The 87,435-nt window shown below is 61.4% G+C and carries 84 protein-coding genes (1 of these 84 cut by a window edge); 54 read left to right on the top strand and 30 right to left on the bottom strand.

Annotated elements, in window-relative coordinates:
- Positions 1–322, top strand: a 322-nt coding sequence (locus AC24GY_RS24905; RefSeq protein WP_487688497.1) for a YhjD/YihY/BrkB family envelope integrity protein, incomplete at its 5' end; no start/stop codon positions are given.
- A 16-nt stretch (positions 323–338) separates the two neighbouring features.
- Here the strand turns inward: AC24GY_RS24905 and AC24GY_RS24900 are convergent.
- Together AC24GY_RS24900 and AC24GY_RS24895 are read right to left on the bottom strand one after the other, a co-directional pair.
- Complete coding sequence (locus tag AC24GY_RS24900) at positions 339–698, bottom strand: hypothetical protein (protein WP_422321223.1); 360 nt, start codon at positions 696–698, stop codon at positions 339–341.
- Positions 699–1,306: 608 nt separating this feature from the next.
- On the bottom strand, positions 1,307–1,534 hold the full coding sequence (locus AC24GY_RS24895; RefSeq protein ID WP_487688493.1) for a response regulator transcription factor: 228 nt from the start codon (positions 1,532–1,534) through the stop codon (positions 1,307–1,309).
- On the opposite strand from AC24GY_RS24895, the gene AC24GY_RS24890 reads away from it, so the two are divergent.
- The 6 genes from AC24GY_RS24890 to AC24GY_RS24865 all read left to right on the top strand — a co-directional run bounded on the left by AC24GY_RS24890 (position 1,434) and on the right by AC24GY_RS24865 (position 5,282).
- Entirely contained in the window at positions 1,434–1,772 is a 339-nt protein-coding gene (locus AC24GY_RS24890; RefSeq protein ID WP_487688490.1) for a universal stress protein, read from the top strand. The two genes, AC24GY_RS24895 and AC24GY_RS24890, sit on opposite strands and share 101 nt — an antisense overlap.
- Before the next feature lie 39 nt (positions 1,773–1,811).
- A complete protein-coding gene (locus AC24GY_RS24885) occupies positions 1,812–1,973 on the top strand; it encodes a hypothetical protein (RefSeq protein WP_487688487.1) in 162 nt (53 codons plus the stop codon).
- A gap of 64 nt (positions 1,974–2,037) precedes the next feature.
- The gene (locus AC24GY_RS24880; protein ID WP_487688484.1) at positions 2,038–2,190 is read left to right on the top strand and encodes a hypothetical protein; all 153 of its coding nucleotides are present in this window, start codon (positions 2,038–2,040) and stop codon (positions 2,188–2,190) included.
- A 74-nt stretch (positions 2,191–2,264) separates the two neighbouring features.
- On the top strand, positions 2,265–3,623 hold the full coding sequence (locus AC24GY_RS24875; protein ID WP_487688481.1) for a cytochrome B6: 1,359 nt from the start codon (positions 2,265–2,267) through the stop codon (positions 3,621–3,623).
- A gap of 145 nt (positions 3,624–3,768) precedes the next feature.
- The gene (locus AC24GY_RS24870) at positions 3,769–4,467 is read left to right on the top strand and encodes a response regulator (protein ID WP_487688479.1); all 699 of its coding nucleotides are present in this window, start codon (positions 3,769–3,771) and stop codon (positions 4,465–4,467) included.
- A gap of 59 nt (positions 4,468–4,526) precedes the next feature.
- Positions 4,527–5,282 (top strand): DUF892 family protein, encoded by a 756-nt coding sequence (locus tag AC24GY_RS24865; RefSeq protein WP_487688476.1) that lies wholly within the window; start codon positions 4,527–4,529, stop codon positions 5,280–5,282.
- A 180-nt stretch (positions 5,283–5,462) separates the two neighbouring features.
- Here the strand turns inward: AC24GY_RS24865 and AC24GY_RS24860 are convergent, their stop codons facing one another.
- Entirely contained in the window at positions 5,463–6,101 is a 639-nt protein-coding gene (locus AC24GY_RS24860; RefSeq protein ID WP_487688474.1) for a sigma-70 family RNA polymerase sigma factor, read from the bottom strand.
- Positions 6,102–6,265: 164 nt separating this feature from the next.
- On the opposite strand from AC24GY_RS24860, the gene AC24GY_RS24855 reads away from it, so the two are divergent.
- The 3 genes from AC24GY_RS24855 to AC24GY_RS24845 all read left to right on the top strand — a co-directional run bounded on the left by AC24GY_RS24855 (position 6,266) and on the right by AC24GY_RS24845 (position 7,288).
- The gene (locus AC24GY_RS24855) at positions 6,266–6,433 is read left to right on the top strand and encodes a DUF3309 family protein (RefSeq protein ID WP_422321224.1); all 168 of its coding nucleotides are present in this window, start codon (positions 6,266–6,268) and stop codon (positions 6,431–6,433) included.
- Between the two features lie 350 nt (positions 6,434–6,783).
- Positions 6,784–7,101 (top strand): CsbD family protein, encoded by a 318-nt coding sequence (locus AC24GY_RS24850; RefSeq protein ID WP_487688471.1) that lies wholly within the window; start codon positions 6,784–6,786, stop codon positions 7,099–7,101.
- Positions 7,102–7,159: 58 nt separating this feature from the next.
- Positions 7,160–7,288 carry a hypothetical protein gene (locus tag AC24GY_RS24845; RefSeq protein ID WP_487688468.1) on the top strand — a complete coding sequence of 43 codons (129 nt, stop codon included), beginning with the start codon at positions 7,160–7,162 and terminating at the stop codon, positions 7,286–7,288.
- 185 nt (positions 7,289–7,473) lie between these two features.
- Here the strand turns inward: AC24GY_RS24845 and AC24GY_RS24840 are convergent, their stop codons facing one another.
- Positions 7,474–7,938 carry a hypothetical protein gene (locus AC24GY_RS24840; RefSeq protein WP_487688466.1) on the bottom strand — a complete coding sequence of 155 codons (465 nt, stop codon included), beginning with the start codon at positions 7,936–7,938 and terminating at the stop codon, positions 7,474–7,476.
- Between the two features lie 39 nt (positions 7,939–7,977).
- Entirely contained in the window at positions 7,978–8,607 is a 630-nt protein-coding gene (locus AC24GY_RS24835; RefSeq protein WP_487688463.1) for a hypothetical protein, read from the bottom strand.
- 257 nt (positions 8,608–8,864) lie between these two features.
- Between AC24GY_RS24835 and AC24GY_RS24830 the strand changes: the two genes are divergently transcribed.
- Complete coding sequence (locus tag AC24GY_RS24830; RefSeq protein WP_487688460.1) at positions 8,865–10,274, top strand: DUF1501 domain-containing protein; 1,410 nt, start codon at positions 8,865–8,867, stop codon at positions 10,272–10,274.
- 139 nt (positions 10,275–10,413) lie between these two features.
- Here the strand turns inward: AC24GY_RS24830 and AC24GY_RS24825 are convergent, their stop codons facing one another.
- Genes AC24GY_RS24825 through AC24GY_RS24815 form a run of 3 tightly spaced genes read right to left on the bottom strand, consistent with a single transcriptional unit; the run spans position 10,414 to position 13,808 of the window.
- Positions 10,414–11,781, bottom strand: a complete 1,368-nt coding sequence (locus AC24GY_RS24825; RefSeq protein WP_487688458.1) for an ABC transporter permease — start codon at positions 11,779–11,781, stop codon at positions 10,414–10,416.
- On the bottom strand, positions 11,778–12,482 hold the full coding sequence (locus tag AC24GY_RS24820; protein ID WP_487688456.1) for an ABC transporter ATP-binding protein: 705 nt from the start codon (positions 12,480–12,482) through the stop codon (positions 11,778–11,780). Before AC24GY_RS24820 ends, AC24GY_RS24825 begins: the two co-directional genes overlap by 4 nt.
- Positions 12,483–12,506: 24 nt before the next feature.
- A complete protein-coding gene (locus tag AC24GY_RS24815; RefSeq protein ID WP_487688453.1) occupies positions 12,507–13,808 on the bottom strand; it encodes an efflux RND transporter periplasmic adaptor subunit in 1,302 nt (433 codons plus the stop codon).
- 266 nt (positions 13,809–14,074) lie between these two features.
- Between AC24GY_RS24815 and AC24GY_RS24810 the strand changes: the two genes are divergently transcribed.
- The 3 genes from AC24GY_RS24810 to AC24GY_RS24800 all read left to right on the top strand — a co-directional run bounded on the left by AC24GY_RS24810 (position 14,075) and on the right by AC24GY_RS24800 (position 17,323).
- Positions 14,075–15,475 (top strand): hypothetical protein, encoded by a 1,401-nt coding sequence (locus AC24GY_RS24810; protein WP_487688451.1) that lies wholly within the window; start codon positions 14,075–14,077, stop codon positions 15,473–15,475.
- Entirely contained in the window at positions 15,472–16,314 is an 843-nt protein-coding gene (locus AC24GY_RS24805) for a sugar phosphate isomerase/epimerase family protein (RefSeq protein ID WP_487688449.1), read from the top strand. Before AC24GY_RS24810 ends, AC24GY_RS24805 begins: the two co-directional genes overlap by 4 nt.
- Positions 16,315–16,471: 157 nt before the next feature.
- Positions 16,472–17,323 carry a helix-hairpin-helix domain-containing protein gene (locus AC24GY_RS24800; protein ID WP_487688447.1) on the top strand — a complete coding sequence of 284 codons (852 nt, stop codon included), beginning with the start codon at positions 16,472–16,474 and terminating at the stop codon, positions 17,321–17,323.
- A gap of 1,404 nt (positions 17,324–18,727) precedes the next feature.
- Here AC24GY_RS24800 and AC24GY_RS24795 read toward each other — a convergent pair.
- From AC24GY_RS24795 to AC24GY_RS24765, 7 genes are all read right to left on the bottom strand, one after another.
- Positions 18,728–20,314: a bifunctional aminoglycoside phosphotransferase/ATP-binding protein gene (locus AC24GY_RS24795; protein WP_487688445.1), complete on the bottom strand. Its 1,587-nt coding sequence runs from the start codon at positions 20,312–20,314 to the stop codon at positions 18,728–18,730.
- A gap of 14 nt (positions 20,315–20,328) precedes the next feature.
- On the bottom strand, positions 20,329–21,312 hold the full coding sequence (locus tag AC24GY_RS24790) for a zinc-dependent alcohol dehydrogenase family protein (RefSeq protein WP_487688442.1): 984 nt from the start codon (positions 21,310–21,312) through the stop codon (positions 20,329–20,331).
- On the bottom strand, positions 21,309–23,738 hold the full coding sequence (gene lon, locus AC24GY_RS24785) for an endopeptidase La (protein ID WP_487688439.1): 2,430 nt from the start codon (positions 23,736–23,738) through the stop codon (positions 21,309–21,311). The genes AC24GY_RS24790 and lon overlap by 4 nt, the downstream gene beginning before the upstream one ends.
- On the bottom strand, positions 23,735–24,154 hold the full coding sequence (locus AC24GY_RS24780) for an Hsp20/alpha crystallin family protein (RefSeq protein WP_422315995.1): 420 nt from the start codon (positions 24,152–24,154) through the stop codon (positions 23,735–23,737). The genes lon and AC24GY_RS24780 overlap by 4 nt, the downstream gene beginning before the upstream one ends.
- 14 nt (positions 24,155–24,168) lie before the next feature.
- A complete protein-coding gene (locus AC24GY_RS24775) occupies positions 24,169–24,456 on the bottom strand; it encodes a hypothetical protein (RefSeq protein ID WP_487688437.1) in 288 nt (95 codons plus the stop codon).
- A gap of 24 nt (positions 24,457–24,480) precedes the next feature.
- Complete coding sequence (locus AC24GY_RS24770) at positions 24,481–24,690, bottom strand: hypothetical protein (protein WP_487688435.1); 210 nt, start codon at positions 24,688–24,690, stop codon at positions 24,481–24,483.
- Between the two features lie 64 nt (positions 24,691–24,754).
- A complete protein-coding gene (locus tag AC24GY_RS24765; protein WP_487688433.1) occupies positions 24,755–25,006 on the bottom strand; it encodes a hypothetical protein in 252 nt (83 codons plus the stop codon).
- 256 nt (positions 25,007–25,262) lie between these two features.
- Here AC24GY_RS24765 and AC24GY_RS24760 point away from each other — a divergent pair, with 256 nt between their 5' ends.
- The 33 genes from AC24GY_RS24760 to AC24GY_RS24600 all read left to right on the top strand — a co-directional run bounded on the left by AC24GY_RS24760 (position 25,263) and on the right by AC24GY_RS24600 (position 59,112).
- A complete protein-coding gene (locus tag AC24GY_RS24760; RefSeq protein WP_487688430.1) occupies positions 25,263–26,099 on the top strand; it encodes a S1 family peptidase in 837 nt (278 codons plus the stop codon).
- 14 nt (positions 26,100–26,113) lie between these two features.
- A complete protein-coding gene (locus AC24GY_RS24755; RefSeq protein ID WP_487688427.1) occupies positions 26,114–27,031 on the top strand; it encodes a universal stress protein in 918 nt (305 codons plus the stop codon).
- Positions 27,032–27,036: 5 nt separating this feature from the next.
- On the top strand, positions 27,037–27,495 hold the full coding sequence (locus AC24GY_RS24750; protein ID WP_487688424.1) for a universal stress protein: 459 nt from the start codon (positions 27,037–27,039) through the stop codon (positions 27,493–27,495).
- A gap of 15 nt (positions 27,496–27,510) precedes the next feature.
- Positions 27,511–28,377: a CHAD domain-containing protein gene (locus AC24GY_RS24745; RefSeq protein WP_487688422.1), complete on the top strand. Its 867-nt coding sequence runs from the start codon at positions 27,511–27,513 to the stop codon at positions 28,375–28,377.
- 114 nt (positions 28,378–28,491) lie between these two features.
- Entirely contained in the window at positions 28,492–28,776 is a 285-nt protein-coding gene (locus AC24GY_RS24740; RefSeq protein WP_487688420.1) for a hypothetical protein, read from the top strand.
- A gap of 38 nt (positions 28,777–28,814) precedes the next feature.
- Positions 28,815–29,231, top strand: coding sequence for a c-type cytochrome domain-containing protein (locus tag AC24GY_RS24735; protein WP_487688417.1), 417 nt, complete (start codon positions 28,815–28,817; stop codon positions 29,229–29,231).
- Between the two features lie 247 nt (positions 29,232–29,478).
- Positions 29,479–32,454, top strand: a complete 2,976-nt coding sequence (locus AC24GY_RS24730) for a chemotaxis protein CheB (protein WP_487688414.1) — start codon at positions 29,479–29,481, stop codon at positions 32,452–32,454.
- On the top strand, positions 32,451–33,623 hold the full coding sequence (locus tag AC24GY_RS24725; RefSeq protein ID WP_487688412.1) for a PAS domain-containing protein: 1,173 nt from the start codon (positions 32,451–32,453) through the stop codon (positions 33,621–33,623). The genes AC24GY_RS24730 and AC24GY_RS24725 overlap by 4 nt, the downstream gene beginning before the upstream one ends.
- Positions 33,624–33,652: 29 nt before the next feature.
- The gene (locus AC24GY_RS24720; RefSeq protein WP_487688409.1) at positions 33,653–34,105 is read left to right on the top strand and encodes a response regulator; all 453 of its coding nucleotides are present in this window, start codon (positions 33,653–33,655) and stop codon (positions 34,103–34,105) included.
- A gap of 8 nt (positions 34,106–34,113) precedes the next feature.
- On the top strand, positions 34,114–37,428 hold the full coding sequence (locus AC24GY_RS24715) for a sensor histidine kinase (protein WP_487688406.1): 3,315 nt from the start codon (positions 34,114–34,116) through the stop codon (positions 37,426–37,428).
- Positions 37,421–38,092: a response regulator gene (locus AC24GY_RS24710; RefSeq protein WP_487688403.1), complete on the top strand. Its 672-nt coding sequence runs from the start codon at positions 37,421–37,423 to the stop codon at positions 38,090–38,092. The genes AC24GY_RS24715 and AC24GY_RS24710 overlap by 8 nt, the downstream gene beginning before the upstream one ends.
- A gap of 160 nt (positions 38,093–38,252) precedes the next feature.
- Positions 38,253–38,549: a hypothetical protein gene (locus tag AC24GY_RS24705; RefSeq protein WP_487688401.1), complete on the top strand. Its 297-nt coding sequence runs from the start codon at positions 38,253–38,255 to the stop codon at positions 38,547–38,549.
- Positions 38,550–38,744: 195 nt separating this feature from the next.
- Entirely contained in the window at positions 38,745–39,332 is a 588-nt protein-coding gene (locus tag AC24GY_RS24700) for a hypothetical protein (protein ID WP_487688398.1), read from the top strand.
- Positions 39,333–39,376: 44 nt separating this feature from the next.
- Positions 39,377–39,667 carry a DUF2934 domain-containing protein gene (locus AC24GY_RS24695; RefSeq protein WP_422316535.1) on the top strand — a complete coding sequence of 97 codons (291 nt, stop codon included), beginning with the start codon at positions 39,377–39,379 and terminating at the stop codon, positions 39,665–39,667.
- An 82-nt stretch (positions 39,668–39,749) separates the two neighbouring features.
- Positions 39,750–40,202 (top strand): Hsp20/alpha crystallin family protein, encoded by a 453-nt coding sequence (locus AC24GY_RS24690; RefSeq protein ID WP_487688394.1) that lies wholly within the window; start codon positions 39,750–39,752, stop codon positions 40,200–40,202.
- Positions 40,203–40,360: 158 nt separating this feature from the next.
- A complete protein-coding gene (gene groL / locus AC24GY_RS24685) occupies positions 40,361–41,986 on the top strand; it encodes a chaperonin GroEL (RefSeq protein ID WP_487688392.1) in 1,626 nt (541 codons plus the stop codon).
- A 4-nt stretch (positions 41,987–41,990) separates the two neighbouring features.
- A complete protein-coding gene (locus tag AC24GY_RS24680) occupies positions 41,991–42,389 on the top strand; it encodes a TraR/DksA family transcriptional regulator (RefSeq protein ID WP_422316542.1) in 399 nt (132 codons plus the stop codon).
- Between the two features lie 24 nt (positions 42,390–42,413).
- Entirely contained in the window at positions 42,414–43,115 is a 702-nt protein-coding gene (locus AC24GY_RS24675) for a dienelactone hydrolase family protein (protein ID WP_487688390.1), read from the top strand.
- Entirely contained in the window at positions 43,112–43,786 is a 675-nt protein-coding gene (locus tag AC24GY_RS24670; protein ID WP_487688387.1) for a phosphoribosyltransferase, read from the top strand. The genes AC24GY_RS24675 and AC24GY_RS24670 overlap by 4 nt, the downstream gene beginning before the upstream one ends.
- The gene (gene glgP / locus AC24GY_RS24665; protein ID WP_487688384.1) at positions 43,783–45,477 is read left to right on the top strand and encodes an alpha-glucan family phosphorylase; all 1,695 of its coding nucleotides are present in this window, start codon (positions 43,783–43,785) and stop codon (positions 45,475–45,477) included. Before AC24GY_RS24670 ends, glgP begins: the two co-directional genes overlap by 4 nt.
- A 24-nt stretch (positions 45,478–45,501) precedes the next feature.
- Positions 45,502–46,782, top strand: coding sequence for a GspE/PulE family protein (locus AC24GY_RS24660; RefSeq protein ID WP_487688382.1), 1,281 nt, complete (start codon positions 45,502–45,504; stop codon positions 46,780–46,782).
- Positions 46,783–47,005: 223 nt separating this feature from the next.
- Positions 47,006–48,040, top strand: coding sequence for a CapA family protein (locus AC24GY_RS24655; protein ID WP_487688379.1), 1,035 nt, complete (start codon positions 47,006–47,008; stop codon positions 48,038–48,040).
- Positions 48,041–48,063: 23 nt separating this feature from the next.
- The gene (locus tag AC24GY_RS24650) at positions 48,064–49,644 is read left to right on the top strand and encodes a Do family serine endopeptidase (RefSeq protein ID WP_487688377.1); all 1,581 of its coding nucleotides are present in this window, start codon (positions 48,064–48,066) and stop codon (positions 49,642–49,644) included.
- Positions 49,645–49,697: 53 nt separating this feature from the next.
- Positions 49,698–50,114, top strand: a complete 417-nt coding sequence (locus AC24GY_RS24645; RefSeq protein ID WP_487688374.1) for an HPF/RaiA family ribosome-associated protein — start codon at positions 49,698–49,700, stop codon at positions 50,112–50,114.
- A gap of 2 nt (positions 50,115–50,116) precedes the next feature.
- The gene (locus tag AC24GY_RS24640; protein ID WP_487688371.1) at positions 50,117–51,466 is read left to right on the top strand and encodes an erythromycin esterase family protein; all 1,350 of its coding nucleotides are present in this window, start codon (positions 50,117–50,119) and stop codon (positions 51,464–51,466) included.
- Positions 51,467–51,527: 61 nt separating this feature from the next.
- Positions 51,528–52,847 (top strand): universal stress protein, encoded by a 1,320-nt coding sequence (locus AC24GY_RS24635; protein ID WP_487688369.1) that lies wholly within the window; start codon positions 51,528–51,530, stop codon positions 52,845–52,847.
- A complete protein-coding gene (locus AC24GY_RS24630; RefSeq protein ID WP_487688366.1) occupies positions 52,844–53,083 on the top strand; it encodes a hypothetical protein in 240 nt (79 codons plus the stop codon). The genes AC24GY_RS24635 and AC24GY_RS24630 overlap by 4 nt, the downstream gene beginning before the upstream one ends.
- Positions 53,080–54,834 (top strand): acetate--CoA ligase, encoded by a 1,755-nt coding sequence (acsA, locus tag AC24GY_RS24625; RefSeq protein ID WP_487688364.1) that lies wholly within the window; start codon positions 53,080–53,082, stop codon positions 54,832–54,834. The genes AC24GY_RS24630 and acsA overlap by 4 nt, the downstream gene beginning before the upstream one ends.
- A 1-nt stretch (position 54,835) precedes the next feature.
- Positions 54,836–55,816, top strand: coding sequence for a pyruvate dehydrogenase (acetyl-transferring) E1 component subunit alpha (gene pdhA / locus AC24GY_RS24620; protein WP_487688361.1), 981 nt, complete (start codon positions 54,836–54,838; stop codon positions 55,814–55,816).
- Positions 55,813–56,814 carry an alpha-ketoacid dehydrogenase subunit beta gene (locus AC24GY_RS24615; protein ID WP_487688359.1) on the top strand — a complete coding sequence of 334 codons (1,002 nt, stop codon included), beginning with the start codon at positions 55,813–55,815 and terminating at the stop codon, positions 56,812–56,814. The genes pdhA and AC24GY_RS24615 overlap by 4 nt, the downstream gene beginning before the upstream one ends.
- Positions 56,807–58,063 (top strand): dihydrolipoamide acetyltransferase family protein, encoded by a 1,257-nt coding sequence (locus AC24GY_RS24610; RefSeq protein WP_487688357.1) that lies wholly within the window; start codon positions 56,807–56,809, stop codon positions 58,061–58,063. Before AC24GY_RS24615 ends, AC24GY_RS24610 begins: the two co-directional genes overlap by 8 nt.
- Entirely contained in the window at positions 58,060–58,302 is a 243-nt protein-coding gene (locus tag AC24GY_RS24605; RefSeq protein ID WP_422321866.1) for an acyl carrier protein, read from the top strand. The genes AC24GY_RS24610 and AC24GY_RS24605 overlap by 4 nt, the downstream gene beginning before the upstream one ends.
- Before the next feature lie 15 nt (positions 58,303–58,317).
- Positions 58,318–59,112 (top strand): hypothetical protein, encoded by a 795-nt coding sequence (locus AC24GY_RS24600; RefSeq protein WP_487688354.1) that lies wholly within the window; start codon positions 58,318–58,320, stop codon positions 59,110–59,112.
- Between the two features lie 180 nt (positions 59,113–59,292).
- Here the strand turns inward: AC24GY_RS24600 and AC24GY_RS24595 are convergent, their stop codons facing one another.
- From AC24GY_RS24595 to AC24GY_RS24560, 8 genes are all read right to left on the bottom strand, one after another.
- Entirely contained in the window at positions 59,293–60,564 is a 1,272-nt protein-coding gene (locus AC24GY_RS24595; protein WP_487688351.1) for a DUF1501 domain-containing protein, read from the bottom strand.
- A 13-nt stretch (positions 60,565–60,577) separates the two neighbouring features.
- On the bottom strand, positions 60,578–64,231 hold the full coding sequence (locus AC24GY_RS24590; RefSeq protein ID WP_487688348.1) for a DUF1553 domain-containing protein: 3,654 nt from the start codon (positions 64,229–64,231) through the stop codon (positions 60,578–60,580).
- Positions 64,232–64,278: 47 nt separating this feature from the next.
- Positions 64,279–65,010, bottom strand: coding sequence for an HpcH/HpaI aldolase family protein (locus AC24GY_RS24585; protein ID WP_487688346.1), 732 nt, complete (start codon positions 65,008–65,010; stop codon positions 64,279–64,281).
- A 102-nt stretch (positions 65,011–65,112) separates the two neighbouring features.
- Entirely contained in the window at positions 65,113–65,883 is a 771-nt protein-coding gene (locus tag AC24GY_RS24580) for a hypothetical protein (RefSeq protein ID WP_487688344.1), read from the bottom strand.
- A 78-nt stretch (positions 65,884–65,961) separates the two neighbouring features.
- Positions 65,962–67,371, bottom strand: a complete 1,410-nt coding sequence (locus AC24GY_RS24575; RefSeq protein WP_487688342.1) for a hypothetical protein — start codon at positions 67,369–67,371, stop codon at positions 65,962–65,964.
- A gap of 16 nt (positions 67,372–67,387) precedes the next feature.
- Positions 67,388–68,179, bottom strand: coding sequence for a hypothetical protein (locus tag AC24GY_RS24570; protein WP_487688339.1), 792 nt, complete (start codon positions 68,177–68,179; stop codon positions 67,388–67,390).
- A gap of 8 nt (positions 68,180–68,187) precedes the next feature.
- A complete protein-coding gene (locus tag AC24GY_RS24565) occupies positions 68,188–69,282 on the bottom strand; it encodes a dihydrodipicolinate synthase family protein (protein ID WP_487688336.1) in 1,095 nt (364 codons plus the stop codon).
- Positions 69,279–70,730 (bottom strand): hypothetical protein, encoded by a 1,452-nt coding sequence (locus tag AC24GY_RS24560; RefSeq protein WP_487688333.1) that lies wholly within the window; start codon positions 70,728–70,730, stop codon positions 69,279–69,281. The genes AC24GY_RS24565 and AC24GY_RS24560 overlap by 4 nt, the downstream gene beginning before the upstream one ends.
- A gap of 182 nt (positions 70,731–70,912) precedes the next feature.
- On the opposite strand from AC24GY_RS24560, the gene AC24GY_RS24555 reads away from it, so the two are divergent.
- The 5 genes from AC24GY_RS24555 to AC24GY_RS24535 all read left to right on the top strand — a co-directional run bounded on the left by AC24GY_RS24555 (position 70,913) and on the right by AC24GY_RS24535 (position 78,229).
- Positions 70,913–72,127 (top strand): alpha/beta hydrolase family protein, encoded by a 1,215-nt coding sequence (locus tag AC24GY_RS24555; RefSeq protein WP_487688330.1) that lies wholly within the window; start codon positions 70,913–70,915, stop codon positions 72,125–72,127.
- Positions 72,127–74,139, top strand: coding sequence for an alpha/beta hydrolase domain-containing protein (locus AC24GY_RS24550; RefSeq protein ID WP_487688328.1), 2,013 nt, complete (start codon positions 72,127–72,129; stop codon positions 74,137–74,139). The genes AC24GY_RS24555 and AC24GY_RS24550 overlap by 1 nt, the downstream gene beginning before the upstream one ends.
- 92 nt (positions 74,140–74,231) lie before the next feature.
- Positions 74,232–75,635, top strand: a complete 1,404-nt coding sequence (locus AC24GY_RS24545; protein WP_487688325.1) for a Gfo/Idh/MocA family protein — start codon at positions 74,232–74,234, stop codon at positions 75,633–75,635.
- A 3-nt stretch (positions 75,636–75,638) separates the two neighbouring features.
- A complete protein-coding gene (locus AC24GY_RS24540) occupies positions 75,639–76,574 on the top strand; it encodes a GNAT family N-acetyltransferase (RefSeq protein WP_487688323.1) in 936 nt (311 codons plus the stop codon).
- A 284-nt stretch (positions 76,575–76,858) separates the two neighbouring features.
- The gene (locus AC24GY_RS24535; protein ID WP_487688321.1) at positions 76,859–78,229 is read left to right on the top strand and encodes an IS1380 family transposase; all 1,371 of its coding nucleotides are present in this window, start codon (positions 76,859–76,861) and stop codon (positions 78,227–78,229) included.
- Between the two features lie 49 nt (positions 78,230–78,278).
- Here AC24GY_RS24535 and AC24GY_RS24530 read toward each other — a convergent pair whose 3' ends face one another.
- Both AC24GY_RS24530 and AC24GY_RS24525 read right to left on the bottom strand, forming a co-directional pair.
- A complete protein-coding gene (locus AC24GY_RS24530; RefSeq protein WP_487688319.1) occupies positions 78,279–79,028 on the bottom strand; it encodes a type II secretion system protein GspD in 750 nt (249 codons plus the stop codon).
- Positions 79,029–79,204: 176 nt separating this feature from the next.
- Entirely contained in the window at positions 79,205–79,366 is a 162-nt protein-coding gene (locus tag AC24GY_RS24525; protein WP_487688317.1) for a hypothetical protein, read from the bottom strand.
- Positions 79,367–79,462: 96 nt separating this feature from the next.
- On the opposite strand from AC24GY_RS24525, the gene AC24GY_RS24520 reads away from it, so the two are divergent.
- On the top strand, positions 79,463–79,915 hold the full coding sequence (locus tag AC24GY_RS24520; protein WP_487688315.1) for a hypothetical protein: 453 nt from the start codon (positions 79,463–79,465) through the stop codon (positions 79,913–79,915).
- A gap of 55 nt (positions 79,916–79,970) precedes the next feature.
- Entirely contained in the window at positions 79,971–80,510 is a 540-nt protein-coding gene (locus tag AC24GY_RS24515; protein ID WP_487688312.1) for an RrF2 family transcriptional regulator, read from the top strand.
- Positions 80,511–80,528: 18 nt separating this feature from the next.
- Here the strand turns inward: AC24GY_RS24515 and AC24GY_RS24510 are convergent, their stop codons facing one another.
- From AC24GY_RS24510 to AC24GY_RS24490, 5 genes are all read right to left on the bottom strand, one after another.
- Positions 80,529–81,131 carry a hypothetical protein gene (locus AC24GY_RS24510; protein ID WP_487688309.1) on the bottom strand — a complete coding sequence of 201 codons (603 nt, stop codon included), beginning with the start codon at positions 81,129–81,131 and terminating at the stop codon, positions 80,529–80,531.
- A 151-nt stretch (positions 81,132–81,282) separates the two neighbouring features.
- Positions 81,283–82,725: a hypothetical protein gene (locus AC24GY_RS24505; protein ID WP_487688307.1), complete on the bottom strand. Its 1,443-nt coding sequence runs from the start codon at positions 82,723–82,725 to the stop codon at positions 81,283–81,285.
- 37 nt (positions 82,726–82,762) lie between these two features.
- Positions 82,763–83,575 carry a hypothetical protein gene (locus AC24GY_RS24500; RefSeq protein ID WP_487688304.1) on the bottom strand — a complete coding sequence of 271 codons (813 nt, stop codon included), beginning with the start codon at positions 83,573–83,575 and terminating at the stop codon, positions 82,763–82,765.
- Between the two features lie 366 nt (positions 83,576–83,941).
- Positions 83,942–85,696, bottom strand: a complete 1,755-nt coding sequence (locus tag AC24GY_RS24495; RefSeq protein ID WP_487688302.1) for a tetratricopeptide repeat protein — start codon at positions 85,694–85,696, stop codon at positions 83,942–83,944.
- A gap of 24 nt (positions 85,697–85,720) precedes the next feature.
- On the bottom strand, positions 85,721–87,435 hold the end of the coding sequence (locus AC24GY_RS24490; protein ID WP_487688298.1) for a filamentous haemagglutinin family protein. Its footprint extends 9,718 nt past the window's final position; only the last 1,715 of its 11,433 coding nucleotides appear in the window; its start codon lies beyond the right edge, outside the window — the gene reads right to left on this strand; its stop codon occupies positions 85,721–85,723.

Raw genomic sequence — 87,435 nt, 5'->3', positions numbered from 1 at the left:
CAGGTTCTCAAATCTGGGACCATGCCACGGTGGTGAACTACATTCTGAAGTCGCGTTCGCCGCTTTTCTGACGACCATTCTGCTGCAGGTCTGCCGTCGTCTTTTTGAACACTATGTGTATGACCTGAGCAACTTCAACACGGTCTATGGTGCGTTCGCCGTGGTGATCGTCCTGCTGATGTGGATCTACCTCTCCGGGGTCATCATCATGTACCGCGGCTGCTTGTGCGCCGCTCAGGACAGCGTGTCCGGCATTTCCAGGCGGCTGCCGGGGAAGCGCGGCCGCCGTATCCTGGGTCACTGGTCGCGGAGGAGAAAATAGCTCCGCGTGAGGCCTTCTAAATCCGCCCAAGCCGGGTGATGAACTGCTGCATCCGCTGCAACAGGGGTTCTTTGAACTCACGCGCAGAACCGGCCAGGAATACCACGCGGTAGCCATTCATGTGGTCCCATGCATCCGGGTTCCATTGGTCATCAAACACCAACGTCCTGCCCTCTTCACAGAGAAACATCTGATTGGCCACCTGAAAGCGCAGTTCTTCACTCGGTTCAGGCACGAGCTGATCGCGATCTGAACGCAAAATGCCCGCCCAGGTGACTTGAAGAGAAGAAACTTTATGGGGGCGCGAGAACACGGCGACAGCGGCTTTGGAAATCCTGCCGATCTGCTGTGCGGTCGTGGTGAGAAGTCTGCTCATGCCATCGGTCCATAGATGAAGGCTGCCCACGGCTGCTGTGCTCTGGAGGGTGTTTTCACCTGGGTGCTGGGGCATGTTCATGGTCTTTTTTGAGTTTAATGGATGGCTTTTCTTCCCGTCTGTTCCTGACACCATCGTTTTCTGCCGCCCGTCCGGATGCCAGAGGGGTCGAAATTCCGAGGATTTGCCTCAAAAAAAACCGCCCATTGCTGGGCGTGTTCGGGGACTATGGAGCCAAACTGACGGAGGCATGTCATCGGCACAGGCCAGCCCTGCGGATGCATTGCTGATGCAGGCCATTCCGCCGTTTCTCAGCACCCGCCAAAACCTGCTTTTCACTGGGGAAGGCACCCGGAACAGGTGCCATTTTTCGACGCAACTCCCCGCCCGGACCTGATGCATCATTCAGGTGCAAAGCACGTACGTTCCCGACAAAAAAGAGTCCTGACCAACGGAAGAGTCGGTCAGGACCAAAGGCATTTCGGTTGCTCAGTCCATCGCTGGTCGAGCTGCTTTTCACGCCTCACAGATCTATCGCAGGAGTTTGGAAAGCGGATGGGTTTTCTCTCACAAATCTACCGGGCTCGCCCACATACATAAAGATGGGTTTAGAGATTGGCCTCGCCATTGACCCATTCGACAGCGGCGCGCACCAGTTCAGGGGCGGTTTTCAACTGGAGCTTTTCCTTGATGTGCGCGCGGTGAGTCTCCACCGTCTTGACGCGGAGGAAGAGAGTGCGTGCAATCTCACGAGTGCCACGCCCCTCACCGACGGCGCGGAAGACTTCGATCTCGCGGTCGCTGAGCTGTTCGACGGTGGCGCTGGAGTCTTGCACGTGGCAAGGACTGGAAGCGAGGGCGGTGCAATCTAGAGGACCGATCTCGGAAACAGCGCTGGCTGAAATTGCGAGCTTGAATGCGGACCTCGTCATTATGGGGGCACATCACCACAACGCGCTCTACCATTTCTTTCTTGGCAGCACATCTGCGGATGTGCTGAAACGCGCCACTTTCCCACTACTCCTCATCCCATGTGATATTGCGGAAAGTGACACATCAGCCTATGGCGGCTGATTTCTAATGCGCGTGGGGACAGGGCTGACTGTCAGGCGCATGGACAAAGCCGCGCTCACAGCACTGATGCAGATGCCTGACGTCCATGTCGCAGGGGTGGCCTTTGGTCGTCAATGCGGCTTTGGCTATGGCTGCATTTTCCGCCTCATGGAGGTCATGCCCCTCGACATGGCAGCGCAGCAGGAAGCGTCCGGTGTTTAAGTCATGGATAATGGCGCGGTAGCTCATCCTATGGCATCAGGTTAAAAGTGTGAGGTGCGCTTCCATGATCATCTTCTCCGGAGAAAAGGTTATGGGTGTGGCACGTGCTTTCATGGGGAGCAGCGATTTTCCATGCAATCGCATTCGCGGCTGCGGCCGGATGTCTGCTTTGAAAAATATCTTCGGCCGCAGGCAAGACACCAGGCCGGAAGACTGAACGACCAGGCCGGCGGTCAGTTGCGATTCCTTTTCTGACAAGGTCCACGCCAACCCCACTTCCCACCCACTGCCATGAAAAATCCATTTCGCATTCCTCGTTTCGTGTCCGCTTGCGCAGCCGCACTGCTTGCGGGCGGCCTGCTGGCCGCCGCGGAAGAAGACTTCGACTCTCTCGTCAAACGCCTGCAGCAGGAAAAGACCGCGTTTGCCGAGCGACAGCAAAAGCTGCTGAACGAACGCTACGACCTCACAGACCGCCCCGCCAAGGAGGTAACGATGGCACGCGGCAAACCGGTGCAGACCGGCGTGCGTGTGAAACTGCCGGAGGGAATGACGTGGGACAAGCTGGCAGCGATGTCACCTGAGATCATCCAGAGCAAAAATCTGTGGCCGGCAGGATTTTACCCGCTGCCGCACCCTCACCACGAAGCAGGTGGAATGGTGTTTCCAAAACCACTCATTGAAGAAACGCAGAAGCAGACTGCGCGCGATCTGTCGCGCTTCGACCTCGACTATGATCTGCCCCAGCATTTGCTGCCGGAATTTCCCGCGCCCATCTATCTCACCACACGGCCCGACCTTGGCGATGTATCCCAGGGGAAACTGGTGACTCAGACCAATTTTTACGGCCTCTTCAAAGACATCCTCAATCCCAAGCAACTGGAGGGGCTGCGACTGCTCGTCACCCCCTTCCCGCAGCAGCAGTTCAACAGCACTGAAGACCGCCGCAGCATGCATCCGAGCCTCGGCGTGGCCTGCTTCGACTGCCATGCCAACGGGCACACCAACGCAGCGACTCACACCGTGGGTGACATCCGTCCCAATGAGCACCGTCACCGCATTGACACGCCCTCCTTGCGCGGCCTGAACGTCCAGCGGCTCTTCGGCTCCCAGCGTGCGCTCAAAACGGTGGAAGACTTCACCGAGTTCGAGCAGCGTGCGGCCTACTTTGACGGCATCCCGGCAGACGCAGCACGAAAAGGTGTGAACGTCCTCGAACGCGGCAGCCAGGTCCACTTCATGGCGGAGTTTCAGGCACTGCTGGATTTCCCGCCCGCACCCAAGCTTGACGTGTTCGGCAAGCTGCACCCCGCCAGGGCCAGCGAGGCGGAACTGCGCGGGCAGGCGCTCTTCTTTGGCAAAGCCCAGTGCGCCGTGTGCCACCCAGCGCCCTACTACACCGACAACAGCATGCACAACCTGCAGGTGGAACGCTTCTTCAAGGAGAAGATGATCAATGGCCGCAAAGCGAGCGCCGACGGCCCCATCAAGACCTTCCCGCTCCGCGGCATCAAAGACTCACCCCCGTATTTGCATGACGACCGCCTGCTCACGATCGCGGACACCGTCGAGTTCTTCAATCTGGTGCTGGAAATCCATCTCAATGAAGAGGAGAAAAAAGACCTCGTGGCCTTTTTGCTGACGCTGTGACTCCGCATCTCGCAGTGAAAGAAAGGCGGCAGATGGATTCACAAAACAGGACATCCGGAGGTTCTGACATCTGCGATGGGATGGAAGCCAATCTGACCTCGGGGCAACCCATCGCCTGGTCTTGGGCTCATTTCTCAAGCTTCCAATGAACCTCCAAGCACCCGCCGCCCCCAGCGCGCCAGCAGCGATCAGCGTCGGCAGGCGACTGCTTGTCGTGGATGATCATCCGGTCTTCCGCCATGGCATCTGCCAGTATCTCAGCCACGCCTCCGATGTGACCGTCTGCGCGGAGGCGGCCAATGCGAATCTTGCGCTTGAAGCCATGCGTCTGCATGAGCCCGACATGGTGCTGATGGATGTGTCAATGCCCGGGACAAACGGGATCGAACTGATCAAGCATATGCTGGCCGAGCGCCCTGCACTCATCATTCTCATGCTCTCCATGCATGACGAATCAATCTACGCTCTCCGCGCGTTGCGAGCAGGTGCCAAGGGTTACGTGATGAAGCAGCAGGCGATGGAGAATATCCTTGATGCACTGAAAAAGGTCAGCAGCGGCGGCATTTACGTCAGCCCGAAGTTCAGTGATAAACTGATTTTCAAAACCATCGCCGGCAGCACCGATGACTGCGGCTCCCCACTGGAAAATCTCTCAGAGCGTCAGCTCGAAGTGCTGCAATTGTTCGGACGCAGCAAGACCACGCGTGAGATCAGCGAAACGCTGAATCTCAGCGTGAAGACCATCGAAACCCACCGTTCACACATCAAGGAAAAGCTTGGCTTCAAAGACTCGGCGGAGCTGATGGATTTTGCGATTGAATGGATGACCACGCAGGAGGGATGACCGGTTTGGCCTGCTGTCACGACGGTCCTGACAGGCCTGGGGATTGTTTACCTGATGGCATGACCAGCACTGCGCCTGAAGCGCAGGCAACACCTGAGGTGCGAATTCACAGGCAACGTGCAGCCGGCGACCAAATCCGGTTCACGACACCCCTTTCCACCGATCTCATGACCACCCAAGACGAACTCATCGACCGACTGAGCGATATTTATGCCTTGGGTAAAACCCTGGAAACAGCCCTGAAGAAACTGTCTGATAATCCATCCCATTGCCCCGCCATGCGCAACACAGCGGCGCAACACAGCGGCGCAACGCGGCGCCATGCGGAAGCCATCGCCACCTTCTTGAAGCAGCTGGGAACCGACCCTGTAGCGCTGCTGAAAACCATGAAGGCACCGGGGACGGGAATGGATCTGGTGAAGAGCACAGGCACGGCCTTTGCCCGGGATGAGCGCATCAAGGACGTCCTTATGGTCCTTGTGACGGAGCATTTTGAGATCGCCTGCCATACCATCCAGCGCACACGCGCCTCGCAGCTGGGCCTGCTGGAAGTGGTCCGCATCTGCGACCAAATTGTGGCTGAAGAAAAGCGCATGGTGAACTGGCTGGAGATGAACATGCCTCCAATCTTCGCGGCCTATCTGGCACAAGGCAAAGAGACCAAAACCGAGGAGGATGTGCATCATCACTTTCGCCGGACCTATCAGATCCGGGCTAACGGCAAGAAGTCGTGGGAATTTGTGCAACTGGCCGACAATGTCCCGCTTTTTGGCGGCCCGCTCAAGCAGTCCGGCTTTGCATACATGCAGAACTAGACCCACCTCTTACGGTGGTCCGGTGCGTTCTCAGTGATTCGAGGCCGTTCCTGCGGGTGGGATGACAGGCACTGCTGCGCAACCTTTGTTCATTTTGGGACACCCATAAAAAATCCTCCATCCCAGCTGCCGGCGCGAACGCCATGGCCGAGATGGAGGAAAGAGTGTCGCGGCTGTAGATTAAGCGGCCTGCAGGGTGTGAATGGCGCTGCGTGTGCGGAAGGTCTGGCGCAGCTTTTTCAGGCCGAGCTCCATGCGGGTTTTGACCGTGCCAAGCGGTGAATGGGTGGCCTGCGCCACTTCACGCTGGCTCATGCCCTGCAGGAAGGCGAGTTCGATCACCTGCTTTTGTGCTTGTGGCAGCAAGGAGAGATGCTGGACGAGGACGCGCCCGAGATCGGCCTGCTCACAATCGGCGGCAGAATCCTGCGTGAAGGTCTCGGTCTGCTGGATGGCGTTTTCCATGCGGTCCTTGGCGCGGCAGTAGGCCAGGGAGCGGCGCAGGTGATCGATGGCACGTCGTTTGCCCAGAGTCATCAGCCATGCCAGAGGTCGGCCTTTGGCAGCTGAGTAGTGATCCACCTGGCGCCACAGTTCGAAGAAGCACTCCTGCAGGACGTCTTCTGCAGCGGCGTCGTCATTGACGGTGCGCATGATGGCGCTCTTGAGCAGACGGCGATAGCGCTGCATGAGAATTTCCAGCGCGCCGGCGTCGCGCTGCTGGATGGCAGCCATGAGTTCTTCGTCAGGTGGCTGCTGGGTGTCGATTTCGTTGTGGGAAGGCGATTCAGTGAAGGATGTGGTGGTGAATGTTTTCATGGTGAGATGAGATACAAAACTTCATCCCGCCTCACAACCCGAGCTGACCCCGTCCATCCTGTCAGGTGAAGCCTGACCCCTGATAAAACATCAGGGTTCCCCCAAATGCCCGCTCAACCGTGTGGCATGAGTGAAAAGCATGCTACAGCCACGCAGTGCCGCCGCTGCGAAACAGCAGCAAGAACACACTACTACTGGTCATCCTCATCCTTCTGATCCTCGGCGCACTGCCCGCCTGGCCCTACAGCACCAGCTGGGGCTATGCGTCGAGCGGCGGCCTCGGCCTGGTGCTCGTCATCCTATTGATCCTTGCCCTCATGGGAAGAATTTAAGCTGGAAGCGTTTGCATGAAAGCGAGTGCCCTCAGCGAAGCAAAAAAGCAGGTGCTGCATGCCATCGGCACGAAGCCATGGGTGGATGTATCGCAATGAATGTCAGCACTGACCTCAGCTGCCAATCAGCAGACAACCTGTCGCTGAAACGCAGCCAGGCAGGTGGAGACCCCTTTTCCAGCAGCGGATGCAACGGCCTCATCCATGCAACCGGCACTGCGGTGAGGCGCGATGTTAGGACAAAGGCCCGCTCAATCTAAACCGGTGTCCCTCAGGCCATCCATGCACTGGCCGGGCAGCATTCAAAAATGAACGCCGTCCCCCATTTCACCCAAACCCAACCCCACATCATGAAAACAAACCTCAAAACCATTCTCATCCTGCCGTGTCTGGCGCTCTGCATTACGGCCTGTGAAAAGCATTCATCCACCAAAGTCAGCGAAGAAACCCGGGAAAAAGTCCACGAGGCGGCCACCGACTCTCCAGCACAGCTCAAGATCAAGGGCAACTGGAACGAGATGAAGGGCAAGCTGAAGCAGAAGTTTGGCCAGTTGACCGATGACGACGTGATGTATGAAAAAGGCAAGGAAGACGAACTCTACGGCCATCTGCAGCAGCGGCTGGGAAAATCCCGTGAAGAAGTGGAGCGCATTTTAAACGAGCTCTAGCACCACGAGACATGTCAGGTGCGATCCAACAAACCACAAATCCTTAACCGTCACTATTATGAAAACCACACTGATCAATCAATGGCAGCACATGCAACAGGGCAAGATTGGCTATGCCCTTCTCTGGCTCCTCGGCATTCCCCTTCCCGTGCTCCTCATCTTTTACTTGCTGCGCGGCGGAAACTAAAACCCGTCATCAGCAGAGATAATTAGCTCTCCAAGAAGCCCCGCCATTCGGCGGGGCTTTTAATTTTCACCCACTCAATATGGGGCAAGCGGCATTTACCGCAGGATTACACCATCAGGGTGGGATCCCTTGGAGCAGAGGTCCGCATCAAAGCAATGATCCCACCCACCAGCGCAGAAAGCTCATCACCCGATCTCCACACCCTGCCCGACTGCAGACTCATAAATCTGATGCAGCTGGAATGTTTGCTGTGCCCCGATCTTCTGGCCGAACTGGGCCGTGAGGTACATCCCCACCGCGATCAGCCCCATGAGGGTGGCGATCCACAGCCCCCATGCCTGCATACCAAGCCAGCACTGACAGGTCCCCAATATTCCTGAAAACAGCCCGACCGAGCCAACCAGCATGTAGCCGTAGAGAAAGGCCGCCCACACATTGGTGTTTGGACCATAGGTTCCACTCACACGTGTTTTCCCTTCACCTTCGGTCTCCAGGCTCAGACTGAGGCGTGGCGACCAGTAATGCGTGTCTTTTTCCACCACATGCAGGCTCACAAAGCCCGGAAAGCTTTTTACCTGGCAGCGGTCGGCATGTTCGCGGGCATAGTGGGCGATCAGCTCAACTGCAGCCTCCACATCCAAGTCGATCACGTGCGAAAAGCGGGGGCGGAGTCGAAAACTGCTCATGTGTCAGATGCTACCCGCTCGCAGCCAAATGCGTCTAGTGCCTCTATTGCTCAATTCCAGACGTGGCTTGTTCGATGAACGATATTGCACATGCCCTGGATTGTGGGGGGGGCTCTCAGTGAACTTACTGCGGTTTGCCTGCGTTTCCATGACCAAGCCACCACTTGGGTTTGGCTGATTCCACTGCGATCGCAGGAAATGCGGCCCCGGATTCCATTGGCCGTCCGACCGAATGTTCGAGCAGCTGATTTTGTCAGCACGATTGCCCGTGGTGTAGAAAAGCCGCGCGCCCGAGCTGGCAACCGGAAGGAATTGCACATGGGAATGAAATCCCAGTTCAGGTGTCACGGCGTTTTCCTTGAAGGAGGAGTGCTGACGAAAGTCCGGCCATCGCTCAGCGGAAATCTCCACGATGTGACCTCGCGGATCGCCGTGCTGGCGCTCGCAATAAAAAAGCCGCCTTGCATCATTCCAAAAGGCCACGGCGGGATGCGCCTGAAGAACCTGCACGGGTTTGGGGTCCATCAGGCAGGTCTCCGGCGTGAACTTCTTCGACCGCAGATCAAGCATGGCGTATTTCACATCCATCAGCGTTTCGGCTTCATCCTGGTAGCGTTGCCAGGTGATGAGCAAGGAATTGGGGGCACCCGGCGTCTGAGTGATGTCGGGCTTCCCCCAGCAGCCGTGTTCTGCGGCAGCTGGTAATTCGCACTGCTGAGCCTGGCCTGCGCGCCGTTCACTCGTTGAAGCTGGCGAATACTTGTATCTTTGGCCATTCATGCCGCTGATGAGAAATCCCGGCGCGTGGTGACGTAACTATCCGGCCCCGGGGTCTGCACGGGGCATGTTGCCTGAGGCAACTTTCCATTTGTCTCGAACAGCCACTGTTTATGAACATCCTCCCGACCTCGCGCCGCCAGTTTCTTCAAGCCGGTGGCATCGGCGCACTGAACCTCGCCATCCCAGGACTGGTCGTCGGCAAGGACAAGCTGGATGCCTCGGGCAAAGCGGTGGCTTCGAAGAAGCGCTGCATCTTTCTGCTGCTGTGCGGCGGCCCGAGCCAGCTCGACACCTGGGATCTCAAGCCGGACGCACCGTCCGAGATCCGCGGCCCGTACAAACCCATCCGCACCAAGGTGCCGGGCATGCACTTGAGCGAGCTGCACCCGATGCTGGCGAAGGTGACCGATCAGTTCTGCCTCATCCGCTCGATGACACACCCCGGGCCGATCAACAATCATTTCGACGCAATGCACAACCTGCTCAGCGGGCAGCTGATCGAGCGCGTGAAGCAGGGCGAGCCCGACGGCCTGCCCTATCTCGGCTCCGTGGTGGCCAAGCATCTGCCGAGTGAGGAGAACCTCGTCTCCAACGCCTGGCTCATCAAATGCGTGGGACCGCCGGTCTTCTGCGCACCGAACATCGGCTCCGGCGGGTACCTGGGGTCTGCGCATGCGCCGGTGTTCATCGGCTCCGAGACCAACCACCCCGCGATGCCGAATTTCACGCCGCCGGAGATTTATAACATGGGAGATCCCGAGCGTCTGTGGGAGCGGCGCAAGCTGCTGGCAGACCTGGAATCCAAGCTCCTCGCGGACAATCCGCAGGGCAAGGACTGGAACGAACTCCGCGAGAAAGCCTACGACTCCATGACCCGCCCTGAAGGACGGCAGGCTTTTGATTTGAAGAGTGAGCCGCTGGCCGTGCGCGAACGCTACGGCATGCATCCGCTCGGTCAGAATCTCCTGCTGGCCCGGCGCATGGTCGAGGCAGGCGTGCGCTTCATCACCGTCAATGGCTGGGTCGGTGCCGCTCCCAACGAAAAAGGCGGCGGCCCGCCCAGCTCCAGCTGGGACATGCATGGCGGCAACATGGGCATGGGCAACGCCTTCGGCGGTGGCTCGTATGGCATGAACTTCTGCCTGCCACGCCTCGATCAGGCGCTCTCCGCGCTCCTCACGGATCTCAAGCAGCGCGGCCTGCTCGAAGACACGCTGGTCGTTGCCGTCGGTGAATTCGGACGCACGCCCATCATCCTCACACAGGGACCACCCGGACGCCAGCACTGGCCCAAGTGCTTCTCCGCCATCGTCGCCGGCTGTGGCATTCGCGGCGGCGCGGTTTACGGCGAATCCGACAAGACTGCCTCCGCTCCGGTGAGCGATCCCGTCACCGTGCAGGATCTCCACGCCACCGTGCTTCATGCCCTGGGTGTGCCTTTGAACGATCTCACCATGAACACCGGCCTCTCCCGCCCGCCCTTCTCCACCGGCAAGCCGGTCATGGGACTGTTTGGATAATCGCATGCAGACCGCCGGGCGATGTAATGAGCGCAGAAAAAATCAACGCGTCCCCTGCAAATCGTGGAATTGGGAGCGCTCACGAAAGGTGAAACGCGGAGATTTGGATTTCATACTGCAGCACTATTTGGGATGGCACTCATTCGTAGCGCAGGGCGTCGATCGGGTCGAAGCGCGAGGCCTTCCACGCAGGGTAGTAACCGAACACGATGCCGACGGCGGCGGACACGACCACGGAGGCGATGATGGCTCCCACCGATGTGGCGGTGGGCCAGTGCAGCAGGAGATTCACCAGATAGGAGCAGCCGCGACCCACGAGAATGCCGCCCGCGCCGCCGAGCAGGCATAGCACGACGGCCTCCACCATGAACTGCTGCAGGATGCTTGACGGCTCCGCGCCCACCGCCATGCGCAGGCCGATCTCCCGCGTGCGCTCCGTGACGGAGACCAGCATGATGTTCATGATCCCCACACCGCCGACGACCAGCGATATCATGGCCACAACGAGCAGCAGTTTCGTCATCAGCACGGTGGTGGAACTCATCGCCTTGGTCACTTCCGTCATGTCGTGAACGTTGAAATCATCGGCTTCGTCCGCGCGCAGATGATGGCGCTCGTGCAGCACGGCGCGGATCTGCTGGATGGCTGCGGGAATCTCCGCCGCTGTGCGCGCGGCGGCGATGATTTGATCCACGTTGGTGAAGCGCACCGGCTCCGGCCGGTCGGCTTGTTGGGTGGCGGAAGGCAGTGGATAAAGGCTGAGAGCGGAGCTGGGATAAAGCTGCTTGAGCGTGTTGACCGAGCCGACGCTGGCAGCCGCGCTCTGATTCCCCACCGAGGCCGAGGATCCAACGACGCGGTATTTGATGGTGGTCCACGGCGCGAGCACCACGTCGTCCTGATCCATGCCCATCATGTTGGCGCCTTTGAAGGGAAGCACGCCGACGATCTTGAAAGCGACGTTCTGCAGCCGGATCTCCTGCCCGATTGGCGAGGCACCGCCGAAAAGTTCGCGCACCACCGTCTGGCCGACGAGGCAGACTTTGTTGGCGTTGCGCACATCGCGATCCGTGAAGGCCTCCCCCTCGCTCATCGTCGCCCAGTCACGCACATCAAGGTAGGCGGGGGTGGTGCCATAGATGAACATGGGCACCCAGTTTCGATTGCCATGGACGACCTGCGTGCGTGCGCGCACCGCCGGTGCGACGCCGCCCACGGCGGGACATTCGCGCGCGATGGCCTCGGCATCCTCGGGCGTGAGCGTCATCACGGTGCCCGCTCCAAAACTCACGCCGCCACTCGCGGCGGTGCCGGGCTGTACCAGCAGGTTGTTGGCCCCCATGCTGGCGATGGTGCGCCCGATGGCGATCGTGGAGCCGTTGCCGATCTCCATCATCGCAATCACCGCCGCCACGCCAATGACGATGCCGAGTGTGGTGAGCGAAGCCCGCATGACATTGCGGCGCAAGGCTCGCAGCGCGGTTCTGATGATCTGATAATGTCTCATGGCAAACCTCCTCCTGTGACCTCATTCCCGGCGATCAATCCATCGCGGATGCGAATGGTGCGCTGCGCGTGACCCGCCACGGTTTGATCATGCGTGACCAGGATGATCGTGATCCCTTCGGTGCGGTTGAGCTGCTGAAACATCGTCAGGATGTCCTCGCTGGTGCGTGAATCGAGATTGCCCGTCGGCTCGTCCGCGAGCAGGACCTGCGGCCGGTTGACCAGCGAACGTGCGATGGCCACACGCTGCTGCTGGCCGCCGGACAGCTGCGAAGGCTGATGATCCATGCGGTCCTTCAGGCCGACCTTTTCCAGCAGCGCCGCCGCACGCTCGCGCATCTCGCGGTCGGTGAGATTTTCACGCGCATACGTCAGCGGCATCATCACATTCTCGATGGCAGAGGTGCGCGCGAGAAGGTTGAAAGTCTGAAACACAAAGCCGATGCGTTGGCTGCGCAGGCGAGCGCGTTCGTTGATGGAAAACTTGGACACATCCTTGCCATCAAACCAGTACTCCCCGCTCGTCGGCCGGTCGAGGCAGCCAAGAAGGTTCATCAGCGTGCTTTTGCCCGAGCCGCTGGCGCCCATGAGCGCGACGAGCTCGCCCCGCGCGATCTTCAACGTCACGCCCTTCAAAACGGGCAGATCCACCTCACCCAGATGGTAGGTCTTGCAGACGTTGTTCATTTCGAGCAGTTCCATGGCGGTGGGCGCGGGGTTGCTACTTTATTTGCGCCCCATGCGGGGTGTGAACGGGCTCGCGCCCGCTGCAGCCGCAGCGCTGGCGGCCTCGCGCGTTTGCTGGCCGACGACCACTTCCATCCCTTCCTTCAGTTCGGCACCGGAGACTTCCGTCATCGTGCCGTCTGTGAGTCCCGCGCTGATCTCCAATGGCTTCACAAATTGGCCGTCTGCAATCCAAAGCGTGCCCTGCTGCTGTTGCCCCTCGCTTTCATTACCCGCCTTGCGGGCGGCATGGGCCGCGCTGCGCGCATCAGGGGAAACAAGGCCCGCCTCCGGCCACCAGCGCAGCGCCACGTTTGGCACCATGAGCACATCATTGCGCCGTCCCACTTCAAACTTCACGTTGGCCGTGAGATAGGGCAGCAGCCTGCCGTCGGGATTGTCGGTGTTCACCTCAACCGTGTAAGTCACCACGTTTTGCGTCATCGTTGCGTTGAGTCGAACCTTTCCCACGGTGCCGTGGAATTCCTGACCCGGAAAGGCATCGACGGAAAAAGTCGCCGGGCTGTCCACCACGATGTGACCGATGTCCGCCTCGTTCACCGAGACCCAGACCTGGATGCGCCGCAGATCCTTCGCCAGGAGAAACAAACTTGGCGCGCTCAAACTCGACACCACCGTCTGGCCGATGTTCACACGACGGTCAATGACCACGCCTTTGACAGGCGCCTTGATCGTGCAGTAGGCAAGATTGCGCTGCGCCGCATGCAGCGCGGCCTTCATCTGCGCAACCGCTGCCTGCGCGGCCGCGAGGCTGGCTTTGGCGGTGTCGAGCGTGGCAAGGTATTGATCATACACCGTAGCCGCGACAGACTCGCCGGAAGGAAATTTCCGCACACGGTCCCAGTCCCGCTGCGCCGCGGTGAGCTTGGCCTCCATCTGCAACACATTGGCCTCCGCGCTGTCCAGATTGGCCTGCGCCTGCGCAACGGCATCGCTGTAAAGTGCATCGTCAATCTGGGCCAGCACCGTGCCGGCTTCGACGGGCGAACCGTAGTCCACCTCTTCGCCCTTCGCATCCTTGCCGAAGTTGATGATCTGCCCCGCCACCTGCGCCCCCACATCCACCACTTCCTCCGGCTCCACTGTGCCAGTCGCGCTGATCATTGCGACCAGCGTTCCACGTTTCACCGGCGAAGTCTTCAGCACAGGCTCCGCTGCTGCCGTCGAGTGTACACGCCACCAATAGCCGCCGCCCCCGATGAGTGCCAGCATCAGCAGGGCCATGATCAGTCGTTTGAACCAGCGCATTGTTTTGTCTCCATGGAAAGGTTTGAATTCCATGCCCAAAGCTTCTCGGTCACGGGTGCCGCAGGTGATACGGCGACAGACACAGTGGAGCGCGAAAGCAGTGTCTTTGCTGCGCATGAGTTGCTTTCTTCATGATCTTTCTTTGTCGCAGCAAACTGAAACCCGCAGGGTTAAATTGAGCTATTTGACTTTCTTAAGCAACGCATCCCGGGCCAAAAGAGAGTTCAATCATGACACTTGATGGGTAGATCATCCCCCTGCGGGGGCTAGTATGCTTTCGTTTCAGCGAACTCCTCACCATGAACCTCTTCGTTTCAGATCCCGCCGTTCGGCAGAGGTTGGTCGAGTTTTTAGGAGGCGACTCCCTCGACCACTCCACCGCAGTGTTTCTGACTCATACCGATGGCTGCCCGTATGACCGGCGGGAGCTGCGCCCGCCTGCGGAGCTCGATTGGTTCTTGGAGCGCGACATGGACATCGCGCGCTCCGTGGCAGACTCAGAGTCGCATCTGTTCCATCTCGATGTGGAGTATGTGAATTTCGACTCTCCTGCCGAAGCCTTTGTGGATCCCTGGCGCTGCTTTGAACTCCAGGAACCCGTCGTGCGCGTGATCGAGTCGCTCCTGCTCGAATGGGGCATTCAGCCCCTGCATCTCATCACTGGCCAGGGCCACCATTTTGTGTGGCGCATCCGGCGGAGCTCGGACATTGCCGCCCGCATCACCGCCCTCTGCCCTTCGCCCGAACTCATCGCTCCCTGCATGGAGCGCGTCCCGCCCATCCTCAGCGGTGGCATTGGTCCGGCGGATCAGGCCAGCTTTGCAGCCATCGCCCTGCTCGTCGAATTTGTGGCGCACAGGATCAAGGAGAAGGCCGCCCCCTTGTCCGCACTCCCCGTCGAAATCACCGCCGTTCACGTCGGACCTTGCGCCACAGCGCAGCGTGAAATGATCTCCATCGACATCTCCGAATACGGCGATCCTCTGCACACGCGCACCATTCGCATGCCCTTCACCAATTACCGCAAGCCTTGGATGACGGGCATCGCCAGCAGGCTCAGATTGGAAGATGAACTCCCCGCCATCCGCTCCATCCCGCTGCATGAAATGGATTACCGTCAGGCCATCAAAGTCCGCCAGGTGAAAGAGGACATGCTGGATCTGGCGCAGCGCGCCTGCGTGCGCATCCCCCTTCAGGAGGAGGGCGCTCACCACCTGCTGGAGCACTATCTCGCCTCCCGCCTGCGCCGCTTTCATGAGTTCTACTACTCCACCCAGCATGATCCGAAGGAGCGCTGGCATGAGACCTACGACAAGACGCCCCTCACTGTCCTGCCGCATTGCGTGCGCCACCTGCTGGAGTTTCCCAATGACCTGCTGCTAAAACCGGCGGGCATGCAGCTGGTCACACGCTGCCTGCTGGCCCAGAGCTGGCACCCACGCCACATCGCCGGCTTGATCCGTTCCAAGTTTGAAGATCCATCCCATGGCTGGGGCATCGACTGGAGCGACTACGAGGCAGGCACCCGCGCGGACTTCTACACGCGGCTCTTTGCCTGCCTGCACCTGACCGGCCTTGATCGTCTTGTCGATCTCAACTGCACCTCCACTCGCGAGAAAGGCTTCTGCTTTCCTCCCACTCAGGGCAGTTGCAATCTGGAACCCACAAGGCAGCAGCTCCTCGCCAAACTCACCCCATGATTGACTGGCCCATCGCACTCTCCACCGGCTGTTTCTACCAGCGCAGCATCTTCGATATTTTGAAACCCGTGCATGATGCCGGATTTCGCGAGATCGAAGTCTGCTCGTCTCCCCGCCATCTCGACTTTCACAATGTGGATGATGTCCGTCGTGCTGGCGAACGGATGCGCGGGCTGGGCCTGCATCCAGTCTCCTTTCACGCCCCCTTCGCCGAACGCATCGACATCACATCCTTCAGCAAGCCCGTGCGGGATGCCGCTGTGCATGAACTGCTTCGCGCCTCTGAAGCCGCTGCGCTGCTGGGCTGCACCTACGTCGTCCTTCATCCCGGCCCCGAGCGCGAAGGCCGCCCTCCGGAGGCAGACTTCATCCAGCACATGCACCATGCAGCGGAGTCTCTCAATCTCATCGCTGCACGCTGCTGTGAGCTGGGCGTGCAGCTCCTGCTGGAAAACATGCTGGCCCATTTGCTCTGCGGTCATGTGCGTGACTTGATGTATCTCCTCGGAGAAATCAGCACCTGCAATGTGGGCACCTGCCTGGACACCGGGCACGCTCATCTCGCTCGCGAATTGGGCCTGGTGATCCAGAAGCTCTCAGGCCATCTCAAACTGGTGCACATCAATGACAATCGCGGCGACTGGGATGCTCACCTGCCGCCCGGCGAAGGCACCATCGACTGGCCCTGGGTCATTCAAGATCTGCGCCGCAATCAATTCTTTGGCCCCCTCGTTCTGGAACTTCAGGGATCAGGAAACGAGGCCGTCGAGATCGTCCTGGCACGCGCGGTGCGCGCACGGGAGTTCCTGGAGAAAGCGGGGCACGAACCTCCTCGTTGAGCACCTTGCCCGCTTTCACCGCATCACGCGCCGAGTTCCCGATGAAAGTCCATCATCTCACCGTTGAGGAGGCCTGCCGCAGCTTGCAGAGCAGCGGCATGTTCCTCGAGGAAGAGCTCCGCAAAGCGGTGCAGAGACGTATCCTTGGAACCACCGCATGACACCGAACCAGCAGATCGCCGGCAGCCTCGAAGAGGTCTCCCGCATCCTCGCCGAACAGGGCGCCAACCGCTTCCGCGTGCAGGCCTATGTACATGCGGCTGACGCCCTCCGCACGCTGCAGGAGCCCGTCGCAGATGTGCTCGCTCGTGAAGGTCTGGAAGGCCTGGAAAAGATTCCCGGCGTGGGCGACACCATCGCTCACGTGATCCGGGACATCGTGCTGCACGGCAAGTCGGGCATGCTTGAACGCCTGCGCGGAGAGAGCGATCCCATCGCGCAGCTGGCCTCCGTGCCCGGCATTGGCAAAAACACCGCCTGGAAGCTGCATGAGGAGCTGGGCATTGAAACGCTCCAGGAGCTGGAGGCCGCCGCACATGACGGACGTCTGGAAAAAATCGCAGGCATCGGCATGAAGCGGCTCGCCGGCATCCGCGACACACTCGCGCAGCGTCTGGGCCGCCTGCCAAAGCCACGTTCATTCCATCCGCTCTCCGCCGATCCCTCCATTGCGGAGATTCTGGATGTGGACCGCCAGTACCGGGAGGACGCCCGCGCGGGAAAGATCAGGCTCATCGCCCCGAAACGCTTCAATCCCACGGGCGAAGCCTGGCTGCCCGTGATGCACACCATGCGCGGCCCGCGTCACTACACCGCCCTTTTTTCCAATTCCGCCCACGCCCATGATCTCGGCAAGACCCACGACTGGGTCGTCCTCTTCTATGATGGAGATGGCACCGAACGCCAGTGCACCGTCATCACCTCCACCTTTGGCCCGCTCCAAGGCCGCCGCATCGTCCGTGGCCGCGAGGCTGAGTGCAGCCGCTTCTACGACAGCACCCCAAACTGATTTCCAAATCAAACCGATGCCCCTCCCATATGGACTGCGGTCGCAAAGTGAGGAACGAACGTAGCTACCGCTTTCGACGGACTCGGTGGCGCGCGCATACCACGATATATTCGAACGCGGCAGCCATTAACTCTTCGCCAGCCGCCCGCGCCCACGACACTCATAAACAGCACCTCATCGCAGCCGCCCTCCAAAAGGTGCACAACCTGTGGAGACTTTCGCAACAGACCAGCATCCTCGTCTTGAAGGCCACCGGCCTTCCGTAATATAGAGCGTTTCCCGAAACTCATTCCCATATCAAGCCGATGCAACTTCCCATATGGACTGCGGTCGCGCAGTCAGGAACGAACGCAGCTACCGCTTTCGACGTGCTGGTCGGCTCACGCATACCACGAGATATTCGAACGCGGCAGCCGGTGACTCTTCTCCACCACACTCACCCCACGCCCACCACGCGACACTCATAAGCAGCACCTCATCGCAGCCACACCCCAAAACGCGCACAACCTGTTGAGACCTGCGCAACAGACCAACATCCTCGTCTAGAAGGCCAACGGCCTTCCGTCATATAGAGCGTTTCCCGAAACTCATTCCCATATCAAGCCGATGCAACTTCCCATATGGACTGCGGTCGCGCAGTCAGGAACGAACGCAGCTACCGCTTTCGACGTGCTGGTCGGCTCACGCATACCACGAGATATTCGAACGCGGCAGCCGGTGACTCTTCTCCACCACACTCACCCCACGCCCACCACGCGACACTCATAAGCAGCACCTCATCGCAGCCACACCCCAAAACGCGCACAACCTGTTGAGACCTGCGCAACAGACCAACATCCTCGTCTAGAAGGCCAACGGCCTTCCGTCATATAGAGCGTTTCCCGAAACTCATTCCCATATCAAGCCGATGCAACTTCCCATATGGACTGCGGTCGCGCAGTCAGGAACGAACGCAGCTACCGCTTTCGACGTGCTGGTCGGCTCACGCATACCACGAGATATTCGAACGCGGCAGCCGGTGACTCTTCTCCACCACACTCACCCCACGCCCACCACGCAACACTCATAAACAGCACCTCATCGCTGCCGCCATCCAAAATACGCACAACCTGTGGAGACTCATGCGATAGACCAACATCCTCGTCTTGAAGGCCAACGGCCTTCCGTCATACAGCCCAGGGGTGCCGAGCTTTAGCGAGTGCTCCCCTGGGTTTCACCAGCCAATCCGGAAAGCAAACCCATCCCTCCGCCACACGCCACGGCCACCAGCAGCGTCTGCAACTAGCCCCGCCGCGAGTCCTCCGCATCCACGCACCGCGTCCACTTCCACCATCGCCCCCTTCTTGTCAGCCTATTGCGCAATGGTTCATCAAACACACATCCCCCCACCGAAAATCATTCGTACTAAATAGAACGCGTCACCACCAGCCGGCTCAGCAGTTCGCTGAAGACCTCATCCACCTTCCCGTCAGCAAGAATGGAAATCTTCTCCTCCTCCCGCAGCTCATCCGGCCGCTGATAACCGGCGCTCAATCGCTTGTAGTCTTCGAGGCGCGCATCAGACACGACTTCAGCATCTTCATCACGCTCCTTCAGCCGTTCACACACCACCGTCTCGCTGGCATGCGCTTCGATCCATCTCACGTCGCATCCTTCGGCGTCAGCCACCTGCTTGAGCTCATGGCGCTGTTCCACCTTCGAGAACGTGGCGTCGAGAATGACGCAGCGCCCTTCACGCAGCGTGGCCAGCGCCTGCTCAAACAGCCGTTCATAAGTCTTCTGCGTCATCGCGGGGGCATACAGCGCCGCGCGCTCTTCCGCGCTGCCGCGGTGGTTCAATGGCGTGCCCGCCAGGGTCTTGCGCAGACGGTCCGAAGAATGCACCGGCCACCCTGTCTCCTGCCCCAGCGCTGCCGCGAGTGCTGACTTGCCCGAGGCCACCTTGCCCATGAAAACGAAGACGCAGGGTCTGGAACCTGCCACAACGTATTGCAGTGCCAGCTGGAAGTACCGGCGCGCAAGCTGGAGGCTCGATTGCTTCTCCGCCTCCGCCACAGTCTCCGCATGAGCATGCAGGCTCTCCACCTTGCCGCGCACGCAGGCACGGTAGCATTTGTAAAAATCCATCAGCGCTCGGATGCCGTGGTCATCCAGCAGCACCGCGAAGCGTTCGACGATGTACCGCGCCAGATCGGAGCGGCCGTTGAAATCGAGGTCCATGGCGAGAAACGCGATGTCGCAGGCCACATCAATGCAGCGGAAGTCGGTGTTGAACTCGATGCAGTCGTAGATCCGCACCGCCTCGGGAGAGAGGTGGATGTGATCGAGGTGCAGATCGCCATGGCAGTCGCGGATCCAGCCGTCATGCAGGCGTGATTCAAGCAGCGCGCTCTGCCGCGTGAAGAACTCGCGCGTGTAATGCGCGATGGCATCCAGCGCATGCTGCGAAAGGCTCTGGCCCACGAATCGCGCGGCAGCCTTGAAGTTGTCCTCCGTGCTCTGTCGCAGATGCTCGTTCGCCGTGGTGACCTCTGCGGCCGGCAGCGGAGGCTGGGAGGCGTAGAAGCGGTTAAGCTTTTCCACGATGCGGTCCATCTCCCGCGTGCCCACCTCTTCGGTCTGCATGAGCTGCAGCAAAAAGTAGCGCGGGTCCATCTGCCGCATCTTCACCGCCCACTCGACGACTTCGCCGTAGCCGCCGAAGTGCAGGTGGCCCTCGTGCTCGCAGATGGGCTCGATCCCCAGATAGACGTCATCCGCAAGGCGGCGGTTGAGCGCCAGCTCGTGCTTGCAGTCGGCATGCCGAAGCTCCAGCGTCGAGAAGTCAAGGAAGCCCAGGCTCACCGGCTTCTTGATTTTGTACACGAAGGGCGGTGCGATGAAGACCCAGGACGCATGCGTCTGCAGCAGCGTGACCTGCGGTGGTCGGTGCGGGTAGGATTCGGTGTCAGACAGAAAATCCAGCAGGCGTTGGGTGGCGGCGGAGATCATGAGAGAAAAAAATGTCAGGGCACCAGCACGGCGGCTCCGCTGAGCTGGCCCGCGCGCAGCATGGCCAGCGCTTCGTTCGCGGCTTCCAGCGGAAAGCTCCGTGTCTCCACACGCACCGGGATGCTTCCCGCCAGCGGGAGAAATTCTTCGCCATCACGGCGCGTGAGATTGGCCACGGAGCAGATGCTGCGCTCCTGCCAGAGATCCGCATACGGGAAGGAGGGAATGTCGCTCATGTGAATCCCTCCGCAGACCACCGTGCCGCCTTTGACCAGAGACCGCAGAGCCCCAGGCACCAGCGCACCCACGGGCGCAAAGATGATGGCGGCATCCAGCAGCTCCGGCGGGCGCTCATCGGAGGCACCGGCCCACACGGCGCCGAGACTGCGGGCAAACTTCTGCGCCGCCTCGTCCCCTGCCCGGGTGAAGGCATAAACTTCGCGTCCTTGATGACGTGCGACTTGAATGACGATGTGCGCCGCGGCTCCAAAGCCATAGAGGCCCACCCGCCGCGCAGTGCCGGTCTTCATCAGCGAACGATAACCAATGAGCCCCGCGCAGAGCAGCGGGGCCATGGAGACATCGCTCTCATCTCCAGGCAGCGGGAAGCAGTAGCGCGCATCCGCCACGGTGTGTTCGGCATAGCCGCCATCCAGAGTGTAGCCGGTGAACTTGGCGGCATCACAAAGATTTTCGCGGCCGCTGCAGCAGTAGTCACAGGCACCACAGGTCCAGCCCAGCCAGGGAATCCCCACACGCTGGCCCTTCTGAAATCCCGTCACCCCTTCCCCCATCTCTTCGATGATGCCGACGATCTCATGCCCGGGAATCAGCGGCAGTTTGGGATTCGGCAGCTCACCGTCCAGCACATGGAGATCCGTGCGGCAGACGGCGCACGCGGTGACCTTCACGAGGACTTGTCCAAAAGCGGGCGTAGGCCGGTCCACCTCGCGGCAGACCAGAGGTCCGCCGTTGGATTCGAGGCGCATCGCTTTCATGACTCATGATTTTCTGCGGCGGGCTCCAGTGCGGCCGCCAGCACTTCGTCCACGGTTTCCACCGGCAGGATCTTCAGGCGCTGGCGCACCTCCTCAGGCAGATCAGGCACGTCCTTCTCATTGAGCTTGGGAATGATGATCGTCTTGAGCCCGGCACGCAGCGCGGCGATGGACTTTTCCTTCAAGCCGCCGATGGGCAGCACCAGACCGCGCAGGGTGACCTCTCCCGTCATGCCCACGTCCTTGCTCACAGAGCGGTTGGAAAACAACGAGGCCAGCGCGGTGAACATGGCGATGCCCGCAGACGGCCCGTCCTTCGGCACAGCACCGGCCGGCACATGAACATGCACTTCGTTTTTGTCGAAGCTCTCGGGATCAATGCCGAGCTGCGCAGCCCGGCTGCGCACGAGGCTGAGCGCGGCACGGACGGACTCCTTCATCACATCGCCCAGCTGCCCGGTGAGCGTGAACCCGCCTTTGCCAGGAAAACGAATCGCTTCGATGTGCAGCACCTCGCCACCCGCCGTGGTGTAGGCAAGGCCGGTGACCACGCCGGGCACGCTGGTTTGCAGCTTGCTCTCACGCACAAACGCCGCTGGGCCGAGTGCCTCACGCACGATGCCGGGTGTGACCATGGCCTGGGTAATCTCCTCTTTGGCAACGCTGGCTGCGATATGCCGCGTCACGGACGCGATCTGCCGTTCCAGATTTCTCACACCGGCTTCACGCGTGTAGTCTTCGATCACGCGCTCCAGCGCTTCGTCGCTCCAGGTGCATTGGTCCTCCGTCAGGCCGTGCTCGGAGAGCTGGCGTTTGACGAGGTAGTTCTTCGCGATGCTGAGCTTCTCACGCTCCGTGTAGCCGGAGAGTTCCACGATCTCCATGCGGTCGCGCAACGGTGCGGGAATCGTGTCCAGCGTGTTGCACGTGGCGATGAAGATGATCTGCGAAAGATCAAATGGCACATCGATGTAGCGGTCCGTGAACTCCTGGTTCTGGCGCGGGTCCAGCACCTCCAGCAGCGCGCTGGCGGGATCTCCCCGGAAGTCCGCGCCGAGCTTGTCGATCTCATCCAGCATGAGCACAGGATTGCGCGTGCCCAGCCGCTTGAGCTCCTGAATCAACCGCCCCGGCATGGAGCCGATGTAGGTGCGGCGGTGTCCGCGAATCTCCGTCTCATCCCGCAGGCCACCGAGACTGATGCGCGCAAACTTGCGCCCCAGCGCTTCCGCAATGGACTGCCCCAGACTCGTTTTGCCGACGCCCGGAGGCCCGAGGAAACACAGGATCGGTCCACGGCCCGCAGGGTTGAGTTTGCGCACCGCGAGGTACTCGATCAGGCGCTTCTTCACCTTGCTGAGGCCGTAATGGTCGCGGTCCAGAATCTCCTGCGCTTTGTGCAAATCCACCTTCTCATCGCTGAGCACGTTCCACGGCAGCTCAGCCATCGTTTCAAGATAGTTGACGATCACAGAGTGGTCCGGGCTTTGCGGCGGAATGACCTCCAGCCGCTTGAGTTCGCGGTCGGCCTGCACCTTCGCCTTCTCAGTCAGTCCGGCCTTGTCCAGCCGCTGGCGGATGTCCTCCACCTGCTCTTCACCGCTGCCATCCTCGCCCAGCTCTTTTTGAATGGCGCGCAGCTGCTCGCGCAGATACGCGCGCTTCTGGGCGTCGGAAAATTCACTGCTCACGTTCTCGCGCAGCTTGCTCTGCAGATCGGCGATGTGGAGCTGGTTGTTGAGGTGGACCTCCAGCGCCGCCACCCGGCGGGCCACGTGAGTTTCCTCCAGCAGCTTCTGCTTGGCCTCCGTCTCAATGCTCAGATTGGCCGCCAGGATGTCCGTCAGCGTGCTGGCGTTGTCGATGGTGGCGAACAAGCCTTTGACTTCGTCCGAGATCTCCGGCCGCAGGCTGAGCAGCTTCCCGGCAGACTCGCGGAGATTGCGCACGGCCGCCTCGGCCAGGTCATCTCCCTTGTCAGGCATTACGCTGGCCAGCGTCTCCACCTCCGCCTTCATGAAAGGCTCCTGCTGCGTCACCTGCTTGATGCGCATGCGCTGTTCGCCACGCACCAGAACGACCACCCCGCCGTCCTGGCGGATCATGCGGATCACACGGCCGATGACCCCGTGCTCATAGAGCTGGTCCATGCCGGGACTGTCACTCTCCTTGTCCTTTTGCAGCACCAGCCCCAGCAGCTTGCTCTGCGGCAGGCTTTGTTCCAGCAACTGCAGGCTGGAGGCACGCCCGATGGTCAGAGGCATGATCGTGTCTGGAAAAAGCACCGTGTCTCTGAGCGGCAGGATCGGCAGCACCTCGACCGCGCCCGCCACCGGCGTTGCCGGTTCTCCGCCCGTTGCGGAGACACCCGCGCTCACCGGCTCCGTGATCGCCTCCGCCGTTTTCAATGAGAGATCTTCCATCATGATGCGTCCTCCGCTTGCAGGGGAAGTGTGATCCACAGCCAGCCGTTGTCCTGTCTGGCAACCACACGCTCGGTGTCCACCGCCATGGGAAATTCCAGCACGCGCTCAAAGCTGCCGTCCGGGATCTCCATGACGAGGATGCGGCAGCAGGAGGTGGCATCACAGCCGTTGTCCGGCGCTTGGCGCTGGCCCCGCACAACGAGACGCCGCGGCTCCACCTCCACCTTGATCTCCTGCTTGGCCACTCCCGCCAGATCCACACAAACTTCCAGGTGGTCTTCATGGGCGTACACATTGACATCCGGACGCCACACGGCTTCCGGAGATTGCAGGCCCGCGAACTGCAGGCCCTGCAGCTGGTTGGCCAGTTGGTCCGCCATCGTAAAGAGGCGCGTGAGTCGGATGCTGCGAGGCATGGTGTTGGAGGTGTTCAGGGCGAATCCACGGGCGGTGTTTCTTCCTTGGCCGGGGTGCTTTGACAGCAGAGTTCAAACGCCTTGATCAGGCCCAGCCCCAGCAGCGTGGGAGACACCATCGCAGCACCCAGTGCGGCGATGGGCCTCACCATGCTGCGCGCCGGCAGCAAGGTCAGCACCAAACCCGCTCCCAGGGCGGCTCCCACCGCCTTGGTCGGCTCACGCCGCACATAGTCTTCCGCACGCTCCAGAGTACGATGCAGGCAGAGCTCGGCGGGATGGGGTGTTTCAGAGGTATTCATGGCATGAAATGTTAGGAGTGCACTTCACCGTCCGCCGCGCGCAGACTGGGATTTCGGGCTCGCCTTCAACTGGCGGACACCGCGGTCTTCGCGCAGGTCTTTGGACTGCTTGAAGTTGTTGTCATGCTTGCGCGGCCGTTTGGCGGTCTCGCTGTGATTCGCTCCCAGTTTCCGTGGCAGGGGCTTGGCGGGGGCTTCAGTCGTTGCGTTCGTGGCTGTGGTTTTCGTTTTCATGGCGGTGAACTCTAATGTTATTACGTGCGTGCGGCTGCCCGCGGTTTGGTGATTGCCGGGCGGATCATGTGCAGGCGGGAGCCGTTGCTCCTGGCGGCGGCGCAGGCACCGGCACTGCGGCGGGTGTCGGCGCAGGCGGCACCGCGATCACCGGTATGGGTGCTGCATCAGGAAGATGCGGGCGCGCAGAAGCTTCATGCGCTGCCTTCTCCTTCCTCACCTCAGGCTCGGGCAGCCTGGTGTCCTTGGGCTTCTTGTGGCAGCACGTCAGCGCTGCAAGGCTGAGGATCGCGATGATAATAGCCGTTGTTTTCATGACCTGGTTTCAGGATTTGGATCTGTCATTCCGCAGTTCGTGTCACATGGAACCTGTGCCTGATCGTAAACATCCCCCCTGCAAAACCGCCATGGGAAAGAGCCCCTCCCGCATCTCAGCCGTTTACTGAGCTGCATCAGGGACATCCGGCAATTGCTGCACAGCTCGGCCATGCTCTATCGCTCCTCCTCCAGTTTCACCCACGCCTTCAGCTCGGGGCCACCCCTTGACTGCACCGCAGATCACACCGCCCACCATGACCACACACCCTCTCCACGCCCTGCTGCTGGCACTCATTCTTTGCTTCGGAGGGTCCGCCTGCGCCGGCCGTATGAATGGCAGCGAAAAAATGATGTGGTCCACCTATCCGCTCGCCACGCTGAAAGGCGCAGCCACAGGCTTTGTCATCAATCGCCGCGATCCCAGCGCCCCAGGCGGAAAGGTGCCCGTCGTCTTCACCTCCGTCCACGTGCTGAAAACCATGGGCAAAGGCCCCCTGATCATCGGCTTTCGCATGCCAGACGCAAAAGGCGAGGCCCAAGTGTCCCTTCTCGCATTCTCCCCTCCGGCTCGGGCTGGCAATGAGCCCTTCTACGTCCGCCATCCGCGCTATGATCTCGCCGCCTTCGCCTTGCACTTCCCCCCCGAGATCGCCAGTCGTGCCGACATATCATCCTGCCTCAATGAAAAATCGCTCTCCCACGATGGCACATCACTTCACTCCGGCATCGAGGTCTCCTTCCTCGGTTATCCCGAGGTCCTTCCCGGCACCGACGGCGCCTTCCCCGTTCTGCGCAGCGGCAGGATCGCCTCTTATCCAGTGGGCAAACCTCAGGCCCATGGCCGTTTTTTAATCGACTCAGACGTCTACCCCGGCGACAGCGGCGCACCCGTCTTCATCGCAGGCACCAGCGGCCGTCCCAAACTCGTGGGCATGATCATCCAGCGCGTCAGTCCCGGCACCCGCAATTTCTCGCACCTCGCCATCGCTGTCGATGCAGACGTCATCCGCGAGACGCTCGCACTCGTCGCAGCCGACGAAAACAAAAGCGCCACCGCCGTTCAAAAGCTTCCCGCCAAACCCACCCGCTGAGATTCCTCATCCCCATGCAGACGCTCAAGTCCATCCTCGTCGCAGTGGATTTTTCCACCGGTTCCCGCGCCGCCCTTGATCAGGCATCACGCATCGCACGCCTTCAGGATGCCAGACTGCAGGTGCTGCATGTGGTTGATTCAGCGGCAGTCGCCGCCATGGCCGCCAGTCGTGAGTCCAGCTACGAAAGCCAGGCCCGCACCGCCACTCTCGGCGCTCAGTCCGCGCTCCAGGCCTGGCTCGCTCTCTCAGAAGTGCCCGCCAATGCCGAGCTCACCATCTCCGTTGGCACACCTCTGCATGAAATCCTCGAGCATGTCCGCAGCACCCAGGCAGACCTGCTCGTGGCCGGCATCACAGGTTCGGGCGAAGCCACCGCAGGCGCCGGCTCGGTCTCCAGCAAGCTCGCGCGCAAGTCTCCCTCCCGCGTCCTGCTGGTGCGCTCCCATCACCGGCACGCGTTTCAGAAAATCATCGCCTGCATTGATTTTTCAGAGACCTCCCGGGAGGTCGTGGCGTCCGCCCGCCGGATCGCTTTGAAGGACTCGGCCACCGTGGATTTTTTGCATGTCTGGCGTGAGCCATGGATCGTCACCCCCCATCAGAGCGAAGTCGTGGAGTCCACCTACCCCACCCTCGTTTTCACCTCGGCGGAGAGGCAGGCCTACCTTGAAAATCTGCGCCGCGAACTCCACGATTTCATTGGCACGGCCGCACAGGGCATCACCTCCACGGAGACGCTCCACGAATCCATGAATCATGCCAATGGCATCGTGGCACAGGCACAGGAGCGCACGGCGGACTTGATCATCGTCGGCAGCAAAGGGCGGACAAACCTCCGCTACGTGCTGATGGGATCAACGGCCGAGCGCCTCCTCACCCGCCTCCCCTGCTCTCTTCTCGTGGTCAGGCCATCCCCGGAAAACCCATGATCCCCATGAAAAACATCGTTGTCCTCGTCGATCTCTCGGACCTCACCTTCAAAGTGCTCAAGCAGGCCCACTTCCTCGCGGTCGCGTTCAAGAGCAGAGTCGTCCTCCTGCATGTCGTCCCAAAGGAGCCCGCCATGGTCCAGGTCGGAATGAGCTCGCCCGTCATCCTGCAGGATCCGCCCCCGGAGCGTGTGCACCAGCACCATGACCGCCTCATTGAAATGCGCGACTCCCTCGTCAAATACGGCGTGGATGCAGTCGTGCGGCAGATGGTCGGCGCCAGCGTGGAGTCCGTGCTGGAGGAAACCCGGAAACTCGGCGCCGATCTCATCATCCTCGGCTCCCACCACCATAGCACGATCTACCATCTCCTCGTCGGCAGCATGTCGGACGATGTTTTGAAGCACGCCCATTGTCCCGTTCTGGTGGTGCCGGGAGATGACCCTGCGCAGGAGAAGCGCTGAACCCTCCCTCCCGCCATGGCCTCCGCACCCTCATCCTTGGAGCCCCTCCTGCTGCGCAAGATCCGCAGCACCCTCCTCTCCATCTCACGTCAGGCCGAGCGCGATCTTGAACTCCTGCCCTCGGACGATGTGCAGCGCCGCATTCACACCCTGCGCGTGCGCATGAAAAAGCTCCGTGCCATCCTGCGCCTCCTCAAGCCCGGGCTTCCCCCCGCCACGCTGCACGCCATCCGCCGCCGGCTTCGCATCCTCAAGCAGGCCTTCTCAAGAAACCGCGATCAGCACGTGCTGCAGTCACTCGCCGCCAAATTCCAGGTGAAATGCAGCACCACCTGTCACCTCCCCGCCATCCACTTCCCCGCTCCGCAGAAAGGCAGACGCTCCGCAGACCTCCCCACTCGCACAGAGCTGCTCAGGCTCAAAGCCACCGCCCAGGATCTCACTCACCGCTTGGAGACCCTGACCATCCTCCCCATGGACGGGCAAGACATTGCCAAAGCCTACGTCCGCCGTTATGCCACAGCCCTCCAGGGGTTCCGCCGCAGCAGGAAAAAGCCCACGCCAGAGCATCTGCACCGCTGGCGCTCGCCTGTAAAGGATCACTACCTCCAGTCGCTCCTCCTGCTGCATGACCGCCGTCACCTGAAGCTCTCACGCAGGCTCGGCAGCTGGCTCGGCCAGATGCATGATCTCTCCCTCCTGCACGCGCACTGCCAGCAGCACGCTCCTGTGGCTTGGGTGCGCACCATCCGCCGCCGCATGAAGAACCTGCTCGCCCGCATCTTCCGCAAGGCCCGCCGCCTGTTTGAGCTCAGTCCCTCAAAGCTCTTGCGCCGCGTCACCACATCCCTGCACGCAAGCCTGTCCCGCACCATGGCATGAGCACACTACATGCGACACACACCACCTCAGCCAAAGCATTTCCCCTCCCCGCAAGCCAGAGCCGCATCACCCCTTTCTTCTCTCACCTCACATCAACCCCAACCACCCACTACCATGCTCGCCAAATTTGACATCGAATACGTCATCCACCCCCAGCACAATCAGCGCCTCGACACCCACCGCACGGACGATCCCGTCGAAGCCGAGGACTTCCTCATGAACCTCCTCATCGTCGGCGCCCGCATCCGGAGCATCAAACATGAAGGCATCGCACTCGATCAGCCGCAGTCGGACCGCATGCTGCGCGTCGCCGCAGAGCGTCTCGCCTCGCGCCTGCTTGCCGGTTCCCTCGGTCTGGATGCCGCTCAGGTCAGGCATCGCTTCGGCTTCGCCGCCTGAGGCCTCCTCCACCCTTCCCCTTCCCCCTTTCCATCGCCATGAAACTCCAGTCATTCGCCGCGTTGGTTGCCCTGCTGGGCTTGCCGTCCTGCATGCAGATGGAGCCACCGCATGAGGTGGACTTTGTCACCGAGGTAAAGCCCCTCCTCGAAACGCGCTGCCTGGAGTGCCATCAGCACCACTACGTCTGCGCGGGCTTGAATCTGAAGACTCAAAAGCTCGCCATGAAAGGCGGGCGCAGCGGCCCCGTCATCGTGCCCGGTGCTCCCCATCACAGCCTGCTCTACAAAGTCCTCCTCCTCGGCCATGAGAGCCCCGTGGCCATGCCCCCCACGCCAGAGCGGCTGGAGCACGAGCACTCACGTCTTCTGCATGACTGGATCCGGCAGGGCGCCAAATGGCTGCCCGCTGTCCGGCTCGTCCCCCCGCAGGAATGGAAGAGCACCCCTTCCTGATCCACTCACACCACCCGTCGGCCCCGTCTCTTAGATCATTCTTGCATACCATCTCATCCGTTGGCTGAGACGCGTCGCACCACTACGCTCATTGATCTCCCTCTCTGGGTATGCCTAGTCATGCCCATGAGTTGGAACATGGATGCGTGAGGTAAGAGGTTCCCGCAGGCACGCCGGATTCGGCATTTGTCACCGGTGATCGATTGGCTTTTACAAGGCTTTGTGCTTCTCGTAGCGATCCATATCCATGAAATCCCGAGCCCCAAAGCCCAAGCGGCCTCTGCCCACTGCCAAGCGAGTCCGCAGCCTTCACCCGGCTGCCTCCTTCCCAGTGGTCGGCATCGGGGCCTCCGCAGGCGGGCTGGAGGCCGCCACGGCGCTGCTCAAAGAGCTGCCAGCAAACACCGGCATGAGTTTTATCCTCGTGCAACACCTTGATCCACAGCATGAAAGCGCACTCACCTCGCTGCTCTCACGCGTCACCACCCTCCCGGTCACGGAGGCACGGGACGGCATGCAGGCGCAGCCAGATCACGTCTATGTGATCCCCCCGAACAAGCTCATGGGCATCAAGGATCGCACCCTGCGCCTGCTGCCGCGCGGCAGTGGGCATGACCTCCATGCTTCGGTCGATTACTTTTTTCGTGCTCTGGCGGCGGATCAGGGCGGGCAGGCTTTCGGCATCGTTCTCTCCGGCACCGGCACAGACGGCACCCTCGGGCTGGAGGAAATCAAGGCGGCTGGCGGCATCACCTTCGTGCAGGATGAAGCCTCCGCCAAATATGCCGGCATGCCCTCCAGTGCCAGCGCCAGCGGCTGCGCGGACTACATTCTCTCACCGCAGGAAATTGCCCACGAACTCGTCAGGATTGGCAGCCATCCTCATCTTCGCCCGCTGGCCCTGGATGGCGGGGAAGCGCTGCCCCCGGTCGATGGCGATGCATTCAAACAAATCTGCACCATCCTCCGCGCCCAGTGCGGTGTGGACTTCACCCACTACAAGCCCGCCACTCTCCGGCGGCGCATCAGCCGCCGCATGGTGCTGCTGAAGCAGGACACCATGCGGGAATACGCAGCCTTCCTGCACAACACCCCCGCAGAGGTCTCGGCTTTGTTCCAGGACATCCTCATCTGCGTCACCGGCTTCTTCCGCGACGCCAAGATGTTCGAACTGCTCAAGAAGAAGATCCTTCCCCGGATCCTCAAAAACCGGCAGCCGGATGCCCCCATCCGCTTCTGGGTGGCCGGCTGCTCCACCGGGGAGGAGGCCTACTCCATGGCCATCGTGCTCACTGAAGTCATGGAGAAGGAAGGCATTCGCTGTCCCGTGCAGCTCTTCGGCACGGACATCAATGAAGCCGTTCTCATCCGCGCACGCGCAGGCCTCTATCCGGAGCGCATCAAGGAAGACGTCTCGCCGGAGCGCCTGCGCAAATTCTTTACCAAGTCTGACGGCGGCTACCGCATCAACAAATCCATCCGCGACATCTGCATGTTCGCACGGCAGAATCTGTTTGAGGACCCGCCCTTCTCGCATGTGGATCTCATCTCCTGCCGCAATGTGCTCATCTACTTTGATGTGGCGCTGCAGAAACGCGTGCTGCCCGTGTTTCACTATGCGCTGCGGCCCAGCGGCTTTCTGGTCCTCGGCACTGCGGAGTCCGTCAGCGGCTTTGCCGAGCTCTTCGCCATGGTCGATGCCAAGTTCCGCATCTACGAAAAGAAGTTTTCCCATGTTCGCCACACCGGCCTGCCCACCCGCTTCACCACCATGATCGATCGCAGCGAAGGCACCCGCCACGGCCTCACCCGCACTCCCGTGGAGCCCGCGCTCGGAGATATCCGCAAGCAGGCGGACGCCGTCGTTCTCAGCCAGTTCGCCCCGGCTGGCGTCGTGGTGAACTCCAGCATGGAGATCCTCCAGTTCCGCGGACGCACCGGCCCCTTCCTGGAAAACACCCCCGGAGAAGCCACCCTGAACCTCCTGAAAATGGCGCGCCAGGGACTCGCTGTGGAGCTGCGCCCCCTGCTTGCCAAGGCCACCAGGCAAAAGCGTGAAGTCCAAAAGACCGGCGTGGAGATCCGCCACGAAGGGCGCGTGCTCACGGTGGATGTGAAAGTGCTCCCCTTGCTGATGCCAAATTTCAGCGAGCCTTTCTTTCTCGTCCTCTTTGAAGAGAAGGCCTCCGTCTCAGCCCCCGCCACCAGGAAAGGCAGGGCGCAGCGCACCACCGGGCCCATGCATGAACTCGAGCAGCTGCAGGATGAACTCGCCGCCACCAAGCTCTCCCTCCAGCGCATCATCGAGGAGCAGGACGCCTCCAATGAGGAGCTGCGCGCCGCCAATGAGGAAATCCTTTCCAGCAACGAGGAGCTGCAAAGCACCAACGAGGAAATGGAAACGGCCACCGAGGAGCTCCAGTCCACCAACGAGGAGCTCACCACCCTCAATGACGAGCTCCAGAGCCGGAATCTCGAGCTGCGGGAGCTCAGCGATGACATGCTCAACCTGTTTGGCAGCGTGGACATCCCCATCATCATCCTCAGCTCGGATCTGCGCATCCGCCGTTTCACCCCCAAGGCGGAGAAAGTGCTCAATCTCATTCCAGGTGACATCGGCCGGTCCATCTCCGACTTCAAAATCAAGCTCAAGCTGCCCAGCCTTCCTGAACTCATCGGCGCAGTGCTCGAAACCCTCGCCCTCCATGAGCAGGAGGTGCAGGACCTCGAAGGCCGCTGGCATGTCCTCCGCATCCGCCCCTACAAAACCGCGGACAATCGCATCGACGGCGTCGTGATCACCCTGCTGGACATCGACGCCGTGAAGCGCGCGCTCGCCCAGGCCGAGGCGGAGCGCAGCTATGCCGAAGCCATCGTGGCCACCGTGCGTGAGCCTCTGCTCGTGCTGGATGGCGGCCTGCGTGTGAAGACCGCCAACCGCAGCTTCTACGCCTTCTTCAATGCCAGGCCGGAAACCACGGAGGGCAGGCTCCTCTTTGATCTCGACAACGGCGCCTGGGCCATGCCGGAGTTGCGCTCGTCCTTGGAAAAAGTGCTGGCCGCAAAGACCACGTTTCAGGATCTTCACCTCCAGCACCACTTTTCAGGCCTCGGCAGCCGCACCATGCTGCTCAACGCACGCTGCCTCGATCTTGAAGCCGGCCAGTCTCCCCTGCTTCTGCTGGCCATGGAGGACATCACCGCAAAACCCGAGCCGCCATGAAACGTGCCGCCAGCAAGAAGGCCAAAGCTGCAAAGCCTGCCAAAAAGCAGCCGTCCCAGCCCCGTGCAGCCAAAGCGCGCACACGCATCAAAGCCCTCTTGCGGGAGCAAACTCAGGATCGTGCCGAAGCTGTTAAAACAGCGGAATTAATGACGCAGATGCAGGAGCAGCAGGACCAGCTGGAGCTGCGCAACGAACAGCTCGGAGAGGCCAATGCTGATCTGGAGCTCAGCCGTCACCGCTATGCGGATCTCTACAATCTGGCGCCGGTGGGTTATGTCACCCTCGATGCCAAAGGCTGTATCCGCGAGATCAATCATACCGCCGCAGAACTGCTGGGCTACACCATCACTCACCTGATGGGCCGCCCCATGATGCCATATATGGCACAGCCTGACCGCAAGACCTTCCTCAAACATCTCTGGGAGTGCCGGCGTGCCGGCCACGAACTGTGCGCCACCATGCACCTCGCCACCAAGGACAAAGGCGAGCGCCTGACCGAGTTCACCACCCGGCCCGCACAGGATTTAGAAAGCAAGCCCGGCTGGTGCCGCACCGCCATCATGGATGTCACCGAGCGGCGTGGCATTGAGGCCGCTCTCAGCGCCAGCGAGGCCAAGTTCCGCCTGCTCGCCGAAAACATGGGCGAGGTGTTCTGGTTCATGGAGCTCAACCCTCCCCGGGTGACCTACATCAGCCCGGCCTTTGAGAATATCTGGGGCGTGCCTGCCAAGGAGCTCTATGCGGACTCCAAGGTCTGGATGAAGGCCATCCATGCAGAAGACCTGCCTGCCGTGGGCGCAGCCTTTCAAAGCTGGCTTGCCGGTGAGACCGACACCTATCAAATCGAATACCGCATTCTGGATCGTGAGGGGGAGATTCACTGGATCATGGATCGCGGCATCATCATTGGCCGCAGAGACGGCCGGCCCCGGCAGCTCTGCGGCATCGCCAGTGACGTCACCGAGCAGAAAGTGGCGGAGGAGGAGCTGCGCATGCGCAATGCCGAGCTCTGCTCCAAGAACGACGAACTGGAGCGCTTCAACCGCGCCATGGTGGACCGCGAGCTCCGCATGATCGAGCTAAAACAAGAGATCAACACCCTGCTCCAGCAAGCCGGGCAGCCGCCTCGCTATCGCGTGGAAACCTTGCTCTCGGACCACGTTTGACTCATGAATTTTCACTCTCCCAGCAAGACATGAACATCACCCAGCAAGTAGTCATCATCATCGCCGACGACGATGTCGGCCACGCACGGCTCATTGAAAAAAACCTCAGGCGGGCTGGCCTGAGCAATGTCATCCAGCGTTACGAAAACGGCCAGGAGGTGCTCGATTTCTTCTTCCGCCGCGGTCTCGGCCCCCACCGCCAGAAAGACACCGCCTATCTTCTCATGCTGGACATCCGCATGCCGAAGGTGGACGGCGTGGAGGCGCTGCGCCAGATCAAGGAAGATGTCGCCCTCCGCAAGCTGCCGGTCATCATGCTCACCACCACCGACGATCCCCGCGAGATCGAGCGCTGCCATCTGCTCGGCTGCAACAGCTATGTCGTCAAGCCGGTGGACTACGACAGCTTCGCCGATGCCATCGCCCAGCTTGGCATGTTTGTCTCCCTCGTCAAAGTTCCTGAAATCAAGGATCAGAACTAACCCTCCTCATGGCCAGCCCGCAAACACCCGCGACCATCCTCGTGGTCGATGATGATCCTGGTATTGCCAGGCTCATCACGCGTGAATTGCAGCGGGTTGGCATTCACTCCGCCAGCGTCAGCTCCGGCGAAGAGGCCGTCGGCTGGATGAAGAACCATCACGCAGACTTGGTTTTGCTGGATCTGAAGCTGCCCGGTTTGGGCGGCAATGACCTGATTGACCGCCTGGACGGCATGCATGACCACCTGCCCTTCATCATCATCACCGGCCAGGGGGACGAGCGCGTGGCGGTGGAAATGATGAAGCGCGGCGCCCTCGATTATCTCGTCAAGGACGTCAACTTCATCACCCTCGTGCCCACCGTGGTGCAGCGCGCTCTGGCACGACTGGAGGAGAAGGCGCGTCTCACCGCCGCCGAGGAGGCTCTCAGACTCTCGCAGGAGCAGTATCATTCTTTGTTCAATACGCTGATCGAGGGCTTCTGCATTATCGAGGTGGTCTTCGACTCGCAAGCTCACCCCGTTGATTGCCGCTTCCTTGAAGTGAATCCTGCCTTTGAGGCCCAGACGGGATTGCGCAATGCCCGGGGCAGGTTCATGCGCGAACTCGTTCCAGATTATGAAGAGCATTGGTTCCAAATTTACGGAGAAATCGCCCTGACTGGCGAACCAAGACGCTTTGTCAACGAAGCCCGGGCCCTTCAGCGCTGGTTCGATGTCTCCGCTTTTCGCTTTGGCGGTCCGGACAGCCGCAAGGTCGCCATCCTTTTCAATGACGTCTCCGAAGCCAAACGTGCAGAGGATGCCCTGCGTGCGAGCGAGCGCCGCGAACGCCAGCGTGCGGCGGAGCTGGCCATCCTGCTCGATGCCGTGCCCACCCCCATCTTGATCGCCGATGATCCGGAATGCCGGCACATCAAAGGCAACCAGGCTGCGGACAAACTGCTGCACCTTCCCACCGGAGCGGAAGCTTCCCTGAGCGCCCCCCCTGCTCTGAGGCCCCGCCATCTCAAGATCTTCAAGGATGGCCGCGAACTGAGCCCCGCAGAACAGCCTGCTCAGCGCGCTGCCAAAGGCGATCCCGTCCATGGCTTTGAGTTCGACCTTGTCTTCGAGGATGGCACCAGTCGCGATATTCTGGCCTTCTCCACCCCCTTGCTCAACGAGGCAGGTCTGCCGCGAGGCTCCATCACCGCACTGATGGACATCACCGACCGCAAGCTGGCCGAGCAGGCTCTGGCGCGCTCCCACTCAGAGCTGGAACAGCGCGTGATCGAACGCACGGCGGAGCTCACCCAGGCCATCCAGTCCCTGCGCGAGTCGCGCCTCGCTGCCCTCAACCTCATGGAGGATGCCATCGCCGAACGGCAGAAAACGGAGCAGGCCCAGGCTGCCTTGCGGGACAGCGAGGCCCGCTTCCGCGGCTTCTTCGAGAACGTCGGCGTTGGCACCGTCGAGCTGGGGCCCGATGGCCGTTTCACCCGGGTCAATGACCGCTTCTGCTCCATCTCCGGCTACAGCCGCGAAGAACTCCTGGCTGGCATGTCCCCCGTCAGTCTCGCCCATCCCGAGGATGCTGCGATCAGCCGGGAGAGGGTGCAAAACGTTTTGCGCGGTGAGTTGTCCTCTTATGAAACGGAGCGTCGCTGCGTCCGCAAAGATGGGACCGTGATCTGGGTCAGTGGAACGGCCAGCACCATCCACAATGACGACGGCAGCATACGCAGCATCGTGGGCATCGCGGAGGACATCACCGGCCGCAAACAAACCGAGCAGGCCCTCCTCGCCAGCGAGGAACGCCTGCGCCTGTTCATCAAACACACACCCGCCCCCGTCGTGATGTTTGACCGCGACATGCGCTACCTCTCCGTCAGCGACCGCTGGGCCTGGGATTTCCGCCTCGACGTCGGAGACCTCACCGGCAGGTCGCATTATGAAGTCTTTCCTGAGATCCCGGAACGCGTGAAGCAGATTCACCAGCGCTGCCTGGCCGGTGCCACGGAAAGCTGCGAGCGTGACCCGTTCCCCCGTGCCGATGGCACCCTCGACTGGGTCAAATGGGTGTGCCGCCCCTGGTATGATGCGAAGGGCGAAATCGGAGGCCTCATCATCTTTGCCGAAATCATCAATGACCGGGTGCGCGCAGAAGATGAGATCATGAAGGCGCGCCGCTTCGCCGAATCCACGCTGGAGGCCATACCCGCAAGCATTGTCGTGCTCGATTGCGACGGCAAAATCATCAGCACCAATGAGGCATGGACCGCCTTTGCCAAAGCCAACGGCGCTGCCATCAATGTCGGCGGCGTGGGCAGCAACTACCTGGCCGTCTGTGACGCCGCCGCAGGGGACGGTGAAGAGGATGCGTCACGTTTCGCCGCGGGCATCCGTGAGGTCATGAGCGGTGCATCCACGCGCTTCAGCCTGGAATACGCCTGCCATTCGCCCACCCAGCAGCGCTGGTTTGTCGGCTACGTCACCCCCTTCGCAGGCAATGGCCCGCATTCCGTCGTCATCGCCCATGTGGATGTCAGCGAGCGCAAACGCGCCGAGCAGGTGATCCGCCGGCTCAATGAGGAGCTGGAGAAACGCGTGGAAGAACGCACCCTGCAGCTTCAGCAGACCAATGCCGAACTTAAGCAGCAGATTGCCGCGCGCAAAAAGCTCGAAAAAGAAATCCTCCACATCAGCGAACATGAAAAGCAGCGCATCGGCCAGGATTTGCACGATGATCTGGGCCAGCAGCTCGCGGGCATCTGGCTGCTCTGCGACCTGCTGCAGGCCAGCTTGATCAAGAAGCAGTCACCCGAGTCTGAAGACGCCGGAAAAATCACCGGCTTGCTCAAGGAGGCCCTGGCTCTGACCCGCTCGCTCGCTCGCGGTCTTCACCCCGTGGCGGTGCAGTCAGGCGGGCTCGTCGCCGCGCTGGATGAGCTGGCCGCGCGCACCAGCCAGATGTTCCGCATCAAATGCCGTAGCAAGTGCCCCCCTTCCATTGAGATGGACAACACCACCGCCACCCATCTCTACCGCATCGCCCAGGAAGCCGTGACCAACGCCGTCAAGCATGGTCTGGCCAAGGAGATCGACATCGAGCTCTCCACCAATCCCCTCCACACCGTGCTTTCCATTCACGACAAGGGCAATGGCAGGGGCATCACCGAACTCGAACCCAAACGCCAGGGCATGGGCCTGCGCATCATGAAGTACCGCGCCGACATGATTGGCGGCGTTCTCGACATCCAGCGCAATCAATCCGGCCTCGGCACCACCGTGGTCTGCACCATTCCCACTCCTCAAGCTTCACCCAAAACCAGCCATGACTAAAAAAGCCTCCAGCACATCGGCCAAAAAAGTGTTCATCGTCGATGACCACCCCGTGTTCCGTGATGGCCTCGTCCGCATCGCCGCAGCCATTCCCGGTGTCGTTGTCTGTGGTGAAGCCGACAACGCCCGCGACGCCTTTGACTCCATATCAAAGCTCAATCCCGATCTCGTCCTCATGGACATCAATCTCCCCGGCAAAAGCGGCCTTGAGCTTCTGCAGGACGTCCATGCCATACGGCCTGAACTTCCCGTGCTCGTCATCTCCATGCATGACGAACAGCTCTATGCCGAGCGTGTGCTGCGTGCCGGCGGGCGCGGCTACATCATGAAACAGGAAGGCCCCGAGAAGATGCGCGAGGCCATCACCAAAGTTCTCAACGGCCAGGTCTATGCCAGCGAGAGCACCGCCTCCGCCATCCTCGACGCCCTCTCCCGCCCCCGCTCCTCCGCCAGCACCTCCACCGTGGGAAAACTCACCGACCGCGAACTCGAAATCCTCCGCCTCACCGGCCAGGGCAAGGACAACCGCGCCATCGCCCAGGAACTCCACATCAGCCTCAAAACCGTGGACACTCATCGCGGCCACATCAAGGAAAAGCTCGGCCTCAAAAACGGCACCGAACTCATCCACTACGCCGTCCGCTGGGTCGGTGAACAAGTCTGAACCGCCGAAGCCCTGATCTTGCCGAATCCGACACACGCCAAGGCCTGAATGTCCGCCGCCAAACTCTGCCACCAGCCCGCGATCGCCTCAGCCATTGGCTTAGAAGCACCGGGAGGGTCTCCTCATTGTGCGCTGCAGAACACCTTCTAGCATCGGGCATATGAGCACTCATGAGCACCTCCAGCAGCAGGAAGCTGCAAACGAAGCCGCGCTCAGGCAGCGGCTCCTGCGTGAGATTGCCGGCATCTCCCCTCCCCCTCCCGCAATACCAGCCCCCGCCGCCACGACCGAAGCCGAGGAGGGCAACTGCCATCCCTTCCGTGATCTGAACGTGACCAACCTCGCACGCCATGTGGACTGGCTTTTCCTCCACAGGTGGCTTGAGGGAACCAATCCCTGCAAAAAGCCGCAGAAGCAGCCGGCCAGTGAGCGCCCAGGCACTGGCGCCGCCCAATGAGGGGCGGCAGGCCTTCACCTCACGCTCATGCAGCCATGAGCAGCCGTCCTGACGCAACCCGTTGCGTACATCTGCACCACCGTGCAGCACGAAGCTCCCCCGGACGGGCGTCTGAGACCAGCTCAGCCATTTGCTGAGAAACGCAGAGCGACTCTGCTAATTGCCGGGATTTGCATGCCTCGTCATTCTCAGGTCATGCAACACACCGCATCTCCTCCCGCACCACGCAAACTAATCGTCCAGGCATCCCGGCCCGCCTTCTCCGTCGTCGCCATTCACGACGGCTTCTTCGCCAACATCCGCATCATGGAGGCCTTGGAGTGGCTGAAATACACCCTGTGTCCTGATCTGCAGGTTTGCCCGGTCACCTGGAGCTTTGACAAACTGGAAAGGCATGACGTGCGCACCACCTCCGTGCGTGCAGCAGCAGCGGCGGATCTGCTCATCGTCTCCGCCGCAGATGATGCGAGTCTCCCCGGCCACATCGTGCAGTGGTTTGAGGCGATTCCCAAACAGAGGCGGGACACCCGCCCGATCCTCGTTGCCCTGCATGAAGAGGACTATGAGTTCACCGGCAATGCGGGGCCGGTGTGCTCCCACCTGAAAGACGTCGCGGACAAGTGGCAGACAGAATTCATGTCCAATGCGGATTTTGATCAGCGCCTGGACCGCAACTTTGCCACGCAGCTCCTCTCCCGCAAAAGCCCGGTTGCCGTTTATCGGGCAAAGCCCTTCGGCGGGGAATTCCAGTCCGCCCCCCGCTTCTGGGGCATCAACGGCTGAAGCCCGATTTTTCCATCCAACAGCAACCCACACCTATGAACTCCATGCCTCCACACCGCCCTGAACACCGCTACGAAGAGATCAGCCTGCTCGCCTATCACCTCTGGCAGCAAGCCCACTGCCCTCCTGGCGAAGATCTGAAATTCTGGCTGCAAGCAGAGCAGCAGCTTTTCGGCAAGCGTGAACCGAAGTCCGCCGCCGGACAGAAAGCCCCGGCCAGTCAAAAGGCGGCGGGGAACGGAAAGACCGCGACCAAGCGTGCCGCCTCAGCCGCTGGCAAAGCCCCGGCGAAGAGCCAGCCCAAGGCCGGCAAACAGCAGGCCAGAGCCCAATGAATCTCCAGTGCGGCCTGCACCCGGCGGACAGGCTGCACCGGCTTTTCACTTTCCGCCGGCAGAACCACCCAAAACAAACATCATGAGTGCATTAACAACCTGGAATCCTCTCCGTGAACTTGGCAGTCTGGAAAACCGCCTGGACCGTCTCTTTGGCCTGACCTGGCCCTCCAGAAACGGCGAGAAAGAAGCCATGACCGTCGCCCAATGGACACCGCTGGTGGACATCAGCGAAGACAACAACGAATACCTCGTCAAAGCCGAGCTTCCTGAGCTGAAGAAGGAGGAAGTGAAGGTGAGCGTGGAGAACGGCGAACTCACCATCTCCGGCGAGCGCAAGAGCGAGAAGGAGGAGAAGGGCAAGAAGTTCCACCGCATCGAGCGCTCCTATGGCAGTTTCCTGCGCAGCTTCACCCTGCCCGAATCCGTCAATGGCGACAAGGTCAGCGCTGAGTTCAAAGACGGCGTGCTGAGCGTGCACCTGCCGAAGGACGAGAAGGCCAAACCCAAGAGCATCGAAGTGAAGGTGCAGTAGGCCCGCGCGAAAGAGCTAAATGATGGGGCCATGGGGCGGAGGCAGCCAGTGTCACGGTCGCCGGTTGTTTTTCCTCCGTTTAAGTCCATGCCCCATCATTTACTCCGCTGGCTTCGTGTCAGCCTCCCCCAAAAAACCTCCCACCAGAAGACTGGCTTATGGCACACAAACAAGTCACCTTTCGTGCGGCAGCACGTGAAAAAATCCTGCGCGGCGCCGCAGCTTTGGCCGATGCCGTGCGCATCACGCTTGGTCCAAAATCCAAGAGCGTGCTTATCCAGCGCAAATGGGGCAGGCCGCTCGTCTGCAACGACGGCGTGACCATTGCCAAAGAATTTGATCTGAAAGATCCCGAGGAAAACCTGGGTGCCCAGATGATCCGACAGGCGGCGGAGCGCACGGGCGAATCTGTCGGCGATGGCACCAGCACCTCCACCGTGCTGGCGCATGCCATCTATGCCGAAGGCGTGCGCAATGTCACCGCAGGAGCCTCGGCGGTGGATCTCAAGCGCGGACTTGACCGCGGACTGCGCGTGGCAGTGGAGGCTTTGCGCGGACTGTCACGCCCCGTGGCGAGCAAAAAGGAGAAGGCGCAGGTGGCCACCATCTCCGCGCACAATGATCCGGCCATGGGCGATCTTGTAGCGGATGCGATGGAGAAGGTGGGATCCGAAGGTGCGATCACCGTGGAGGAGGCGAAGACCACGGAAACCTCCGTGGATGTCGTCGAAGGCATGCAGTTCGATCATGGTTACACCTCGCCGTATTTTGTCACGAACCCGGAGAAGATGGAGGCCGTGCTCGATGAGCCGCTGATTCTGCTCACTGAGCGCAAGATCACGCACATGAAGGATCTGATCCCGCTCCTGGAAGAGCTGGCCAAGAGCGGGCGCTCCCTGCTTCTGGTGGCGGAGGATGTGGAGAGCGAGGCCCTGGCGACTCTGGTGGTCAACCGTCTGCGCGGAGTCCTCGCCTGTGTGGCGGTGAAAGCCCCCGGCTTCGGCGAACGCCGCAAAGCCATGCTGCAGGACATGGCCATCCTCACCGGTGGCAAGGTGGTCTCCGAAGAGCTGGGCATGACGCTGGAAAAAGTCACGCTGCATGATCTCGGCCGCGCCAAGCGGGTGGTCATCACCAAAGACGCCACGACCATTGTCGGTGGCGAGGGCCGCAAAGAGGCGATCAAAGGGCGCTGCAATGAACTGCGTGCGCAGATCAAGGCCACGACCTCCGATCACGACCGCGAGAAGCTGGAAGAGCGCCTGGCCAAGCTCAGCGGCGGCGTCGCGGTGGTGCGCGTGGGCGCTCCATCGGAGTCGGAGATGAAGGCGCGCAAGGACGCCTTTGATGACGCCATCAGTTCCACAAAGGCCGCCATCGCCGAAGGCATCGTGCCCGGCGGCGGGCTGGCCTTGCTGCGCACCATCGATGCCGTGGAACGTGAAGCCGTGGCGGCGGAAGGCGATGAGCGCACCGGCCTGCTCATCCTCAAACGCGCCCTTGAGGCACCGGCACGCCAGATCGCTGAAAACTCCGCCGCTGATGACGGCGTGGTGGTCAGCAAAATGCGCGAGGGCACGGGCAACTACGGTTTCGATGCCTCATGCGGTGTGTATGTGGACCTGGTGCAAGCCGGCATCATCGACCCCACCAAGGTGGTGCGCATCGCGTTGGAGAACGCCGTTTCCGTCGCCAGCGTTCTGCTGCTGACCGAAGCCACCATGACCGAACTGCCGGAGCCGAAGGAAAACCACGAAGCGTCCATGACGCCCGGAATGGAATAAACTCATGCAAGCCTCATCCCAACATCCCACTTCACCGCAGGTGCCGCAGCACTGGGCCTGGCACTACCAGCGGCTGCAGTCGTTCCGCGATCACCTGCTGGACACCCACGCCATCCAGATCGCGGAAGTGTCTGGTCCGCTGGAGCAAAACAGCATGGACACCGCCGACACCGCCACGGATGAGTTCGACCACGACCTCGCCCTGGGGCTGCTTTCTCAGGAGCAGGATGCGCTTTATGAGGTGGAGGCCGCCATCCGCCGGATTCTGGACGGCAGCTACGGCATCTGCGAAGAGACGGGAAGACCCATTCCTGCCGCCCGACTGCGCGCCGTGCCATGGACACGCTTCACGCGGGAAGTGGAGGAACGCTTGGAGCAGGAAGGCAGCAACCCGGCCGGATGAGCCGTCTCAACCGAAACTTCTCATATGAAAACCGCCCCTCGGATTTCTAAAAAAGTGATGCCCACCACGGTGAAGATCCCAACGGGGTATGTGGAGCTCAAAGGAGAGCTGGAAGTTCCAGCCAATGCGCCCGGGGTGGTGCTCTTTGTGCACGGCAGCGGCAGCAGCCGGCACAGCCCGCGCAATCAATTCGTGGCCAGGATCATTCGTGAGGCAGGCCTCGGCACACTGCTGTTTGATCTGCTGACGCAAAAGGAGGAGCAGCAGGACGCGAACACCAGCACGCTGCGCTTTGACATCGACCTGCTGACGCAGAGGCTCGTCAGTGTGACGCGCTGGCTTGCGGAGCAGCCGGAAACGCGAGGCTTGAAGCTGGGCTACTTTGGGGCCAGCACCGGCGGGGCAGCCGCGCTGATGGCGGCGGCGCAACTCGGCGACCAAATTGCCGCCGTGGTCTCGCGCGGCGGACGTCCTGATCTCGCAGGCAGCGCCCTTCCCCAGGTATGCTCGCCGACGCTTCTGATTGTCGGCGGCTATGATGAAATGGTTCTCTGCCTGAACAGCGAAGCCTATGGAAAGCTGCACTGTGAAAAAGAATTTCGCGTCGTGCCCTGCGCCACGCATCTCTTTGAAGAACCGGGCAAGCTGGAGCAGGTGGCGCAGATGAGCGCGAATTGGTTCAAACGTCACATGGACATTTCTGACGACTGGAGCATCGCCGCATGAAGCCGCTTGTTTTTAACAACCGTGTGCATGCCGGCCAGATGCTGGCCGAAGCACTCATGAAGCATGCCAACCGCGAGGACGTGATCGTCCTCGGCCTGCCACGCGGTGGCGTGCCCGTGGCCTATGAGGTGGCGCGCAAACTGCATGCACCGCTGGATGTGCTGGTGGTGCGCAAGCTGGGTGTACCCGGGTATGAAGAACTCGCCATGGGAGCCATTGCCAGCGGTGGTGTGCAGGTGGTCGATCATGACATGATGCGTGCGCTGGGCATTCCGCGCGCAGCGCTTGAAGCCGAGGCCACAGCTCAGCTGAAGGAGCTGAACCGCCGTGAAATGGCCTATCGCGGACACACCGGCGCGCCGGAAGTCGCGGGCAGAACGGTCTTTCTGATCGATGACGGCATTGCCACCGGCTCCACGATTCGGGCCGCAGTGCTGGCCCTGCGGCAGCAGCATCCGAAGGAGATCATCATCGCCGTACCGGTGGCCGCGCCTGACTCATGCGCGGCATTGAATCCTCTGGTGGATGATCTGGTGGTGCTCACGATGCCGGAGGATTTTGGGGGTGTCAGCCGCTGGTATGAAGACTTCTCCCAAACCACCGATGATGAAGTCAGACTGGTGCTGGCACAGGCGGCGTGCCATGAAACGCAAGCTGTGTCCGGGCCATGAATGAACCGCTCGTCGCCTATTTTACGATGGAGATCGCCCTGGACTCCGCCATGCCGACGTATGCAGGGGGGCTGGGAGTGCTGGCAGGTGACACGGTGCGCTCTGCTGCGGAGCTGAAGGTGCCCATGGTGGCCGTCACCCTGCTGCACCGGAAGGGGTATTTTAATCAGAAACTGGATGCCAGCGGCTGGCAGCGTGAGGAGCCCTGCGACTGGGACATCGGCGGCCATCTGGAGGAACAGGCGCCGCGTGTCAGCGTGTGCATCGAAGGCCGAACCGTGCATCTGCGCGCGTGGAAGTATGAAGTCCGGGCACCGGGCGGCGTCAGCGTGCCGGTGTTCTTCCTCGACACGGATCTCCCGGAAAATTCAGCCTGGGATCGCACGCTCACCCATTTTTTGTACGGGGGAGACGCCCTCTACCGCATCTGCCAGGAAGTGGTGCTCGGCATCGGCGGTGTGCGCATGCTGCGTGCGCTGGGCTGCAAGGCGCTGACCCGTTATCATATGAACGAAGGCCACGCCGCGCTGCTGGGGCTGGAATTGCTCGATGAATGCGCGCGCAATGCCGGCCGCCCCACCTTCAATCATGAGGATGTGGAAACGGTGCGCCGCCAGTGTGTCTTCACCACGCACACGCCGGTGGCCTCCGGCCATGATCAATTCGGGCTGGATCTCGTGACCCGTGTGCTGGGGCGTGCAGAAGTCACGGAGATGAAGGAGATTTTCTGCTGCGGGGGTGCGTTGAACATGACCTTCCTGGCGCTGAATCTCAGCCACTATGTCAATGGAGTGGCAAAGAAGCATGCAGAGACATCGCAGCTGATGTTCAGCCACTACAAGATTGATTCCATCACCAATGGCGTGCATGCGGCCTCGTGGACCTCACCGCCGTTTCAGGCGCTGTTTGACCGCCACATCCCCGGATGGCGCGCTGACAATTTCAGTCTGCGCTTTGCCCACAGCCTTCCACTGACGGAAATCTGGGAGGCGCATCTGGTGGCCAAGCAGCAGCTGCTGGATCGTGTGCGCCATGACACAGGCGTGGTGCTTGACTTGAAAAAGCTCACCCTGGGTTTTGCACGCCGTGCCACGGCTTACAAGCGCAGCGACCTGCTGGTGAGCGATGTGCAACGCCTCAGGCAGATCGCCGCCAGCGCAGGGCCGCTGCAAATCATCTACGGTGGCAAGGCGCATCCCAATGACTTTCAAGGCAAGGAGGCCATCCAACGGATCATCCGGGTCAAGGAAGGCCTCAATCAAAACATCCAGATGGTGTATCTGCCCAACTATGATCTTGAGCTGGGCAAGCTCATGACCGCAGGCGTGGATGTGTGGCTGAACACGCCGCAGCCGCCGATGGAAGCCTCCGGCACCAGCGGCATGAAGGCGGCGCTCAATGGCGTGCCCAGCCTGAGCATTCTGGATGGCTGGTGGATCGAGGGCTGGATCGAAGGCGAGACGGGCTGGGCGATTGGCGAAAACTGCGCCATGGAGATCAGTCATCCCGACCGCAATGCGTGCGATGCCGCCGCCCTGTATGACAAACTCGAGCACGTGGTGCTGCCGCTTTTCTACCATGACCGTGACCGCTTCACGGATGTGATGCGCCACTGCATCTCGCTCAACGGCTCCTTCTTCAACACTCAGCGCATGGTCTCCCAATACGTCATCAAGGCCTACTTTGAGTGACCTCGGCATCTCCTCCGTCACACCATGATTCATTCGACGCCACCCCTCAACAAGCGCCCCATCGAACCACGTCTCGCGGTTCGTTATCACGAGCTGCTGCGCAGGCATCCGCCACCAGCGGACCTGCCCTTCACCGAGGAGTTTGCCATAGCACTTGCCGCAGACGCCGCACATTGGAAAGCCTCGGATTTGCACATCGAGCCGGGAGCCGAGGCAACACGAATTCGCATGCGGATGGACGGCCAGCTGCATGATGTGGCCTTGGTGCCGCGCCCATCAGGACAGCACCTTGTCACCTACTTCAAAGTGCTGGCGCAAATGGACACGTCAGCCCTGTCACGTGCGGAGCACGGTCATGCCCGCATGGAGGCCAACGGCATTCTGCTGGATCTGCGCATCACAGCCGTGCCCACTCCAAGCGGCGAGATGCTGGGCATCCGACTGCTTGATGGCCTGCGGCCGGTGCTGCGCCTGGAAGAGACCGGCATGTCCGAGGGAGATCAATCCCACCTGCGCCACTGGCTGGCCCAGATCCAGGGCATGATGCTGGTCTGCGGACCGGTGGGAGCCGGAAAAACCACCACGCTGTACGCCATGCTGCGTGAACTGCAGCAGCAGCCGCGCAGCATCGTGACCCTGGAAGATCCGGTGGAATGCAGCCTGGATGGCATCACACAAATCGAGGTGAATGAAAAACGCGGACTGACATTTTCAGACGCCCTCCGGGCCATGCTGCGGATCGACCCGGACTACCTGCTGCTCGGTGAAGTCCGTGATCAGGAGAGCGCGCATGCAGCCATCACTGCGGCGGGCAGCGGGCAGGCGCTGCTTTCCACCCTGCATGCACGAGATGCCGTGGGCGCGGTGACCGCGCTGCGAAACTATGGCGTGAAAAACTGGGAGATTTGCGCGGCGCTGGAAGTCGTGGTCTCGCAGCGACTCGTCCGCCGCCTGTGCTCACGCTGCCGCGCCGTGACGGAAATCACCGAAACCGAGAAGGAGTGGTTCAGCGCGCAGGGAGCGGCCGCCCCCGCACTGCTGTGGAAACCCGTGGGCTGTGATGCCTGCGCCGGCACCGGGTTCGAAGGCCGTGCAGGCATCTTCGAAGTCTGGCGGCTGAACGCAGAAGCGCGCACTCTCATCCTGCACGGAGCCGACGAGCCGGCTCTTCAAGAGCACGTCGTGGCATCCGGCACCCGGGTTTTGCTGGCGGATGCGATTGAAAAGGTTGCCGCCGGTCTGACCACGCTGTCTGAAATCCGACCGCTGCATGCGCAGACACCTGTGCCCTCCCCTGCCTGCTGACACGGAGGATTGCAGCCTTGCATGGTGCTGCGTGGGGAATGGCAGGCATGACCTCATGCCTTCTTTCATGGCATGCGCCAGACCCTGAGGGCTCCTCATCCAGCGCCTGAGAAACATAGAGAACTCCTGCTCATTGTGGGGTGGAACCCGCCCGGCAGTTTGGCCATCGAGCCACCGGTTTGCTTCGGACTGCCTCGAACAAAATCACTGACACCGCCAATACATGAACTCCCCTCTCAAGCTTCTTCTAGTCGGTGACGTCATGCTGGGCCGTCTGGTCAATGAACGGCTGTTCACCCAGCCGCCGGAATATCCCTGGGGCGACACCCTGCCGCTCTTCCACGGGGCGGACTGGCGCGCGTGCAATCTGGAGTGCGTCATCACGGACCACGGCTCTCCCTGGGGGCGCTCGCCCAAGCTCTATCACTTCAAGACGGATGCAAAAAACATCGCGGTGCTGCAGGCGGCGCGGATCAATGCCGTCTCATTGGCGAACAACCATGCGCTCGACTTCAACCATCGCGGCATGGTGGAAATGCTGAAGCTGCTGGATGGCGCCCACGTCTCCCACAGTGGAGCCGGTTTGAACCGCAAGGAGGCCTCGCAGCTCGTCATCAGTGAAGTGCGTGGCCTCCGCATCGGCTTCCTTTCCTTCACGGACAACGAGCCTGCATGGGAGGCAGGCGAAGAGCATCCCGGCATTTTTTATGTGCCGGTGGAATCGCATGGGGAGCGGATCGCGGAACTGCTCAACAAGGTGCATCAGGCGCGCAAGGAGGTGGATGTTCTCATCGTGGCCGCCCACTGGGGCGGCAACTGGGGCGCGCACCCGCCAGCGCTGCATACCACGCTGGCCCATGGGCTCATACGTGCGGGTGCGGATGTGATCTTCGGCCATTCCGCGCATGTCGCCCGTGGCGTTGAGGTTTTTGAAGGCGGGCTGATCCTGTATTCCACGGGCGATTTTGTGGATGACTACGCGGTCAATCCCATCGAGCACAACGACCGCTCCTGGGTCTTTGAGATCACGGTGGAGGACAAGCGGGTCACCCATCTGCAGCTTTACCCCACCGTCATCCGGGAGTGCCAGGCACGCCGTGCAGCACCGAACGAGGCCACGATCATGTTCACCGCCATGCAGGAGCTTTGCTCTTCTTTCGGCACGAATGCCACGGTAGCCCCAGCTTTTGACCGCCTGGTCATTGATGTCCTCCAGCATGCGGGAATCAACCGCGAGCCCCTGAAGGAAGCCCAGTGAAAAATTCCACCCACAAACTCTGCATGAAAACATCCAAGCATCGCATGACCATTCTCGTCGGCTCGGTCCTGCTGGCCGCGTCGATCCTCTTGGCTGAAATGGCAAGACCGCACATGAAGGGTGCGGATTTTGACAAAAAGCTCCTGCGGGACAGCTCCGAGACTCATCCTGCCGGCGGTCCTTCCGGCGGCTACGCGGATGTGGTCCAGCGCATTCTGCCCAGCGTGGTGAGCATCGGCACCTACTCCAAAAAAGCCGGACGCGGCTTCGGCTTTGATTTTGATAACGACGACTTGGAGCATCTACCGCCGATGTTCCGTGATTTTTTCGGCGACTGGCTTGGGCGCCGTGAACCCAATGCACCGCGTGAAAAACGCCGCCCTGCCCCGAGCAAACCGGTGCAGACCGGCCTCGGCTCCGGTGTGATCCTCACCTCCGACGGCTACATCCTCACCAACAACCACGTCGTGGAAAACGCGGATGAACTGAAGGTGGGAATTCCCGGACGAGGCCGGGACTACACCGCCAAGGTGGTGGGCACGGATCCGCAAACGGATGTGGCCCTGATCAAGATCGATGTCGATGACCTGAGTCCCGCGACGATCGGCGACAGCTCCAAGATGCGCGTGGGGGATGTGGTGCTGGCCATTGGCTCGCCGATGGGTCTTGAGCAGTCCGTCACTCACGGCATCATCAGCGGACTGGGGCGCAGTGAACTGGGCATCATCGGCAAGCCCCTGCAGGGTCAGGCGGGATATGAGAACTTCATTCAGACCGATGCCGCGATCAATCCCGGCAACTCGGGCGGCCCGCTGCTGGATGAGCGCGGGCGTGTGGTGGGCCTGAACGCCGCCATTGAAACCCGCAGCGGCATGTTTGCCGGCATCGGCCTGGCCATTCCCATCAACATGGCCATCTCCGTGGCGCGTGATCTTCTGGAGGGCGGCAAGGTCCAGCGCGGCTTCCTTGGCATCGAGATGGACAGCCTCGACTCCCGCATGGCGGATTACCTGGGGGTGGAGCATGGGAGCGGCGTGCTGGTCAATTCCATCGTGCCGGATTCTCCGGCGGCAAAAGCGGGCTTTCATGAAGGGGACGCCATCATCGCCGTCAACGACCAGAAGGTCACCGGCCCGGCTCAGCTACGCCTCATCGTCAGCGCCAATCATCCCGGGACGGAGGTGAAGTTCCGCGTGGTGCGCTACAACGACCAGCTCAAACACGCGGAGCAGATGGATCTGACAGCCACGCTGCGCCCGCTTCCTGAAAAGACCGGCACCAAGACCGAAAACAAAACGTCCGAGGAGGATGCCTCCAAATCCGGAGACACCTTCATCAAGGGGGTCGCCATTGAAAATCTCACGGAAGACCTCCGCCAGGAATACCAGGTCTCAAGCGAGGTGCAGGGCGTCATCGTCACCTCGGTGGAGAAAAATTCCGCCGCCTATGAAGCCCTGGAGGAAGGAGACCTCATCGTGCAAATCAACCACAAGCAGGTGAAGAACGTGGCCGAGGCCATGGCCGCCAGAGGGGCACCCGGCGAGATCATGCGCCTCAAAATCCTCCGCAATGGCCGGACGAAATTTGTCATCGTGAAGGTCTGAACCCACACACCGCCCACCATCCGCCAAAACTGTTTGATTCGATTTTACTGCCTATGAACACACCCACCCAGATCACCTTCCGCCACATGGCGGTCTCACCCGCCCTTGAGGCGCGCATCCATGAAGAAGTCGCGGCTCTGGAGCACTGCTTCAGCCGCATCACCAGCTGCCTCGTCGTTGTCGAGGCGCCCCATCAGCACCACCAGCGCGGCAGCGAATTTCACATCCGCATCAACCTCCGCGTCCCCGGTTCCGAGATCGTGGTCAATCACGAGCCCTCGCTGCACAGCACGCTCGCAAAGAGTGAAACCGGCGAATGGGAGAAGCACCTGGAGGCGCATCCAGACCACAAGGATGTGTATGTGGCCATTCGTGACGCCTTTGCCGCCGCGCGCCGACAATTGGAGGACTACGCGCGCGTGCTGCGCGGTGACGTCAAACATCACACCGCAACGGCGGCGAGGTACTGACCATGCAAGCCACCGCCCAGATGTCCGCCAGATCGCTCGTGCGGTCCGCCGCCCACCCTTTGCGGGAGGGCGAGATCTCGGACTACGATCCCCTGCTTGAACTCATCGGCGATGCACAATTTGTGCTGCTCGGTGAAGCCTCGCATGGCACGCATGAGTTCTACCGCGAGCGGGCCCAGATCACCAAGCGGCTGATCACCAAAAAAGGTTTTACCGCCGTGGCGGTGGAGGCCGACTTTCCGGATGCCAGCCGTGTGAACCGCTATGTGCATGGCCAAGGAGGTGACCTCGACGCCGTGGACTCACTGGGCGGCTTCAAGCGCTTTCCCGCATGGATGTGGCGCAATGCGGATGTGCTGGACTTCATCGGCTGGCTGCGTGCGCACAATGACGACCTGCCTGCGGACATTTCCAAGACAGGCTTCTACGGCCTGGACCTCTACAGCATGAACTCCTCCATGGATGCCGTGCTGGGCTACCTCGACAAGATTGATCCTGCAGCCGCCGCCCGTGCACGCGAGCGCTATGCGTGCTTTGACAGCTTCGGCGGTGACTCGCAGCGCTACGGGTTTGAGACCGCGCAGGGCCATGGCTACTCCTGTGAAGACGCCGTCGTCAGCCAGTTTGTCGAGCTCTATTCGCGCGCCAGCGAGCTCGCACGACTTGATGGCCGCGTGGCTGCCGATGACTTTTTCATGGCGGAGCAGAACGCACGCCTCGTCAAAAATGCAGAGCAGTACTACCGCACGATGTACCGCAGCGATGTCTCCTCCTGGAACCTGCGTGACAGCCACATGGTGGAGACTCTGGTGGAACTGGAGCGCCACCTGACCCGGAAAGGCAGGCCGCCCAAAATCGTGGTGTGGGCGCACAACTCCCACCTCGGGGATGCACGCGCCACCTCCATGGGGCATCGCGGGGAGTGGAACGTGGGCCAGCTCATGCGCCAGCGCTGCGCGGACAAGGCCGTTCTCGTGGGCTTCACCACGTACCACGGCACGGTCACCGCCAGTTCAGACTGGGGCGGCCAGGCGGAGCGGAAGCGCGTGCGCCCGGCCCTGCATGGCAGTTTTGAGGCGCTCTTTCATGAGGTCGGGCTCAAGCGCTTCCTGCTGCCGCTGCGCGGAAACAGCAGGCTCAAAGACGGCCTCAGCCAGCAGCTTCTGGAGCGTGCCATCGGCGTCATCTACCGCCCCGAAACGGAACTTCACAGCCATTACTTCCACACCCGGCTGCCGGACCAGTTTGATGCCGTTCTTCACTTCGACGAAACTCGTGCCGTGGAGCCGCTGGAGCGCACCGCCACATGGACGGCCGGTGAAGTTCCAGAAACATTCCCCTCCGGCGTTTGAGCCCCACCACCCGCCTTCATCTTTTTTCCACCGCCTGTTCAACCTTCACTCACTCCATCCCATGCAAATTCTCTGTGCCACTGATTTTTCACCGTCCGCCATGGCCGCCGCAGACGTCGCTGCCGCACTCGCCAAAAAACTCCACATTCCTGTGCGGCTCGTACATGCTGCGCAGGAATACATCGTCATGGGCGATCTGCCTGTGGTCGTGCCGGATGACCGGCTGATACGTGAGGAGCTCAAGCAAGAAGCAGAGCGGCTGCGCGCCACCGGCATTCAGGTCACCGAGGAGCTGCGGCATGGCAGCGCCAGCTATGAGATCATCGACGCCGCTGCGGAGCAGTCGACGCAGTTGATCGTCCTGAGTTCGGTCGGCAGGAGCCTCGCCGGACGCCTGCTCATTGGCAGTGTGGCGGAACATGTTGCTGAAACCTCCTCCGTGCCCACCTTGGTGGTCCGTCAGGGGGAGCTACTGCTGGACTGGCTCAAGGGAGACGCCGCGCTGCGCCTGCTCTGCGGTGTGGACTTCACCGCCTCCGCAGATGCCGCCATCAGCGCCGTGCAGACCTTGATCTCCATGGGGCCGGTGGAAGTGGAGGCCGCTTACGTGCACCCCACGGCGGATCCCATCGTGGGCAATGAGCCGCAGGACACCTGTCAGCGTGATGTCTGGGAGCGCCTGCATGGCATTCTCGGAGACATCCCGGTGAAGGTGCATGTGCGCGAGGGCGCAGGTCAGCACGCGGCTGAATTCCTGAAAACGGCGGATGAACAGAAGTCCGGCCTGCTCGTGGTGGGCACACACCAGCGCCATGGCCTGGCCCGCCTGAAGGGCCGCTCCTTCTCACGCAACGTGCTGGCTCATGCCGTGACAAACGTCCTCTGCGTGCCCGCAGTCGTCGCGGCACCGGATTCGCGCATTCCTTCGATCCATCGCGTGCTGCTGGCGACTGACTTCACGGAGATCTGCACCCATGCCCTGCGCCATGCCCACAGCCTGCTGCCTGCGGGCGGCGCGATCCATCTCGTGCATGTCTGTCATGAACCGACCAGCGGCGTCAATCCCGTCATCGCTTCTGAAGTGTACTTTGACCACAGCCTCATCACGGCTCAGGCAAAGAAGGAAGCACTGGAGAAGTTTGAGTCTCTGGCCGCCGACTTCCCGCAGGTGCCAGGTGTCACCATCACCACCGAAGTGCTGACGCACAGTGATTTTGCCACCGCCATCTGCGAGGCGGCGGAGCGCAAGGGCGCGGATGTCATCTGCATGGGAGCCAAAGGCCACTCACGCGCCGGGGCCGCCCTGCTCGGCTCCACCGTGCAGGCCGTGATCGCCCTTGCGCACAAGCCCGTCTTTGTTGTCACGCCGCCGCTTGCATGATCCCCGCCATGTGCGCCCTTGTCACACGATCTGCCTCATCTTCGCCAACACAGGCCGAGCATGAAAGTGACTTCGTGGAATGCTGCACGATGAACTCGGGCAATGTCATTAAAGCCGCAGAATTCGCCGATATTTTTGACGGCTTCAGCATTGGCGTTGATCGCGACAGCGGAATCGTGGTGCCCGTTTTCAATGAACGTAATGCAGCGGTGGATAAGGAGAGGATGCAGCGATGAACTTCCCACCCATCACGAAAAACATTGCCTCATGGCAGGTCCGGCCATGCATGGTGGACTATGCGAAAACATGCGCCGAATTTTCATGGGACGCTGTCAGAGCTGAACTGGCAGGACTGCCGGACGGCGGCGGCCTGAATCTCGCCCATGAAGCGGTGGATCGTCATGCCAGCGGGCAGCGGGCCGGACATCTGGCGCTGCGCTGGCTCGGCAAGGACGGCAGCGTGCGTGACCTGACGTATGCGGACATGGCGCAGGGCTCGGCGCGGTTTGCGAATGTGCTGCGTTCTCTCGGTGTCGGGAAAGGCGAGCGGGTCTTCGCGCTCATGGGCCGTGTGCCGGAGCTGTATTTCGCCGCGCTGGGAACCCTGAAGAATGTGAGTGTGTTCTGTCCGCTCTTCTCGCAGTTCGGTCCCGAGCCGGTGTGGCAGAGACTGAGCCGTGGCGATGCGAAGGTGCTCGTGACCACCAAGGCCCTGTATGAAAAAAAGGTGAGCACCTTGCGCGAGCGTCTGCCCAAGCTGCAATTCATCCTGATCGCGGATGCGGAGGATGATCTCGATGCCGGCGTGCGCTCCCTGCCCAAGCTCATGGCCGCCGCGAATAATCAGTTTGAGATTCCAGCGACCAGCCCCGAGGACATGGCGCTGCTGCATTTCACCAGCGGCACGACCGGCATGCCCAAAGGCGCGGTGCATGTGCATCAGGCGGCGCTCACTCATTTCGCCACCGGGCGCCATGTGCTCGACCTCCATCCCGACGATGTGTTTTGGTGCACCGCCGACCCCGGCTGGGTGACCGGCACATCCTATGGCATCTTTGCACCCCTGCTGCATGGCGTGACGAATCTCGTCGATGAAGCCGACTTCGATGCCGAGCGCTGGTATCGACTGCTGCAGGATCAGAAGGTCACCGTCTGGTACACCGCCCCCACCGCCCTCCGCCGTCTCATGCGCATCCCCGGCGAACCGCGCACGCAGTACGATCTGAGTCATCTGCGCCTCATCCACAGCGTGGGCGAGCCCCTGAACCCGGAAGCCGTCGTGTGGGGCCAGCAGGCGCTGGGTTTGCCGGTTCATGACAACTGGTGGCAGACGGAAACGGGAGGGATCATGATCGCGAACTATGCGGCCATGGACATCCGCCCCGGCTCCATGGGCAAACCGCTGCCAGGCATCGAGGCGGCCATTGTGAAGCATGACGAGCAGGGCCTTGAGGTGATTCAGGAAAGCCATGTGGAAGGCGAGCTCGCGCTCAGGCCCGGCTGGCCTTCGATGTTCCGCGCCTACCTGCATGACGAGGCCCGCTATGCGAAGTGCTTTGTGGACGGCTGGTATCTCAGCGGCGATCTCGCGAAGCGTGATGCGGACGGCTACTTCTGGTTTGTCGGCCGCGCGGATGACATCATCAAGACTTCCGGTCACATGGTCGGTCCGTTTGAAGTGGAGAGCGCTCTCATGGAGCATCCGGCGGTGGCGGAGGCTGGTGTCATTGGCAAGCCGGAGCCGCTCATCGGCCAGCTCGTGAAGGCGTTTGTCGTGGTCAAGGCCGGACACGCGGCGGATGATGCGCTGTGCAAGGAGCTCATCGGCTTTGGCCGCAAGCGTCTCGGTCCCGCTGTGGCCCCGAAGGAGATCGCCTTTGTCGAAAGCCTGCCAAAGACACGCAGCGGCAAAATCATGCGCCGTCTGCTCAAGGCCCGCGAACTGGGCCTGCCGGAAGGCGATTTGTCCACCCTCGAAAACGACTGACATGAGCACGCCCCTGCCCGACCACGACCAAGCGCGCCGCCTGCTCTGGCAGATGGTGCGCATCCGGATCTTCGAGGAAAAATGCGTCGAGATGTACAGCGCGCAGAAGATCCGCGGCTTCATGCATCTCTACATCGGGGAGGAAGCCATCGCGACGGGCGTCATCCACCAGCTCCTGCCAGAAGACAGCATTGTGGCCACCTATCGCGAGCATGGCCAGGCGCTGGTGCGCGGGGTGAGCGCGAACTCGATCATGGCGGAAATGTTCGGCAAGGTGGAAGGCTGCGCACGTGGCCGAGGCGGCTCGATGCATCTGTTCGATGCGAAAACACGCTTCTGCGGCGGCAATGCCATCGTCGGCGGCGGCCTGCCCCTGGCCCTCGGCCTGGCGCTCGCGGACAAGATGCAAAATCGCAAGGCGGTCACCGTCTGCTTCTTCGGAGAAGGCGCCATGGCGGAGGGTGAGTTTCATGAATCGCTGAATCTCGCCGGCCTCTGGCAGCTTCCAGTCCTCTTTGTCTGCGAAAACAACCTCTACGCCATGGGCACCGCGCTGCGCTACACGGAATCGAAAACCGAGCTCGCAAGCAAGGGCGATGCGTACGGCGTCGCCAATGCGGTCGTCGATGGCATGGACTTGCTCGCCGTGGATGAAGCCGCGCGCAAAGCGATCGCCGCCACGCGCGCGGGAAAGCCTTTCCTGCTCGAATGCCGCACCTACCGCTTTCGCGCGCACTCCATGTTTGATGCCGAACTCTATCGTTCCAAGGATGAAGTCGCCGAATGGAAGAAGCGTGACCCCATCCCGCTGTTCTTCGAGGCGATGAAGGCGGCGAAGGTGCTCAGCGATGCAGATCTGCAGGCAGTGGAGGCCGAGGCCGCCAAAGAGGTCGATGCAGCCGTCGCCTTTGCCGAGGCGGGAACCTGGGAGCCGGTCAGTGATCTGACCCGCTTTGTTTATTCGGAGGGGGCCGCATCATGAACGCGAACGATCAGCCGAAGAAGATGACGTATCGTGATGCCGTGCGCGAGGGCATCCGCAGCGCGCTGCTGAAGGATTCGCGCGTGTTTCTGATGGGCGAGGATGTGGGGCACTACGGCGGTTGTTTTGCCGTGAGCCGTGGTCTGCTGGCAGAATTCGGCGAGGAACGCATCCGCGACACGCCGCTGGCGGAGTCCGCCTTCGTCGGCGCGGGCATCGGCGCGGCGCTGGGCGGCATGCGGCCGATCGTCGAGATCATGACCTGCAATTTCAGCCTGCTGGCGCTGGATCAGATCATGAACACGGCGGCCTCGCTGCTGCACATGTCCGGGGGCCAGTTCCATGTGCCGCTTGTCATCCGCATGGCGACCGGCGGCGGCAAACAGCTCGCGGCGCAGCATTCGCACAGCCTCGAAGGCTGGTATGCGCACATCCCCGGCATCAAGGTCCTGACCCCCGCGACTTTGGAGGATGGCTACGGCATGCTCGCGGCCGCGCTGGAGGATCCGGATCCGGTCCTGATCTTCGAAAACCAGACTCTGTATGTCATGGAGGGAGAGCTGCCCGCCAGTCCGGGCCCGGTGGACATCTCCACGGCCAAAGTGCGGAACGCGGGCTCGGACGTCACCATTCTGACCTACGGCGCGAGTTTGCAAAAGTCACTCACCGCCGCCGCAAAGCTCGCGGAGGAGGGCATCCGCGCGGAAGTCGTCGATCTGCGTGTGCTGCGCCCGCTGGATGACACCACGATCATGCGCAGCGTGGCGAAGACGCACCGCGTGCTCATCGTCGATGAAGGCTGGCGCAGCGGCGGCATCTCCGCCGAGATCAGCGCCCGCATCATGGAGCAGGCCTTTTATGAACTCGACCGCCCGGTGCAGCGTGTGTGCGCCGCCGAGGTGCCGATCCCTTACGCAAAGCATCTGGAGCTTGCGGCTTTGCCGCAGGTGGAATCCATCATCGCCGCCGTGCAAAACCTCGTCCGCTCCCATGGCTGATTTCGTCATGCCCAGCCTCGGCGCGGACATGGCGTCCGCCACCCTCGTGAAATGGCACGTCAAGCCGGGCGATGCCGTGAAACGCGGTCAGATCATCGCCGAGGTCGACACGGACAAAGGCATCATCGACGTCGAATGCTTCGTGTCAGGTGAGATTGAAAAACTCGTCACCGAGCCCGGAGCCAAGATTCCCGTTGGCAGCTTGCTGGCCGTGATCAAGACGAGCGAAGCCATGCCTGCGGCGACTTCACCACCGACAAGCCCGGCACCCGCCATCGAAGCGCCGGTGGTGGTGCCTGAGACGCCGCACATTCACGCTTCGCCCTTGGCCAGGAAGATCGCCGCCGAACTGCATGTGGATTTGAACCGTCTCGTCGGCCATGGCACCGGCCCAGGTGGCTTGATTGACCGCGAAGATGTCGAGCTGGCCGCCAAGCCGGTCACGCGCTTGCGCATCTCCCCGCTGGCACGCAGGCGCGCTGCGGAGTTGAAGATCGACATCGCAGGCCTGCGTGGCAGCGGGCCGGGTGGGGCGATTGAGGCGGCGGATGTCGAACGTGCGGCCAAACCAGCCGCGCCGAAGACAGGTGACGCGATGCGTCGCGCCATCGCCGCCGCCATGGCGAAATCGAAACGCGAGATTCCTCACTACTACCTGCAAACACGGATCGACATGAGCGCCACACTGGCGTGGCTGCAGGCCGAGAATCAAAAACGCAGCATCAAGGCCCGCCTGCTGCCAGCGGTTCCGGTGCTGAAGGCGCTGGCGAAGGCCCTGCGGGATGTGCCGCAGCTCAACGGCTTCTGGATCGACGGTGAGCATCGCGTTTCTGACGCGGTTCATCTCGGCTTTGCCATCTCCATGAAAGGCGGCGGCCTGGTGGCTCCGGCCATTCATGATGTGGACAAAAAATCCAACGACGAGGTGATGGCCGCTTTGAGCGACCTCATTCCCCGCGCGCGCAGCGGTCGTCTGCGCAGTTCTGAGATGACCGATGCGACGATCACGATCACCAGCCTCGGCGATCTCGGTGTGGAGACCGTGTTTGGCGTCATTTACCCACCGCAGGTGGCAATTGTGGGCCTCGGCAAAATCATGGAGCAGCCCTGGGCCAAGGATGGCATGCTCGGCGTGCATCCGGTGATGACCGCCTCGCTTGCCGCGGATCATCGCGCCACTGACGGCCATGTGGGCGCCCAGTTTCTCGAAGCCCTCAACCGCCACCTGCAAACTCCCGACCAGCCATGATCGAATCTGAACTCAAAGCCATCCTGCTTGCCGGCCTGCGCGAGATTGCGCCCGAGTCCGATCCCGAAAGCCTGCGCCCCGACCAGAAGATCCGCGAGACCCTCGACATCGACTCCTTCGACTTCCTCAAGTTTCTCATCGCCCTGAATGAAAAAATCGGCGTGGAAATACCGGAGGCGGATTACGGCAAGCTGAACACACTTGATGACATGCTGCGTTATCTGGGACCCAAGGTGTGACATCTCCCGCGTCCCATGAATGACCGTCCGTTGCTTTCACGACTCATCGATTCCGGCATTGTCATCTGCCTGATCGTCACGCTGGGAACTTTGGTTTATGGTCATATGGGTGGCGAAGCCGGCGGCTTGAGCCTGATCGACAGCTACGTCACGGAGTACATGAAGAAGGCACCGCACTGGCCCTGGCTCATCGTCGCCAGCTTTGCCTTCGCCCTGCTGCTGTTCCTGCTGGCGCTGGCCTTTCTGCAGCGGAGCGAGGGAAACGTTCTCATTCTCGCCGGCAGTCTTCTGCTCGCCGCCACAGCGATGGGCAACTTCTTCGTGGCCTACGCGCCGATGCGACGTGTCGAGCAGCCGCCACCGCCGGCGCATGAATGGTGGACACCGACATGGTGGTTCACCTCCCACACTTCACACACGCCCTATGAGCATGGCATGGCGGACGCGTACGCGGATGTTCACTATCGTGCCATCCGTCTTGTCATCAGCATGGGCCTCGCAGGGATTTTCTGCATTGCCGCCGGCATGGTGGCCTCCCCACAGCAGCGCCGCTTCGGATGGCGGACCTTCGGTGCGGTGCTGGTGATGGCGGCGCTGTTCTGGATTGGCGATCATGCCACACGCCATCATGGCATGTGGCAGCGGCTGGGGTTTGCCGTGATGTATGCCTGGTTGTGGTTTGCCCGGCAGACCTTGTACTGGTTGAAAGAGATCAAGGAGCTTCAAGAGGAGCACCCACATAAAACAAGACTCATCGTTGATGAATGGCGCACTGGTCAGGATTCGAAGCTGAAACCTTCTGATCCGTAGTTCCATCCTTGTGGGTTTCGGCATGTTCGCTGGTGTGCACTCTTGAATCATTTGAGGCAAACATGCCGGGAGATCTGCGGAGCTGCGTAGCGAATGCATGTTGAGGTTGAAAGCTCCGAACACATGACGAGTGCTACTTAAGCACCCGGTGGGGGCAGTTGTGTGTGTTAATTCTGCACGCTAAGCGAACAGGGCTGCGATGGGACTGCCCTGATCCGTGATCGGCACAGGGCGGTCGCCGTCGTGAAGGCTGGCGGTGTAATCCACGCCGACAGCGGCGCAGATGGTGGCGAAGAAGTCGGGCACGCTGACGGGATTCGTGACGATCTTTTTGGCGAGATCATCGGTCTCGCCCCAGGCTCCGCAGTGGCGCAGGCCGCCTCCGGCCAGCACACAGGTGAAGGCGCTGCCCTGATGACCGCGCCCACCGCCGCCGTCAAACTCGGGCGGACGACCGAACTCGGTGGTGATGACGATGAGCGTCTTGTCGAGCAGCCGACGGCTTTCGAGGTCGGTGATAAGCGCGGCGACGGCGCCGTCGAGTTCCTTGATCAGCTCGTGCTGTTTCAAGATGCCCTGGTTGTGTGCGTCCCAGCCGGTGCCGTTGAGGAAGTTCAGGTTGTGGGAGACTTCGACAAAACGCACCCCCTGCTCGACCAGTCTGCGGCTGAGCAGGCAGCGCTGGCCAAACTCACCGCCGTAGCGCTGGCGCAGCGCACCGGGCTCCTCGTCGAGCTGGAAGACGCGGTTGAACGCCGGCCCGCTGAACTTCAGGCTTTGCTGGATGGCGGCATCGTAGCTCTTCAGCCTCGGGTCGCTGGTCGGAGGTGCGCTGGCTTGAAGCGCGGAGAGGAACTGCCCCCGGCGTTGCTGCCGCTCGGTGCTGACATCGGGCGGGCGGGAGAGACCTGCCGGGCCGCGACTGGTATCCGTGAGATAAAGATACCCGGACTGCGCCCCAAGAAAGCCGGGGCCGCGCGTGACGTTCGGATAGCCAATGATCACATAGGGCGGCGCTTCGTCTGAGGCGGGACCGCGCTGGTGGGTAATGAGTGAGCCGATGGAAGGATAGCTGATCGTGCCGCTGATCGGACGGCCGGTGTGCATGCGGTTGGTGGCCGCGGCGTGCTCATCAATGACATCGTGATGCACGGTGCGCACCGCCGTCACGCGCTCCATGAGCGGTGCGACATTGCGCAGATGCTCGCACACACGAACGCCGCGCACCGCCGTGTCGATGGAGTCGTAGTAGGAGCCCGCCTTCTTCGCCTGCGGATCGCCGCGCCGTTTCGGATCAAAGGTGTCCGTCTGGGCCATGCCACCTCCGAGCCAGATGGAGATGACGTGCTCGGCCTTCCCCTGGATGAGCCCCTGAGCGGCATCGAGGGGACGGGCAAGCAAGGAGGCACCTGCAAACGATGCTGTGGAGTGGAGAAAGTGACGGCGTTTCATCAAAAAAGTAAGTTCAAGGTTTCCACACAAACTCGCGGTCATTGATCAGACTCCAGACGAGGTCTTCGTAAATCTCCCGCCAGGCACTGCGCAGGCGTGGGTCAGGCGGCGGGCCTTGGCGGACGCGTTTTTCGACTTCGATCTGAATGGAGTTGGCTTCGGGACTCACGTGATTCAGCCACGTCACCAGCGGCAGTGGTTCGGCGGCTTTGGGCGTGGATTGCCCGGCGGCAGGGACGAGCCGCGTGGCGAAGCCTTCGCGAAGTGCGGGCAGGAAGGCATCGCGCTCCGCAGTGCGCGGCTTGCGGCTGAGGAAGCGCAGGAAGACTTCCTCGATGAGCGCATCGGGCGACTTCGCCTGCACAGCGAGATCGGCCAGCTCGCTGCGCCATGAGGCGCGGGAGAGCGACTGCACCAGCGTGCCATTCGCGAGGATGCCAGGCTGGAGGAGGTTCGGGTCCGTGGGACGATCAAAGATGGGCATCTGCCGCGAGCCGTTCCAGCCAAAGGCCTCCAGCACATCCACCGTTGTTTGTGCGTGAGGCAGGGCCAGGCTGGGGCGGTCGCGTTCGTTGTTCAGACTGGCGAACATCCACGCGCGCTGCGGCACACCGAGCGTCTGCCTGCGCTCCAGCGCATGACGGCCATCATGGACGAAGGTGATCTCCTCGGAGTCGATGGCCTTTCCAGCGGCGAAGTGCAGCGAATCCACGATCTCTTCCGCTGTGAGCCGCCGCCGCCCCGGCGCGCTGAAAAAGCGCTCGTTGGCTGGCAGCGCGGCGAGGTTGTCAGACGTGGGTTCACGCTGATAAGCGGAGGAGGTCACGATGAGCCGCAGCAGATGCCGGAGATCGTAATCGTGTGCGACAAAATCAGCGGCCAGCCAGTCGAGCAGCTCAGGGTGGCTGGCATCGCGGCCTTCCCAGTCGTGGGCAGGCTCGACAAAGCCTGCGCCCATGAGCCGCTTCCAGATGCGGTTCACAAAGACACGCGCAAAGCGCCGGTTGTCCGGCGCGGTGACAAGCGCGGCGAAACGCTCCCGGGTGTCCTTCGGATCGTCCATCAGGCGGTTGATGCGGCTCCCATCAGCCGTGCCCGTGGCGGCAGCAAAGGGCCACTCGGGCGTGACAGGCTCGTCGGGCTTGAGCGTGACTTTGATGAGAGACTCGCGGCCCTTCTTCTCGAAGAAACCGGCGGGCACCCGGCTCGTGGCGGGCACCGTCACCGTCTTGCGCGAGAGCATCGCCGCGAGCGAATAAAGATCGCGCTGCGTGGTGCTGTGGTAGGGCGAATCATGGCAGCGTGCGCACTGCAGCTCGATGCCCAGAAACGCTGAGGCGATGATGTGGCCCTTCGCGGCAAAGGGCGCGTCATTCTCTCCGGCGAGACCGAATCCCGCGCTGCCGCCACGCCCGACATCCCCGCGCATCATCAGCAGCTCGGTGACCATGCGGTCGAGGCTCCTGCCATCGCGCAACGCATCGAGCAGGAACCAGCGAAACGGCCCGGTGCTGTTGAGTGAGGCGTTGATGAGCGTCGGATTCTCGGCGAGCACATCAAGCCAGCCAGCCATCTGATGCTCAGCGCCACGAACATCTGAGAGCAGGCGCTCAATCAGGCGCGTACGTTTGTCGGGCGCGGAGTCAGCGAGAAATGCACGCGCTTCTGCCACCGTGGGCGGCAGGCCGATGAGATCGAGGCTGATGCGACGGAGAAAGGCCTCGTCGCTGGTGAGCGCTGACCTGGCGAGCTTCTCGGACGCAACCGGCGTGACAGGCCAGACAGCTCCCTCACGAATCCACGTCTCCAGCTTCGCGATCTGCGCCTTGCCCAGCGGATCGCCCGATGGCGGCATGACGAGCGAATCGTCCTCCGAGCGCAGGCGCACGATCATCTCGCTGGCCTCCGGTTTGCCCGGCACGATCGAGGGAATCTCCGAATCGCCTCCGTGCAATGCCGCTGCACGCGAGGTCAGCTTCAGCCCGCCTTTGTCCTTTTCGCCGTGGCAGCGGAAGCACTTTTCCTGGAGGATGGGCAGGATGTCTTTTTGAAAAGCGCCCGAGTCGCCGGAAGCAGCGGCGTTTAATGCAACGGCGGCTGCGATCTTCGCGTCGATGAAGGCATCAATGGGGTGACCGCCCTTGGGTGGAGCAGGCGCGGGATTTTTCGCCACCCACTCGCGGGCGAGGTCGTGGCGTTTTTGCCAGAATGCATCGCGCGAGCGTGCGGCAGTCCGCCGATGCGTGTCATCCAGATCAGACAGGGCTTTCTCCATTTGCGCCAGCACAGGCTCCACCGCTGCATCGGTCAATGCCAGGCCGGGCTTGCTGCCAGCTCGGAGAATGGAAAACGACTTCCCGTCCTCCGTCTCGATGGCCACACACAGCTCGCCAGTTTCAGTGCGCTGGTTTTTGCCGCCGACCACCACTTCAAGGACAATGCGGCTTCTTTTCCCAAGAAGCTTCGCCGTGCCAAACACCTCCTGATGATGATAGTCCTTCACGCGCAGACCTGGCAGCGGTGGCGTCGCCAGCGGCGTGACATCATCGTGTCCGTTTGGCGTGCTTCCATCGGCCGGTTTCGTCTCGGCGATCATCACGCCATCCACCCACAGCCGGGCCAGCGCACGAGCGCGCAGCAGAAACCGCCGCGATCCCTCTGGCAACGCCACATCCGCCGCCATCCGCAGCAGCAACGGCGATTTCCACTCCGAGCGGATGCCCCAGTCATCGTAGCGCAGCGGCACACGCGGCAGCAGGAACGCATCGCTCATCCAACGGTCCGTCTCCGCCGGCAGCTCCGCCTTGGCGGGCCAGCGGTTAAAGGCGGGGAGCCCCTCGCTGAACTGCACGAGCACCTTTCCATCGGTGATAGGTCCCAGCTTCGGCATCTCCGGTTTCTCAGGCAGCACCACCATGGGGCCGCCTGTGCGCCGGCAATGTTTTGCGATCTCCGAATCGCCCAGAGCGCGGCGATGGATGACCAGATCATCCAGAAAGCCCTGAAGGCTGTTCCCCGCACTGCCGCCCAGCGATGAGCCGATCCAGACATCGTCATCATCCACCACGGGCGCCTTTGTGGTGGCTCCGTCCACGCTCCAGACGCCATCAGTCACCACGCCGTCGATCCATCCGCGCATCGTTTCCGGCCTGCCAAACTCGTAGGCCACCGCCACATGATGCCAGCCCGTTTTGACCTGAAAGGACGCCGCCGAGTTCCAGAGGTGCCAGGTGTTTCCACCACCGGGCGCTGGAGCACTGGCAAAAAGAAAACTCAGGTGCGCCAGCCCCTCGCTCCCGCCGATGACCCGCAGCGACCAGTTCTGATTGTTGCGCGCGAAATGCGGCGAGTTGGTGCGTCCCTTGCCAATCAGATACACCGGCTGTCCAGGGCTGATCTTGTCCACCTTCACCCACGTCTCCAGCGTGATGGCATCGCCATTCGTGAAATCGAACGGACTCTGCGCTCCCGTGTCCTTGATCTCGTAGCGCGAGCCTTTCCCCTGCAACTGAATGGCCGTGTTGTCCGCCTCAAAGTCCGGAAACTCCGGCGGACGCGGTCCCGCCTGATCCCGCACCACCCCGCCCACCGCAATCAACGGAGCCGACTCCTCCTGGCCAAAGTCCAGCTGCAGCACCGGCCTGCCATCATTCGCGTGCAGACTCATGCCTGAAGCTTGCAACAGGGCGGATAACACAATCAGGGCTCTCGGATTCATGCTTTCTTTTCGCGAAGAGGTTGAATGACGTTGCGGTAGCTCTCACGCAGGAGCGTGATGTCCGTCTCGATGGCTAGGTGGGTGAAGCCGAGCGCTTGCAGCTCCGAAAAATCATCCGTCTGGCGGCAGAGCAGACCACAGGCCTTGCCAGCCTCCCGGGCAGCAGACGCCACCTCCCGCAGGCAGGCGGCAAACTCGAGACGGGCGCGCTCCGGGTAGGACTGAAGCTGGAGTTTCAAATCCATCGGCCCGATGAAGAGCACATCCACACCGTCCACGGCGGCAATGGCCCGCGCGTTTTCCACGCCTTCGATGGTCTCGATCTGCGCATAGAAAACAGGCTGCGGCATGTCGCGATGGAGGCCGTAGTCATAGGCTCTCACCATGCCAGCCAGGCCGCGGTCGCCATGTGGTGGATAGCGCATGGCACGCACACAGGCGGCCGCCTTCTCAGCGGTGGACACCATCGGCACCATGATGCCGGCCGCGCCCCAGTCCAGCGAACGCGCGATGAGTTCAGGATGCGGCGCGCCGACCCTGACGATGGCGGCGGCATGGCGAATCACCTGGATTTGTGAAAGCACCGCCGCCTCCGTGCCGCAACCGTGCTCAAGGTCGATGAGCAACCAGTCGAAGCCGCTCAGGTCAGCGAGCTCGGCAACAATGGGAGAGCCGGTCTGCAACCAGGTGCCGAGTTGGAGGTCAGAGCTGCGTGCTTCAGTTTGCATGAGGAGTCGGGGAGATGTTGAAGAAGAATGCTGGTTTTTGAAACCGTGCCCGACAGAGTTTGAGGCCCTTGCTTCTGTCGAGCACGTGAATTCTCGCGAGGTCTACTTTTCCATCACGAGCCGTCCATCTTTCAGGATCGCCGGAGCAGCCGATGCCGTCCAGAGGCCATTCTCCTTTTTGATGTTTCTAGCCACCATCAGCCGGGGTTCACCGCCGGGGCCTTTCGGCAGGGCAAAGGCGCCGACAGAGATGTCCACTTCGTGATGCTTGAGTAGCTTGAAGTCGGGGGCGCACTGGTAGGTGCGCTCTTTGCTGTAGGTGCCCAGCCAGAAGAATCCGTGGGCAAAGGTGATGGTCTGAATGCCATACGTTGTTTGACCGGGAACCTTGATCTTTTCGACGGCGACGAAGTCAGGCGTGAACTTATGGACCCAGTTAAAAGGCTGCGCGCTGTCCTTCGGCTTTCCCTCTCCGACGTAGAAGAAGCCGTCTGCATAGGTGATGCCGTCGATTCCGCCCTCGAAGGGAAAGTTGATCGTAAACTCCCCCGCAGGGCGAAGGTCGTCACACGAATAGACGTTGATAAACACGCCGCGCCTTTCCTTGGTCCGGTTCTGGGTCGCCACATAGACTTTGCCGTCGTGAACACAGCAATCGCCATGATGCGGATCGACAGCCCGCTCGGCAACGACGCGCCCGGCAAAATCCGTCTTCACAAGATTCGTGAACATCGACCAGTAGATAAACGAGCCATCGGCATCGAATCCCTGAAGATGCCCGCTTGCCTCGGCCTGGCAGGTGATGGGTGGCGCCGCGAAGGTGGGGAGAGCACCGCTCAAAAGCGCGAGGAGAGCATAAAGGAAGGACTTCATTCTTGTGATTTTCCAATCAGACACGTTCTGTTCATTCGCAGATCAACGCACACCGACGCGGCGTTCGTAAGCTGGGTTTCATGGTGCGGCATGCACGCTCTGCAGCAGTTCCAGGGCTTTTGCGGTGATCTTGACGGACGCCTCGCGCTCGACGCGATTGGTGCCGAGCCAGGTTTCGTAGCCGCCGAGGTCGTGCTGACGCGGCGTGGGAAGATAGCCGTTGCTGCCTGATGCGAGCTCGATGGTGAAGGTGTCTTTGAAGGGACTCTTCGCTTTGATTTCGAGGCCGGTTTCAGTGAAGACCTCGAAGGGAATGGACGTGATGCCGAGATCGCCGATGCGAAAGGCCTGAAGGTAAGCCTGGATCGTGTCGGGCTTGGCTTTCTTCACTGCCATCACGCGTTCGGCGTAGGGCTGTTCGAGGCGGTGCACGGGCGTGGCGTCTTTCGGCTTGGCGAGCACAGCTTCGGCCCACTTGACCATCTCCGGAGTCGGGCGGCGCACGGCGAGCTCCAGATCGCTGGCGGCGGCTTGCAGCGGCACCCAGTCTTGATGCTTGAGTGTCTGGCGCACACGCAGCACCTCCTTCGCAAGGTCGCCGGCGACGGCTTTGATCTTCTCATAAGGCTTGTAATTCACAGCGGGAGTCTTGCCGCTGTAGTCGTTGCTGTTCACGTCACCGCAGGGACCGTTGGCGAGGATGCCGACGCATGGCGCACCGAGGGACTGCTCGATGCTGCGGCAGAACTCGCCAAAATAATCTGCCGACAAATCCTCGCGTGGCACGCCGCCGACATAGTGCAGCCAGTAGTTTGCCAGCAGCGCGATCTGGCGGCCATCAGTGGCCTGCAAGGAGAGGCAATAGACCTCGGGGTTCGTCGGGCCGGCGGGGCCTTCCAGGCGCGGAATGAGCATGCTGCTCGGATTCATCACAGCGCGGTCTTCTCCGCCAAACGGATTGGGATTGGTGACGCCTTCCTTCAGAATCCAGCGGCGGTTGCCGACCCACTGCGGCAGTTTGCCCGTGCCCCAGGCGATGCGGGCAGGTTCGAGATTGTTCAGCGCGCGCTTCACGCCATCCACCACGCGGGAGATGACAAGGCTGCGGTAGTCGAACCCCGCATCTTTGTTGGTGATGACCGACACGCTGGAGTGCGTATGGGTGGAGGAGAACATCATGTGAGATGCCGGGATCCCCGTATCAGCCTCCAGCTTCTTCCGGGCTTCGTCCCAGACATCACGTGCGAAATGAAGATTGTCCGCCACGGCAAAGACAAGCTTTGCCTTGCCATCATCAAGTGCCAGACAGCGCACATGCAGCTCGTCGTGAACCTGCTTTGAGATGGGCTGAGGAGCAAAGTTGCCCACGATCGTCATGCCGATCGGTGGCGTAATGTTGCTGGTGGCCGCGCCGGCTTTGAAGACTTTGTCCTGCGCCGTGGTGATGATGGGCAGAAGGGCAAGACAGATGAGGAGCGTGTTTTTCATGGTTGAGTCAATGCGTTCATGGCTTGTCGGTGACCAGCCCGGCCTTTTCGTCTGCGTGGGCGATGACGACGCGAGCTTGGTTGGCCTTGGTTTTGCCATCGTCGCCTTTGATAATCGTGTTTTGAGCAATTAAGAAGCGGCCGCCGCTGATCGGTGCGATGCCGACGGAGGCGTTGAAATCCCATTTGCCCGTGAACTGAAATTTTTCATCCGCCCGCAGCAGCACCGCGGGCTTGCCATAGCAGCCAAACCACCACGCGCCATTGGCATAGGCCACCGTCTGGATGCCCATGAGCGTGTAGCTGCTGGCGAGCACGTGGCGTTTCTGGAAGCGGAAATTCTCGTCGTATTCGTAGAGGTAGTTTTCGTTCACTCCGGGCGGCAGCCCGCCGATGACGATGAACTTCCCGTCGTGATGCTCCATGCCGCCCGCGCCGTAAACAACCTCGGGCAGGAGATGTTTCGCAAGCTCCGCGAGGGTGTCGGCATCATAGACATAGACCCACGAGTCCGCCGCACCGGCGGGCTGGTTGAACTTTCCGAGGTTCGTCGCTACATAGACGCGGCTGTCGTGGTAGCAGAGATCTCCGTGATGGCTGGCCACAGGCACTTTTTTGAGCACATGGCCGTTGGCGTCCGTCTTCACCAGCGCATCGGTCCAGCACCAGTAGATGCTGCCCCTGCCATCCGTGCAGATGCCCTGGAGATGGCGCGGATAGGCGCCCTCGCAGGCCGTGGCATGAAAGTCATCAGCGGCACGAAGGCCGTGCAGGCCGAAAAGAACGGAAACGAAAAGGAGAAGCCTCATGTGCATGGTTATCGGGTGGCGGCGTCGAAGCGCGGTGGATTGGGCTTCAAATACGGCCTCAAGGCTTCAAATCGGAAATCAATCTCCGCGATCTCGTCGGCCGTGAGCGCCAGCTCGGCAAAGATGGGTTTGTCCGGGATGCTGCGCCCAGGGCCGTACTGGCGGGAGATCATGTTTTTGAACACACCGCGCTTTTTCCACAGATGGAGCTGAAAGCCGCGCAGATCGCCGCCGGGAAGATGCTGGCCAAGGTTGAAGAGCAGCAGCAGCTTCGCATGGATGTCGCGCACCGTGTCGGCGTCTTTGCCGCTCTCCATGAGCTGCCAGAGCCGCGTCAGCACATCCGCATACACCGCACGCTCCGTGATGAGGCCCTCGGTGCCGAGGTGGGACTCGAAGAGCCAGCCATGAGCTCCCCGCGCGCTGAAGACACGGCGGATCACCGGTTTCGCCGCACACAGCTCGCGCGTGCGGGCGATGATCGGCGCGGCCTCCTCCTTGATGTAGCCGAAGTTTGGAAACTCCTTCGCCAGCTCGATCATGAGCTTCACGGACGGCACCGGCCCTTTGTAAGCCACGCCGCCTGTCGTTTGAAAGATGACGGGGCGCTGCGCCACCTCTGCCAGTGCACGCCAGTACTGCCGCAGGTCCTCCTCCGTGCGTCCCGAGTCTGGCGGACGTGAGATGATGGCTGCAGGCGCGAGCTTTTCAGCATGGCGCGCATACACGAGCATCTCCGCCGTGTCTTTTCCCTGCACGCCGAGGCAGAGCGCTGATGTCTTGAAGCTGCGCGAGGTCTCCGCCAGCACCTCCATGCCGCGCAGTTTCTCCTCCATCGTCAGCAGGTCCACGCTGTCGCCCGACTGCGGCCAGATCATGCCTGGACAGCCGCCCCAGTCCACAAACCGCGCCTGATTCGCCAGCACCTCATAGTCCACCGCACCGCTTTCCGTAAAGGGTGTCGAGAGAATCGGAAACGGTCCGCGCACTCGCGGATCGGCATCGGCGGCGTGCAGGCGCTGTTCATTCCAAAGCACTGCGGCACCGGAGAGGGCGGTGCCGAGGAGTTGCCGGCGGGAAAGGAGATGGGCTGGCGGCTTCATTGGCTGGCTTTGGTGGTTTCTGGCGCAGGCCACAGATCGTTGAAGGCTTTCACGGTTTCATCCACCAGCGCCTGGCCGCCTTCGGGGCCGACCCGGCTGCTCTGAATGATGGCGCTGTAGCTGCCTCCGGCCACGGCGCGCGGTGTCGGCAGATAGCCGCCTGAGCCGGTCAATTGAATGAGAAAGGTCTGCACCGCAGGGCTGCGAGCCTTCATCTGCACGCCGTAGTCGGTGAAGAGTTCAAACTCATTGGTGGCGATGGCCACATCCCCGAGGCGCAGGGCATGCAGCTCCATCTGGAAGACTCCTGCCTTCCCGGATTTCTCAGCTTCGTAGCGATCCACCACGCCCTGGTTCCAAAGATACTTCCACTGCTCCTTGGGGTCGTCCTTGTATTGCCCGACGGCCTTCTGCGCATCGGCCAGCTCCTTCTCAGTCACCTTGCGCCAGGGCAGATCGATCTTCTTTGTCTGGTGCTGCAACACCGCGCCGGTCACCGGCTCCAGTTTGGCACCTTCATACGCCTCCTCCCAGCCACGCACGACACGCCGGGCGACTTCTTCCAGCCGTGTGAGGCCGCGGAGACGGCGCATGCGCTCATCCGCCGCCTTGCCATACATCGGGCGCGGCACCTGGTCTCCTCCGGCTCCGGTCCAGGCGAGGATGTGGAGATCCTTGCCATGACGCTGGCGCAACTGGCGGCGCACCGGATCCCAGAAGTCGGCGTGGATCACTTTGAGCCCCTCGACTTCCTGGGAAGGGCATGGGACGTTCACCGCCGTGGCGATGAGCGTGTTGTTGAGATCCCAGAAGAACAGCACTTCGAGGTTGTGATCCTCGTAGCCCTCGATGCCGCGAAACTCCGGTACATTGGTCGGGCCATACATTTTCGCGGTTCCGTCCGCGTAGGTCGCACGGCGGTTCTGAGCGATCACGGCCTGCCCCTGGCCCCAGCCTGCTTTGGCGGGCTTGCGCTGCTCCCAGCTTTGCGCCGCAGCCGCCACGATGTGATCCACCAGGAAATCGGTGTATTCCATGGGCAGCATCACATTCTTGCCGAGCAGGCTGTAGCGATCCCCCTTCATCGTCACCGGCGCGGTGTGAGTGTGCGTGGCATTGAGGACGAGCTTGTTGAGATCAAATCCGGGCAGCTTGTCCCTGGCCTTCTCGCGGACCAGCTTGATGAGCCCATCGCGGATGGCCACGATGTCGCAGGAAATCATGATGGCCTGATCCAGCACCCGGTCTCCCTCGCGCGATTCCAGTCCCAGCGCGGTGGCAAAGATATGCGTCTCGGGTTTCTCAGAGATCCGCACATGCATTTGTCCGTCCAGCGCCACGGGGCGGTCTGGCGTGATGTCAACGGTGGCCGCGCCCACATGAAGATCTGAAGCCGAAGCAACAGCCGCAGAGGTTGTGATGAACAAAGAGAGCAGAAAAAGGCGCATTGGGTTAATACCCAGCTTCCACGAGATTTTTGTCACGGTTTTTGCTCCGAGGCCGATACCACAATCTGCAGCGGTTCCAATAGACACGATAAGCGTCACCAACAAGGCGCGTAGAATCATGCCTCGTCTGACCAGCCGTCACGATCTTGTCTGCTCGCCGCTTTGGAAAATTCTCGCCCACCATGAACCAATCCCCTGCACCGATTTCATTCACACGTCGTTCATTCATCAATAAGTCAGGAGCGGCGCTGCTGTCCGGCTGGTGTGGGAAGTCCCTCTTCGGAGCGGAGGGACAGAAGCCGCTGCCCGAGGGGTGGCATCTGCGGATGGGACAGGCCCAAACGCCCGCGGAAGCCATCGCCGAGCTGGAGGCCTTCAAAAAAGCCACCCCCGATCTGGCGAGCTGGGAAAAGCGCAAGGCGGCCATTCGTCGCGGCATCCTCGAAGGAGCACGGCTGGCGAATCCACCGGAGAAGCCCCCGCTGGACCCTGTGTATTCCAACAAGCGGACCTATGAGGGATACACGGCGGAGAGCGTGTACATCCGCAGCTGGCCCGGCTTCTACATCACCGGCACGCTGTATCGGCCTCTCGGGATGAAGCCCCCCTATGCCGGCATCGTGTCTGCACACGGGCACGGCGGCCGTTTCCTTCCATCGCGCCAGACCCGCTGTGCGGTGCTGGCCCGCATGGGGGCGGTGGTGTTCCACTATGACATGGTAGGTTATGGCGACTCAAAAAACGCGGGCTGGGATCATGGTAAAGTGCCGGAGATTCAGCGTTTGATCATGTGGAACTGCATTCGCGCCCTGGATTTCGTCTCGTCCATCGAAGGGGTCGATCCCCGACGCATCGGCATGACCGGCAACTCTGGCGGTGCCACGCAGACGTTCCTCACCTCCGCCTTGGATGAGCGCATCGCGGTGGCGGTGCCGAGCTGCCAGGTGTCCGCGCATTTCTTTGGCGGTTGCCCGTGTGAAAGCGGCATGCCTATTCATTGGGGGCCAAACCACAAGACGAACAACGCCGAGATCGCTGCGATGACCGCACCACGGCCTCAGCTCGTCATTTCCAATGGAGCAGACTACACCCAGCACACGCCGGAGGTGGAGTTCCGCTACATCCAGCACATCTACAGCCTTTATGGAGCCGCAGACAAGGTCGTGAACGCTCACTTCCCACTGGAGGGGCACGACTATGGGCCTAGCAAGCGGCTGGCCGCCTATCCGTTTTTCATCCGTCACCTCGGACTCAACAGCCTGCGCGCCTGGGCCAAGGAGGAACAGATCAACGAAACCTTTGCCAAGGTGGAGACCGAGGAAGAAATGCTCGTCTTCAATGCTGCCAACCCTTGGCCGAAAGACTCCGTGGCCCCCAACACCCCCCTGCCCTTCTGATGAGACTCTTTTTCACCCGAATCATCATCGCCGCTTTCTTCATCGGCCTGGCTCATGCGGAAGTCACCCGCATTGAGATCACCGGACGCTCACCGTTTGCAGCGGGCAAGGTCTATGGGGCCGCAGGTGCCTATGAGCGTCTTGAAGGGCGGATGTATTTTGAAACAGACCCGCACAACGCGACCAACGAACGCATCAGCGACCTCCAGCGGGCGCCGCGCAAAGCCGGAGGGCGCGTGGAAAGCTGGACGGACTTCTTCCTCCTGAAACCGACCGACGCCACGAAGGGCAACGGCGTGCTGCTCTATGACGTGAACAATCGCGGCAACATGCTCGCTCTTTGGACCTTCAACGATGGCGAGCGCACGAACGATCCGAAGTCCGAGTCGCATGCGGGCCATGGCTTCCTCATGAAGCACGGCTTTTCCGTGCTGTGGTGCGGCTGGAACGGCGAGGTGCAGGCCGATGACACACGGCGTTTGCTCTGCGGACTGCCGGTGGCCACCGAGGACGGCCGGACGATCACCGGGCGGGCGCATCTGGAGATCAGCACCACGGAAAAAGTCTTTAGCCGGGCCTTTTCGTGGAGCCCCTGGGGCATCGGCGCGGCGTTTCCGTCCGTGAGCCTCGACAACGCGGACGCGACGCTCACGATGCGCCCGCAGCGCGATGCTGAAGGCATCGAGATTCCTCACGGCGAGTGGGCATTTGGCCGCATGGAGGAGGGGAAATTCATCCCGGATGCCACGCATGTTTATGTAAAAGCCGGTCTGCGCCCCGGCTGGCTCTACGATCTCGTTTACACGGCGAAGGAGCCTCGCGTGACCGGGCTCGGCCTCACGGCCTTGCGAGACTGCGTGGCATTTTTCCGTCACGGCGAGGCGAAGGAAAATCCGCTGGCGGGCGCGGTGCAAAAGGCCTGCGTGTTCGGCATCTCCCAGTCGGGCCGCGTCATTCATCACTTCCTGCATGAGGGGCTGAACACCGACGAGCAGGGACGCGCGGTCTTCGACGGCGCATTGATCCATGTCGCGGGCTCCGGAAAGGGCATGTTCAACCATCGCTTCCGCATGAGCACGGAGTTCGGCACGCAGCACGAAGGGCATCTTTCCGGCAGCGAGTTCTTCCCGCTCGCTCCGCTGCCGCAGACGGATCCCATCACGGGCGCATCAGGAGACTCGCTGGCCCGTTCCCGAAAGTCCGGCCACACGCCGCGCCTGATTTTCACGCAAACCTCCACCGAGTACTGGAGCCGCGCCGCCTCGCTGCTGCACACCGATGTGGAGGGGAAAGGCGATCTCACGCTGCCCGACGATGTGCGCGTCTATCTCGTGGCCGGGGCGCAGCATCTCGGCAAGAGCGACGGCAGCCCCGGCATCTGCCAGCAGCCGCGCAACACGCTCGATGATCGCGGCCCCGTCCTGCGGGCACTGCTGCTGCACCTCGTCGATTGGGTGAAGCATGGCAAAACACCGCCGCCTAGCCGTCATCCGCGTATGGACGATCACTCGCTGGTGAGCTTCGACGAATGGAAGTCGCAGTTTCCCAAGATCCCGGGCTGCCGCCTTCCCACGCAGGCCTACCAGCCTCCGCGCCTTGATTTCGGGCCGCGTTTTCACAGCGAAGGCATCGCCGACATCATCCCGCCCAAGGTCGGAAAGCCGTTTCGCACGCTGCTGCCCGCCGTGAATGCTGATGGCAATGAAACGAGCGGCATCGTGCTTCCAGATATCGCCGTGCCGCGCGGCACCTACACCGGCTGGAACCTCCGCTCGCCGCAGGCAGGCGCTGAAACGATGCTCTCGCCGCTCGACGGCATGTTCATCCCCTTCGCCCAAACCAAAACCGAACGCGAAAAGACCGGCGACCTGCGTCTCTCGCTCGAAGAACGCTATCCGACACGAGAAGCCTACGTCTCCCGTCTCGCGAAAGCGGCGAAGGAGCTCCACGAAGAAGGTTTTTTGCTGGAGGAAGATGTGGCGAGGATCATCGAGCGGGCTTCAGCGCAATAGGCTAGTCGGTGCCGGCACTGCAATCCTTCCAGCTGCCATGGCTGACAACACGTCTGAAGAATGCCACGCAGGACAGCGTATTGCATCACCGCATGAATCCCGCTCCGAGTTCCTCACGCCGACATTTCCTCAAAACCACCGCCGCCGCAGTGACTACTTTCAACATCGTCCCCCGTCATGTTCTCGGCGGGCCTCGCTTTGTCCCACCGAGCGAAAAAGTGAACGTGGCCATCATCGGCACCGGCGGGCAGGGCCGCACCAATGTGCGCAATCTCCTGCCGCTTGAGGATTGCCAGATCATCGCCGTGGCAGATCCGGCGGAGTCGTTCAGCCTGGAAAATTTTTACTTCAAAGGCATGGGCGGCCGCCTGCCGGTGAAGGCGGAGATCGAGAAGCACTACGCCACCAAGACACCGAACTTCCGCTGCGCAGACTACATCGACTTCCGCGAGATGCTGGAGAAGGAGAAGAGCATCGACGCCGTGCTCATTGCCACGCCAGACCATCTGCACGCCTACTGCTCGGTGGTCGCCATGCGGGCCGGGAAGCACGTCTACTGCGAGAAGCCGCTCACGCACAACATCTGGGAGGCGCGTCACGTGGCCAAGGTGGCCGCAGAGACCGGCGTGGCCACCCAGCTCGGCAGTCAGGGGCATTCGTCGCTCGGCACACGCGAGACGATCGAGTACATCCAGGACGGCGCCATCGGCGCGGTGAGGGAGATCCATGTGTGGGTGGGCGCGAAGCGTTGGAATCCCACCCTCGCCGGAAAGCCCACCGACACACCGCCGGTGCCCGCAGGCCTGAACTGGGACCTGTGGCTGGGCCCGCGCCAGGAGCGGCCGTTTCATCCGGCCTACTTCCCCGTGGCGTGGCGTGACTTCTGGGACTTTGGCTGCACGGGCATCGGCGACTTCGCCTGCCACGACATGAACACCGCCGTGCGCGCCTTTGATCTGCCTGTGCCCTCACGTATCGAGGCTCACGCAGCAGGTTTGATGACGAGCGACATCGCTGGGCATGGCGCGCTCATTTATTACACCTTCCCCGCAGCGGGCGCGCGGCCGGAGATCCGCATGACCTGGTATGATGGCGGCATGATGCCGCCCACGCCCGAGGCGCTGGGTGCTTTCCCACTGCCAAAACGCGGCTGCCTTTTCATCGGCGAAAAAGGAGTGATCCAGTGCGATGGCGGCGGCGGGCCACCCCGGCTCTTCCCTGAAAAACGCCGCGTGGAATACCAGAAGCCGGCGCCGCGGCTGAAACGCTCCAACGGCCATCATCGAGACTGGATCGATGCGTGCAAAGGCGGCGAACCCGCGACAAGCCCCTTCGCCTACGCCGCCCACCTCACGGAGATCGTGCTGCTGGGCGTGCTCTCGCTGCGCGCGCAAAAGCCCATCGAGTGGGACGCTGCGGCGATGAAGGCCAAAGGCCTGCCTGCCGCAGACGCCTTCATCAAAGAACAATACCGCAAAGGCTGGGAGATCCTCTGAGCCATGAGCGAGCAGATTGCCTTCACGGCCCTCACCGCATCCGACCGCGAGCCGATCGCCCGCCTGCTGCACCGGGCGCTGGTGCACTGGTATGAGAGCCGCCTCGGTCAGGGATCACGCTTTGGCGGCAGCCACGAGCCCTTCACCCTCTTTCCTGACGTCTATGAGGCGCTTGATCCCGGTGAATGCGTCACTGCCCGCACGGCCAGCGGCGAGATTGTCGGCGTGTGCTTCTCGCACGAGCGTGAAACGCATGTCTCAATCGGCATCGTCGCCACCGCGCCGGACGCGGGTGGGCGTGGGATCGCGAAGAGGATGATGGCACTCGTCTTGGACAAGGCGAAACGCCTTGGCAAGCCCGCACGGCTTGTTTCAAGCCTGCTGAACCTCGACTCATTCTCGCTCTACACGCGGCTCGGATTCGTCCCCGGGGCGATGTTTCAAGATTTGCTCATCACCGTTCCCGAAACCGGACTGGCCGCCACCGCACCTGAGGGCATCGAAAGTGTGCGTGATGCCGTTTTGGCCGATGCGCCGCGAATCTCCGACTTCGAACGCGCTCAGCAGGGCATCCGTCGCGAAAAGGACTTCGCGTTTTTCATTCGCAACGAAGTCGGCTCCTGGCGGGTGCTCGTTTCCGAGGCCTCGGATGGCTCCGTAAACGGCTTCCTCGCCATGAGCACGCACCCTTCGTTCACGATGATCGGTCCTGGTGTCGCCATCGATGAGACAACGGCAGTCGCCTTGCTTTGGCGAGCTCTCGACTGCTTGCGGGGTCAAACGCTCGTCTTCCTCGCCTCCTGCGCCGCGTCCGCGCTCGTGCGCACCGCTTACTCGTGGGGAGCTCGCAACGTGGAGCTGCATGTCGCGCAATCCACCGCTCCCGTCGCTGGTGCGAAAGGCATCGTCTTCCCGACCTTCATGCCGGAGACCGCGTGAGATCTTGGGTGCGCATGGAAAGAAAAGCCTCATCTGCGATGCTCCATCCCTGCGTGTGTTGCAGGGATGAGGTGAGGAGGTCGTTGACCAGTCGTGTCATGGGACGGCGAAGCCGCCGGCCTTCATGATGCAATGAGCAGATGATGAACCGATCGATGCAGGGCGAATAGTGGGTTCGCCGGGGCATGGTGGGTGGATAAACCCGGCCTATGCGATAGAAGCGGAACGGAAAACGCAATGGGTTGAGGTGCGAGGGGATTGACGAATGTGCAAGAGTCACCGTGATGGTGAACCTGCCCATTGAATACTCTGACAAGCCGGTGACGCCCTTTGGCGGCATGGCGCTCATCAAGCGCTTTGTCGACCGGACCGGCATCCGTGAGCATCTGGCCACGCTGGATCTGCCTGCGGGTGGATCGAACCGGGCCTATGATCCCGTGCATGTCATCGAAAGCTTCTGGCTCGGGATCTGGACGGGAGCCAGCCGCTACATTCACTGCGACTGGCTGCGTCAGGATCAAACTCTGGCCGCTATCTTTGGTTATGAGAATCTGCCGAGCCAGAACCGAAGCGAAGCGGAGATAGACAACCGCAGGCTGCCCGAAGGGCGAGCGAAGCGAGTCAACACCTACAGCCGGTTCTTTGGCAAGTTCTCCCAGGCCCGCAACACGGCGGTGTTCCCGCCGTTGCAGAGATGGTTTTTTGAGCAGATCAACGTGGGGGCGGTGACGGTGGACTTTGACAGCACGGTCATCACCCGCGAGGGCGGTCAGGAGGGCGCGGCCAAGGGCTACAACCCCAACCGGCGTGGACGCAACTCGCACCATCCGCTCATGGCCTTCATCAGCCAGACACGCATGGTGGCCAACGCCTGGCTGCGCCCGGGCAACACGGCGGCGTGCTCCAGCTGCGTGGAGTTCATGCGCGAGACCTTTGATGAAGCGATGCGCGGGGTGAAGGTGGGGCTGGTGCGTGCTGACAGCGGCTTTTACACCGACGAGATCTTAAGCACTCTGGAGGAGCGCGGCCTGGGCTACATCATCGCCGCGCGGGCCTATGCCAACCTCAAGCATGAGATCCACGGCATGAAGGACTGGGTGGAGGTCTGCCCCGGCATCGCGGTCAAAGAGTGGCTCCACCAGCCCGCCAATCCCAAGACCAGGGCGCGCCGTCACATCGTGGTGCGCAAGCAGATCAGCCGCCGGCCGCTGGCGGGAGGCAAGCTGCTCTTTGAAGATCTGCCCGACTACCGCTTCAGCCTGTATGTGACCAGTCTCGACCTGCCGCTCGATCAGATCTGGAACATCTACAACAGCCGTGCCGATTGCGAGAACCGCATCCGGGAGTTGAAGCAGGACTTTGGACTCGAAGCGTTCTGCATGCAGGACTTCTGGGCCACCGAGGCGTCGTTCCGCTTCATCATGGTGGCCTACAACCTGATGAGCCTGTTCCGGCATTTTGGGCTCAACAGCCACAACCAGTCCACGTTGGCAACGCTGCGATCCCATTGCTTTGCAATAGGCGGCTGGATCAGCCAGCACGCGCGCAAGCAGGTGCTCAAACTCTCACTGCCGCGCAAAAAACGCCCCTGGATGGACGCCATCTTCCACAAAATCGACTCCCTCGTCGCTCCTCTGACTTACTCTACTGCATAATTCGGGTTTAGAGGCTTCATTCGATGTTTAGCGGCCTGAATGGCAGGCATCACTCCGTCCTCGCTTTCTGAATCCACCCCTTCATCTTTCCCAGCAGTCCCTTCTTCGGCTCCGGCTCCACAGCCTCTGGCGCTCGCAGCAGCGCATTCGGCTTGTCAGCCCCCGCAGGTGTCGCACGCGGCACAATCGTTTCAGGCATGCCCGCAAAACCCGCCGCCTCTTCAAAGTTCGCGCTATAGTCGCCAAACTTCTCCTGCTCAAGCATGTGCGCTGAGCTGTCCGGCAGGATGTTCGGTTGCACAAAGATCATCATCTCCCGCCTCTCCTTCCCATTCTTGGTGCTCCCCACCAGGCACTTGATCAGCAGGATGCGCACTAGAAACGGCAGCCCGCTTTTGCAGTTGCTGTCTCGCTCCGTGATCACTCCTCCCAGCATAGCCGTCGCACGGTCTGCCACGATCAAGCTGTTCGACATCCCCTGCTGAGAGATGTTCGGCACTTGGTTCCCGCTGATCGTGGTATAGCCTGAGATGTCATTGCTCTGCTGCTTAAATTCCAGCATCACTTCCGCATCATTAAAAATGTGCGGCGTGATGTCCAGTTGCAGCCGCACCGGAACATACTGCGCCGTGGAGGTAAACCCTCCACCCACCACCCCACTCGTGCAGCTCTGCCCCGAGATTGCCACCTGCTGGCCGATGTAGATACTCGCAGGCTGGTGATTGAGCGTGGTCAACGTGAGCTTCTGAAGCACATGAAAGCGCTTCGTGCGCTCCAGCGTCTGCAGGAAGATGTTCAAGTTCTTGTTGATCTGCCCGCAGGCCGTCAGCCCCCGGTCCTCGCTGGCCCGCCCGCCGTCAGAAACCCCGCGATGTCCTTCAAATTCGAAGGATTGGCAAACGCCGCTCCCTGCGTGTTGAGCACACCGCCCACCAGTCCGTCATCCCCCACTTTTTTTGAGCGTAAAAGCAAAATCTACCGGGGCCACACATCCAGCTCCTCCGCCAGATCCTGCAACGCCATGATCTGATCCGGCGGCCCGCTCGCAATGAATTTCGAGCTGGCCGGATCCGCGATCACCGTCTGCATCGGCGGCTGACCAACCTGCTGCGCCAGCTCCAGATAAGCGCTAATCATTTGCGAAGCTTCCGTGGTCCCCCTGCTGGAGGTGATCATCGTGCTGGTGATCATCGCACTGGTGCTGGGGGGGGATCTCTTGTGCAGGGAACTCTGATGCAGGCCGATGATGTGCGCCGGGCGGACCGCCGTGACGCGCGGATTCAGGCCTTTACCACGTTTTGCGAGCATCTGCCGGCAGAGCTGCCTGCGATGGCGGTGCTGAATCACACGACCACGGAGGAGTATGGACAGTACCTGACGCGGCTGGAACTGGAGCATGTGCGCTCCCCGTTTGATGAAACGCCGGACTGCAAAGCAGCTTTGTTTACTCAAGGGCAGCCTGTAGGCGGGCTAGGGCTGATGCTCACGTGCGAGGGTACTAGCGTGGTGCTGTTTGAGGAACTTGCGCAGTGCGAGTGGCTGGCATTTGACAGCACCTCCCGGCAGTGGACCACGGTCTGGAGCAACGCCTCCAAACCTCGGCTCATGGAATTTTCCATGCATCAGGCCGGAATCCGCGAAAGTTCGGTTTTTTGGATTCCGCAGAACACGCCCACCGTGCCGTGATTTGGAAAATCAAATCCTGCTTGCCGAGCAGGAATAATCATTTCATTGTGTTCCCATGCGATTGACCAAACGCGGAGAATATGCCTTACGCACCCTGATACGGCTGGGCATTGCCGAGCGGCAGAAAGAAGGAGTGATTTCCGTCTCCTCATTGGCCGAGCAGGAGCACCTGCCTTTTAAATTTCTTGAAGCCATCTTGTTTGAGCTGCGCACAGCCGGCTACGTGGAAAGCACGCGTGGCAAGTATGGCGGCACGCGGCTGGCCAAGCCGATGAAATCGATCAAAATGGGCGAAATCGTCCGCCTGATTGATGGCAAGCTGGCCCCGATTGGTTGCGCCAGCGAGACGGAGTATGAGAAGTGCTCCTGCCCGGACGAGACGCATTGCGGACTGCGCATGCTCATGATCGATGTGCGCAACGCGATCGCGAACATTCTGGACCGTTACACCTTGGAAAATGTGGTGGAGGTCACCCTGCGCAAGCAGGCGCAGTGCGCCACCGTGCCCAAAAAAGCGGCCAAGAAAAAAGCCGGTGCCCGGCATGCCGATCCATCGGACGGCTTCCTGGCCGTGCTGCTGGACTCCGTGGCCTAAGCAAGCCGCCCTGCCGCATCAAGGCCGGGCCGTGCTGGCGGCAACTTCCTGCGCGGTGTTGAGGGTGGCGTTGTAGCTCTCCCAGCCCCACTTGCTGCGAAAGAGTTCTTCTTCATAGGTGAAGCCGCGTCCGAAGCGCTCCGGCAGAGGCGAGCTGCCTTCAGGACCAGCGGATGGTAGACGCGAGGAGGTGGAGGCCTGAGCATCCGGAACTACAGCCACATCCAATGCCGTCTGGTTTGAAGGCTGGTGATACTGCATGCCTTCCACGTAAACACGCTGTCCCGCAGCGGCGAGGGAATGTCCGGGAAGATAAGGGTCCAGGGGTTCCGGCGGCGGGATGGAGGCAGAACGCGCCTGGACAAAGAGTCTTTGAGAAGCCGTCTGAAAATCTGGGCGCGGGGCGGCTGCAGGTGGGCGGGCGGCAGGGTGAAAAGTGGCCGCAGGTGGCGTGGGGGTTACCCCAGGAGGCGGTTTGGCTGTCGCAAGCGGCACGCTCTGCGCCCCCGAAGCATCAGCCGCAGTATGACGACGTGGGGCGGGCACGGATGCAGGCGGCACGAAGGCGATGCTGCCCCCCTTGGGCGCGGCGACATGCCAGCCCGCCAGCGCGGAAATCATGGCCAGACCCAAGCCTGCACCCGCCAAGTATTGCTGGATTTGCCGTGGTGATGGTTGGGATCGCATGATTTGAAATGAGGTTGGGAAATGAAGCATCCGCTGCGGACCAAAACCCGCAGCGGATGAACTGAGTTGAGCTCAATGGATCAGCTTACTTGCCTTTGACAGGACCGCCGTCGGTGGTGCGCTTCACAAAGTTGGTGGCATCGTCGATGAAGCCGCCGCCTGACACTGCGTCCACGGTGGCGATCTGATCACGCACCGCATTGGCGAAGGTAAAGATCAGGCCGGAGGAGAGGCTGGTGCGCTTGAGGATGCGGTTGTAGAGCCAGGCGGTGTAGGTGCCGTTTTTCACATTGGCGGTGGTGTTTTCCACACCATTGAACCTGAGCGCTACTCCGCGGCTCTCCACAGGAACCACGGCATTGCCACCCAAGACGCGGTTAGTGGCATCGCCCGGGGTGATGTAGCCGATGAAGAAGCCGCCAGTGGCAGCCGGGTAGAGGAAATCGTAGTCCTGAAGGTCGGTATCGAAAAACTTGACCTTGTAGGCATCCGAATTGAGAACGGCGGTCAGGGGAGCGGCGATATTGGCACCCGAGCTGTAGCCACCGTTGCCAGCAACGACCGCAAAGGCACCCGGCTGCTGGGCCACAGGCCAAGGCACCAGTGTGCTGACCGTACCACCATAGGTGATGCCGCTCGTGGTGGTCTGCGCCACCGAGAAGGTAGGATACCAAACGGAAACGACGCTGCTGAATCCGAAGCCCACTTCAAGGAGGGCGCCGAAGCGCTGACCGGCATCCACGTTACGCCCGAGAGCATAGACGTTGATATTCTTGTGGTTGGTCCAGTCTCCGGTGATTTGGGCCAGGGAGATCACACCGCTCTTGTAGAGCAACTGCAGCAACTGCGTGGTGATGTTGGGCTTGTACGTGCCAAATTCATAGCCTGCACCGAAACTGTTCACCGGTGAACCGGGGAAACCAGCGCTGCCGTACCAGCCGAGAGGTGAAACACCAACGTTTTCCTCGACAATGGGATTGTAGGTCACTCCCTGAAAGGTGCCATTGTAAGGCGAGGTGGACTGGAAGTTGGTGGAGAAGCCGAAATCGGCCACACCCAGCTCATAATCCGTTCCGAGTGTCGTGCCGTTCAGCGGATTGGGCACAGAGCCGGAACCGGTGCCGTCAGTGACGACAAAGCGCTGCGGCACATCGCCAGCCACCGCCTGAATGCCTGCGAGAGCACCAGCGTAGGAGACCTTGATAATGACGTCGTCACCCGTGGAGGTGATACGGCCATTCCAGGCACCGAAGTTGGCCCCTGTAGCAACGGCAAGACCTGTGGTGCTTTGACCACCCGGTACGGACAGAGTGCCACCGGTATTGAGCACGCTGCCACTGATGCCGCGGAAGGCCCAGCCGGTGCCATTGGGGCCGCCAGCCGTGGGGCTCAGCAGATTGGAAATGGCCGTCTGGGTGGCGGTGCGGTCACCGTTGGAAGCGACGATGCGGATGGTGGTCACAGCGGAGGCGCTGGCGGTGAAGGCCACGGCCAGGGCTGCGTAAGCGAGAGACTTGAATGTTTTCATTTTAAAAAAGAGAGTCAAAGGTTGGAATGAGCGGGCATTAAGCGCGCGCGGCAGGACGGCGGCGGCGCATGAGCAGCACGGTGGCCCCCAGCATGGAGAAGACGGTCTTGGAAGGTTCGGGGGCGGCACCGGCAATGTTGACCGACGTGCCGCTGAAAGTCACCGCACCCGCATCCGAGATGGTGAATGCACCAAGGTTGGTGGTAGAGCCGGTCAGGCGGAACAGACTGAGCGCCTCAGTGCCACTACCAAAGTTGCCCTGAATGTTGGTCCACTGGCTGAGACTGCCAAAATCTGTGGAACCAAACGTCACCTGCTGACTGTAGCTGCCGGGGTCAGATGAGTTGGTCTGCAAGGCCGAGACCGAGCTGTTTGCTGTGGCATCCAGACCGGCAAAGGCGGAGGTCACCTGGGAGATGTTTGTGCGTGTGTTCGTGCGGTCCCCCGGGTCGGTCAATGTCGGCCAAGCACTCGCCGCTGTACCAAAAGTGGTCTCAGCACGGGAGGCATAGAGGATGGCATTGGGGCTTGACGTGTCGTTGGCACCGAAGACAGACCAGGTAAGATCCGTGCGGTCATACCAGTTGGCACCATAAGTGGAGACGAGATCCGCGCCGAAGGTCCCCACATTGAGCACCAGGTTCGGATTGCCAACTGCGGCGTTGTAGAGGGAGGCGGCACCGATGTCGATCAAGAGACTTTGCGAGGTCCCCGTTCCACCGTCCGCACGGAAGGCGAGGACGAGGTCCCCAGTGGTATATGCGACGGTCGCCGCCCGCGCCGCCGGCACGAAAGAAGCCAGCAGCAGGGAGAGGCCTGCAGCCAGCCAGGATGTTCGATTTATTTTCATAGGATGTTTCTTATTGTTGGATGAGTGGACCGAGGCGGGTGCCACTGCCTGGTGGCAATGCGGCAGGAAACCGGGGTCCGTTGGTTGGTTGAACTCCCTGGGCGGGTCGTCCTAAATGCCTGCTGGAGGTTCAGTAACCCTGAAGGCCCAGCACCTTCCCGCAGCAGGGTGGATGGATGGGTTCAAAGTCGTTGTGGAGGCTTTCCATGGTCAGGATCAGCCGCTTCCCTGGCGTGGACACCTCGGGATTCTAACTCATACTTTTTGAGTCAGGATTCAGTAGCCGCTTAATTTGACCTGTCGAGTAGGAATTTGCAAAAAAACAGGCAGTTTTCCAGAGCTGCACCGAGGGCACACGCCCGCCGCTCAAAGCGCCTTGCGCAGAAACGCCTGCTCCTCGGCAATGAGAAGCGTGGAAGATATTTTCTCCGCCAGTTGATAAGCACGTGCAGGATCCCCCACCGAGGCGAGCAGGCCTGCATAGACCGCACGCTGTCCTGCAGGCAGAGACGCGGCATCCCGCACCTGCATGAGGCTGGCTTTGGTGAGCGCGGCATTGCCGAGGCGGTAGGCTTTCATGGCGGCCACCAGCGCCTCCAGAGTGCCGCCACCTTTTTCGTCGGCACGATTCACGCCCTGATCACTGGCGGTGGACTCGATCTCCTCCCCGCGCAGCAGCCTGAGGTAATCCAGCCTGCTGGCAAAATACCGGCTGGTGGGGCGGAGGGAGCTTTGTTTGCGGGCGGTGTTGAGCAGGCGGCCGGAGTCCCCCAGACGCCCGGCGATCTGCCAGCATTTTTCCAGCATGTCGAGTTCCTGCGGGCTTTCCGGTTGTGCGAGCTGCAGGTAGCCTTCCATGGCAATGTCCCACATTTCCAGATCCTCAGCCACCTGGGCGGCGGCACGCAGAGGGCCGAAGTTTTTCGTGCTGGCAGCCTGCTTGATGGCCAGCTTCAATTCTGCAGCCGCCTGCTTGAGATCCGGCTGCAGACGGCTGCTGGCGAGCGCCCGCCAGACGGTGATCCCTTCCACGGCCATGGGCAGTCCCTGCGGGCGCTTGAGCAGTTCGTGCATCTGCTGCCAGCGCCCGGACTCGGCCAGCGCCTGAAGGTAGATGGGAAAAAGCTCATTGGACTGGATCATGCGCTGCGCCGGCAGCAGCTTGGTCAGTCGTTCATGCTCTTTCTCCTGGGCCAGCCAGCGGGCAATGACCACTTTGATTTCGAATCCGGCGTCCTGACGGCGCTCGATCACTTCATCGAGAAGCTGTGAGCGACGCGCTGGATCAAGGCGCATGAGGGCGGAGAGCGCGCCCAGTTCATCTGCCAGCGTTGTTTGAGGATGTTTTTGGAGCCGTTGCTGAAGCTGCTGCACCTCGGCCACGGTCAGCCCTGTCGTTGTCAGCAGGTGCCGGATGGCTTGCATTCCGGCTTCGTCGTCCCGATTTGCGAACTGCCAGAGGCGTGCCCGTCCTGAGGCTGCCATGGCGGGATAGCCGCTCTCAAGATCACGAATCGCGATCATGAGGGCGGATTGAGGATCGTCCGCTGATTTTTGGGTGGCGAGCTGCTGGAGCTTTCCCGACGCCTCTGCGCCGCCTTCCTGGCTGAGGATCTGAGCTTTGAGCTTGAGGGCGTCCGGGGTCGTTTGCTGCTCTGCGGGCAGTTTTTGCCACACGTCACGTGCGGCCACGAGGTCGCCTTTGCGCACGTGCGCACGTCCGGCGAGAATGACATCTCCGGGCTGCTGACGGCCCTGCGCCTGCAAAGACTGGAGAGCCTGGATCTCGAGGACGGGATCAAGCCCTGTCTTGTCGAGATAGTCCACCAGAACGCGGAGGAGTTCGGGATCTTCCTGAAGCACCGCCCTGGCATGGCGGATGAGTTCGGCGGCATTCGCCCACTCCTTTTTATCAATCGCCAGCCTCGCATCCTGCACCTGCGCACGCGCCTCATTGCGCTGGCTGGCTTTCCATGCTTTGCGGCCAAAGAGCAGGCCGATGACCAGCAGGATGAGTACTCCGCCGAGCACTTTGACGGTTCGGCCAAATCCTCCCAGCAAAGCAAGCTCGGACGGATTTCGCCGTGTGGTCGTGGGTGATTCTTCAGAAGGAGCGTTCATGACAGATGATCCAAAAGTGTCAGGTCACTCGGCTCCCGACTCCCGGCGCTCGTCGTCATCCCCGCCGCCATAGCCGAGCACTTCAACGGTGATGATGGATGGCAGCGACTGCTGATTGAGCGGGAGCTGATTTTGGGATGTCTGGGTGGCGTTGGCGGCATTGGAGGTGGCGGCGCCTGCGTTTGCGGCGGAAGCCACGGCGGCCATGTTGGGAGCGGAGACGGAGGACACTGGAGTGCCGGAGGAGGTGCCACCGGATGTGATGTTGCTGGCATTGAGCACCTGATTGGCGGCGATGTTGAGATTGCCCGTGGCACGAATGCCCGCGTCTCCCGCATCCACGACACCGGTCGGTGCGATCAAATCCACACTGCCGGGAGGCACCCCTTTGACGGAGGCGAGCACGCCGATGCCGCCGCCGGTGGCAAGACCGGCGAGATCCGTGGCGACGTTGGCACTCTGCGGATCAATGATGACACGCGTGGGTGGTGCGGCCTGCACGGTTTTGGAAGAAGAACCTGCGGCGATGTCCCCGGTGCTGGACCAGATGATTTCATTGCCGCCTTTGAGCGTAAAAATGCGCGAGATGCCGAGATTGACGCTGGAGTGGGCAAAGATCGAGATGCTGCCGCCGGCATCAGTGAGGATGCCGGGCGTGGTGCCCGCAGGAACGGAGGAGGCGAGGGTGAGACCGCCACCCGGTGCGAAGAGGCTGATGTTGCCGCCGTTCTTGGTGCGGATGTCGCGGAACTGCGTGGAAATATTCCCGCTCCACGCGGTGCCCGTGAAGAGGGACTGGATGGCGGCATAGCCGTCCTGATAGGCCGCGGAGCCGAGGGTGTTGACGTCACGCCCGGCATCCCGCAGGACGAGATAGAAAACTTCCAGGGCGATGCGCCGCTGCTCCTCCACGGGCAGCGAAGCAAAACTGGCGGGCGTGACTGGCGCGGCGGAGTTCGAGGTGATCTGCGCGAGATAGTCTGCACCGTCCGGCCCCAGGATGTAAGTATTGATGAAGCTGGTGAAGTCGAGGCTGCTGCTGCTCAATCCGGCGGCAAAACCAATGCCTGCACCGGCGACGATGCTGGCACCGGCAAAAGGCAGAAAGGGATTGCGGCCATTGCCAATGCTGGTGATGCCGAGTCCGAGACCGGAGGCTTCATCGCGAGAGCCCGTGCCGAGATTCAGATGGCGTCCGGCGAGCACCTGCAGCGTGCCCGGGCCGCTGATCTGGATGTCGCCGCTGAGGACGCCGCCGGTGAGGGCATTGAGTTCATTGGGCGCGGAGGCGGCCGTCACACGGGACTGCGTGCTGGCATTGTAGGCAATGATGTCACGCCCGCTGGAGACGACGGAGACATCCTGGGCGGAGAGGTTTTGCAAATAGAGCGCCACATCGCTGATGTCACGCACGGCCAGCACTCGCGCTGCCTTGGGTGCGAACAAGGTCAGATCGGTGAGATCCCCGCCTGCGGCGTAGAGACGCACGGGCGCGGTGTCATTGAGATGCAGGAGCCCCTGGGTGTGGCGTGCCTGCCTGCTGGCCAGGACGGCATTCGTGCCGAGGGTGGCACCCGATTCGCTGAACAGGCGGTCAATGAAATCGAGGAACTTGAGCGTGACTTTGGTCTGGCTGAACTGGGCGGTGGTGCGATCAGCCGGATTGGTGAACAGGCTGAGGTAGGAGAAGGGATTGCTGATGCCGGGGATGGAGGCGGGATTGGCGTCCGAGACATTGA

It is taken from the genome of Prosthecobacter sp. Pr1 (assembly GCF_057652315.1).
This window is presented reverse-complemented; position numbering and strand designations above follow the sequence as displayed.

What these genes read in the sequence shown, in the direction of transcription:
- AC24GY_RS24745 (WP_487688422.1), top strand. Translation starts at nt 27,511, where the DNA reads ATGGCCTCCGCACCCTCATCCTTGGAGCCCCTCCTGCTGCGCAAGATC.
- AC24GY_RS24760 (WP_487688430.1), top strand. Translation starts at nt 25,263, where the DNA reads ATGACCACACACCCTCTCCACGCCCTGCTGCTGGCACTCATTCTTTGC.
- AC24GY_RS24555 (WP_487688330.1), top strand. Translation starts at nt 70,913, where the DNA reads ATGAACCAATCCCCTGCACCGATTTCATTCACACGTCGTTCATTCATC.
- AC24GY_RS24820 (WP_487688456.1), bottom strand. Translation starts at nt 12,482, where the DNA reads ATGGAACTGCTCGAAATGAACAACGTCTGCAAGACCTACCATCTGGGT.
- AC24GY_RS24815 (WP_487688453.1), bottom strand. Translation starts at nt 13,808, where the DNA reads ATGGAATTCAAACCTTTCCATGGAGACAAAACAATGCGCTGGTTCAAA.
- AC24GY_RS24615 (WP_487688359.1), top strand. Translation starts at nt 55,813, where the DNA reads ATGAACGCGAACGATCAGCCGAAGAAGATGACGTATCGTGATGCCGTG.
- AC24GY_RS24580 (WP_487688344.1), bottom strand. Translation starts at nt 65,883, where the DNA reads ATGAAGTCCTTCCTTTATGCTCTCCTCGCGCTTTTGAGCGGTGCTCTC.
- AC24GY_RS24700 (WP_487688398.1), top strand. Translation starts at nt 38,745, where the DNA reads ATGCAACACACCGCATCTCCTCCCGCACCACGCAAACTAATCGTCCAG.
- AC24GY_RS24830 (WP_487688460.1), top strand. Translation starts at nt 8,865, where the DNA reads ATGAACATCCTCCCGACCTCGCGCCGCCAGTTTCTTCAAGCCGGTGGC.
- AC24GY_RS24545 (WP_487688325.1), top strand. Translation starts at nt 74,232, where the DNA reads ATGAATCCCGCTCCGAGTTCCTCACGCCGACATTTCCTCAAAACCACC.
- AC24GY_RS24515 (WP_487688312.1), top strand. Translation starts at nt 79,971, where the DNA reads ATGCGATTGACCAAACGCGGAGAATATGCCTTACGCACCCTGATACGG.
- AC24GY_RS24735 (WP_487688417.1), top strand. Translation starts at nt 28,815, where the DNA reads ATGAAACTCCAGTCATTCGCCGCGTTGGTTGCCCTGCTGGGCTTGCCG.
- AC24GY_RS24535 (WP_487688321.1), top strand. Translation starts at nt 76,859, where the DNA reads ATGGTGAACCTGCCCATTGAATACTCTGACAAGCCGGTGACGCCCTTT.
- AC24GY_RS24540 (WP_487688323.1), top strand. Translation starts at nt 75,639, where the DNA reads ATGAGCGAGCAGATTGCCTTCACGGCCCTCACCGCATCCGACCGCGAG.
- AC24GY_RS24715 (WP_487688406.1), top strand. Translation starts at nt 34,114, where the DNA reads ATGGCCAGCCCGCAAACACCCGCGACCATCCTCGTGGTCGATGATGAT.
- AC24GY_RS24825 (WP_487688458.1), bottom strand. Translation starts at nt 11,781, where the DNA reads ATGAGACATTATCAGATCATCAGAACCGCGCTGCGAGCCTTGCGCCGC.
- AC24GY_RS24495 (WP_487688302.1), bottom strand. Translation starts at nt 85,696, where the DNA reads ATGAACGCTCCTTCTGAAGAATCACCCACGACCACACGGCGAAATCCG.
- AC24GY_RS24725 (WP_487688412.1), top strand. Translation starts at nt 32,451, where the DNA reads ATGAAACGTGCCGCCAGCAAGAAGGCCAAAGCTGCAAAGCCTGCCAAA.
- AC24GY_RS24710 (WP_487688403.1), top strand. Translation starts at nt 37,421, where the DNA reads ATGACTAAAAAAGCCTCCAGCACATCGGCCAAAAAAGTGTTCATCGTC.
- AC24GY_RS24560 (WP_487688333.1), bottom strand. Translation starts at nt 70,730, where the DNA reads ATGCGCCTTTTTCTGCTCTCTTTGTTCATCACAACCTCTGCGGCTGTT.
- AC24GY_RS24655 (WP_487688379.1), top strand. Translation starts at nt 47,006, where the DNA reads ATGAACTCCCCTCTCAAGCTTCTTCTAGTCGGTGACGTCATGCTGGGC.
- AC24GY_RS24590 (WP_487688348.1), bottom strand. Translation starts at nt 64,231, where the DNA reads ATGAGTCTGCACGCGAATGATGGCAGGCCGGTGCTGCAGCTGGACTTT.
- AC24GY_RS24900 (WP_422321223.1), bottom strand. Translation starts at nt 698, where the DNA reads ATGAGCAGACTTCTCACCACGACCGCACAGCAGATCGGCAGGATTTCC.
- AC24GY_RS24565 (WP_487688336.1), bottom strand. Translation starts at nt 69,282, where the DNA reads ATGAAGCCGCCAGCCCATCTCCTTTCCCGCCGGCAACTCCTCGGCACC.
- AC24GY_RS24885 (WP_487688487.1), top strand. Translation starts at nt 1,812, where the DNA reads ATGGACAAAGCCGCGCTCACAGCACTGATGCAGATGCCTGACGTCCAT.
- AC24GY_RS24880 (WP_487688484.1), top strand. Translation starts at nt 2,038, where the DNA reads ATGATCATCTTCTCCGGAGAAAAGGTTATGGGTGTGGCACGTGCTTTC.
- AC24GY_RS24775 (WP_487688437.1), bottom strand. Translation starts at nt 24,456, where the DNA reads ATGAATACCTCTGAAACACCCCATCCCGCCGAGCTCTGCCTGCATCGT.
- AC24GY_RS24505 (WP_487688307.1), bottom strand. Translation starts at nt 82,725, where the DNA reads ATGAAAACATTCAAGTCTCTCGCTTACGCAGCCCTGGCCGTGGCCTTC.
- AC24GY_RS24750 (WP_487688424.1), top strand. Translation starts at nt 27,037, where the DNA reads ATGAAAAACATCGTTGTCCTCGTCGATCTCTCGGACCTCACCTTCAAA.
- groL (WP_487688392.1), top strand. Translation starts at nt 40,361, where the DNA reads ATGGCACACAAACAAGTCACCTTTCGTGCGGCAGCACGTGAAAAAATC.
- AC24GY_RS24805 (WP_487688449.1), top strand. Translation starts at nt 15,472, where the DNA reads ATGATTGACTGGCCCATCGCACTCTCCACCGGCTGTTTCTACCAGCGC.
- AC24GY_RS24600 (WP_487688354.1), top strand. Translation starts at nt 58,318, where the DNA reads ATGAATGACCGTCCGTTGCTTTCACGACTCATCGATTCCGGCATTGTC.
- AC24GY_RS24645 (WP_487688374.1), top strand. Translation starts at nt 49,698, where the DNA reads ATGAACACACCCACCCAGATCACCTTCCGCCACATGGCGGTCTCACCC.
- AC24GY_RS24770 (WP_487688435.1), bottom strand. Translation starts at nt 24,690, where the DNA reads ATGAAAACGAAAACCACAGCCACGAACGCAACGACTGAAGCCCCCGCC.
- AC24GY_RS24740 (WP_487688420.1), top strand. Translation starts at nt 28,492, where the DNA reads ATGCTCGCCAAATTTGACATCGAATACGTCATCCACCCCCAGCACAAT.
- AC24GY_RS24755 (WP_487688427.1), top strand. Translation starts at nt 26,114, where the DNA reads ATGCAGACGCTCAAGTCCATCCTCGTCGCAGTGGATTTTTCCACCGGT.
- AC24GY_RS24865 (WP_487688476.1), top strand. Translation starts at nt 4,527, where the DNA reads ATGACCAGCACTGCGCCTGAAGCGCAGGCAACACCTGAGGTGCGAATT.
- AC24GY_RS24675 (WP_487688390.1), top strand. Translation starts at nt 42,414, where the DNA reads ATGAAAACCGCCCCTCGGATTTCTAAAAAAGTGATGCCCACCACGGTG.
- AC24GY_RS24695 (WP_422316535.1), top strand. Translation starts at nt 39,377, where the DNA reads ATGCCTCCACACCGCCCTGAACACCGCTACGAAGAGATCAGCCTGCTC.
- AC24GY_RS24510 (WP_487688309.1), bottom strand. Translation starts at nt 81,131, where the DNA reads ATGATTTCCGCGCTGGCGGGCTGGCATGTCGCCGCGCCCAAGGGGGGC.
- AC24GY_RS24605 (WP_422321866.1), top strand. Translation starts at nt 58,060, where the DNA reads ATGATCGAATCTGAACTCAAAGCCATCCTGCTTGCCGGCCTGCGCGAG.
- AC24GY_RS24875 (WP_487688481.1), top strand. Translation starts at nt 2,265, where the DNA reads ATGAAAAATCCATTTCGCATTCCTCGTTTCGTGTCCGCTTGCGCAGCC.
- AC24GY_RS24570 (WP_487688339.1), bottom strand. Translation starts at nt 68,179, where the DNA reads ATGAGGCTTCTCCTTTTCGTTTCCGTTCTTTTCGGCCTGCACGGCCTT.
- AC24GY_RS24795 (WP_487688445.1), bottom strand. Translation starts at nt 20,314, where the DNA reads ATGATCTCCGCCGCCACCCAACGCCTGCTGGATTTTCTGTCTGACACC.
- AC24GY_RS24765 (WP_487688433.1), bottom strand. Translation starts at nt 25,006, where the DNA reads ATGAAAACAACGGCTATTATCATCGCGATCCTCAGCCTTGCAGCGCTG.
- AC24GY_RS24790 (WP_487688442.1), bottom strand. Translation starts at nt 21,312, where the DNA reads ATGAAAGCGATGCGCCTCGAATCCAACGGCGGACCTCTGGTCTGCCGC.
- AC24GY_RS24730 (WP_487688414.1), top strand. Translation starts at nt 29,479, where the DNA reads ATGAAATCCCGAGCCCCAAAGCCCAAGCGGCCTCTGCCCACTGCCAAG.
- AC24GY_RS24640 (WP_487688371.1), top strand. Translation starts at nt 50,117, where the DNA reads ATGCAAGCCACCGCCCAGATGTCCGCCAGATCGCTCGTGCGGTCCGCC.
- AC24GY_RS24670 (WP_487688387.1), top strand. Translation starts at nt 43,112, where the DNA reads ATGAAGCCGCTTGTTTTTAACAACCGTGTGCATGCCGGCCAGATGCTG.
- AC24GY_RS24800 (WP_487688447.1), top strand. Translation starts at nt 16,472, where the DNA reads ATGACACCGAACCAGCAGATCGCCGGCAGCCTCGAAGAGGTCTCCCGC.
- AC24GY_RS24500 (WP_487688304.1), bottom strand. Translation starts at nt 83,575, where the DNA reads ATGAAAATAAATCGAACATCCTGGCTGGCTGCAGGCCTCTCCCTGCTG.
- AC24GY_RS24585 (WP_487688346.1), bottom strand. Translation starts at nt 65,010, where the DNA reads ATGCAAACTGAAGCACGCAGCTCTGACCTCCAACTCGGCACCTGGTTG.
- AC24GY_RS24860 (WP_487688474.1), bottom strand. Translation starts at nt 6,101, where the DNA reads ATGAAAACATTCACCACCACATCCTTCACTGAATCGCCTTCCCACAAC.
- AC24GY_RS24660 (WP_487688382.1), top strand. Translation starts at nt 45,502, where the DNA reads ATGATTCATTCGACGCCACCCCTCAACAAGCGCCCCATCGAACCACGT.
- glgP (WP_487688384.1), top strand. Translation starts at nt 43,783, where the DNA reads ATGAATGAACCGCTCGTCGCCTATTTTACGATGGAGATCGCCCTGGAC.
- AC24GY_RS24845 (WP_487688468.1), top strand. Translation starts at nt 7,160, where the DNA reads ATGAAAACCACACTGATCAATCAATGGCAGCACATGCAACAGGGCAAG.
- lon (WP_487688439.1), bottom strand. Translation starts at nt 23,738, where the DNA reads ATGATGGAAGATCTCTCATTGAAAACGGCGGAGGCGATCACGGAGCCG.
- AC24GY_RS24630 (WP_487688366.1), top strand. Translation starts at nt 52,844, where the DNA reads ATGATCCCCGCCATGTGCGCCCTTGTCACACGATCTGCCTCATCTTCG.
- AC24GY_RS24690 (WP_487688394.1), top strand. Translation starts at nt 39,750, where the DNA reads ATGAGTGCATTAACAACCTGGAATCCTCTCCGTGAACTTGGCAGTCTG.
- AC24GY_RS24720 (WP_487688409.1), top strand. Translation starts at nt 33,653, where the DNA reads ATGAACATCACCCAGCAAGTAGTCATCATCATCGCCGACGACGATGTC.
- AC24GY_RS24575 (WP_487688342.1), bottom strand. Translation starts at nt 67,371, where the DNA reads ATGAAAAACACGCTCCTCATCTGTCTTGCCCTTCTGCCCATCATCACC.
- AC24GY_RS24705 (WP_487688401.1), top strand. Translation starts at nt 38,253, where the DNA reads ATGAGCACTCATGAGCACCTCCAGCAGCAGGAAGCTGCAAACGAAGCC.
- AC24GY_RS24870 (WP_487688479.1), top strand. Translation starts at nt 3,769, where the DNA reads ATGAACCTCCAAGCACCCGCCGCCCCCAGCGCGCCAGCAGCGATCAGC.
- AC24GY_RS24680 (WP_422316542.1), top strand. Translation starts at nt 41,991, where the DNA reads ATGCAAGCCTCATCCCAACATCCCACTTCACCGCAGGTGCCGCAGCAC.
- AC24GY_RS24525 (WP_487688317.1), bottom strand. Translation starts at nt 79,366, where the DNA reads ATGATTAGCGCTTATCTGGAGCTGGCGCAGCAGGTTGGTCAGCCGCCG.
- AC24GY_RS24595 (WP_487688351.1), bottom strand. Translation starts at nt 60,564, where the DNA reads ATGAAACGCCGTCACTTTCTCCACTCCACAGCATCGTTTGCAGGTGCC.
- AC24GY_RS24780 (WP_422315995.1), bottom strand. Translation starts at nt 24,154, where the DNA reads ATGCCTCGCAGCATCCGACTCACGCGCCTCTTTACGATGGCGGACCAA.
- AC24GY_RS24635 (WP_487688369.1), top strand. Translation starts at nt 51,528, where the DNA reads ATGCAAATTCTCTGTGCCACTGATTTTTCACCGTCCGCCATGGCCGCC.
- AC24GY_RS24810 (WP_487688451.1), top strand. Translation starts at nt 14,075, where the DNA reads ATGAACCTCTTCGTTTCAGATCCCGCCGTTCGGCAGAGGTTGGTCGAG.
- AC24GY_RS24850 (WP_487688471.1), top strand. Translation starts at nt 6,784, where the DNA reads ATGAAAACAAACCTCAAAACCATTCTCATCCTGCCGTGTCTGGCGCTC.
- AC24GY_RS24550 (WP_487688328.1), top strand. Translation starts at nt 72,127, where the DNA reads ATGAGACTCTTTTTCACCCGAATCATCATCGCCGCTTTCTTCATCGGC.
- pdhA (WP_487688361.1), top strand. Translation starts at nt 54,836, where the DNA reads ATGAGCACGCCCCTGCCCGACCACGACCAAGCGCGCCGCCTGCTCTGG.
- AC24GY_RS24610 (WP_487688357.1), top strand. Translation starts at nt 56,807, where the DNA reads ATGGCTGATTTCGTCATGCCCAGCCTCGGCGCGGACATGGCGTCCGCC.
- acsA (WP_487688364.1), top strand. Translation starts at nt 53,080, where the DNA reads ATGAACTTCCCACCCATCACGAAAAACATTGCCTCATGGCAGGTCCGG.
- AC24GY_RS24650 (WP_487688377.1), top strand. Translation starts at nt 48,064, where the DNA reads ATGAAAACATCCAAGCATCGCATGACCATTCTCGTCGGCTCGGTCCTG.
- AC24GY_RS24520 (WP_487688315.1), top strand. Translation starts at nt 79,463, where the DNA reads ATGCAGGCCGATGATGTGCGCCGGGCGGACCGCCGTGACGCGCGGATT.